Genomic DNA, 115,343 nt, shown 5'->3' with positions numbered 1-115,343 from the left:
AACGCACCTCGATGCGCTCGGCGTCGAGTTCCGCCGCGTCGGCGGGGTGCCCTGGGCCGGCTGAGCCTCGGGCGCCTCTCTGTCCCCGTCCCCGTCCCCGTCCCGTCCCCGTGGCGGGCCCCGTCCCCGTCCCCGTGTCAGCCCCAATCTCAGTGAGGCTCGTTCGCGAAATCAGACCGAAGCGCCCAGATCAGGCCGAAATCCCCGGTGAACGGCCTGATCTGGGCACGTCGGCCTGATCTGAGTACTTCAGCCCCGGGGCGCGGCGGCCTGACCGGGGCGCGGCGGCCTGACCTGCGCACTTCGACCTGACCGGGGCACGCCACCGGACGACTCGGCAGCGCGACGCCCACTCGCCCTCGACAGGGGCGACGGCCTCGTCGTTCTCCACGGACGCGACCGTTCCGGCGATTCGCCGACCCCGCCGGCCCCACCGTGGACCGATGACCGTTCTGAGTCCCATTCCGCCGTCCGACGCCCGAGGCCTCGTCCGCTCCGCGCGGACGCCGGCGCAGCGCGCGCACGACGCTCGCGCGAACCGAGAACGCTCCGAACGCACGGAACGGGAGCATGCGAAGCTCATCTCGTGGCTCGACGAGCACGAGGGCATCGCGCACACGCATGACCTGTACGCCGCAGGGTTCACGGGCCACCGGATCCGGAGCGCCGTCGTCTCGCGCGAGGCCTCCCGCATCCGTCGCTCGTGGATCGCGACGCGGAAGGCGAATCCGCAACTCCGCCGGGCGGCTTCCGTGGGTGGTCGCCTCGCCTGTGTGAGCGCTGCCCGCCACCGCGGGCTCTGGACGATCGACGACGGGCGACTCCACCTGGCCGTCGCCCCGAACGCCTGCCGCTTCGATGCCGGCGACGCCATCGTGCACTGGAACACCGGCCCGGTCGATCCGCATCGCTACGAACTCGTGGAGCCGGTCGTCGACGTGCTCGCACACCTCGCGGACTGCCGGCCCTTCGACCACGCGCTCGCGACCTGGGAGTCGGCGGTGCGCACCGGCGCGACGACGCTGCCCCTCCTCGCGCAGATGCCGCTCCGCAGCGCCGCCGCGCGGCGGGTGCGTGCCGCATGCGGGATGCTGTCGGATTCGGGCATCGAGTCGATCCCCGTCGCACGGCTCGCACGCATCGGCATTCGCGTGCGGCAGCAGGTTCGCATCGACGGCCACCACGTCGACGGCCTCATCGGCGAACGGCTCGTCCTCCAGATCGACGGGTACGAGTTCCATCGCACGGCGGCGCAACGCGGCACGGACATCGCCCACGACCGACGGCTCGCACTCCTGGGCTACACCGTCCTCCGGCTCGACTACCAGCAGGTCCTGTTCGGGTGGGACGAGGTCGAGGCCGAGATCCGCCATGCCATGGCCGCCGGGTTGCATCTCGCGAGTGCCCGCATTCGGTGACCTGCTGCCCCCTCACGCCGTTGCCCTTGTCCCCGCTGCCCGCGCCCGTACCCGTACCCGTACCCGTACCCGTACCCAGGATCAGGCCGATCGCGCGAGATCAGGCCAAATGCGCAAGATCAGGCCGAGAACCCGAGAAGCGGCCTGAATTCGCGCATTCGGCCTGAACTCGCGCCGCCGGCCTGAAATCGCGTATTCGGCCTGAACTCGCACCGTCGGCCTGAATTCGCGTATCCGGCCTGAACTCGCACCGTCGGCCGAGAGTGCGGCATGAATCGAGCGGATGCCTCGGGGCCGGCCCCGAGGCATCCGCTCGCCGTCTGCGCGCGTCGAGCTACTTGACGCTGCCGGCGGTGAGCCCGCCGACGAGGCGCTTCTCGATGAGCATGAACAGGATGACAACGGGCACGATCGCGACGATCGAGACGCCGAACACGTACTGCCAGCTCGTCTCGTACTGTCCGACGAACTTCGTGAGCGCGACCGAGAGCGGCTGGTTGCCGGCGGTGGAGAGGATCACGAGCGAGGCCGCGAACTCGTTCCAGCAGGCGACGAAGGTGAACACGATCGCGGTGACGATGCCGGGCCAGACGAGAGGGAGGCTGATCTTGAAGAGCACCGTGAGTCGGCTGGCGCCGTCGATCTGGGCGGCCTCGTCGACCTCCTTGGGGATGCCCGCGAAGAAGGAGTGCATGATCCACACCGCGAAGGAGAGGTTGAAGGCGGCGTTGATGAGGATCATCGCGGCCCAGGTGTCGATGAGGTCGAGTGCGACGAACTGCCGGAACAGGCCCGAGGTGAGCACCGCGGGCTGCAGCATCTGCGTGACGATCACCAGGAAGAGGAACACCATGCGGCCCGGGAACAGGAACCTGGCCGTGTAGTACGCCGCGGGCATCGCGACGAGCAGCACGAGCAGCGTCGCGAACACCGAGATCACGATCGTCGAGATCAGGTTCTGCGGCAGCGGCGTTTCGGGGGTGGACCACATGTCGATGTAGTTCTCCCAGTGCCACTCCGTCGGGAAGTAGGTGGGGTCGACCGAGCGGATCTGCGACTTCGTCTTCACGGAGCCGAAGAACATGATCGTGTACGGCAGCACGAAGATCGCGAGCACGATGAGCCCGGCGAGCATGCGCAGCAGCACCTTGCCGATCGGCACCTGGTCTTCGGTGTAGCGGCGCTTTCGGGCGGGGGCGGGCGGGTCGATCGTCTCGAACGCGGGGGCGGTGACGGCCACGATCAGACCTCCTTCATGGGCTTGACCACGCGCACGTAGATCGCGACGATCACGATGACGATGACGAAGGCGACGACCGAGAGGGCGCTGGCGACGTCCACCTTGTGCTGGTTCTGGATGTACTTGAAGATCATCGTCATGATCGTGTCGGCGTCGTAGCCGGGGATCGACCCGGTCATCACCTTCAGGATCGGCAGCGAGTTGAACACGTTGATGATGTTGATGAGCACGGCGACCGCGAGGGCGCTGCGCAGCTGCGGCAGCACGACCGCCCAGTAGGTGCGCACGGGGCCGGCACCGTCCATCTTCGCGGCCTCGAGCACCTCGCCGGGCACCGTCTGCAGGCCGGCGAGGATCGTGTACGTCGTGAACGGCAGCGAGACGAAGATCGCGACCACGATCGACCAGGCGAACGCGGTGGCGGGGTTCCGGGTCCAGCCGTAGCCCTCGGGCGTGTCGACGAGCCCGATGTCGACGAGGAACTTGTTGATGATGCCGAAGTACGGTTCGAGGCCGTAGTAGACCACCATCGTCGTCATGACGACGGATGCCGCCCACGGGATGATGACCGCGAGGCGCACGATGCGCCGGCCCGGGAAGGCCTTGTTCAGGATCTGGGCGAGTCCGAGCGAGATGAGCACGGTCACCGCGACGACGACCACGACCCACACGATGGTGCGCCCGAAGATGGGCCAGAAGTAGGGGAACGAGAACACCTCGACGTAGTTGTCGAAGCCGACCGACCCCTTGTCGATGCCCGAGATCGAGATGTCCCGGGTCGAGTTGTAGAACATGACGATGGCGGGGTACAGCACCACGCCGAAGATCAGGATCAGGGCGGGCCCGATCCAGGGAAGCGAGTGGAGCAGGTCGCGGCCGCCGCGCTTCTTCGGGCGGCCGGGCTCGGCGGGCGACCCGCCGGGGCGGGGGCGGCTCTCGGCCGCCCCCGCTCGGGTCGATGAAGCATCTGACGTGGTGCTCATGAGTCGGTGGTCACCGATCCCTCCGGGTCGTGCTTTCGTTGCCTGGGTCGAGTCCGGGTCAGCCGGCGTCGGACTGAGCCTGGATCTCGGTCAGGACGTCCTGTGCCGGCTTCGTCTGGATCTGGCCGAAGAGCGCCTTGAACGCGGCATCCGTCGCCGACCACTGCGGGTTCGTGCTCGGGTAGAACTGCGCCCCGGGGAGCACCTCGAGGAACGGCGCGAGCGCCTCTTCACCCGAGAGCGCCTCGGCGCCGGACTTGGTGACGGGGAGGAAGCCCTCGGACTGCACCCACGGCACGTACACGTCGGCCGAGTAGTAGTAGTCGAAGAACTTCGTGATGGCTTCCTGCTTGTCGCCGTCGTTCTGGAAGGCCATGAGCTGGTCCATGACGCCGAGGGTGAACGGCGAGCCGTCCTTCGTCGGGATCGGGACGATCGAGTAGTCGAGGTCGGGGTTGCCCTCGGCGATCTGGCCGACGGTCGGCGGCAGGCCGACCTGCATGCCGATCTTGCCCTGGATGAAGATGTCCATGAGCGGCGAGCGCTGCGTCGAGCCGGGGTCGGCCTGGGTCGCACCGGCGTCGATCATCTTCTTGACCTGCTCGGCACCCGGGAGGTTCGAGGGGTCGTCGACGGTGATGGTCTCGGCGTCGCCGAAGGTTCCGCCGCCGCCCCACAGCCAGACGGCCGCCTCGGCCTGCGCCTCTTCGGAGCCGAGCGGCATGCCGTAGCCGGCGACGCCGCCGCCGAGGGCGGAGACCTTGGTGGCTGCGTCGAGCAGCTCGTCCCAGTTGGTGGGCGCTTCGACGCCGGCCTGCTGGAGGAGGGCGTTGTTCACGAACAGCGCACGGGCCGAGGCGATGAGGGGCAGCGCGTAGGCGGTGCCGTCGACCTCGGCGTTGGCGAGGAACGAGTCCTGGAAGTCGGAGAACGTGTCGGGCGAGACGACGTCTTCGACCGGGTAGAGCAGCTCGTCGGCGACGAATCCGGCGAAGGGGCCGCCGTTGTAGATGTCGGGCGCTTCGCCGCCCTGGATCTTGGTGGCGATGACGGACTCGAGGTTGTCCCACGACTGGACCTCGAGGTTGACCGTGATGTCGGGGTTCGCGTCCTCGAAGCCGTCGATGACGTCTTCCCAGAGGCCCTGGGTCGCGTCGGAGTAGCTGGGCACGAGCAGGTCGAGCGTCGTCTCGCCGGAGGCGCTGTCGTCGCCGTCGCCGCCTCCGAATCCGCAGGACGCGAGTGTCAACGAAGCAACGGCCGCGATCGCGATCGCGGATCCGAAGCGCAGTGACTTCTTCATGGATGATTCCTCACTCTGGTGGGTGGTGCACCGCGCAGGAACTGCTACGCGACGGCGCGTACATTCGGGTAGAGCACTTCGTACCGAGCACGGAATGCTGTTTCCTGAACGTTTCTCGGAATAAACGAGCAATATCGTTCACTCGGTGCGGAAAACCTACGACGGTCCTGCATTGCGCGTCAAGTCCCCGTAATTTATCGTTATCGAATTTGTTCAGAACCTTCACAAACCGGCCCGAGAGCGACAAAGGTTTCCAACCGACGCATTGAGGTGATTGTTAGACAGCAGATACCGTCATCTGCAATCATGGATCGATCATGCTCGTCATCGTGGCGAGCCGGCCACCCGTCAGGAGCAGACACGTGACATCCACGCCCCATCGAACCGCAGCGCACATGGCGGCCGAGCTCGAGTCCCAGCCGCAGACCTGGGCCAGGGCTGCGGCACTCGTCGACGAGCAGGCCGCCCTCCCCGCGCGCGGGCAGCGCATCGCCGTCATCGGGTGCGGGACCTCGTGGTTCATGGCGCAGTCCTACGCCTGGCTCCGCGAGGCCGGCGGCCACGGCGAGACCGACGCGTTCACCGCGTCCGAGGCGTTCGTCGACCGCGGCTACGACGCCGTCGTGGCCCTCACCCGCTCCGGCACGACCACCGAGGTCCTCCAGGTCGTCGAGCGGCTCAAGGGCCGTGTGCGCACCGTGGGCGTGATCGGCGACGCCGAGTCCCCCCTCGTCGGACTCGTCGACGACGCGATCACCCTGCCCTTCGCCGACGAGCAGTCGGTCGTGCAGACCCGTTTCGCGACGACCGCGCTCGCGCTGTTCCGCGCCTCGCTCGGCGAATCCCTCGAACAGGCCGTGGCGGATGCCGCGACCGCCGTCGCCGAGCACCTCGACCCCGAACTGGTCGACGCCGAGCAGTACTCCTTCCTCGGCCAGGGCTGGTCGGTCGGACTCGCGCACGAGGCCGCGCTGAAGATGCGCGAGGCCTCGCAGTCCTGGACCGAGTCGTACCCCTCGATGGAGTACCGCCACGGCCCGATCGCGATCGCCGCGCCCGGCCGCGTCACCTGGCAGTTCGGCGAGGCGCCCGTTGGCCTCGAGGGCGACGTGCGCGCGACCGGCGCCCGATTCGAGGCGGGTACCCTCGACCCCATGGCCGAGCTCGTCCGAGCACAGCGCGTCGCCCTCGCGCGCGCGACGGCCCGCGGCCTCGACCCCGACGCCCCCCGCAACCTGACGCGCTCCGTCATCCTCGACGACTGACCATGGACGCCCCAGCAGTCTCCGTGCTCGGGCCGGGCGCCGCCGTGCTCGCCTTCGACGTCGGCGGCACCGACACGAAGTCGGCGCTCATCGACGGCGACGGCCGGCTGCTCGGGCTGCGGCGCACGCCCACGCCCATCGACGCGGCCGACCCGGCCGGTTCCGTCGTCGGCTCCCTCCCGGTCCTGGCCGCGGCGCTGCTCGCGGAGCATCCGGGCGTCGAGCCGTCCGCGGTCGGCCTCAGCGTTCCCGGCCTCGTCGACGAAGAGACGGGCACGGGCGTCTTCGCGTCGAACTTCGGGTGGCGCGACGCCCCGATCCGCGCCCTCGCCGAAACCGCCCTCGGCCTGCCGGTGGCGTTCGGGCACGACGTCCGCGCCGCGGGCGACGCCGAGCACCGGCTCGGCGCGGCCCGCGAGTTCGGCGACGTCATCGTGCTCGCGATCGGCACGGGCATCGCCGGGGCCATCATCCTCGACGGGCACCCGTACTCGTCGGGCGGGTACGCGGGCGAGATCGGGCACGCGCTCGCCGACCCGCACGGCGACCCGTGCACCTGCGGCGCGGTCGGATGCCTCGAGACCATCGCCTCGGCCGGCGCGATCGCGCGGCGATACACCGCGGCATCCGGCATCGAGGTCCGCGGCGCGCGCGAGGTGCTCGCCGCGGCGGCCGGCGGCGACCCCGTCGCGGCATCCGTCTGGAACGACGCGCTCGATGCGCTCGCCGACGCGCTCGCGCGGCTCGCGGCGATCCTCGCCCCCGAGGCGATCGTCATCGGCGGCGGGCTCTCGCAGGCGGGCGACGCCCTGTTCGCACCGCTCCGCGAACGCCTCGACGCGCGGCTGAGCTTCCACCGCCGCCCGCGACTCGTGCAGGCGCGCCTCGGCGACGACGCGGGCCTGCTCGGCACGGCGCTCGCCGCTCGCGATCTCGCCGGCCGCCGCGGGCAGGAGGACGCGCCGTGATCCTGACCGTGACGCCGAACCCCGCGCTCGACCTCACCTGGCAGGTCGCCGGGCTGCACCCCGGCGAGACCCACCGGGTCGGCGCGGGCGTCGCGCGGGCGGGCGGCAAGGGCCTCAACGTCGCGCGCGTCCTGCACGCGCAGGGGCACGACGTCCTGGCGCTCACCACGGCGGGCGGCACGGCCGGCGACGAGCTCGCGGCCGACCTCGCCGAGAGCGGCGTGCCGCACCGGCTCGTTCCCGTCGCCGGCAGCACGAGGCGCAGCATCGCCATCGTCGACACGGAGGCCGCGGAGGCGTCGATCCTGAACGAGCACGGCGCCCCGCTCGGCGCCGACGAGGCCGAGTCGCTCGTCGCCGAGGCCCTGAGCCTCGCGCTCGACGGCTCCTCGAAGGCGAGGGTCGCGGCGATCTCGGGGAGCCTGCCACCCGGCTTCACCGGCGAGCGCGTGACCCGTCTCGTGCGGGAGCTCGCCGCCGGCGGTGTGCGCGTCATCGTCGACACGAGCGGCCCCGGCATGCTCGACGCGGCCCGCGCCGGCGCGTACGCCATGAAGCCGAACCGCGAGGAACTCGTCGCGGCGACCGGGCTCGCCGACCCCGTCGACGGCGCGCGCGCCCTGCTCGACCTCGGAGCCCGACTCGTCGTCGTCTCCCTCGGCACCGAGGGCCTCATGCTCGTGAGCCGGGCCGAGGACGGCATCCCCGTGCGCGCCCGACTGCCGCGCGTGCTCCGCGGCAACGCCACCGGCGCGGGCGACGCGGCCGTCGCGGCCATGGCCGCCTCGCTGCTCGACCCGCTCGAGTTCGACGCCGACACGGCCGAGGCATCCGCCGCCCGCCGCGACCTCGCGAGGCTCGCGACCGCGTGGTCCGCATCCGCGGTGCTCGCGCCGCTCGCGGGATCGCTCGGCGCGAACCACCGCGAACTCGCCGCCGAGATCGAGGTCGCGCCGCCCCCGCCCGCGCACCGCGCGGCACCCGCCGACGACACACCCGCCACCGACGACACCGAGGACCCCGCATGACGCTCACCCCCACCGCGAGACTGCTCGACGAGACGGCCGCCGCCCGACGCGGCATCGGCGCGTTCAACGTGCTGCACCTCGAGACCGCCGAGGCGCTCGTCGCCGCCGCCGAACGCACCGGCCTCCCGGTGATCCTCCAGATCTCGGAGAACTGCGTCGCCTACCATGGCGCGCTCGATCCCATCGCCCGTGCGACGCTCGCGATCGCCGAGGCCTCGAGCGCGCCCGTGGCCGTGCACCTCGACCACGCCGAGGACCCCGAGCTCGCCCTCCGCGCCGTCGACCTCGGCTTCGGTTCCGTGATGTACGACGGGGCGAAGCTCGACTTCGCCGAGAACGTCGCCACCACCCGACGCGTCGTCGCCCACGCGGCATCCGCCGGCGTCCTCGTCGAGGCCGAGCTCGGCGAGATCGGGGGCAAGGACGGCGCCCACGCGCCGGGCGTGCGCACTGATCCCGACGAGGCCGCCCGCTTCGTCGCCGAGACCGGCGTCGGGGCGCTCGCCGTCGCCGTCGGCTCGTCGCACGCGATGGTCGAACGGGTCGCGGCGATCGACCTCGACCTCATCGGCCGGCTCCGCGCCGCCGTGCCGGTGCCGCTCGTGCTGCACGGCTCGTCGGGCGTGGGCGACGACCTCCTCGTCGAGGGCATCCGCGCCGGCCTCGTGAAGGTCAACGTGTCGACGCACCTGAACGTGCAGTTCACCGGCGCCGTCCGCAGGTACCTCGACGCGCACCCCGCGACCGTAGACTCGCGGAAGATCCTGGCCGCCGGTCGGGACGCCCTCGCCGCCGAGGCCGCGAGGCTGCTCGACCTGTTCGCATCCGCAGGAAAGGACCGCCCCGCATGAACCGTGCCGAGCGCCTCAGCGCCGTGCTCGACCTCCTCGCCGAAGACAACCAGGTCGAGGTCGAGCAGATCGTCGAACGGCTCGGGGTCTCCGCCGCGACCGCGAGGCGCGACCTCGACGCGCTCGCCCAGCAGCAGCTGCTCACCCGCACGCGGGGCGGAGCGGTCGCGCACTCGGTCGCCTACGACCTGCCGATCCGATACAAGAACCAGCAGAACCCGAACGCGAAGGCCGCGATCGCCCGTGCGGCGAGCGCCATGGTGCCGCGCGGCGCCGTCATCGGGCTCTGCGGCGGCACCACGGCGACCGCCATCGCCGATGCGCTCATGTCGCGCGCCGACATCATGGAGCCCGCCGCCGACCCCGGCCTCACGGTCGTCACGAACGCGTTGAACATCGCCATGCAGCTCGCCGTGCGCCCGCAGATCAAGACGGTCGTGACCGGCGGCGTCGTGCACGCCCGCTCCTACGAGCTCGTCGGCTCCTACGCCGAGACCGTGCTCGGCAGCACGACCCTCGATCTCGCGTTCATCGGCGTCAACGGCATCGACGCCGTGGTCGGGCCGACCTCGCACGACGAGCGCGAGGCCGCCGTCAACTCGCTCATGGCCTCGCGTGCCGCGCACGCGGTGCTCGTGGCCGATTCGTCGAAGATCGACAAGCGCGCCTTCGCGGCGGTCGGTTCGCGTCGGCTCTTCGCATCGGTGATCACCGACGACGGCGCGACCGCCGAGCAGCGTCAGCGTCTCGCCGAGTACGGCTTCGACGTTATCGTTGCCTCGTGAGCATCGGCACGACGCACGTCATCCATTCCGCCCGTCTGATCCGCCCGACCGGCATCCTCGACGACGCCTGGGTCCGCTTCGACGGCGACCGGGTCGCGTCCGTGGGCACCGGCGACGACTGGCGCGACGGGCTCCCCTCCGATGCCACGACGACGGATGCCGCGGGGCGCCGTCTCGCTCCCGGGTTCATCGACCTCCACTGCCACGGTGCGGGCGGTGCGGCCGCCGACGAGGGCGCCGAGGCCGTTGAGCGCATCCTCGCCGTGCACAACGCGCACGGCACGACCAGGTCGGTGCTCTCGCTCGTGACCGCAGGGGTCGACGACCTCGCCGCCCAACTGCGGGTCATCGCGGCCTTCGCCGAGCGCGACCCCCGCGTGCTCGGGTCGCACCTCGAGGGGCCGTTCCTCGACACCGAGTTCCGCGGGGCGCACGACCCGGCGCTGCTGCGCACGGCCGACGCGGCCTCCGTCGATCGCCTCATCGACGCCGCGAACGGCACGCTCGTGCAGATCACCATGGCTCCCGAGCACGACGGCGCCCTCGACGCGATCGGTCGCTTCGTCGACGCCGGCGTCCGCGTCGCCGTCGGCCACACGGGCGCCGACTTCGAGACGGCGCTCGCCGCGTTCGAGGCCGGCGCGACCCTGCTCACCCACGCGTTCAACGGCATGCGCGGCATCCACCACCGCGTGCCCGGCCCCGTCGTCGCGGCGATGCGCTCTCCCGAGGTCACCCTCGAGATCGTGAACGACGGCGTGCACGTGCACCCCGACGTCGTCCGGCTCGCCTTCGCGGGCGCTCCCGGTCGCATCGCGCTCGTCACCGACGCGATGGCCGCCACGGGCTCCTCCGACGGCCGCTACATCCTCGGCTCGCTCGAGGTCGACGTGGTCGACGGCGTCGCACGTCTCGTCCACGGTCGATCCATCGCGGGCTCGACCCTGACGCAGGACGTCGCGCTGCGACAGGCGGTCGTCGAGGCGGGCATCGACCTCGAGACCGCGGTGGCCGCGCTCACCGAGGTGCCGGCCGCCGCGATCGGACGGGGGCACGAGCTCGGCCGTCTCGAGGCCGGCTTCGCGGCCGACGCCGTGCTCCTCGACGACGATCTCGGCGTCGAGGCGGTCTGGGGCGCGGGCGTCCGACTCGCCTGACGCGATCGCCGGCCCACGCCGGTGAGCGGTCCGGAGGCGTGTTCCCCTTCGCCTCCGAAACCGCTCAGGCGACCGATGACCACCCCCATGGTCCGCCGGTCGAGCGGCCGACCGGCACGCGATTGGGGTCCACATGCCGGCCGTCCGCAAGGGCCTCCCGTGGACGCCCTCACCTGTGAGACGCAACCGCAACCGATTCATGACGCGGAAACCTGAGAAATCTGGTGGAATGGGATCCAGCCCGCCCCGAACCGCGTCATGATCCCGCCCAGGTCCCGTCTCTCGGTCGGAAGCACCCGAACCCGAACCCCCAGGAGACGCCATGCCTCGCGTCCGCGAAGCGCCCTCGGCCGACGCCGCGCTCATCGAGCGCGTGCGCGACGGCGACCGCGCCGCGTACGGCGAGCTCTGGCAGCGCCACGCCCCGGCCGCCCGCACCGTCGCCCGGTCGTACAGCTCCCTCGACCCCGACGACCTCGTCTCCGAGTCGTTCACGCGCATCTACGACGCCCTGCTCGCCGGCGGAGGGCCGACGGGCGCGTTCCGGCCGTACCTGTTCACGACCGTGCGCAACACCGCGTCGAGCTGGGGGCGGTCCCGGCGCGAGACCACGCTCGACACCCTCGAATCGTTCGAAGACCCCGACACCAACGAGGCCGCGACCCTCGACGCCCTCGACCGTTCGACGACCGCGCAGGCGTTCAGATCGCTGCCGACCCGCTGGCAGGAGGTGCTCTGGTACTCAGAGGTCGAGCGCATGACCCCCGCCCAGATCGCGCCCCTCGTCGGCATGAGCGCGAACAGCACCGCCGCCCTCGCCTATCGCGCTCGCGAGGGGCTGCGCCAGGCCTGGATCCGGGCGCACCTGCGCGACGCGAAGAACGAGCCCGAGTGCGACTGGAGCATCGAGCGTCTCGGCACCTACACGCGCGGCAAGCTCGGCAACCGCGAGACCGGCCGCCTCGAGAACCACCTCGACGACTGCGCGCGCTGCACGATCGTCGCGGCCGAGGCACGCGAGGTCGGCTCCCGGCTCGCCCTCGTGCTGCTGCCGCTCGTCGCCGGCGTCGGCGGCGCCACCGCCTACTCGGCCTGGCTCTCGCAGGGCGCACCCGTCACCAACGTCGCCCTCGGCGCGGCCGGCATCGGCACGAGCGGTTCGGCGGGCGGCGCGGCGGGCGGTACGTCCGCGGGCGGCGCTTCATCGGCAAGCGCATCCGCGGGCAGCGCATCCGCGGGCAGCGCCGGGGCCGGCGGTTCTGCCGGGGCGGGCGGCTCCGCGGCCGCCGCAGCGGCGGGCGGCGGCTCCGCAGCCGGACTCGGCAGCGTCGCGATCGGCACCGGCATCGGCGTGCTGACGCTCGCCGCCGCCGCGGTGGCGGTCGCCGTGGTGCTCCCGTCGCTCGCCGCGCCTGAGGCGGCGTCGGAGCCCATCACCGCAGCCTCGGGCACCTCAGCGGGCTCAGAAGGCTCCGACCCCGTTTCCGTCGAACCGCCGGTCGCCGTCGTGCCGGTGACTCCCGCGCCCCCGTCGCCGGTCCCGGCCGAGCCGATCGATCCGCCGATCGACGTGGCACCGCCGATCGCGCCGCTCGCCCGCCCGACCGATCCTCGTCCGGCGCCGAGCGAGCCCACCGCCCCGAGCGTCCCGGCACCGGCACCGAGCCCGGACCCGGCCCCAGAACCCGCGCCGACCACCACCCCCGAGGCGACCCCCGAACCCACCCCCACGCCGGAACCCACCCGCGAACCCGAACCCGAACCCACCCCCGAACCCACGCCGACGCCGACGCCCGAACCGACGCCCACCCCCGAACCGACCGACACCGTCGCCCTCGCGCCGACCGTGGCCGCGCCCGACACCGCGGGCGGACTCGTCGACCCGATCCTCTCGGGCACGGCCGAACCCCTGGCGAGCATCGTCGCGGCCTTCGAGGGCCGCACCGCGTCGACGACCGCCGACGACGCGGGTGCCTGGAGCCTCGCCGTGCAGGGCCTGCCGGCCGGAACCACCTCGATCGCCGTGACGCAGACCGACGCCGCGGGCAATCGCTCCGAGCCGACGGTCGTCGCGGTGCAGCTGTCGAGCCCGCAGCTCGTGCTCACTCCGAGCGGCGTCGGGTGGCGCGGCGAGCTCCGTGGCGTGCCGGGCGCGACGGTCGAGGTGCGCATCGCCCGCGTGCTGGGATTCGACGTGACCCTCGACGGCAACGGCCGCGCCGCGGCATCCGGAAGCCTGCTCGCGCTCATCTCGAACTTCACCGACGTCAGTGTGCGGTACGTCTCGGGCGATCGCACCGGTCCGTCGGCGGGCATCACCCGGGGCTGACGCGCTGGCCCGCGCCGGCGGCATCGGCGCGCCCGGTACGCTGGGCGAATGACCGCGGATGCCGCCCCCGAACGCCTGAACCACTGGGTCCTGACCCTCAGCTGCATCGATTCGCCCGGCATCGTGCACGCGATCAGCGGGGCGATCGTCGCGGCGCGCGGCAACATCTCCGAGAGCCAGCAGTTCGCGAGCACCGAGACCGGTCGGTTCTTCATGCGCGTGCAGATCGAGTCGCCCGCGCAGCGAGACGAGTTCGAGGCCGCGCTCGAGCCCGTCACCGCGCGGTGGGACATGAGCTGGGAGCTCGACGAGGTGGGCCGGCCGCTCCGCACGCTCGTGCTGACGTCGACCGCCGGGCACTGCGTGAACGACCTGCTGTTCCGCCAGCATGCCGGCCAGTTGCCGGTCGAGATCCCCCTGGTGCTGTCGAACCACGGCACGCTGCGCGATCTCGTGGACTTCTACGGGGTGCCGTTCGAGTCGGCGGCGGTCACCTCGCCCGAGGCGAAGGCCTCGTTCGAGGCCCGCGTGCTCGAGGCGGTCGACGCGCATTCCATCGAGCTCGTCGTCCTCGCGCGGTACATGCAGATCCTCTCGCCCGAGCTCTGCGAGGCGCTCGCCGGCCGCTGCATCAACATCCACCACTCCTTCCTGCCCGGTTTCAAGGGAGCGAACCCGTACCGTCAGGCGCACGCCCGCGGCGTGAAGCTCATCGGCGCGACGGCCCACTTCGTCACGAGCGATCTCGACGAGGGCCCGATCATCGAGCAGAACGTGGTGCGCGTCGATCACTCGCGCTCGGTGTCCGAGCTCGTCGCCATCGGCCAGGACGAAGAGAGCCGCACCCTCAGTCAGGCCGTCAAGTGGTTCGCCGAGCGTCGCGTGCTGCTCGACGGGGCGCGCACGATCATCTTCCGCTGAGCTCCGAGCATCGCTTCGAGGGCGGGGCATCCGTTGCGAGCGGATGCCGCGGGCGAGCGGGATCCTGAGGGCGAGCGGATGCCGCGGGCCGGCCGGAGCCGGCCGAAACCCTGCGAGGCGGTTGCCTGCCGCTCCGCGAAGTAGGCTGGATTCCCGTGAGCACCGCAGTCCCCCAGCCCCAGCCCAAGATCGGCCCGAACGACATCCTCCGCTTCCTGCTGGAGCTCTTCGCGTTCGTGAGCCTCGGCATCTGGGGCTTCCTGGCGTTCCCGTTGCCGTGGCCCGGCATCCTCATCGGCATCGGCGCCCCCGCACTGGCGATCCTCGTGTGGGCGCTGTTCCTCTCGCCGAAGGCGGTGTTCCACATCGACCTGTTCGCCCAGGCGCTCGTCGAGATCGTCGTCTTCACGAGTGCCGCCCTCGCGTGGTGGACCCTCGGTCAGCCGGTCGTCGCGATCGTGTTCGCCGTGGTCGCGGCCGTGAGCGGCCTCATCCACGGCCGCAGCCGTCTGGCAGGCTGACCGGCACGTCGGCCCGACGCCCCGATCGACCGCGTCGAACGACGCGGTTCGCTGCGGCGTCAGACGGCGGCCAGTGAGCCCGTGCGCACCGCGGCCTCGGCCTTGGCGTCGGCATCGGCCTCTGCGTCGGACTCGGCACCGCCCGCGGTGCGGAAGTGGCCGACCACCGAGAGGAGGAGCCCGCCGACCGCCCACGCGCCGAGCACGAGCCAGGGGAAGGACGCGTCGGCGTCGGGGAAGTACGAGAGGTCGCGGAGGAGGGTGGCGGCCGCTCCCGGCGGGAACCACTGGCCGACCTCGCCCCACGGGGCGAGCAGGAACTCCTTCGGGGCCGCAGCGCTCGAGAGCGGGTTCGAGAACAGCAGGAACACGACGGGCCCGAACGCGATGCCGGCGCGGCCGATGAGCGCGACCAACCCGGTGATGGGGGCGGCGATGGCCATGACCGCGAGCCCGAGCGCCGCGGCATCCGCCCAGTACCCGCCCTGGAGCGCTCCGAACCAGCCGCCGAGCACAGCGGAGAGCAGGAGCCCCGCACCCGCGCCGTAGACGATCACGGCAACGACCCGGCGCATCGCGCCGATGATCGTGAGCGAGATCATGATGCCGCCGATCATGCCGCCGAGCACGAGCGGGAACATCGCGGTGGCGATGCCCGTGCCGCGCGCATCGGTGTCGGCGAGCGGCACGATGTCGGTGACCTGCACGACGATGGTCGCGGGAGCCGGTGCGCCGGCCGCGGCCGCAGCGGCCTGGGCCTGCGCATTGCCGCCCTCCTGCAGCTTCGCGGCGATGCCCGTGAGCATCTGGCTGACGGCCGCACTGGCGCCCGATGCCGTGAGCACCTCGGGCTGCTCGCCGAGCAGGATGGCGCCGTACACCTCGCGCGTCTCGATGGCCTCGACGGCCTCGTCGCGGTCGTCGACGGTCTCGAGGGCGATGGCGCCGTCGGCGTTCTCCTCGACGACCTCGGACGTGGCGTCGACGGCCTGCTCGGGGCCCGCGATCGCGATCGGCAGGTCCTTCGCCTCGGAGGTGACCGAGGGCCACGAGAACGCGAGCACCAGCACCCCGACGAGGGCGATGAGCCCGACGGCGACGCCGACGACCCTTCGGAAGGGCGTGTGCGGTTTCACCTGCGCGGTGTTGGACATGACGGCTCCTAAAAACGAATGTTCGTTCTTTATTCTGCTCCGAGCGCCTATGCTTGTCAAGAACGCCCGTTCGGTTTGCGCCATCGAGAGGAGCACCGATGCCCAAGGTCACCGCCGAGCACCGCGCCGCCCGGCGCGACGAGATCATCGACGCGGCGCTCCGGTGCTTCCTCGAACGCGGCATGCAGAACACCTCGATGTCCGACATCATCGCCTCGTCTGGGCTGTCGGCGGGTGCGATCTACGGGCACTTCGCGGGCAAGAAGGAGATCTTCGTCGCCGTGGCCGAGCGCGTGCTCGCGAGCAGGTCTGCCGAGCTCGAGGAGCTCGGCCGGGGCGGGTTCGTCCCCTCGCCGGGCGAGATCATGGCGACCATCATCCGCGGTATGAGCCGCGAACCGTTCGCGCAGGTCATCGTGCAGCTCTGGGGCGAGGCCGCCGCCGACGGCGAGACGCTCGCGATGGTGCACAGCGTGTTCCTGCGGCTCAGGAGCGTGCTCGAGGGCGGGATCCTCGCGTGGGCCGAGGCCAACCCCGACCGCATCTCCGGGACGCCCGCCGAGTGGGCGCAGCGCGCCGCGCCCGTCGTGCTCGGCTTCGGTCCGGGCTTCCTGCTTCAGCGAGCGCTGTTCGAGGAGTTCGACGTCGAGAACTACATCGCGATGCTCCCGGAGCTGCTCCCCCGCTGACCGCTGCATCGCCCGGTGATCGCGGGCGACGCCGACCGATCGGCGCGCGCTGTCCGAACGCCCGGCACGCGCCCGCCGAGCTTCCGGCATGCGCCGTCCGAACCCCCGGCACCCGCCCTGAAACGACCGCGGCCGAGCACCCCGCGATGCGCGGGAGGCTCGGCCGACGAGTTCGGGCCGTGGGCCTCAGATGCCCTGCCAGGAGGGCTTGTTGAGCCACGCGTGGCGGTAGTACGAGAGGTTCTCGAGCTTCGACGCCGCCGCCTCGTCGACGATCACGGTCGTGTGCGGGTGCAGCTGCACCGCCGAGCCGGGCTGGCTCGCCGTCACGGGGCCCTCGACGGCCGCCGCGATCGCGTCGGCCTTGGCCTCGCCGAACGCGAGCAGCACGAGGTGCCTGGCCCGGAGGATCGTGCCGATGCCCTGCGTGATGCAGTGCATCGGAACGTCCTCGGGCGAGTCGAAGAACCGGGCGTTGTCGGCACGGGTGGGCTCGGTGAGCGTCTTCACGCGGGTCAGCGACGCGAGCGAGGAACCCGGCTCGTTGAAGCCGATGTGCCCGGTGCGGCCGATGCCGAGGATCTGCAGGTCGACGCCGCCCGCGGCGAGGATCGCCTGCTCGTAGTCGGCCCCGGCGTGCTCGACCGTGGCCGGATCGCCGTTCGGAACGCGCACGAGTTCGGGCGTCAGGCCGAGCGGCTCGACGACCTCGCGGGTGATGACCGCCCGGTAGCTCTCGGGATGCCCGGCCGGAAGCCCGACGTACTCGTCGAGCGCGAATCCGCGCACGCCCCGCACGTCGAGCGTGCCGCCGCCGATGCGGTCGGCGAGTGCACGATACGTCGCGAGCGGCGTCGATCCGGTGGCGAGGCCGAGGACGGCGTCGGGCTTGCGCCGGATGAGCGAGACGATCGCGTCGGCGACGAGCGCGCCGGCCGCCTGCTCGTCGGAGACGACTACGAGTTCTGCCATGAAGGTTCTCCTACCAGCGCAGCACCGACGGCCGCTGCCGGGAATCCGAGGGGAATGACCTGCACGCGTTCCGCGAGGCCGATGGAGGCGAGGAACGCGGAGTCCAGCGCCCACTCGTTCAGGATACGGCGCACGCCGAGCAGGAGCGGGTCGCCGAGCGCCGCGAGTCCGCCGCCGATGACGATGTCGTCGACGTCGGTCGTGAGGGCGAGCAGCCGAACGGCGGATGCCGCGCCGCGCAGGAACTGCTCGCGCACCTCGACCGCCCGACGATCGCCGGCGGCCGCGAGGTCGAAGAGCTCGCGCGCCGGGAGCGGGTTCGAGGTCGGCCACATCCGGCCGATCGCGGATCCGGATGCGAAGGTCTCGATGCAGCCGCGCTGCCCGCAGCCGCAGACCACGCCCGACGGGTCGATGGGGATGTGCCCGATCTCACCGGCGACGCCGTGCCCGCCGCGCAGCAGCTCGCCGTCGAGCACGATGCCCGCCGCGAGCCCCGTGCCGAGGTTCAGGTAGGCCATCGAGTGCGCGGTGACGCCGTCGGCAACGCCCAGGAGGTGGTGCGCGCCGAGCGCGGCCGCCTTGACGTCGTTCTCGACCCGCACGGCGACGCCGAGTTCGTCGGAGAGCCGCGGCCCGAGGTCGAGGCCCTCGAGGCCGAGGTTGACCGCGTGCTCGACGCGACCGGTCGTCGTGTCGACGGCCCCGGGGATGCCGATGCCGATGGAGTCGAAGGATCCGACCGCGACGCCGGCGAGCTCGCTCATGCGCTCGACGACCTGCCGGGCGGTCGACAGCACCGCGGGAGCGCCGAACCCGGTCGGGAGCCGGACGAGGTCGCTCAGTTCGCCGTCGGCGCCGATCGCCACCGCGGCGGTCTTCGTGCCGCCGATGTCGATGCCGAGTCTCATGCCGCGTCCACCGGCGCGGGGGCCGTCTCGAGCGCGGCGCCCACGAACGAGAGGAGCGTGCGACCGAGCAGGCGAGAGGCGCCGAACGTCGCGACGTCGGCGTAGGCGCGGTCGTTGGACGGCCAGCCCATGTCGACCGTCACCACGTCGTCGCGAGACGCGCGCAGCCGGTCGATCGCGTCGACCGCGAACGGATGACGGTGCAGGTCCTTGCCCACGACGAGCACGGGTCCGACGAGGTCGGCCGGGGCCTCGAGCCACTGTTCGTCGGAGACCGCGACAGTAGCTGCGGTCGCGAACCAGTCGGGAGCCCCGTCGACCTCGGAAGAGGCGAACGGCCCCCACGGCGCGACGCCGACGGCGATGTTCGCGACCGTGTCGATGCGCACCACGGTGCCGATGCGGTCGACGTCCGCGAGCCGTCGGCTCGCGGCATCCGTCACCTCGAAGGCGGACGCGAACCGGGCGATCTCCTCGTCGCGGTGCGGGGACTCGAGATCGGCGACCGTTGCGGGGATCGCCGGCGCCTCGGCGCCGAGCGCCCGCACCCTGGCGGCGGCGTCGCGGATGCGCTCGGCCGGGATGCGCCCGGCGGCGACCGCGGCCTCGACCGCGGCGACGATGTCGTCCATCTGCGCGTCGGTGTTCTCGGAGCCGATGCAGAGCAGGTCGCAACCGGCGGCGAGGGCGAGCACGGCAGCCCCAGGGATGCCGTGCACGCCGCTCGCCCCCTTCATGTCGAGGGCGTCGCTGACGATGACGCCCTCGAACCCCAGTTCCTCGCGGAGCAGGCCATGCAGAATGCGAGGAGACAGGGTGGCAGGGTTCTCCGCATCGAGCTGCGGAAGAAGGATGTGGCTGGTCATGATCGTGCGGGTGCCCGACGCGATCGCGGCCCGGAACGGCACGAGCTCCCGGTCGCGGAGCACGTCGAGGGACTCGTCGACGACCGGCAGCGCCAGGTGCGAATCGGTCGCGGTGTCGCCGTGGCCCGGGAAGTGCTTCGCGCTCGCGGCGACGCCCGTGGACTGCACGCCGCGGATCCACGCCGAGGTGTGCCGCGCGACGAGCTCGGGATCCGTGCCGAAGCTGCGGATGCCGATCACCGGGTTGTCGGGGTTGGAGTTCACGTCGACGTCGGGGGCGAAGGTCACCGTGCAGCCGGTCGCCGCGAGCGCGGTGCCGACCTCGCGGGCCACCTGCTCGGTCAGCTCGGTCTCGTCGAGCCGGCCGAGCACCGCGTTGCCCGGGTACGGGGCACCGCGATCGTAGTAGAGCCGCGTGACGTCGCCGCCCTCCTCGTCGATCGCGACGACCGCGAGCGGGTTCGCAGCGCGGAGGCTCGCGTTGAGCGCGCGCAACTGCTCGGCGTCGACGATGTTCGGACCGAACACGCACACGCCGCCCAGCCCGTCGCGAAGCCGCGCGAGCAGCCACTCGGGGGCCGTCGTGCCGACGAATCCCGGAAGCAGGGTCGTGTGGATGTCCCGGCGCAGGTCGGTGACCGCGTCGGGTTGGTGCTGCTCGTTCATCCCTTGACGGCTCCGCTCACCAGGCCGCCGGTCATGCGGCCCTGCACGAAGAGGAAGAAGATGACGACGGGCAGCGCGATGAGCGTCGATCCGGCCATGACGGCTCCCCAGTTGGTCGCCTCGGTCGCCGACTGGAACGAGTTGAGCCACGGCGGCAGCGTGAGGTTGTAGCCCTTCATGAGCAGCAGTGCCATCGTGAACTCGTTCCAGCTCTGGATGAAGGCGAAGATGCCGGTCGAGACGAGCCCGGGTGCCAGGAGCGGGAAGGTGACCTTCCAGAACGCCTGGGACTTCGTGCAGCCGTCGATCTGCGCCGCTTCCTCGAGGTCGGCGGGAACGCCGGCCACGAAGCCGCGGAGGGTCCAGATCGTGAAGGGGACGACGGAGGCGAGGTGCACGATGAACAGCCCGACGAGGGTGTTCATGAGGTGCCAGTCGTCGATCATGTTGTAGATCGTGAACATCATCGCCTCGCCGGGCACCATCTGCACGACGAGGACGCTGACGATGAACACGTACCGGCCGCGGAACGCGAACCGCGCGATGGCGATGGACGCCAGGAACGCGAAGAGCGCGCAGACCACGACGACCGCGATGGCGACGATGATGCTCGAGCCGAGCGCGTGCGGGAAGTCGGTCTGGCCGGGCGCCGCCTCACGGCTCCACGCCGTGATGTAGTTCTTGAACGTGAATTCGGTCGGGAAGAAGCTCGGGGTTCGGCTGATGATCTGGTTGGACGGGGTGAACGACATGTTCACCATCCAGTAGACCGGGAACACCGAGCAGAGGAAGACCAGGATCGCGACCGTGTTGATCACGATCTTGGGGGCGCCGAAGCGGTGCGTCCGCCGAGCCTTCTGGGTGCGGGGGGTCACCGACGACGGGGTCTCGGCGAGCTGGACGGCGGGAGAGATCTGCGTGGTCACGCTTCCTCCTCCTTCAGGCTGGAACGGACGTTGTAGTAGGAGATGCCCATGAGCAGGAGCACCATGAACACGCCGATGGCGGCGGTCACGCCGAACTCGCCGAGGCCCTGGCGGAACAGATAGGTGCCGAGCACGTTCGTCTCGGACACGAGGCCGCCCTGCTGCTGCAGCGCGTAGACCTGCGTGAAGATGCGGAGGTTCCAGATCGTCTCGAGCACGATCACCGCCGTGAGCACGTTGCGCATGTACGGCAGGACGATGAGACGGAATCGCTGGACGGCGTTGGCGCCGTCCAGCTGCGAGGCCTCGAGGACCTCGTCGGGAACCTGGCCGAGGCCGGCGTAGAACGTGAACACCGCGAACGGGATGCCCTGCCAGACGACGATGATGACGAGGACCATCATGAACGACCAGGGGTTCGCGAGCCATCCGTGGCCGCGGAAGTCCTGCGTTCCGGTGAGGGTGTTCAGCACCCAGTTGACGAGGCCGTAGTCGGTGTCGAAGATCCAGCCCCAGACGACGGTGGCCGACAGCGGCGGCATGGCCCAGGCGAGCAGGAGTCCGATCGAGACGAGGAGTCGCCACCCCTTCGAGAGCCGCAGCATCAGCAGGGCGATCAGCATGCCGCCGACGACGATGAGGACGGTCAGCACGACCATGAGCCCGAGGCTGCGTGCGAGCACGGCCGGGAAGTCGGACATCGTGAAGACTTCGACGTAGTTGTCGAACCCGACGAAGTTCGCCGGGGTGTCGAGCATCTTGTTCTTGATCTCGAGATCGGTGAACGAGGTGATGAACATGACGATCGTCGGGTAGACGACCATGACGAAGAGCAGGATGATGCTCGGCGCGAGCAGCATCCACGGCGCGAACGGGAACTTCTTCTTCTTGGGGGCACGACCCGAGCGGGTATCGGGTCCAGGCGGGCGGGTACCGGGCGTGCGCGGCGCTGCGTCGTGTTCCGTGAGGGTTGCGCTCATCGGCTGCTCCTCGGGTGGGTCGCGGCGGGACCGCGGTGGGACTGATGGTACGCCGGTCGTGGGGCGGAAACCGGCAGGGGAACGGGGGGCGGAGCTGTGTGGGACTCCGCCCCCCGCGATGGTTCAACAGGTATCAGCTGTTGAGGATGTCCTCGATCTGCTTGTCGAGGTCGGTGGCGATCGCCTTCACGTCGCCGCCCTGGGCGATCTTGACGAGCGCCTCCTGGATGATCTGCGCAGCCTCGACCTCAGCCCACTTCGGCGTCGTCGGGGTGACCTGCGAGTTCTCGAGCGCCACGGCCTGGGCCTTGGCGATCTCGGTGTCGGGCAGGTTCGCCGCGGAAGCGGTGAGGCCCGGGGTCAGGCCACCGGCGGCCAGGAGGTCCTGGTAACCGGCGCTGGCCATGATGTCGAGCGCGGCGCGAGCCTGCTCGGGGTTGGCGCTCTTCGTCGCGACGGCGATGTTCGAGCCACCGGCGAAGATCGGGGCGGTCTCGCCGGCCTCGAGGCCCGGGAGGGCGAAGGCGTGGAGGTCCGAACCGAAGGTGTCGGGGCAACCGGGCGCCTCGGCGTCGGCCGGAGCGGTGATCGACCACTGGACCCACGCGGGAGCCGAGAGGAAGAGGTCTTCACCGGCGCAGAACGGAACCTGCGGGTCGGTCTCGTCGCCGTCCTTGGCCGCGTTCGAGGCGTTGACGTAGACGTCCTGCAGCTGCGTCAGGCCCTCGACGCCGCCGTCGCTGGAGAAGCCGGCCTTCCAGGTGTCGCCATCCTGCTCGGCGATGAATCCGCCGTGCGACCAGACGTAGGGAAGGGCGTTGTACCAGTCACGGCCCGGAGCCCAGATGCCCGACAGGGTGTCGGTCTTGCGCGCCTTGCCCGTCGCGACGTACTCGTCGAGCGTCGTCGGGACAGCCGTGTCGCCGAGGATCTGCTGGCTGTAGAAGACGATGCGTCCACCGGCGTAGTACGGGGCGGCGTAGAGGTCGCCGTCGTACGTCGCCGACTGCACGAGACCCGGGAGGTAGTCGTCGGTGCTGAAGTCCTCGAGCGGCAGGAACAGGCCCTGGTCCGCGAAGCTCGCGGTCTGGGTGTTGCCGACCTCGACCACGTCGGGCGAGTCGTTCGACTGGAGCGCAGCTGCGTAGGTGTCGCTCACGTCGGCCCAGGTCTTCTCCTCGACCGTGAGCTTCCAGCCCTCGTTCTCGGACTCGAAGGTGTCCTTGAGGTAGGCGCGCGCGTCCTCAGGGGTGTCGGAGCCGACGACCCACACGGTGATGTCGCCGCCGTCGGACGACGCCGACTCGGTGCCACCGGTGCTGCAGCCGGCGAGGGTCAGGGCAGCAGCGGCGCCGAGGGCCACAATGCCGAGTTTCCTCATTTGCGTTTCCTTTCATGGGGTGTGGGCGACAGCGGGGGTTCGCTGCACCCTTGGTGCGTGGGGTCTCGGTCAGGAGACCCCGAGTTGTCCGGAGAGGACCATGACGGCCGCGCCGCGAAGGACGATGTCCTGCGCCTGCTCGGTCATCCGGAGCCTCAGATCACGGTTGTGTTCCGCCATCGTCCGCGTCCGGAGTGTGTCGACGGCCGCGCGGGCGAGCGGGCCGTCAAGCAGTTCGGCGGGGCCGCTGAGCGCGACCTCCGACAGATTGAGGGCACCGACGACCGGTGCCAGCACGATGCCGAGCCTGCGCCCGGCCTCGGTGAGGATCGCCTCTCGGGCGGATGCCGCGTGCTCGCCGTCGTCGACGGCGTCGAGCTCGGCGGTGAGGCGGGGCACGGCGAGCCAGGTCTCGAGGCAGCCGCTCTTGCCGCATGCGCAGCGGGGGCCGCCGTCGGTGCCGACGATGACGTGCCCGATCTCGCCCGCGGCGAAGCCGCCGCCGATGACGGGGCGGCCGGCGATGATGAGGCCGGCGCCGACACCGTGGCCGACCTTGACGAGGAGCAGGTCGTCGTTCGTCGAGGCGCCGTGCTCGGCGAGCACGGCGACGTTCGCGTCGTTGCCGATGTGCACGGGAAGGCCGAAGGCGTCGTGGAGCCGGCTCTGGAGGTCGAGGCCCTGCCAGCCGAGGTTCGGTGCGGAGCGGATGACCCCGTTGGGGTCGACGATGCCGGGCGACCCGACGCCGATGCCGAGCACCGGCGCCGTCGCCGAGGCGACGAGGCCGGCGACGAGCGCGTCGACGAGCGCGGCCGCAGCTTCGCCGGTCGCGCCGTCGAGCGCGACCTCCGCGCGGCTCACGATGCCGCCGTCGAGGTCGACGATCGCGCCGAGGAACCGCTCGTGCTCCGAGAGGTCGATGCCGATGATCTGGAACGCCGCGCGATCGACGTCGATCAACATGGCGGGCTTGCCCGGACGGGCGATCTCGCGCTGGCCGAGTTCGACGATGAGGCCCTCGCCGATGAGGTCGGCGACCAGGTCGGAGACGGTGACGCGGGTCAGCCCGGTCTCGCGGGCGACATCCGCTCGGCTCTGCGGGCCTGCGCTGTAGAGCGTCTGCAGCACGAGCGACCGGTTGTGGCTGCGGGCGTGCTCGGGAAGGACCTTGCCGGTCGGGCGCAGGGCCCGCGACCTGGTGAAGATCGGCGCGTCGACGAAGGGCGTGGTCAGCACATCGACTCCGACCCCGCTGGGGGTCGGGCTCTCGAGGACCGGGCCTCGCTGCGCCTCCGTTGACATGTTTGTTAGTAAAGCTTACGAACAAACGAAATGCAAGGCTTCATCGCAGCTTTTCCAGCTCGTTACCGATTCGTGATTCTGCGTCGGACGATGCGCTTTTCAGGAGGGGGTATGGGCACGGCCGGGGAGAAACGGGGGCCCACGGCGCGACACGCCGCGGCGATCGCACACCCCCTCCTGAGAAGCGCAGGAGACGACGAAGGGCGGATGCCGCAGCATCCGCCCCTCGCCCTGCGACCTGGATCAGGCGGCGATGCGCGCCTTCAGGTTGTCGCTGAGGGTCTGCAGGAACTCCTCGGTCGTCTGGTAGGCCTGCTCGGGGCCGACGAGGAGCGCGAGGTCCTTCGTCATGGCGCCGGACTCGACCGTCTTGATGACGACGTCTTCGAGGGTCAGCGAGAAGTCGATGAGCTCCTGGTTGCCGTCGAGCTTGCCGCGGTGCGCGAGGCCGCGCGTCCAGGCGTAGATCGAGGCGATCGGGTTCGTCGACGTGGGCTTGCCCTGCTGGTGCTGGCGGTAGTGGCGCGTGACGGTGCCGTGCGCCGCCTCGGCCTCGACGACCTTGCCGTCGGGCGTGGCCAGGACCGAGGTCATGAGGCCGAGCGAGCCGAAGCCCTGCGCGACGGTGTCGGACTGCACGTCGCCGTCGTAGTTCTTGCACGCCCAGACGTAGCCGCCCTCCCACTTGAGGGAGGCCGCGACCATGTCGTCGATGAGGCGGTGCTCGTAGGTGAGGCCGGCGGCGTCGAACGCCTCCTTGAACTCGGCCTCGAAGACCTCCTGGAAGAGGTCCTTGAAGCGGCCGTCGTAGGCCTTGAGGATCGTGTTCTTCGTCGAGAGGTACACGGGGTAGTTGCGCGAGAGGCCGTAGTTGAGCGAGGCGCGCGCGAAGTCGCGGATCGACTCGTCGAGGTTGTACATGCCCATGGCGACGCCCGAGCCCGGGGCCTGGAAGACCTCGAACTGCTGCGGCTCGGAGCCGTCTTGCGGGGTGAAGGTCATGGTGAGCGTGCCGGGGCCGTCGAACTTGAAGTCGGTGGCGCGGTACTGGTCGCCGAACGCGTGGCGGCCGACGATGATCGGCTTGTTCCAGCCGGGCACCAGGCGCGGGATGTTCGAGATGATGATCGGCTCGCGGAAGATCACGCCGCCGAGGATGTTGCGGATGGTGCCGTTGGGCGAACGCCACATCTTCTTGAGGCCGAACTCCTCGACGCGCGCCTCGTCGGGCGTGATGGTCGCGCACTTGACGCCGACGCCGTGCTTCTGGATCGCGTGGGCCGCGTCGACCGTGATCTGGTCGTCGGTCTCGTCGCGCTTCTGGATCGAGAGGTCGTAGTACTCGAGGTTCACGTCGAGGTACGGGTGGATGAGCTGGTCCTTGATGGCCTGCCAGATGATGCGGGTCATCTCGTCGCCGTCGAGTTCGACGACGGTGCCTTCAACCTTGATCTTGGACACGGTTCGTGGTCTCCTTGCGGTCGTTCGGGAAGAATCGAGGAAGTCTCGAGAGGGCGCGCGAACGCCAACCGAGAGTTTACCGCGTCCGCCCGAGTATCTTGACATCGAGACATTCAGGCCCCGTCCACTCCCTGTTCTCCACAGAATGGCGACACGGCTACCGGCTCCGGCATCGCACAGGTTAGCCTTGGCTGCATGGCTGAGCTGCGACTGGAAGAACTGAACGCGTCGAACATCGTGGCGGCGAACACGCTCTCGCTCAAGCCCGGCCAGGAGCAGTTCATCGCTCCCGTCACCTACTCCGCCGAGGCGACCGTGGTCAACCCGGCCACCTCGTGGCAGCGCATCGTGACGCTCGACGAGCGCGTCGTCGGTTTCATCCACGGCAACTTCGACCCCGAGAACGCGCACGAGGAGTTCCGCGCGTGCATCTGGCGCATCAACGTCGACGCCGACGTGCAGGGCAAGGGCGTCGGCCGCTTCCTCACCAAGTCCCTCGCCGAAGAGGCCAAGAACCGCGGCTTCGACCGCATCACCGTGCTGTGGGAGCCGGGCGAAGAGGGCCCCGAGGCGTTCTTCCACCGCATCGGCTTCGTCGACATCGGCGAGACCGCCTACGGCGACGTGATCGGCGCGCTCGAGCTCTGACCGGGCGAGCGCCCGAAGTCCTGCCCCGGCAGCCGCGAACGGAACAGACGAAGGCAGAGCGGATGCCGCAGCAGCAGCCCCTGGGCTTCGTCGAAGCCGTGCTCGCGGTGGTCTCCGACATCCCCTCCGGCATGGTCGCGACCTACGGCGACGTCGCCGCGCTGCTCGGATCCCGCGGCGCCAGGGCCGTCGGCGGCGTCATGGCCAGGTACGGGTCCGACGCCCCGTGGTGGCGCGTCGTCCGCGCCGGCGGCCGCCCGCCGTCCGGCCACGCGGCGTCCGCGCTCGCGCACTACGAGCGCGAGGGCACCCCGCTCGTGGCGACCGCCGACGACGACGGCTACCGCATCGACCTCTCCGTCGCGCGCTGGCGCCCATAGCCGTCGTCGGTCGAGGAGCGACGAAGCAGCGTCTCGAGACCGAGCGCCAGACCCGCTCGAGACGACGGCGACCCGCCTACTCCCCCGCCTCCGCGACCGGGATCCTGATGACGATCGTCGTGCCGGCTCCGGGCGCGCTCGTCACGTGCACGTCGCCGTCGACCGCATCCACCCGGTCGACGATGCCGAGCATGCCCGAGCCGGCGTCGACCGATGCGCCGCCGACCCCGTTGTCACGGACCTCGAGCACGAGCTCTCCGTCGACGACATGGGCGCGGACCCAGGCGCGGGTGGCCGCGGAATGCTTCGCCACGTTCGCGAGCGACTCGGCGAGCACGAAGTACGCGGTGGACTCGATGATCTCGGGCAGACGGCCCTCGGCCTGCACCTCCACGTCGACGGGCACCGGGCAGCGTCCGGCGAGCTCGGGCACCGCGAGCGCGAGCCCTCCGGAGGAGAGCAGGCTCGGGTGGATCCCGTGCGCGAGCTCGCGCAGTTCGCGCAGCGCCTGGTTCAGCATCGCGATGGTCTGCTCGAGTTCCTCGGCGAGGTCCGCCTCGCCGGCGTCGCGCGCGGCGTTCGCGGCGAGCCGCAGCCGCATGCCGAGTGAGACGAGGTGCTGCTGCGCGCCGTCGTGCAGGTCGCGTTCGATGCGCCTGCGCGCCTCGACGCCCGCCTCGACGATGCGCTGACGCGACTGCCGCACCTGCTCGAGGGTGCGCTCGATCTCGGAGCGCAGGCGGCCGTTGTCGACCGAGAGCCGCAGCGCGCTGGACACCCCGTCGAGCAGGCGCATGTTGTCGGTCAGCACTCGGTCGTGCCGGATGAGCGCGATGGGCGTGCCGAGCGGCGAGGACACGGGCAGGAGCCCCGGCCCGTTGCGCCCGTCGGCGGCGACGTCGGTCATCGGCGCGCCCGAGGCATCCGCGTACCGGCCCTTCGCCTCGTCCCACCAGTACACGCGCACCGAGTCGTCGCGGAGGGTTCGTGCAAGCGACTCGGCCCAGAGCCCCCGGTCGGCGCCCTCGCGCGTGATGCGCATGAGGTCGGCGACTCGGGCGCGCATGTTGCGGGCGTGCGCGATGCCCGCGTCGAAGCTCACCGGGATCGACGCGATCGCCACGAGCGAGACGGTCGCGAGCACGCCGTCGTCGGCGGCGGTCGCGTAGTTCACGGCCTGGGCGGCGAGCGTCGTCGCCCAGGCGAGCAGCGCGACCGGCATGAGGAACGCGACGGTGCGCGCGGGCACGCTCGCGCGCATCCAGCGCACGAGCAGGCGGCCGGCGATGACGAGTGCGAGCGCCCCGCCGATGACCCGGTAGCCCGTGTCGACCGCGGCGAAGAGCACCGGCGCCTCGCCGATTCGGTACGCGTTCGGCGCGCAGTCGCAGGGGTTCGCCTCGGGCCCCGCGAAGAGCACGACGACGACGAGGTTGACGAGGAAGGACACCACCGCGATCGCGGCGATCGTGCGGTCGAACCGGTCGCTGAGCCGGCCCTTGGGATAGACGAGCACGAGGATGCCGGCGATGACGGCCCACGCGAGGTCGACGCCGCGCACGATCGGCCACACCCACTCCCACTCGCCGATGATGAGGTACACCGACTGCGGGATCCACAGCACGACGAACGCGATCATGAGCCGGGCCGGCGTGCGGGCCGGGCCGATGTGCCAGGCGACGCCGGCGCACGCGGCGAACACGAGCGGCACGAGCGCATGCAGCGTCGAGTACGACAGCTCGGGCCGATCGGGCTCGGGCGTGGCGAGGTATCCGCCGATCTCCATCGCGAGGCTCAGCGCGACGGCCAGCGTGATCGTGATCGTGCGCCTGATGATCCGGCCCTTGCGGCCGGGCGCCATCACCGCTCGCCGAGGAGGGTGAGCACGGCCAGGACGCGGCGGTGGTGCTCGGGCGACTCCTCGAGGTCGAGCTTCTGCAGGATGCTGCGCACATGCGTCTCGACGGTCTTCAGCCCGAGGAAGAGCGTCTGCGCGATGCCGCCGTTCGAGTAGCCCTGGGCCATGAGCTCGAGGACCGACCGTTCGCGGCCGGTGAGCCGTGAGATCGGATCGTCGGCACGCGAGCGGCGCACCAGCTGCTCGACGACCTCGGGGTCGACGACGGAGCCGCCGCCCGCCACGGTCTCGACGGCGCGCACGAGCGTCTCGGGCTCGGAGACACGCTCCTTGAGGAGGTAGCCCGTGCCGCTGCCGGCCTGCATCACCCGCAATGCGTATTCGGGGGTCGCGTACATCGAGAGCAGGAGCACGCCGATCTCGGAGCCGCTCGCCCGGATCTGCTCGAGCGCGACGATGCCCTCGTCGCGATGGGTGGGCGGCATGCGGATGTCGAGCACGGCCGCGTCGATGCCGCCGGCCCGCACGATCTCGACGAGCTCGTCGCCCGTGCCGACGGACGCTACCACGTCGACGCCGCCGCCCTCGAGCACCTTCGCGATGCCCTCGCGCAGCAGGAGGGCATCGTCGGCGATCGCCACGCGCAGTGGGGAGGCGTCGTCCATGGCACCCTCCGGTCGTCAGGCACGTGAACGCGGCGGGGCAGCCGCTTCGGAAAACCTATCGCGCGCCGCGTGAGGCCTGTACCCCCAAACTGGGGGCAGCGTCGCCGGGCGCGACGACCGGGCGACGGAGCACGCCGGGTCGCGGCATCCGCTCGAATGGACGGATGCCGCGACCCGGCCGCAGCTCAGACCAGCGAGTCGCGCCAGGCCGCGTGCATCGCCGCGAACCGGCCGGATCCGCCGATGAGGTCGGCCGGCGAGCCGTCCTCGATGATGCGGCCCTGTTCCATGACGAGCACCCGGTCGGCGATCGCGACCGTCGACAGGCGATGCGCGATGATCACCGCCGTGCGGTCGGCGAGCAGGGTCTGCAGGCCCTCCTGCACGAGCCGCTCGCTCGGGATGTCGAGCGAGCTCGTCGCCTCGTCGAGGATGAGCACCGCCGGATCGGCGAGGAACGCGCGCGCGAACGAGATGAGCTGGCGCTGCCCCGCGCTCACGCGCCCGCCGCGCTTGTTCACGTCGGTGTCGTAGCCGTTCGGCAGCCCCTCGATGAACTCGTGGGCGCCGACCGCCTTGGCCGCCGCGACGATCTCGTCGAACGTCGCGGCGGGTTTTCCGAGCGCGATGTTGTCGGCGACGGAGCCCGAGAAGAGGTACGCCTCCTGCGTGACCATGACGATCGCCCGCCGCAGGTCCTTCGGGTGCAGTTCGCGCAGGTCGACGCCGTCGAGCGTCACGACCCCGTCGCTCGGATCGTAGAACCGGGCGAGCAGCTTCGCGAGCGTCGTCTTGCCGGCGCCCGTCGCCCCCACGAGGGCGACGGTCTGCCCCGCGGGCAGGTCGAGGTCGAAGCGCGGCAGGATGACGCGGTCGCGCGTGTACTCGAACTGCACGCCCTCGAAGCCGACGTGCCCCTCGGCCCTGCGCAGGTCGACGGGGTGCGCCGGATCGGGCACGCTCGGCTCCTCCTCGAGCACGCCCGAGATCTTCTCGAGCGCGCTCGACGCGGACTGGTACCCGTTGTAGAACATCGCCATGTCCTCCATCGGGTCGAAGAACCGCTTCGTGTAGAGCACCGCGGCGAGGAGCACGCCGATCTCCAGCGCCCCGTCGACGACGCGGAAGCCGCCGAGCACGAGCGTGGCCGCGACGGCGGTGTTGCCGATGAAGGCGAGCCCGGGGTTGTAGACGGCGAACAGCCCGAGCACCCGGGCGTTGACGTCGCGGTAGTCCTCGACGAGCCCGCCGAACTCCGCCTCGTTCCGCTTCTCGGAGCGGAACGCCTGCACGGCGCGCATGCCCGTCATCGTCTCGACGAACTTCACGATGAGCTGAGCGGATGCCACGCGCGAGCGCCGGAACAGGGCCTGCGAGCGCACCTGGAACCACCGGGTCAGGATGCCGAGCGGCACGAGCGCCACGAGCAGCACGAGCCCCGACGTCGGATCGATGATCACGAGCGCACCGGCCGTGAAGACCATGTACATGAGCCCGCGAACGAGGAGCGTCAGCCCCTCGTCGAGGAGTTCGCGGATCGCGTCGAGGTCGCTCGTCTGCCGCGAGATGATGCGCCCCGAGGTGTAGGACTCGTGGAACTCGAGGCTCAGCCGCTGCGTGTGCAGGAACACGCGCGTGCGCAGGTCGATCAGGATCGCCTGCCCGATGCGTGCCGAGAGCCGGATGTACATCGCGATGAGGAACGCGCCGACGACCCCGGTGAGCAGGTAGGCGAGCCCGGCGAACGCCGCCGGATACCAGTTCTGCTCGACGAGCGCGGGGATGCCCTGGTCGATGCCGAACGCGATGATGGCCGGGCCGGCGGCCTGCGCGGCCGACGACACGACGATGGCCGCAGCCGTGAGCCAGAGCTTCGCCCGCTGGGGGCGCAGGAGCGAGCCGAGCAGGCGCACCGATCTGCGCCTGATCTCGCGGGACTCCGCCTTGGTGTAGTCGAGGCGTTCTTCGCCCTGGACGCCGGTGACGCTCATGATGCCGCTCCTCTCGTGGTCTGGGGTGCTCTGAGCTCGTGGTGGTCGGGGCCGGGCCCGTCCGTGTCGGCCGGCGCGGGCCGTGCCGCGGCCCCGGCCTGGACGGGCCGGGCCTCCGCCTCGTCCTCGAGGCTCGAGATGACGAAGCGGTAGTGCTCGCTCTCGCGGAGCAGTTCGGAGTGCGTGCCCACGGCGGTGATGCGTCCCGCCTCGAGCAGCGCGACGCGATCGGCGAGCATGACCGTCGACGGACGGTGCGCCACGATGAGCGCGGTGGTCGAGGCGAGCACGTTGCGCAGTTCGGCCTCGACCCGGGCCTCGGTCGCGACGTCGAGCGCCGAGAGCGGGTCGTCGAGCACGAGCACGGCCGGCTTGGCCGCGACCGCGCGTGCGAGCGCGAGGCGCTGACGCTGGCCGCCCGACAGGCTCATGCCCTCTTCTCCGACCTTCGTGTCGATGCCGTCGGGCAGGTCGTGAACGAAGCCCGCCTGCGCGATGCGCAACGCCTCGTGCAGCACCTCCTCGGCGGCATCGCCGTCGAGCTCGGGCCGGCCGAGCAGCACGTTCTCGCGGACGGACGCGCTGAACAGCGTGGCATCCTCGAACGCCATCGCGATGTGCCGCCGCAGTTCCTCGCGGCTGAAGGCGCGCACGTCGACGCCGTCGAGGGTCACCGACCCCGCGGTCACGTCGTAGAGCCTGGTGGTGAGCGCGGTGAGGGTGGTCTTGCCGCACCCCGTGAGCCCGACGAGCGCCATGGTCTCGCCCGGGGCGATGTCGAGGTCGACGCCGTCGAGCAGGTCGTCGAACCGGTCGGGCGAGTCCTGGTAGCGGAAGTGCACGCCCGTGAAGCTCAGCGCCCCGTGGGGTTCGCCGAGCACGCGGGGCGCCTCGGGGTCGACGATCTCGTTCTCGCTGTCGAGCACCTCGAAGAAGCGGTCGGTCGCGGTGCGGGCGTCGAGCGAGAAGGCGAGCAGGAACCCGATCGACTCGATCGGCCACGCCAGCACGGTCGCCGTCGCGAAGAACGCGACGAGCGTGCCCACGGTGATCACGCCGTTCGCCGCGAGCCAGATGCCGAGGCCGAGGCAGATCGAGAGCGCGACCGCGGGCACCAGGATCAGCCAGACCCAGATGTTCGCGTCGAGCTTCGCCTTCGCGATCTCGGTGGAGCGCAGCGACTCGGCCTGCGCACGGAACGTCGAGAGCGCGTGCTTGCCGCGCCCGAACGCCTTCAGCACCCGGATGCCGTGCACCGACTCCTCGACGGCGGTCGCGAGGTCGCCCGCCTGGTCCTGGCTGCGACGCGACATCTCGGAGTAGCGGCCCTCGAAGAGGTACCCCACGACCCACAGCGGCAGCGAGCACACGAGGAACACGAGGCCGAGCATCCAGTTCATCGAGATGAGGATGCCGACGCCCACGATGATCGTGATGAGGTTCACGACCGTCAGCACGAGGCCGAACGAGAGCCAGCGCCGGATCAGGCCGAGGTCGCTGACGGCACGCGAGAGCAGCTGTCCGCTGGGCCAGCGGTCGTGGAAGCTGACGGGCAGGTCCTGCAGCTTCGCGTAGAGCGCGTTGCGCATGCGCGCCTCGACGCGCGTGCCCGGGCCGACGACGAGCCACCGCCGCAGCCCGTACATGAGCGCCTCGACCGTGCCGAGGCCGAACACGAGCAGCGCGAACGGCACGACGGCCGAGGGGTCGCCGCCCGCGAGCGGTCCGTCGACCATCGATTCGAGGACCTGCGGGATGGTGAGCGCGACGAGCTGGCCGATGAGCGCGGCGAGCGCGCTGAAGGCGAACGCGGGCGTGGACCGGCCGACGTAGAGACGCAGGCGCCACAGCGAGCGGACCGTGCCGAGGCGCGGCTGATCGGAAGCGGGGTGGTGCGAGATGGCGGACAAGCCGGATCCCTTTCGAGAGTGGTGCGGTCGACCGCGGGCATATGCGGTCGGGCAGCGCGACAGGCGCTGAAAGACGTCGCTGAGGACGTGGGATGCGGGGCTACCGCCGAACGTGCAGGCGCGGAGCCTGCGGGGCTGGGTGCGAACTACCCGGAGATGCCCGCCGAGACGTGGAACACCGGACGCAGAGCGCTACCGGCCACGAACGGGCGGGTTCGGCTGTGTGTCTGCATGGTGTCCTCCTGCGTCGTCATCGTCTTCGTTGCACGTGGCCGCGCGAAACGCGGCCAGCCCTGTAGCTTATGCCCACTTTCCACTGGCGTGCAAGATCACTCGTGCGAGTAGGCTGTGCGGATTCGTCTTCCGCTCGAGGTCCGCCCTGAAACGTCCTCGCCCGGAGTGGCCCGGACGACCAGACCAGGAGATCGCGTGGGTGCGACATCGACCGCCGTGGCGCGCGCGAACGCGCACCGCGGGGTGTTCGCCTCGATCGGCGCGGTCGTGCTCGTGCTCGCCTTCCTCGGCACGGCGGTGGTCGATTCGCTCGCGAACGCGTCGCACGCGGCGCTCGCCGACGGGCTCGCGTCGGCGACGGGAACCGACGGTGCCGCCCGCTGGCAGATCCGGATGGCCGCAGACGCCGACGCGCAGGCGGAAGCCGCGGCATCCGTCCTCGATCGCATGCTCGTGCCGAACGGAGCGGTGTGGTCCCGCTCGGTGCAGACCGCGCCCGTCGACGCGAGCAGCGGCGAGACGGCGTTCGATGCGGTGCTGCTCGCCGATCCCTCCGCCGAGGGACGAGCCGAACTCGTCGACGGCGCCTGGCCGGAGGATGCGAACGGTACGGCCGATGCCGGCACCGGGGCGGGAGCCGGCGCCCCGGCGGGCACGGTGGCGACCGCGGTGCAGGCCGAGGCGGCCCGAGAGCTCGGCCTCGACCTCGGTGATGTGATCGTCCTCGGAGGCGCCGAACCCGTGCGACTGCTGGTCGTCGGCACGTGGGAGCCCACCGACCCGTCGGATCCGGCGTGGTTCGCCGCCCCGATCGTCTCGGCCGGCGTGCTCGAGGAGGGAGCAGGCCCGTTCCTCGTGGCCGACGATGCCGACCTCGCCGGACTGCCCGCCGCGGTCGTGGTGCGGTGGACCGCGACGCCCGGACCCGACGCGATGACGCCGGAACGCGTCGCCGATCTCCGGGCCGCCCTGCCGAACGTGGAGCCCGCGCTGCGTGCCCAGGACGGCATCGGCGCCGACGGGCTCGGCGCTTCCGGTGCACTCATTGCGACGCTCGATCGCCTGCTCGCCGGGCTCACGACCGTGCGGGCCATCGCACCGTTGTCCGTGCTGCTCATCGTGGTCGCGGGGTTCGCCGCGCTCGACCGTCTCGCTGCACTGCTCACGGCGGCGCGGCGCGGCGAGACGCTGCTGCTGCGGGCCAGGGGCGCCTCGGCGCCACGGATCGCCCGCACCGCGGCCGGGGAGGCCGTCGCCGTGGCCGGACCGGCCGCGATCCTCGGGGTCGCGTTCGCCGAGACGGCGCTGTCCGCCGTCCGACCCGGCGGGCCGGGCACGTGGCCTGTGGCGGGCGGCGTGGCGGCGGCGTGCCTGCTCGGCGCCGTCGCGCTCCTCGGCGGTCGCGCGTGGTGGGATGCGACCCGGCCGATGCTCCGCGGCTCAGGCGACGAGGTCGGCCGAATTCCACGTGCGGCCGCCGCCGGCGGAGTCCTTCTCGTCGTCGTCGCGGCCGCCGTGTCGCTCTGGCAGTTCCGGCTGTACGGCTCGCCCCTCGTGGTGAACGCCTCCGGCGTGCTCGAGGTGGATCCCATCGCCGTGCTCGCCCCCATGCTCGTGCTCGTCGCGCTCGCGCTCCTCGGCAACGGGCTCGTGAGTCCGGTCGCGGCCGCGCTCGAGCGGCTCGCGGCGGCCCGGCCCGGGCTCGTTCCCGCCCTGCCGATGCGACAGCTCGCGCGGCGCGGCGGCCTCTACGCCTCGGCGTCGCTGATGACGATGCTCGGCGTCGGAGCGCTGACGCTCGCGGCCACGTTCGCCGGCAGTTGGCAGGCCTTCGACCGGGCGGCCTCCGCCGTCGAGGTCGGCGGCGACGTGCGCGTCGCCTATGCGGCGCGCACCGTCGTGCACGACGCGGATCCGCTCGCCCTCGACGACCCGTTCGCGGGCCTCGGTCCCGTCGAGGCGAGCCTCCCCGTCTTCAGCGGCGAGGCGAGGATCGGCTCCGACCCTGCCACCCTCATCGCCCTGCCGGCATCCGACGCCGCCCGTCTCGGCCCGGCACTCGCCGCGGCGACGGCCGACCTTCCGCCCGTCGGCGCGATCGACCTCCCGGCGGGGGCGTCGACGATCGACGTCGCAGTCCGTCTCTCGGCTGCCGAGGGCACTCCGGGCGAGGTGGCCGTCTCGGCCTGGGTCCTCGGCTCGGGCGGCGAGGCGAGCCGACTCCCCGCCGGCTCGATCCAGGTCGGCGCGGGCGTCGGCATCGCGCAGGTCGAGCTGCCGGATGTCGCGGGCCTGCGCCTACTCGGATTCGACGCGTCCCTCGCGCAATCGCGGGGCGGCGAGGTGACCGTGCAGTTCGGCGCCGTGTCGATCGACGGATCCCCGGCGGCGTCCGCACTGCAGGTCGACGGCGAGACGCGGCTCGCTCCCGACCGCCCGGTCGGGCGCGTCGCCGTCGGCGGGGAGGAATCCGACCCGGTGCCGGTCGTGCTCGGTGCCGCTCTCGCCGGTCGCATCGAAGCCGGGCCCGGCGACGCCCTCGCCTTCCGCATCCTCACCGGGGGCGCCGACATCGACGCGATCGTGGCCGACGTCGTGCCCGCCGTGCCGGGCGCCGGCGGCATGGGTCTGCTCGCCGACCTCGCCGAGATCTCCGCGGCGGCGTTCGCCGACGGTTCCGGCGTTCCCGCGTACACCGAGCGTTGGCTCGCGACGCAGGAGCCGGCCGAGGTCGCCGACGGCATCCGAGAGGACCCTTCGGTCGCGCTCACCGCGAGCACCCGGTCGGATGCCTCCTCGGCCCCGCTCCTCGGCCCGGCCGTCAGCGCGCTCTGGGCCGGTGCGGCCGCCGCGCTCCTCTTCGCGGCCGTCGCGCTCGCCGCGCTCACGACCGCCCTCGCACGAGCGCGATTCGGCGAGGTCGTGGTGCTGCGAGCGCTCGGCATGCCCGCGAGGATGCAAGGTCGGGCCCGTCTTGCCGAGCTCGCCGTGTCGCTCGTCACCGCAGCACTCGTCGGCATCGTCATCGGCGCGCTCACCGCCGTCGCGACGGTGCGGGATCTCGCGAGGGCCGCCGTCGCGGGTGCGCCGGGCGCACTTCCCGTGGACCTCGCCCTCGACGTGCTCCCGTGGGTCGTGGGCCTCGTCGCCTTCCTCGGCATCTCGACCGCGATCGGCGCGGCCGCGGCGGCATCCGTACGGCGGCTGGCCGCCACCCACGGCATCAGGGAGGAGGAACGATGAACGCGCTGCGCGGTTCGCCCCGACGATCCAGGCTGTCCCCGGCGGGCCTCCTCCGCCGGCAGTGGACCACCGCACCCGGCGCGTCGATCGCGCTGGCGCTGCTCGTCCTCGTCGGCGCCTTCCTCGCCACGGCCGTGCCCCGAGCCGCCACGATGCTGCACACGCAGGCCGTGCACGAACAGCTCGCCGCGGTTCCGGCCGCCGAGCTCGATCTCACCGCGACCGCACGCGAACGGCCGACGACAGGACCCGGCACCGGCCCGACGACGCTCGACGACGACGTCGCGGCCGCCTGGGGTTCGACCGACGAGTACCTGGGCGCGATCGTCGACGGCATGCCCGCCGACCTCGCCTCCGTCGTGGACACGCCGCTCGCGATGCTCACGGTCGCCCCCGTGCGGGCCGTGGTCGAAGGCGCTGGGCCGAGTGCGCCCTCGTACCGGATCATGGCGGGCTTCGACCCGCGTCTGCGCGAGCACGTCGAACTCACCGCGGGCGAGTGGCCGGCGCCGGTCGACGCCCCCGTCCCCTCATCGGCGCCGGTCGAGATCGTCCTCACCGACGCCGTCGCCGACCGCATGGAATGGTCGGTCGGCGAGTCGCGCACCATCGACGTCGAGGGAACTGCACAACCGGTCGTGCTCGCGGGCACGGTCGCCCCGCTCGACCCCGACGACGGCATCTGGACCCACATCGTCCCGGCGCTCGAGCCGTCGGTCGTCGACAACGGACTCGCCCCACCCGAGATCACCGCGGTCGCGTTCGTCGATCCGGCGTCCTGGTCGGACTTCGCCTCGGTGAGCATGCCGCTCACGCTCGAGGTCTGGGTCCCCGTCGACATCGCGAACATCACGGCCGACATGTCCGCCCGGCTGCAATCCCAGGTCGGGAGGTTCTCGAGCGAGCTGCACGCCGTCGGATCCGGCGAGTGGGCGGACGAGTACTTCACGGTGGGCGGGCTCTCGTTCTCGAGCGGGCTGCGTGCCGAGCTCGAGGCAGCTGCCGCCGCGGCGGCAGCCGGCGACGCCGTGCTCGCCACGGTCGCATCCGGGCCCATCGGCGTGATGATCGCCGTGCTGCTGCTCGGCGCACGAGTCGTGTTCGAACGCCGTCGCGAGGGGCTCGAGCTCGTCGCCGCCCGCGGGGCCTCGACAGGTCAGCTGCGCGGCATCCTCGCCCTCGAAGGACTCGCGATCGGCGTCCCCGCCGCGCTCGTGGGCGGCGTCGGCGGCACGCTCGCCTTCGCTTTCGACGGAGGGCCCGTGGGCGCCGCCGTCGCGGTGCTGTTCGCACTCACCCCCGCGGCGCTGCTCATCGTCTCGGCGCCGTCGCTCAGTCCGCTGCGGCGCGCACGCGCCGACCTCGGCACGTCGAGCGACGGGCGGCTCCGCCTGCTCGGCGAGCTCGTCGTGGTGCTGCTCGCGGCAGCGGCCGTCGCCGTGCTGTTCCGACGCGGTCTCGCCACCTCGTCGTCCGCCGTCGGCGTCGACCCCCTGCTCGCGGCCGTGCCGCTGCTGCTCTCGCTCGTGGCCTGCATCTTCGTGCTGCGGGTCTATCCGATCCCCCTCGCCCGCATCGTCGGGTCGCTGGCCGCCAAGCCAGGCCTCGTCGGATTCCTCGGCTCGGCCCGCGCGCTCCGCGATCCCTCCGCGGGGCTCGTGCCCGTGCTCGCGGTGGTCGTCGGCGTGTCGGTCGCCGTGTTCTCGTCGGTGCTGCTCGGCACCATCCAGACGGGCGTCGAAGCCGCGGCATCCCACCGGGTGGGGGCGGATGCCTCGGTCGCGGGCAGGCCGATGACCCGCGCGCAACTCGACGAGATGCGCGAGCTGCCCGGTGTCGAGGTGATCGCGCCCGTCTACTCGACTCGCAGCGCCTCGCTCTCGATCGACGGGCGGCAGCGGACCACCACCCTCATCGTGATCGACGTCGCCGAGATGCAGGCCGTACAGGCCGGAAGGGCCGATACGACGCCGCTGCCCGACTCGCTCGTCAAGCCAGCGGACGACGACGGGGTGCCGGTCCTCGTCTCCGGGGTCGTCGACGCCGTCACCGCGGACGCGGCCGAGGTCCGGATCGAGGGAGACCCCTACACGGTCGAGAGCGTCGTCGAGGGCACGACGGCGTACTCGCCCCGAGCGAACTGGATGCTCATGGACCGCTCGAATGCCGAGCCGTACACCGACACGCTCGTGCCGCGCACCGTGCTGGTCCGCTTCGAGAGCGGCGCGGGCGGCGACGGCGACACCGACGAGATCGTGAGCGCGCTCGCCGAGATCGCCGGCCCCGGCACCACGGTCCAGACCGCCGAGAGCGTCGCCGACGAGCTGAGTTCGACGACGACGGTGCGCGGGCTCGTCGCGGCCCTCATCGCGGCGATCGTGCTCACCAGCCTGCTCACCGCTCTCGCGATCGTCCTGACCCTCGTGGTGGGGCGCCCTGCGCGCGACCGGCTGCTGCCGCTCCTCGCGACGCTCGGGCTCGATCGTCGCGGGCGACGCGCTCTCGTCGCGTGGGAGATCGGGCCGGTCACGGCGGTCTCCCTCCTCGTCGGCGCGACCCTGGGCCTGGTCATCCCGTACCTGGTGCTCGGCGGCATCGACCTGAGCACGTTCACGGGCGGCGACGGGCAACCGGACGTCGCCTATGATCCGTGGCTCATCACCGCCGTGCTCGCGGCATCCGTCGTCGTCACGGCGATGGCTTCGACGCTCGCCGCATCGCTCGGCTCGCGCATCGACGTGGCGCGAGCCCTGCGCAAGGAGGAGGAAGGATGAACAACGTGGCAGAACCGACCCATCCGCACATCCTGTGCAACGACCTGGTGCGCATCTTCACGGCCGACGGGGTCGAGGTGCAGGCGCTCCAGGGGCTGAACCTGCGCGTCGATCCGGGCGAGATGGTCGCCGTGGTCGGCGCATCCGGCTCGGGCAAGTCGACGCTGCTCACGATCCTCTCGGGCCTGGACACCGCCACCGCCGGCAGCGCGAGCGTGGCAGGGCACGATCTGCTCGCCATGCGATCGCGCGAGCGCGTCGAGTACCGCCGCCGCACGGTCGGGTTCGTCTGGCAGCAGACCTCGCGCAACCTGCTCCCCTACCTCACGGCCGCCGAGAACATCGCACTCGCGATGAACGTCGCGGGCACCCTCCGCGGTGCCGCCAGGGCCGCGCGCATCGACGAACTGCTCGGTCTCCTGCAGGTCGGCGAGTTCGGCGACCGGAGACCGCCCGAACTCTCGGGCGGCCAACAGCAGCGGGTCGCTATCGCCGTCGCCCTCGCGAACTCGCCGCTCGTGCTGCTCGCCGACGAACCGACCGGCGAGCTCGACGAGGCGACCTCTGCGAGCGTGCTCGAGGCCATGCGCAGCGTGAATGAGGAGCTCGGAGTGACCACGCTCATCGTGACCCACGACCCGACGGTTTCGGAACACGTGCGACGCACGGTGCAGATCCGCGACGGGCGTACCTCGACCGAGGTGCTGCGTTCGACGCGGATCGACGAGCACGGCACCGAGGAGCACGTCGCCGAGGAGTTCGCGGTGCTCGACCGGGTCGGCCGACTACAGCTCCCGCACGAGTTCGTGCAGCGGCTCGACCTGCGCGATCGCGTGCGACTCGCCCTCGAGCCCGACCACGTCGGCATCTGGCCCGGCGGCGGCGGCACGTCCGCGGGCGAGGCCGGCACGACCGGCGGCGGGGGCGAGCCGGAAGCGGATACCGCTGCCGACGCCGCAGATCGTTCCACCCACGAGGAGCCGAGATGACCACGCTCAGAGCCGAGAACGTCGGCCGGGACTTCGAGACGGATGCCGGTGCGGTGCACGCCGTCGCCGAGGTCTCCCTCGAGGTGCGTCCGGGTGAATTGCTCGTGATCACGGGTCCGTCGGGCGCCGGGAAGACGACGCTGCTGAACCTGCTCGGCGGACTGGACCGCCCGACGTCCGGATGCGTGCGGCTCGGCGAGACCGACCTCTCCGCGCTCGGCGACGACGAGCTCGCGGCGATGCGGCGCGAACAGCTGGGGTACGTCTTCCAGTCGTTCGGGCTGATCCCGGTGCTGTCGGCCTCCGAGAACGTCGAGGTGCCGCTCCGACTGCTCCGCATGGCGCCGGCCGAGCGCGATGCTCGCGTGACCGAGGCGCTCGACGCAGTCGGGCTCGGGTCCCACGGCGCGCAGCGACCGTACGAGCTGTCGGGCGGCCAACAGCGCAGGGTCGGCATCGCACGGGCGATCGCGGCGCGTCCGCGACTGCTGCTCGCCGACGAACCGACTGGTCAGCTCGACAGCAGCACGGCCGCCACCGTCATGGACCTCATCGGCGACCTCGTGCACGAACGCGGCGTGGCCGCGGTCGTCACCACCCACGACCCCGCGGTCGCGGGGCGGGCGGACCGCATACTCGAGCTGCACGACGGTCGGGTGCGGTCGGTCAGCGCACCCGCACCGAGAGGCAGGTGACGCAGCCCTCGAGCTTCTCGAACTCGCTGATGTCGATCGTCACGACGCGGTACCCGAGGTTCGAGAGCATGGCGGCGGTCTGCGGGGCTGCCGACGACATGAGCAGCGACTCGTCGCTCAGTGCGACCACTGCGACGCCCTCGGGCTCGACCACGGGCAGGAACCGCGGGAACAGGCTCGGCACGTCGATGCGGTCGACGTCGCCGATGACGGTGCCGTCGGGCAGCGCGGTCACGGCGCTCTTCAGGTGCAGCGCCTTCGTGAGCGGCACGGCGACGACCTCGTAGCCGTGGGGCGCGAGCAGGGCGCGCAGCTGGCGGATGCCCTCGGCGTTCGTGCGCGAGCCCGCGCCGACGTAGACCGTGGACCCGACCTTGAGCACGTCGCCCCCGTCGAGGGTGCCCGGGGCCAGGATGCTGGCGACGCTGATGCCCGGGATCGACCGCACGGCCCGCTCGACCGCTTCGACCTCTGGGCGGCGCGAGGGGGCGCCCGGGTGGGTGAGCACGGCGAGGTCGCCGAACATGACCACGGCGTCTTCGACGAACACCGAGTCGGCGAGCTCGGGGGCCGCGTCGACCTCGATGGTCTCCCACCCCTCGGCGACGAGGGCCGCGCAGTAGTTGTCCCACTGCTCGTCGGCGAGCGCGTGGTCGACGGGGCGGCGCTCGAGGTGGGTGAGCAGGCCCTCGTCGAGGTTCGTCGCGGGGATGCGCACGAGCGCGATGCGGCGTTCGGCCCGCGCCGGCGCGTACTCGAGGATCGCCCGCAGCACGCGGGGCGCGAGGAACATCTCGCCCGCGATGACGGCGAGGATGAAGACGAGGTTGAGGCTCACCAGCGAGCCGACGACGAACATGTACAGCGGCCCGGCGAGCGGGTTGCCGACGGCGGCGGCCGTGACGGTCGTCGCGATCAGGGCGGCGAGGCATGCCGAGGTGAACCCGGTGATCAGGGTGAGGAACCAGGCACGGGTCGCGCCGGCCGCGTTCGCGACCGACAGCAGTACGAAGGCGATGAAGGCCGCGAGCGTGAAGTGCCCTGTGAGCTGGGCGAACGTGTTGGGGGTCTGCCCGTTGCCGATGAAGAACGCGAACAGGGCGATGACGGCGGCCAGCACCGCGACCGCGCCCGACGAGGCGAACACGGCGAGCACCCGGCGTCCGGGGGTGGGCGCGGGCTTGAACCGGGCAGGGCTCACGGGCGTGGCGGCGGGGGACGTCATGCCGACGAGCCTAGCGGCCCCCGCCGGCCGGTCAGACCGCCGCCTCGAGGCGGGCGCGGGCGAGGCGCTCCGCCGCGGCGAGGGTGGTGGTGCCGTGCTCTTCGGCGGCGCGCAGGACGGATGCGACGGTGTCGCCGATGCCCGCGATGCGGGCGTCGAGCTCGGCCGCGACGGCGTCGGGGCCGCTCGCGACGTCGAGGTAGATGACGCCGCCCGCGTTCACGACGAAGTCGGGAGCCCAGACGATGCCGCGTTCCGTGAGGAGGCCCGCGACGTCGCGGCTCGCGAGCTGGTTGTTCGCGGCGCCGACGACCGCGCGCACCCGGAGCGCGGAGACGACCTCCGGCGTGAGGACGCCACCCAGACCGCAGGGCACGAAGACGTCGGCCTCGACGAGGTGGGCGTCTTCCGGATCGACCCAGTCGGCGCCGAGCTCTTCGGCGAGGGCCCGCTTGCCGTCGGCGACGTCGGTGACGCTCAGGCGGGCACCGCCCGCCGCGAGCATGCGGGCGAGTCGGCCGCCGACCTGCCCGAGGCCGGAGATCACGAGGTGCCGGCCCGCGAGGTCGCGGCTGCCGAACACGTGCTCGACGGTCGCGAGGATCGAGGCGTGCACGCCGGCCGCGGTGGCATCGGCGGGCTCGCCGACCCCGCCCTGCTCGGGCGGGAGTCCGCAGACGTGGGCGGTGCGCTCGGCGACGACGGCCATGAGCTCGGCGCTCGTGCCGACGTCTTCGGCCGTCATGTAGGCGCCGTCGAGCGACTCGACGGCGTCGCCGAGGTCGAGCATGGCGGCGCGGATGCCGCGCTCGTCGAGCGGTGCGCCCTCGGGGATCACGACGACGGACTTGCCGCCGCCGCGCGCGAGGCCCGCCGCCGCGTTCTTCATGGTCATCGCCTGCGAGAGGCGGAGCGCGTCGGCGAGGCCGTCGGTCCAGCTCGCGTAGCGCCAGAGCCGGGCGCCGCCGAGCGCCTGGCCCAGCCGCGTGGAGTGGACCGCGACGATGATCGTGAGCCCGGATCGGCGACCGCGGCTGACGAGCACGCGTTCGTGGTCGGGGGCTTCGAGCGGGAGCGCGGCGGCCGCAGCCGGGATCGCGCGGGTTCTTGCGGGTGCTGCGCCCGCCTGGATGGGTTCGCCGGGGGCATGGGTGATCGTCATCGATCGTTCTCCTTCGTCATCCGCTTCGTGGGCGGAACAGTCGCGTGCGCCTCATGAGCGCCGCTCCTCCAAGGATACCGCCGACCTCACCGCCGTCGCGGCGCGGAAGGCGCGCCCGTCGACGGTGGATCGCCGCGACACGGCAGGCCGACCGCTGTCGCGGCCGAGGCATCCGCTCGGTCGAAGGACCGAGGCATCCGCTCAGTGGAAGAAGTGGCGCTCGCCCGTGAAGTACATGGTGACGCCGGCCGCCTTCGCGGCCTCGACGACCTCGTCGTCGCGCACCGACCCGCCGGGCTGCACGACCGCGCGCACCCCGCCGTCGAGGAGGATCTGCAGCCCGTCGGCGAAGGGGAAGAAGGCGTCGGATGCCGCGACCGAACCGGTCGCGCGGTCGCCGGCGCGCTCGACCGCGAGCTTGCACGAGTCGACGCGGTTGACCTGGCCCATGCCGACGCCGACCGAGGCGCCGCCCGACGCGAGCAGGATCGCGTTGGACTTGACGGCCCGGCAGGCGCGCCACGCGAACTCGAGGTCGGCGAGCGTGGCCTCGTCGGCGGGTTCGCCGGCGGCGAGGGTCCACTCGGAGGCGGGCGCGAAGTGCTGGTCGGCCTGCTGGAGGAGCATGCCGCCCGAGATCTGCTTCAGCTCGACCGTGGTGGCCTCGAAGCCCTCGGGCAGCGTGAGCAGGCGGATGTTCTTCTTCTTCGTGAGCAGTTCGAGCGCCTCGGCGTCGAACGCGGGCGCGATGAGCACCTCGGTGAAGATGCCCGAGACGGTCTCGGCCATCTCGAGGGTGACGGTGCGGTTCGCGGCGATCACACCGCCGAACGCCGACACGGGGTCGCACTCGTGGGCGCGGCGGTGGGCGTCGGCGATGGGGTCGGATGCCCCGGCGGAGGCCACGGCGATGCCGCACGGGTTCGCGTGCTTGATGATCGCGACCGCGGGCTCGTCGAAGTCGAAGGCCGACCGCACGGCGGCGTCGGCGTCGACGTAGTTGTTGTACGACATCTCCTTGCCGTGCAGCTGCACGGCCTGCGCGATGCCGGGGCGGCCGCCGTTCGAGGTGAACAGGGCCGCCTGCTGGTGCGAGTTCTCGCCGTAGCGGAGGTCGGCGTCCTTCGACCAGGTGCCGCCGACCCACGCCGGGAACGGCGACTCCTCGGCGGGCTGGTCGGGCGCGACGACCGAGCCGATCCAGCTCGCGACCGCGACGTCGTACGACGCGGTGTGGCGGAACGCCTCGCGCGCGAGCACCTGGCGCTGCGCGAGCGTGGTGCCGCCCGCCGTGACGGCCGCGGCGACCTCGGGGTACCGGTCGGGCGAGACGACGACGGCGACGTTGGCGTGGTTCTTCGCCGACGCGCGCACCATGGCGGGGCCGCCGATGTCGATCTGCTCGACGACCTCGGCCTCGCCGGCGCCTGAGGCGACCGTCTCGGCGAACGGGTAGAGGTTCACGACGACGAGCTCGTAGGGCTTGATGTCGAGCTCGGCGAGCTGCGTCTCGTGGTGCTCGAGGCGCAGGTCTGCCAGCAGGCCCGAGTGCACGGCGGGGTGCAGCGTGCGCACCCGACCGTCGAGGTGCTCGGGGTAGCCGGTGACCTCGGCGACCTGCGTCACGGGCAGGCCCGCGTCGGCGATCGCCTTGCCGGTGCCGCCGGTGGAGACCAGCTCGACGCCGGCGGCCACGAGCTCGGTCGCGAGCTCGACGAGGCCGCGCTTGTCGCTGACCGCGATGAGCGCGCGGCGCACGGGCACGACGTCGCGCGGTCGGTAGAGGCTCGGGTCGATCGTGTGTCCGCTCATCGGGCGAGTTCCTTCAGGTCGAGATGCGAATTGGCGATGTCGAGCACGGCCTGGATCAGCAGGCGCCGCTCGACGGGCTTGATGCGGTCGTGCAGGCTCGACTCGGTGTCGCCGGGCAGCACGGGCACGCGCTCCTGGGCGATGATCGGGCCGCCGTCGACCGAGTTGTCGACCACGATCAGGCTCGCGCCGGTCTGGTCGACGCCCGCCGCGAGCGCGTCGCGCACGCCGTGCGCGCCCGGGAACTCGGGCAGGTAGGCGGGGTGGGTGTTGATGAGCGCGGGCGAGAACGCGTCGACGACCGCGGGCGGCACGAGCCGCATGAGCCCCGACAGGATCACCAGGTCGGGCTCCCACAGCCGCACCTGCTCGATGAGCTCGGCGCCCCATGCGTCGCGATCGGGGTACGCGGTGAACGGCACCGTGAAGGTCGGGATGCCGAACTCCTCGCCGAGGCTCAGGCCGTCGGCGTCGCGATCGGCGCCGATGGCGACGACCCTGGCCGGGAATTGGGCGTCCTCGGATGCCTCGAGGAGCGAACGCAGGTTGGATCCGGTGCCTGAGATGAGCACGACGAGCTTCAGCACCATCCGAGCCTACCCGGTGGGCGGCGACGCCTCGTTCCGTGGGCCGGCCGGCGGTCGCGCGACCGAGACCGAGGGCGGCGGATGCCTCGGGGCGGGCCTCAGCGGCCGCCCGGGTCGTCGCGATCGCGGCGCCACCACGGCACCTCGTCGTCGTCGCGGCGCTCGGGCCGTTCGGCCGGCGGGCGCGCGGGAGCCGCGACGGCCGCATCGTCGGCGTCGCGTTCGTCTGCTCCCCTGACCGGAACCCCGACGAACGCGTCGGTCTCATCGAACGCTTCCGTCTCGTCGGACGTGTGCTTCTCGAAGGCCTCCGCCGCGTCGGACGACTCCGCCGCGTCGAACGTCTCGGTCGCGGCATCCGCTCGGCCTGCAGCTCGAGCCAGGCCCGCATCGCGTCGCGCGAGCTCGGTGCCGGCGGCGGGCCGGTCGTGGTCGGCGCGGCCGAAGAGGGCCGAGTAGCCGCCCGCGAGGGCGCCCAGCCCCACCGTCAGGGCGGCGACGAGGCCGACCGCGAGCGCGTCGGGGCCGACCTCCGCGAGGCGACCGGGGCCGACCGCGCCCGAGGACCACCGTGCGAGCAGGCCCAGCGTGAGGCCCGCGACCAGCGCGGAGGCCACGGCGACCGCCGCCGGCCGCCACCACGGCGTCTCGGCCGAGGCACGACGCCGCTCGCCGCCGACGATCCACGCGCCCGCGAACCCGAGCAGCACGGGCACGACCAGCAGCAGGGCGCCGAACAGCGGCGCGCTGCCGGGAAGCGCGCCGAGCAGCGGGATGCCGGGCACCGGGCCGAGCAGCGTGCCGCCGGGCGCGACCGAGCTTCCCGCCCCGAACGCGAAACCGGGGCCGAGCATCCACGCCGCCGCCCAGATCACCAGGTTCGGCAGCACCGCGAGCTCGGCCATCGTGAGCACGATGCCGCCGTCGATGCCGGCGTCGAGCGCCTGGTACAGGCCCGCGATCGTCGCGTAGTCGAGGAAGATCACCACGCCGAGCAGGAACGCCGCGAAGGACAGCACCCCGAACGCCGCCGCCCCGCCGACGCGGAACGCGGCCGACGCGATCTCGCCGAGCAGCGGCGGCGCGGACTGCACCGCGCGTCGCACGAACCCGGCGTTCGCGACATCCGTCGACGGGTTGCGCACCGATTCCTCGACGGCGCCGATGAGCGCACCGAGGCCGACCACGAAGGCCGGCAGCCCGACCGCCCACCAGACGTTCGTGTGCAGCGCGGGCGAATCGGCGAGGACCGCGGCACCGAACCCCGCGGCTCCGAAGACGACCATGGCCGCGAGCGCCCCGGTCAGCGCGTGGCCGCCCGCCGCCGAGCGGCGACCGATGCGCACCCCAGCCGCGACGCTGAGCAACGCGATGCCGAGCAGGGCGATCGAGATCGGGAACGGATCGGCCGCGCCCGGCAGACCGGTGGCCGCGGCCGTGACGGGGTCGATCTGCACCGTGACGTTCACGCCGTGGCCGAGGAGCCAGACGCCGGCGGCCGCGTGCACGAACACCATCACGTCGACGGCGAGCCCGAAGTGCACCGCCCACAGCAGCATCAGCGGGACGAACGCCAGCGCGAAGCCGAGGAGCGCCGCGACGAACGCCTCCAGGGAGGCGAGCAGGGCGATGGTCGGGCGTCTCATTCCTCCGGGAGCCTAGCCCGGCGCGGCACCCTCACTCGGCAGGTCGCCCGCGCTTCTTCGGACTCGTCGACCGCGGCGCCCGCTTCGGGGCGGGCTCCCCCACGTCGATCACGTCGGTCGCCCGCGCATCCTCCGCGACCTCGGCGTCGACCTCGGCTCCGGATGCCTCGACGAGCACGGCCGTGTCGGTCGCCGACCCCTCCTCGACCCCGACGAGCACCGCGGTGTCGCCGTCGGCCGCGGCATCCGGCACCGGCTCCTCGTCGAGCAGGGCGGATGCCTCCGCCTCGGCGGCGAGCGCCTCTGCGGCGGCCACCTCGGCCGGCGGGCGCTGCAGCAGTTCGACGATGGCGATGAGCACGAGCGCGATGACGAGGGTCCAGACCACGAGCCCCGTCGAGATGGGTCGCACGAAGAGGATGACCGCGACGGCGGCGAGCATGATGACGCCGAAGACGACCCCGCGCTGACGCCCGAGCCATGCGCCGAACGACCCCGTGGTGAGGCCCCGCTCGGCCGCCGACCGGCGCACGGCGCCGAAGCCCGAGTCGGCGAAGCCGCGAAGGCGCGTCGGCAGGGCGCCGGGGCCGCTCATCCAGGCGAAGAGCGCGACGATGACGGCGAAGACGACGAGGGCGATGGTCGTGGCGAACATGCGGTCGACGATCTGGTCGTAGATGACCTCGGCGGCCCCGGTCGGGACGATGCCGGGCGAGACGCTGCCGATGAAGTAGAGGCGCCCGATGCCGAACCCGCTCGCGAGGATCGCGAGGACGACGGCCAGGGTCGAGGCGGTCCAGATGATCGCGGTGCGTCGGCGCGGCGCGACCAGGATGCCGCCGATGAGGAACGCCAGGGCGACCCATGGCAGCCACGTTCCGGCCGACACGGCCAGTCCGTAGGCGAGCTGCACGGTCGCGAGCGACTCGGACTTGGCGACCACGATCGTCTTGTCGATGGCCGGGATGGAGGAGGCGAACCCAACGCCCGCATCGACGAGTCGCTCCTTCACGGCCTCGATGATGGGCCCGAGCTGGATGCCGATCTCGCCCGAGTCGGTGATATGCAGCGCCGCGTCGGGGTCGCCCTGCAGCGCGGCGATCGTCTGCGTGTGCGTCGTGCGCAGCGCCTGCTCGAAGATCTCGCCGAACGCGTCGGAGGTGACGAACCGGTTCACGATCTGCCCGATGAGCGACTCGATGCCCTGTGCGGCGGGGCCCTCGAGCAGTTGCAGCGCCTGCTCGGCCTTGGGCGGCAGGCCGAGTTCGGAGATGCCGTCGAACACCGAGGAGGTCAGGCTCTCGATGTTCGCCGCGTCGATGATCGCCGCGGTCGCCTCGTCGGAAACGTAGGCCTGCACCGCCGGGTCTTCGGCGATGGGCGCGAACGTGGCGACGAAGGTGTCGGTGTCGACGAGCTGGTTCTTGGCCCACCCGCCCAGCACGGCAACGGGGGCGAGGATGGCGCCGACGAGCACGAGGATCGTGGCCACGGCGACCCGCGCCCGACCGGTCGAGCGCTTCGGCTCGCGGCCCGCGGATGCCTCGCGGGGCACGACCGCCTCCTCGCGGAGCCGGGCGTTCTCGGCCTCGAGCGCCTCGATTCGGGCCAGGAGTTCGTCGTCCCGCGTCTGTGCCATGCCATCCCCCTCGGACTCGCCTCCCCACACCATATCGGCGCGCGGCCCCCGCACGCATCAGCCATCGCGAAGCCCGGGCGCGCGGCGGGATCGAGGGCGCGGCGAACCCTGGCGCCGCGCCGCGGGCGTTCGGGCGCCGCCGCCCGGAAACGCGAGAACGCGACCCCCATCGGGAGTCGCGTTCTCGTGATCGCATCGGCAGCCGACTCGAGCGGATGCCGCGGCACGCCGTCGCGCGACGTGCCGCGTTCGCCCGTTACAGCGCGGCGTAGACCTCGCGGAGCAGGGTCGCCGTCTCGGACGGCGTCTTGCCGACCTTGACGCCGGCGGCCTCGAGGGCCTCCTTCTTCGCCTGTGCGGTGCCGGCCGAGCCGGACACGATCGCGCCGGCGTGGCCCATGGTCTTGCCCTCGGGAGCGGTGAAGCCCGCGACGTAGCCGACGACCGGCTTCGTGACGTTGGCCTTGATGAAGTCGGCGGCACGCTCTTCGGCGTCGCCGCCGATCTCGCCGATCATCACGATGGCCTTCGTCTCGGGGTCGGCCTCGAACGCGGCGAGCGCGTCGATGTGCGTCGTGCCGATGATCGGGTCGCCGCCGATGCCGATGGCGGTCGAGAAGCCGAGGTCGCGCAGCTCGTACATCATCTGGTACGTGAGCGTGCCCGACTTGGAGACGAGGCCGATCGGGCCCTTGCCGGTGATGTTCGCCGGGGTGATGCCGACGAGGGCCTCACCGGGGCTGATGATGCCGGGGCAGTTCGGGCCGATGATGCGGGTCGCGTCGCCCTTCTCCTTGGCGTAGGCCCAGAACTCCGCGGAGTCCTGCACGGGCACGCCCTCGGTGATGATCACGAGGAGGGGGATCTCGGCGTCGATCGCCTCGACCACGGCGTCCTTCGTGAAGGCCGGGGGCACGAACGCGATCGAGACATCCGCACCGGTCGCGGCGATGGCCTCGGCCACCGAGGCGAACACGGGGAGTTCGACCGAGTTGCCCGAGGCATCCGTGTGCAGCACCGTGGTGCCGGCCTTGCGCGCGTTCACGCCGCCGACCACCTGGGTGCCCGCCGCGAGCATGCGCGCGGTGTGCTTGGAGCCCTCGCCGCCGGTGATGCCCTGGACGATGACCTTGGAGTCCTTGTTGAGGAAGATCGTCATTGCTCTGCAGTCCTTCTTCTACTACGCGGCGTTCGCGAGCTCGGCGGCCTTGTCGGCGCCCTGGTCCATGTTCTCGGCGAGGGTGACGAGCGGGTGCGCCGCCTCCTCGAGGATGCGGCGGCCCTCGACGACGTTGTTGCCGTCGAGCCGCACGACGAGCGGCTTGTTCGCAGCCCCGCCGAGCTCGGCGAGCGCGCCGACGATGCCCTTGGCGACCTGGTCGCACGCCGTGATGCCGCCGAAGACGTTCACGAACACGCTCTTGACCTGCGGGTCGCCGAGAATGATGCCGAGGCCGTTGGCCATGACCTCCGCCGAGGCTCCACCGCCGATGTCGAGGAAGTTGGCGGGCTTTACGTTGCCGTGGTTCTCGCCCGCGTAGGCGACGACGTCGAGCGTGGACATGACGAGCCCCGCGCCGTTGCCGATGATGCCGACCTCGCCGTCGAGCTTGACGTAGTTGAGCTCGAGCTCCTTGGCCTTCGCCTCGAGGGGGTCGGCCGCGGCCTTGTCTTCGAGGAGGGCGTGGCTCGCGTGGCGGAACTCGGCGTTCTCGTCGAGCGTGACCTTGCCGTCGAGGGCGATGACGTTGCCCTCTTCGTCGAGGATGAGCGGGTTGACCTCGACGAGGGTGGCGTCTTCGCCCTTGTAGACCTCGTAGAGCTTCACGAAGACGTCGGCGACCTTGTCGACCAGGTCGGCCGGGAAGTTCGCCGCGACGGCGATCTCGCGGGCCTTCGCCGCGTCGACGCCGGCGATGGGGTCGACCTCGATGCGCGCGAGCGCCTCGGGCTTCTCGACGGCGAGCTGCTCGATCTCCATGCCGCCCTCGACGCTCGTGAGCGAGAGGTAGGAGCGGTTGGCGCGGTCGAGCAGCACCGAGAAGTAGAACTCCTGGGCGATGCGGGCGCCGCCCGCGACCATGACGCGCTTGACGACGTGGCCCTTGATGTCGAGGCCGAGGATGGACTGCGCCGCCTCGAACGCCTCGTCGGGGTTCTTCGCGACCTTGACGCCGCCGGCCTTGCCGCGACCGCCGGTCTTCACCTGCGCCTTGACGACGACCACGCCGCCGAGCTTCTCAGCCGCCGCGCGCACCTCCTCGGCGGTGTCGGCGATGATGCCGGGAAGCACCGGCACCCCGTACTGCTCGAACAGGTCTCTGGCCTGGTACTCGTAAAGATCCACGCTCTACTTCCAATCGGTCCGCACGCGCGACCGCGCACAGTGGCTGGTGGGTGTCGCCCCGCGAAAGTCTCTCGAAGTCGAGAGATACGGGGCCACGTGCCATGCTACTCCCGTTGTCGTGCCCCTCAGAATCGGCGGTGTCGGGCAGACTACGGGTGTGACGGATGCCGCGAGTGAACCGCAACACGGACCCGACCCGCACGACAGCGAGCTCCACGCGAGGCTCAACTGGCTGCGAGCTGGCGTGCTCGGCGCGAACGACGGCATCATCTCGGTCGCCGCGCTCGTCGTCGGCGTCGCCGCGGCCACGACCGATCTCGGCGCGATCCTCGTCGCGGGCGTCGCGTCGGTGGTGGCCGGCGCCATCTCGATGGGTCTCGGCGAGTACGTCTCGGTGTCGACCCAGCGCGACACCGAGCGGGCGCTGATCGCCAAGGAGACGCGTGAGCTCGCCGACATGCCCGAGCAGGAGCTCGCCGAACTCGCCGAGCTCTACCGCGCCCGCGGGTTGAGCGAGCAGACCGCGGCACAGGTCGCACGGGAGCTCACCGCGCACGATCCGCTCGCGGCGCACCTCGAGGCCGAACTGCGCATCTCGGAACTCGACGTCGCGAACCCGTGGCAGGCGGCCGCGGCATCCGCGCTCTCGTTCCTGGTCGGGGCGGTGCTGCCGATGCTCGCGATCCTGCTGCCGCCGCCGGAGTGGCGCGTCGCGACCACGTTCGTCGCCGTGATCGTGGCGCTCGCCGTCACCGGGTGGCTGTCGGCCTGGATCGGCGGGGCCCCGAGAGGCCGCGCGATGGTGCGCGTGGTCGTCGGCGGCGCCCTCGCCCTGCTCGTGACGTGGGTGATCGGCGGGCTGCTCGGCGACGTGGTCTGACCGGCATCGCCTGACCGGAACCGTCCGACCGACATCCGGCGGTCGGTCGCGTTCGCTGCTCCGCGGTCAGGGCTCGATGCGCGGCATGACCCCGCTCGGCGGCGGCAGCCGGTCGACCTCGGCGAGACGCCTGGCCACGAACACGCAGATGAGGCCGACCGCCGCTCCGACGACGGTCTCGAGCACGCGGTCGGCGATAAGCCCGACGAGCGGGGCCGGCGAGGCCAGGTGCGCCACGGTCAGCGCCAACGGCGTGATGAACAGGAGGGCGGCGCCGTAGTGGCGCCCGACGAGGATCTCGGCCCCGAACTGGCAGACCGCGATGATGAGCACGAGCACCCACACCCCTGGGTCGGGCCAGAGCAGCAGCGCCGTGAGCAGCACGCCGCCGATCGTGCCGATCACACGATGCACGCCGCGCTGGAGGGTGTGCGCGGCGCGCGCCGGCGGGATCACGGCGACGGCGGCGACGACCGCCCAGTACGGATGCCCGAGGCCGAACGCGACGGCGATGGCGCCGGCCGCGGTCGCGGCGACCACGTTCTGCACGACGTTCACCCAGAGGCGCGGGTCGCGCCAGGCATCGTGCCGGGTGGGTCCGGCGCGGGTGAGGTCGCGGAACGCCGCCTTGGTGCGGCCCGGCGCGGCGCGGCGCAGCAACCAGCCCGACATGGCGAGGAGCCAGGCGAACGCGGCCGCGATCCACGCGACGCCCCATCGCTGCCACCCGGTGCCGTCGTCGATCGGCTGCGCGGCGCACACGAGGAGCCCGAACACCGCGAACAGCGGCCCCGACGGGAAGACGCCGAGCACGTTGAACGCGACGATGACGACCGCGATGAGCCCGGCGAGCACGAGCAGCTCGACCGCCGGCGGGGCGCCGAGGACGGCGAGCAGGATGCCGAGCCCGGTCGCCGCGAGCTGCGCGGCCGCCGCCGTGCTCACCGTGCGAAGCCGGATGCGGTAGGGTTCGCTGCGACCGAAGATCGCGGTCATCGCGCCGAACGTGGCGTATGCGGCGTAGTCGGTGCGCCCGATCGCGACGAGCACGGCGAGCGGCACGGCCGAGGCGACGGTGGCCCGCAGGGCGACCTCGACGTCGAGCGTGCGCAGCGTGCGCCGCCATCGCGTCCATCGGGACGCGTCGTCGCTCATGAGATGCGGCCGAGGTGCAGCGCCGCGTACGCGAGCGCCGCCACGGTCTCGCCGTCGGTGATCACGCCGCCCCGCACCATGCCCCAGACCTCGGCCCACGGCACGGCCCGCACGCGGCTGATGCCCTCTTCGGCCTGCGTGCGCCGGGCGGACTCGACGTGGCGGAGCCCGGTGGCGAGGAAGACGGTCTCGGGCGCGACGGCGATGCCGTTCAGCGCGTTCATGCGCCCGATCTCATGCCAGTCGGATGCCGCGTGGCCGGTCTCCTCGAGCAGTTCCCGCTCGGCGGCGAGGCGTGCGCCCTCACCGTCGGTGCCGCCCGCGGGCACCTCGATCGAGGTGCCGACGGTGTGCCGATCGACCGTCACGAGCAGCACCTCATCGGCGTCGGTGAGGGCGACGACGAAGACCGCCGGATGCCGCATCTCGACGACGCCGTAGATGCCGGCCTCTCCGTCGGGGCGCACGACCTGGTCTTCGACGACGCGGATCCAGCGGTTCTCGTAGACCGTGCGCGAGGCGTTCGTAGGCCAGGTCATGCGCGACCGCTCACAGCTTCTCGATGGGCGCGATCTTGATGAGGAGCTTCTTCTGCCCCGCGGAGTCGAAGCTCACGTGCGCGATGCGCTTCGTGCCCTCGCCGGTGACCTGGTTCACGCGCCCCTCGCCGAAGTCGACGTGGCGGATGCGATCGCCCGCCTCGAGGGTGAGGTCGCCGTTGTCGCGCACGGTGCCCGTGACCCGGTTGGCCCACTCGGCCTTGGGCTTGGCCGACGCGGTGACGCTGAACCTCTCGAGGTCGCGGTCGCGCGTGCCCCACGCCCCGCCGGGGCGACGCGCGTTGAGGGCCCGCGGCTGGGTGCCCCCGCGCGAGGTGGCCATGCCCGGGGACTGCCGCCAGTCGACGAGGTCTTCGGGGATCTCCTGGAGGTACCGCGACGGCATCGCGACGGCGACCTCGCCGAACTGGGCGCGGCTCATCGCGAGCGAGATGTAGAGGCGCTGGCGCGCGCGGGTGATGCCCACGTAGAAGAGGCGTCGCTCCTCGGCGGGGCCGCCGGGCTCGGAGGCCGACATCTGGTGCGGCAGCAGCCCCTCTTCGAGGCCGGTGAGGAACACCGCGTGGTACTCGAGGCCCTTGGCGGTGTGCAGGGTCATGAGCGACACGGTGCCCGAGGCGTCGTCGAGCTCGTCGGCGGCGGCCACGAGCGAGACCTGGGTGAGGAAGTCGACCAGTGTGGCCTGCGGGTTGTCGCGGTCGAAGTCGCGGGTCTGCGCGACGAGCTCGTCGACGTTCTCGGCTCGCGTCTCGTCTTGGGGATCGCGGCTGTTGCGCAGCGCGTCGATGAGCCCCGAACGCTCGAGCAGGAACACGAGCACGTCGGAGACCTTGGACGCACCCTCGTTCGTGCCCGCCTCGATGCCCGCCGACGAGGGCACGAGCATGGCGGCGGCCTCGTCGAGCACGGTCGCGAGCGACATGATCGCGCCGGTGACCTTGGGCCCGAGCCCGAGCGCGTCGGCCGAGCGCATGGCCTCGCGGAACGTGAGCCCGTTGGCCTCGGCGAAACCGGACAGCGCGGTCTCGGTCGCCGGCCCGATGCCGCGCTTGGGCGTGTTCAGGATGCGGCGCAGAGCGAGCTCGTCGAGCGGGTTGGCCACCGAGATGAGGTACGCCATGGCGTCCTTGATCTCGGCGCGCTCGTAGAACTTCGTGCCGCCGACGACGCGGTACGGCAGCGCAGAGCGCACGAAGATCTCTTCGAGCGCACGGGTCTGCGCGTTCGTGCGGTAGAAGACGGCGATGTCGCGGTAGGCGACGCCCGAGCGGTGCAGCGCCTCGATCTCGTCGGCGACGAACTGCGCCTCGTCGTGCGCGGTGTACCCGGTGTAGCCCGTGATCTTCTCGCCGTCGCCGACGGCCGTCCAGAGCTTCTTGTCTTTGCGGTCGAAGTTGTTCGAGATCACCGCGTTCGCGGCCGACAGGATGTTCTGCGTCGAGCGGTAGTTCTGCTCGAGCAGCACCACCTTCGCGCCGGGGAAGTCGCGTTCGAACTCGGAGATGTTGCGGATGTCGGCGCCGCGGAACGCGTAGATCGACTGGTCGGAGTCGCCGACGACGGTGAGGCTCGCGCCGGGGATGCCGCCTGAGGAGTCGGTGACCCCGCGCACGTTGAACCCGTGCTCGGCCATCTCGGCGACGCGCTCGGCCGGAACCGGCTGCGTGAACTCGCGGATGAGCGAGTACTGGGCGTGGTTGGTGTCTTGGTACTCGTCGACGAGGATGTGGCGGAACCGTCGCTGGTAGAGCGATGCCACGTTCGGGAACGCCCGGAAGAGGTAGACGGTCTCGGCGATGAGGTCGTCGAAGTCGAGGGCGCTCGCGGCGCGCAGCCGACGCGTGTACTGGCGGAAGATCTCGAGGAACATGACCTCTTGCGGGTCGTTCATGTTCGCGTTGCGCGCGTAGGACTCGACGTCGGACAGCTCGTTCTTGAGCTTGGAGATCTTGGACTGGGCGCTCGCCGGCGTGAACCCCATGGTGTCGGCGTCGAGCTCTTTGATGATGCGCTTCAGCACCGTGCGGGTGTCGGCCGAGTCGTAGATCGTGAACGTCGACGAGAGGCCGATGGCCTCGGCCTCGCGCCGCAGGATGCGCACGCACGCCGAGTGGAAGGTCGAGATCCACATGCCGGACGCGCCCTCGCCGAGCAGCGACTCGACGCGCTCGCGCATCTCGGCGGCGGCCTTGTTCGTGAACGTGATGGCGAGGATCTGGCTCGGCCAGGCCTCGCGGCTGTCGATGAGGCCGGCGATGCGGTGCGTCAGCACGCGGGTCTTGCCGGAGCCCGCGCCCGCGACGATGAGCAGCGCCTGGCCGCGGTACTCGACCGCCTCGCGCTGCTCGGGGTTCAGGCCGTCGGTGAAGCGGTTGCCAGAGGTCGCGTGCGAGCCGGGTTCAGCGGATGCGGCGGGCGCCTCGCGCCAGCCGGCCGGGTCGTCGGGGTCGAGGATCAGCGTCATGTCCCGACAAGTCTAGGCGCGGCATCCGACACCCGTCCGACGGATGCGCGGCCCCCGCGTCGCCCGCGCCCGGCGTGGCAGCGAGCGGCTACTCGAACTCGACGACGAGCTCGACCTCGACGGGCGAGTCGAGCGGCAGCACCGCGACGCCGACGGCCGAGCGCGCGTGGCGACCGGTCTCGCCGAACACCTCGCCGAGCAGCTCGGAGGCGCCGTTGACGACGCCCGGCTGACCGGTGAACGCGGCGTCGGACGCCACGAAGCCGACGACCTTCACGATGCGCGTGATGCGGTCGAGCGAGCCGATCTCTGCGCGCACCGCGGCGAGGGCGTTCAGGATGCACGTGCGCGCGTACGCCTTCGCGTCGTCGGCGGGAACGAGTCCGTGGCCGTCGCCGACCTTGCCCGTCGCGGGCAGCGCGCCCGCGGTGAAGGGCAGCTGGCCCGACGTGTAGACGTACGACCCGGTCGCGACGGCGGGGATGTAGGCCGCCACGGGCGGTGCGACCTCGGGCAGCTCGATGCCGAGCTCGGCGAGCCGCGCCTCGAACCCGGCCATCAGGCGCGCTCCTCGCCCTCGAAGGCCTTCGCGGCCTGCGCGGCGGCTGCGGCGCCGGCGGATGCCGCTGCCGAGCTCTGACCGCCGGTCGGGCGCTTCAGGTAGGCGACGAGCCCGCCCTCGGGTCCCTGCACGATCTGCACGAGCTCCCAGCCCTCGGAACCCCAGTTGTTCAGGATCGCCGCGGTGTTGTGGATGAGCAGCGGGGTGGTGATGTACTCCCAGGTGACCATGGGTCCTCGTCTCTGACATCGTGCGCGTGTGGGCGGAGTCCGTGGCGCGCGTTCGCACGGACGCATGGGGTTCACCCAGCGTCCGTGCCGTGGTTTGCCAGCCTTCTCCGTTAAGCTCCACTATATGTCTGCCCAAAAACGTTCGATGAGCAATATCGGCTCTGGAGTGCTCGCATTCCTCGGCATGAGCGCTCTCGCCGGCGTGCTCGTGACCGCCGCGGTGACCCCCGCGCTGGCCGTCACCGGGCTGGCCGCCAACAACAGCATCACGATGTTCGAGAACCTCCCCGGGTTCCTCAAGATCGACGACCTCGCACAGAAGTCGACCATCTACGCGATGCGAGCCGACGGCACCGCGTCGCCGATGGCGTCGTTCTTCGACGACAACCGCGAAGAGGTGTCGATCGACTACATCTCCCCCTACCTCAAGGACGCCGCGGTCTCCGGTGAGGACCCGCGGTACTACGAGCACGGCGGCATCGACATCAAGGGCACCCTGAGCGCGGTCGTGAACGAGTTCATCCCCGGCGGCGCGACCCGAGGCGGTTCCTCGATCACGCAGCAGTACGTGAAGAACGTGCTCATCAACAACGGCATGAACGAGGCGACCACCGAAGAGGAGAAGCAGGCCGCGTACGAGGCCGCGACCGCGACCACTCCCGAGCGCAAGCTCAAAGAGATGCGCTACGCGATCTCGGTCGACAAGAAGTACACGAAGGACGAGATCCTCCAGGGCTACCTGAACATCGCCGCGTTCGGCGGGCGGGTCTACGGCGTGCAATCCGCCGCCCAGTACTACTTCGGCACCAACGCGAAGGACCTCACGCTGCCGCAGGCGGCGAGCCTCATCGCGATCGTCAACTGGCCCGAGAAGTTCCGGCTCGACAACCCCGAGAGCGAGACGAACGGCGCGAACACCGTCGTCGACGGCGAGACGGTCCCCTACGCAGACAACAAGGACCGTCGCGACTACATCCTGAACGAGATGCTCCAGGAGAAGAAGATCACGCAGGAGGAGCACGACGCCGCCGTCGCGACTCCCGTGCAGCCCGACATCCACGAGCCCTCGACCGGCTGCCAGGTCTCGCAGACGTACTCGTACTTCTGCGACTACGTGACCTGGGAGATCAAGAACAAGCTCGACGACCCCGAGACCCCCGACGTCAACGAGGGCGCCGAGATGCTCGCACGCGGCGGGCTCGACATCTACACGACCATCGACGTCGACCTGCAGGCCGAGGCGACCGCCGCCCTGAAGGACAACGTGCCCGCCTCCATCTCCGAGATGGACCTCGGCGGTTCGGTGGTCTCGGTCGAGGTCGGCACCGGCCGCATCCTCGCCATGGCGCAGAACACCGTCTACAACCTCGACCCCGAGGTGACCGGCGATCAGTACTCCGCCGTCAACTACAACGCGGGCATCGACTACGGCGGCTCGAGCGGCTTCCAGCCCGGCTCGACGTTCAAGACGTTCACGCTCGCCGAGTGGCTCATCGAGGGCCATTCGCTGAACGAGAGCATGGACGCCCGCAAGCGCAACAACTGGGGCGACTTCAAGGACAGCTGCGAGGGCACGGTCAACGTCGACGGCTGGGATCCCGGCAACGACGAGGGCGGCAACGGCGGGTTCTGGACCGCGCTGTTCAACACGGTCAACTCCGAGAACACGGGCTTCATCGCCATGGCGAAGCAGCTCGACCTCTGCGGCATCAAGAAGACGGCCACGGCGCTCATGAGCGACGGTCGCGCCGACGGCAAGCCGCTCGGCGAGGGCGTCAACGCCGACGGCGACCGCATCCCGTTCGGGCCCTCGGCCGTGCTCGGCACCGAAGAGGTCGCCCCGCTGTCGATGGCGACCGCGTTCGCCGCGTACGCCGGCGGCGGCAAGTCGTGCACGCCGGTCGCGATCGACAAGATCACCGATGCGAAGGGCGAGGCCGTCGAGGTACCGAAGTCGACCTGCACGCAGGCCATCACCGCGGATGTCGCGGCCGGCATGGACTACGCGCTCAACAAGGTCATGACCGGCGGCACGGGTTCGTCCTCGCTGTACAAGATGGACACCTCGGGCACGCCGATGATCGGCAAGACCGGCACCACCGACAACAACGAGGCGACCTGGATGAGCGGCGCCTCGTCGAAGGTCGCGACCGTCGTCGGCGTGTACAACGCGACCGGCCACGTGAACCTGCGCGACACGTACATCAACGGCGAGCAGGCCGCCGTGCTGCGCCACAACATCTGGCCCCGCGTCATGGACGTCGCCAACAACAAGTACGGCGGCGACGCGTTCCCCGACCCGAAGAGCGAGTTCCTCTTCGCCCCGCAGGCGAGCGTGCCGAGCGTGCTCGGCCTCTCCCCCGATGCCGCGAAGATGGCCCTCGAGACGGCCGGCTTCGGCTACGCGCTCGACGGTGAGGTCGACTCCGACCAGCCCAAGGGCACGATCGGCTCGCAGAGCGCGAGCGGCACGGCGACGCGCGGTTCGCTCATCACGGTGAAGGTCAGCCGCGGCAACATGAGCGCGCTGCCCGACGTGACGGGTTCGCAGGCCGATCAGGCCGAAGCGACCCTGCGCGCTGCCGGGTTCGACGTCGCCCGCGACGAGCAGAGCGTCACCGACGAGTCGCAGAACGGCATCGTGCAGTCGCAGTCGCCCGGCGCCGGCGAGGGCGCGAAGGCCGGCTCGAAGATCACGATCGTCGTCGGCCGGTTCGACGGCGACGACGGTCAGGGCAACGGCGACGGCAACGGCAACGACGGCGGCAACCAGCCCGACGGCGGCAACGACGGCGGCTGATCGCGCACACGCACCGGTTCGGCGCCGGCCGTGCGGATTCACGCGATCCGCACGGCCGGCGCCGAACTGCTTTCCGCCTCCACGACGGGCCTCACATGAGCGGGGCCGGCCGGAGCGGGTTCGTCCACAAGCGCAGCGTCGCTCAGCTCGACCCCGAACTCGTCGGTTAAGCTGCGCAGTATGCCTGCCCAGAAACGCACGATGAGCGACGTCGGCCTCGGAGCCCTCGGCTTCGTCGCCATGAGCGCGCTCGCCGGCGTGCTCCTCACCGTCGCGGTGACGCCGGCCCTCGCCGTCACCGGACTGGCGGCCACGAACAGCATCACGATGTTCGAGAACCTCCCGAGCAGCCTCGAGATCGGCGAGCTCGCGCAGAAGTCGACCATCTACGCGGTCAAGCCCGACGGCAACGCATCGCCCATGGCGTGGTTCTACGACGACAACCGCGAAGAGGTGTCGTTCGAGTACATCTCGCCCTACCTGAAGGACGCGGCGGTCGCCGGCGAAGACCCGCGCTTCTTCGACCACGGCGGCATCGACATCGCCGGCACGGTGCGCGGCGCGGTCAGCACCGCGCTGTCGAACAGCACCCAGGGCGGTTCGTCGATCACGCAGCAGTACGTGAAGAACGTGCTCGTCGCGAACGACATGGCGAAGGCGACCACCGAAGAAGAGCGCGACGCCGCCTGGGAGAAGCACACCAAGACCTCGATCGACCGCAAGCTGAAAGAGATGCGGTACGCGATCACGGTCGAGAAGCAGTACTCCAAAGACGAGATCCTGCGCGGGTACCTCAACATCGCGGGTTTCGCCGGCCAGATCTACGGCGTGCAGACCGCGGCGCAGTACTACTTCGGCACCAACGCGCACGACCTGTCGCTCGCGCAGGCCGCGAGCCTGATCGCCATCGTGAACAGCCCCGAGGAGTTCCGCCTCGACTACCCCGACGATGAGCTCAACGGGGCGAACACGGTCATCGACGGCGAGACGGTCCCGTACGCGCGCAACAAGGACCGTCGCGACTACATCCTCGACAAGATGCTCGAGCAGAAGAAGATCACGAAGGCCGAGCACGAGGCGGCGATCGCCGAACCGGTCGCCCCCAACATCCAGCCGCCGTCGAGCGGATGCCAGGCCTCTCCGGTCTACGCCTACTTCTGCGACTACGTCACGTGGGAGATCAAGAACAAGCTCGACGACCCCGAGACGCCCGACGTCAACGAGGGCGCCCAGATGCTCGAACGCGGCGGCCTCGACATCTACACCACCATCGACATGGACCTGCAGTCCGCCGCGTACTCCGCGGTGCACGACAACGTGCCCGGCTCGGTCGAGGGGCTCGACATCGGCAGCTCGGCCGTCTCGGTCGAGGTCAACACCGGTCGCATCCTCGCGATGACCCAGAACACCACGTACAACGTCGACCCCGAGGTGACGGGCGACCAGTACGACGCCGTCAACTACAACGCCACCATCGACTACGGCAGCTCGAGCGGCTTCCAGCCGGGTTCCACGTTCAAGATCTTCACGCTCGGCGAGTGGCTGAAGGAGGGGCACTCGGTCAACGAGAGCATGGACGCCCGCCGCCGCGCGCCGTGGGGCACGTTCAAAGACAGTTGCGCGGGCGACTGGAACATCGGCGCCGACTGGAACCCCCGCAACGACGAGGGCGGCAACGGCGGCTACTGGACCGCGCTGTACAACACCATCAACTCCGAGAACACGGGTTTCATCGCCATGGCGAAGCAACTCGACCTCTGCGGCATCAAGAACACGGCGTCGGCGCTCATGAGCTCGGGCCGCGCCGACGGCAAGCCGCTCGGCGAGGGCGTCAACGAGGCCGGCGACAAGATCGGCTTCGGCCCCGCCGCCGTGCTCGGCACCGAAGAGATCGCGCCGATCTCGATGGCGACCGCGTTCGCCGCGGTGGCCGGCGGCGGCAAGTCGTGCACCCCGATCGCGATCGACCGGATCACCGACGCGAAGGGCGAGCCCGTCGAGGCTCCGAAGTCGACCTGCACCCAGGCCGTCACCCCCGACATCGCTGCGGGCATGAGCTATGCACTCCAGCGGGTCATGACCGACGGCACCGGTCGCTCCTCCCGCGGTCAGATGGACACCGCGGGCACGCCGATGATCGGCAAGACGGGCACCACCGACGACGCCGTCGCGACCTGGATGAGCGGTGCGTCGACGCGGGTCGCCACCGTGGTCGGCGTGTACAACACGACCGGCTTCGTCAACCTGCGGGAGACCTCCGTCAACGATGTCGAGGCGGCGATCATCCGTCACCGCATCTGGCCGCGCATCATGGACGTCGCGAACACGAAGTACCCGGGCGGCGCGTTCCCCGAACCCGACCGGAAGTACCTCACGACCCCCATGGCCGACGTGCCGAGCGTGCTCGGCCTCGCCCCGGCCGCCGCGCAGAAGGCGCTCGAGCAGGCCGGCTTCGGCTGGTCGATGGACGGCGACGTCGACTCGGCGCAGCCCAAGGGAACGGTCGGCAGCCAGTCGGCCTCGGGTCAGGCTCCGAAGGGCTCGTCGATCTCGCTGAAGGTCAGCCGCGGCAACCTGAGCGCCGTGCCCGACGTCACCGGCATGCAGGCCGATCAGGCGGAGGGCACGCTCAAGGCGGCCGGCTACAAGGTCGACCGCGACGCTCAGGACACCGACGACGAGAGCAAGAACGGCCTCGTGATCTCGCAGTCCCCCGGCGCCGGCGAGAACGCCAAGCCCGGCGCGAAGATCAAGATCGTCATCGGCCGCTTCACCGGCGGCAACGGCGACGGAGACGGACGATGACGCGCGCGGGCCTGCCGCCGATCGCGCAGATCGCGATCGCGGTCGGCGCGGCCGGCGCCGCAGCGTTCGCGTGGGGCTCCCTCGTCGAACGCAAGCGCTGGACCCTGCGCCGGGTCGAGGTGCCCGTGCTCCCGGCGGGCTCGCAGCCCATCAAGGTGCTGCACCTCTCCGACCTGCACATGGCGCCCTGGCAGCGCGAGAAGCAGGCCTGGGTGCGCTCGCTCGCCGAGCTCGAACCCGACCTCGTCGTCGACACGGGTGACAACCTCGGGCACGAACGCGGGCTCGAGGGCATCCGCGCGGCCTTCGAGCCGTTCCGCGGGGTGCCCGGCGTCTTCGTCAACGGCTCGAACGACTACTTCGGCCCCGTCGTGAAGAACCCGTTCCTCTACTTCGGGGGCCCTTCCGGCCACGTGCCACGCAGCACGCGGCTCGACATCGCCGCCCTGCACGCGTACTTCGCCGAACTCGGCTGGGAGGACCTCGACAACACGGCCACCTCCCTCGACCTGCGCGGCACCCACTTCGAGTTCTTCGGCGTCGACGACCCGCACAAGGGCTTCGACCGCCTCGACCTCATCACGAGCGCGATCGACGATCTGCGCGCCGACGACCCGCTCGGCGACGACTCGTGGCCCGACGCGGCATCCGTCTCCCCGTCGCGGCCGACGGTCACGGTGGGCGTCACGCACGCGCCGTACCAGCGGGTGCTGAACTCGTTCGTGAACCACGGCGCGCAGCTCATGCTCGCCGGCCACACGCACGGCGGCCAGGTCTGCGTGCCCGGCTTCGGCGCGCTCGTCACGAACTGCGACATCCCCCGCGAGAAGGTCAAGGGCCTGAGCGTGTGGCGCCACGGACTGCGCTCGGCGTTCCTCAACGTGTCTGCCGGGCTCGGCACCTCGATCTACGCGCCGGTGCGCTTCGCGTGCCCGCCCGAGGCGACGCTGATCACGCTCGTCGCGTCGCGCTGACCGAGCAGGGCGGATGCCTCGGAGCCGCGTGCCGCACGCGGCATCCGCCCTCGATCGCCGCGTCGACGCCGGGTGCTGCAGGCGCGACCGGCGCGTGGTCTGAGCGGCCCGGTTTATCGGCTATCCTTGTTGAGGCCCGTGAGGGCACCGGGGTGTGGCGCAGCTTGGTAGCGCGCGTCGTTCGGGACGACGAGGTCGCAGGTTCAAATCCTGTCACCCCGACACGGTGAGAGAAGGCCTCCGCGAGAGCGGGGGCCTTTTCCGTACCCGGAGCAGATCGCGCTGAGCAGATCGCGCTGAACGAACCGGCTGAACGAACCGCGCCGAACGGCGCCGTCCGGCTCAGCTCAGCGGTCGCTCGGCTGATCGTGATGGACCCGCGCGTTCATCAGCGGTTCGACGACCGGGCGCTCGTCTCGCCGAGAGCGGCGGATGACCCGGCCGATGAGGAGGGCGACGGCGCACGCGCCGAGGACCCACGCGGCGAGCAGGGCGAACGAGATCAGGCCTTCCATGCCGACTCCTCCTCGAGTCAGGGACCCCGTGACTCGAGCCGACGTCACGGTGCAGAGAGTCTACGCCCTGTTCCGCCGAAGCGGAGCGGATGCCGCGACACGGCCGGATGCCGCGCGATGGCCGTGCGGCATCCGATCAGTAGGCGCCGTCGCTGCCGACCACGGCCCGGAACGTCTTCCAGAGGATGAGCAGGTCGCCCGTCATCGTCCAGTTCTCGACGTAGAAGAGGTCGAGGCGCACGGTCTCGTCCCAGTCGAGGTTGGAGCGCCCGCTGACCTGCCAGAGCCCCGTGATACCGGGCTTGACGAGGAAGCGACGGTGCACGTGGCGCGCGTACTGCTCCACCTCGCGTTCGAGCGGCGGCCTCGGCCCGACGATCGACATCGACCCGAGGAAGACGTTGAACAGCTGCGGCAGCTCGTCGAGGCTGTATCGGCGGAGGATGCGCCCGATGGGCGTGACCCGGGGGTCGTCCTTCATCTTGAACATGATCGAGTTGCCCTCGTCGCGGTCGAGCGCGGCCAGGTCGGCGAGGCGGTCCTCGGCGTCCTCGTACATGCTGCGGAACTTCAGCATCTGGAAGTGCTCGCCCCGGCGGCCGATGCGGTCCTGCCGGAAGATGATCGTGCCGGGCGTGCTCAGGCGCACGATGAGCGCGATGCCGAGGAGCACGGGCGACAGGAACAGGATCAGCGCGCCCGACGCGACGATGTCGAACAGCCGCTTCGCGTAGAGCTTTCCGCCGTCGTAGCGCGGGGTCTCGACGTGGATCAGCGGCAGGCCGGCCACGGGGCGCGTGTGCAGTCGCGGGCCGCCGATGTCGGTGAGGCTCGGCGCGACGACGAGGTGGTGGCGGCCGGGCTCGAGCTTCCAGCTGAGCTCGCGCACCTTGTCGGCCGCGAGCTCGTTCGCGCTCGTGATCACGACGGTGTCGGCGCCGACGGCGTCGAGCGCCTCGATGAGGTTGTTCATGGAGCCCGACATCGGGATGTCGGTGCCGGGGATCGTGCCGCTGACGATGCCGCTCGGCGTGCACGCGCCGACCACTTTGAAGCCCGCCTCGGGGCTCCGGCCGAGATCGCGCGCGATCGTGGCGATGGAGGACTCCGAGCCGACGAGGAGCACGCGGCTGGAGAGCTGACCGGCGCGCCGACGACGCGCGAGCCACTTGCGCCACGCCCACCGGTTGGCCAGCAGGCCCGCGAGCCCGACGACGAGCGCGAGCGCGAGGAACCACTCGAGGCCGGGCACCGACAGGAGGTACGCGAGCAGGCCGGCGGTGCCGAACACCACGAAGGTGACGTGCAGCACGCGGCGGTATTCGGCGGCCCCGGTGCCGATCACCCGCGGCGATCGGCTGCCCGACACGCTCAGAGCGAGCATCCAGACCGCGATGAAGCCGACGGCGAGCAGGCCCGCGGCCGACGGCGGCACCCACGCCGCCGGATCGAGCAGCGAGGCCGCCCGTGCGGGGGTGCGCACCCCGCCGAAGTACTGCGCGGCGAACACGGTCACGGTCACGACGAGCAGATCGGTGGAGACCAGCATGCGACCGTAGCGTTGAGCCCAGGTCGGTTGCCGCGTCCCCCTCGAACTCCTCGCCATCTGCGGTGCAATGGCTTGAGTCAAGAGCGTCTCCCTCGATTGCGCTCAATCTATGGGCAACGCAGGCACGGGGCCACGGGTCGCACGCAGAGTTAACACAGCCGTCACGTTCGGCCCGAATCGGTCGCCGATCCCCGATCCGCCGCGTGTTGGAGAGTTAACACGTTCGACACGCCCTCGTCACCGCTCGGCACGGTCGCGACGATGGAATGGGGTGCGACGGACGCGATGCCGCGGCGCAGTAGTGCTCGCGAGGGTTCCTCGACGGGCGAGACCACCGAGGGGGCGACGCCGATGGGCATCAAGCGATCAAGGCCACCGGTCGCGCTGGGCGCGGCCGCGGCGGCCGTGCTCGTGCTGTCGGCCCTCGCCGGCTGCTCGGCGACGACGGCGTCGGGCGCCGACGGCGGCGGCGACGAGGCATCCGTCATCGAGAAGGTGCCGTTCGCGACGGTCGGCGACGAGCAGCTCCTGCTCGACGCGTGCCTGCCAGAGGAGGACGGTCCCCGCGCCTCGATCGTGCTCCTGCACGGCGGCGGATTCACCGAGGGCAACCGGGTGGCCGGCGGCATGCGCGAGCTCTGCACGCGATTCGCGGACGCCGGATTCGCCGCCTTCTCGATCGACTACCGCCTCGTGCCCGCGATCGTGTACCCGGGGCAGGTCGAGGACGTGCAGTCCGCCATCGCCTGGCTGCGGGAGCCCGAGCAGGTCGACCGCTTCGACCTCGATCCCGCTCGCATCGGGCTGCTGGGCAGCTCGGCGGGCGCGATCCTGGCCCAGGAGGTCGGCACCCTCGGCGAGGGACCGCTCGACGAGGGAACGCGCGTCGGCGCCGTGGCCTCGCTCTCGGGGGTCTCGCTCATGACCGAGGAGGCGCTCTCGCTCGGAACGCCGACCGAGGAGGCCATCGGCATGATCATGACCTACCTCGACTGCGAGACCCCGGCGGCCGACGCATGCCCGCAGGCCGCCGAGGCATCCGCGGCATTGCATGTCGACGCCACCGACCCCCCGATGCTGCTCGTGAACGGGGAGGACGAACTCGTGCCCGAGGAGCAGGCGCAGGCCATGCACGCCTCCCTCGAGTCGGTCGGCGTGGCCTCCAAGGTGATCATCGGCCGCGAGGGCGCCCACGGCGTCGCCCTGCTCGCGCCGGGCGTCAGCGACGACGTGCTCGAGTTCTTCGCCGAGGCCCTCGGATGAGCGACCGCGACCGCCGCGGGCCGAAGAGACCCATCAGACCGACGACACAAAGGGGACCGAGTGGAACTCCATGACAGCATGCGGACGATCCGGCGGAACTGGGTCGTCATCGTCGCCATCCTGATCGCCGCGGTCGCCGCGGGGTTCGTGTACTCCGCGTCCGTGAAGCCGCAGTACCAGACGGCCGGCCAGCTGCTCTTCACGCCGACCGCCGAGGCGACCAGCACGCAGGCGGTCGTGCAGGCGAACGCCGTCGCCGTGCAGATGACGGCGCTGTACGCGCAGGTCGCGGTCACGCCCCTCGTGCTGCAGCCGGCGATCGACGACCTCGCGCTCGACGAGACGCCGTCGGACCTCGCCGAGCGGGTCGCCGCCGGCATCACGGCCGAGTCGCCGGTCATGTTCGTGTCGGCGACGGCCGATTCGCCGCAGGAGGCCGTCGAGCTCGTCGACGCGGTCATGAAGAGCCTGCTCGCGACGATCGAGGACCCCGAGAAGGGCCTCCAGAGCGCGGTGCCGCTCAAGCCGACCGTGCTCCAGGAGCCGCCGCTCGTCGATCTCCCGGCCACGGGCGCACCGGTCGTGAACATCCTGCTGGCGCTCGCGGCCGGGCTCGCGATCGCGTTCATCGTGGTCGTGCTCCGCGAGAGCCTGAACGGGCGCATCCGAGGGGCACGCGACCTTCGCAGGGCGACGGATGCCTCGCTGCTGGCCGCCGTTCCGCGCGACCGCGCCGTGCGCGCCCGACCCCTGCTCTTCAGCGCGAAACCGCTCACGGCGTTCGCCGAGTCGTTCCGCCTGCTGCGGCAGCGGATCCCCGCGGCATCCGAGGGTCTCGCGCCGGTCGTCGTCGTCTCCTCGCCCGAGTACGGCGATGGGAAGTCGACCGTGGCCGCGAACCTCGCGCTGTCGCTCGCGGAGGCGGGTCGACGGGTCACCCTCGTCGACGCCAACCTTCGGGCGCCCGTGCTCGCGAAGGCGTTCGACGTCGATGCCGCCGGCGGCCTGGCCGAGCTCCTCGCGGGCGACGCCGCGGCGGGCGCGGGCACGGCGGTCGCGCCGAACCTGACGCTCGTGCCGACCTCGGCGCTCGACGGCGACTTCAGCGAACTGCTCGAGTCCGACGGCCTCGCCGCGTTCCTCGACCGGGTGCGGCGGGCTTCGGACGCCGTCGTGATCGACGCGGGCCCGTTGCTGCCGGTGGCCGACGGGGCGGCGCTCGCCGCGCACGCCGACGCGTACCTCGTGGTCGTGCGGGCGGGCCGGTCGAAGATCTCCGACCTGCGCCAGTCGGTCGAGGCGCTGACGAGCCTCGGCGCCCCGATCGCGGGCGTCGTGCTGGATGCCGCGCCCACGCGCGGCGCGGATGCGATCGAGTGATCGGCCGAGGGGCGCGACGATGACGGGGCGGACGCGGCGCGGCGCAGGACCGGCCGCGACGACCGCGATCTGGGCGGGCGTCGGCGTGCTCGTCGCCGCGGCCGCGACCCCGTTCATGCTCATCGCGCCGCCCCTCATCGCGGTCGTGGCGGGCGGGTTCGTGCTGCTCGCCCTGGCCGCGTTCCTGCCGAAGGCGTTCGCGTTCGCGGCGCTCTGCACGATCATCCTCTCGACGCTCGCGCAGACCTTCCTCGGCAGCGCGGGCAGCTTCGCCGACGAGGCGGTGATCGTGCTCGCGCTCGTCGCCTTCAGCACCCGGCGTCTCGTCACCGAGCGCCGCCTCGTCGCGCTGCCCGGCATGTGGTGGTTCCTCGCGTTCGTCGCCGTCGGCCTCGCGAGCGGGATCGTCGGTGCGGTGCCGTTCTCGATCAGCGTGCAGGCGATGTTCCTCGCGGTGAAGGGGCTCGTGTTCGCCTTCGCCCTCGCCCAGCTGCGCTGGGACGTCGAGGACCTGCGCGTGCTCGTGCGCCTCGGCGCGATCGCCGGCGGCATCCTCGTGCTCACGGCCGTCGCGAACCTGATCGCGCCCGGCCCGTGGAGCCAGCTCGTCGCGAACCGCCCCCCGTTCGCGATGGTCAACGGCATTCCCGCGCTCCAGGGGCCGTTCCAGCATCCGGCCGCCTTCGGCCGTCTCAGTTCGATCCTCGCCGTCGGCGTGCTCAGCTACCGCCTGCTGGTGCGGCGCTCGTGGGTGAGCGCGGTGCTGCTCGCCTGTTCGAGCGCGATGGCGCTGCTGACCTTCCAGGTGAAGTCGATCGTGAGCCTGCTCGGCACGATTGGCCTGCTCCTGCTGCGCTTCGGCGGCCCGGTGCGCTACCTCGCGATCCTCGCGTTCGCGCCGCTGCTGGCGATGGTCGTGCTCCCGCCGCTCGTCGAGCTCGTCGGCGGCGACGTGCAGATCTACATCGTGCAGGAGTCGGCACGGTCGCTGCTCACGACCGGATCGCTCCAGGTCGCCGCCGACCACTTCCCGTGGGGTGCCGGGTTCGGCCGGTACGCGAGCTTCTACGCCTCGCAGTACTACAGCCCCGAGTACGTGAAGCTCGGGTTCGAGGACGTGTACGGGCTCGGCCGCGCCGAGGACGGCATGTTCCTGAACGACACGCAGTGGCCGGCGATCCTCGGCGAGACCGGGTGGTTCGGCGCAGTGTGCTTCGCGGCCGGCATCATCGCGGTGTTCGCCTCGCTCGTGCGGCGAACCTCGGCCGACGAGCACGTCCTCGTGCGCTGGCTGCGGGTCGCGGGCATCGCCTGGCTCGTGCTCATCATCATCGAGTCGGTGGGCGCCCCGGTGTTCGTCTCGGCGCCCGCGTTCCCGTTCGCGTTCGCGGCGGCGGGCGTCATCGCCTCGTTCCGCGACCGCGCCCGGCAGGCCGTCGAGCCGACGGCGGCCGCGGCAGCGCCCATGGCGACCGCGCCCACGGCGGCCGCGCCGCGACCGGAGGTCCCCGCATCATGAGCGCCACCCGCAGATCCTTCCTCGCCGCCACCGCCCTCGGCGCGTCGGCGTTCGCCTCGGCCGGGGCGGGCGGGATGCTCCCGCTCACGACCGCGAGCGAGGCGGGCCTCGCGGGCGACGGCACGACCGATGACGCGCCCGCCATCCAGGCCGCGTACGACGCGGGCGGCACGGGCCTCGCGCTCGAGGCGGGCCGCACGTACCTGCTGAACAGCCCGATCTTCCTCGATCGCGCCGACCCGTATGCGCTGTTCACGATCCAGATGAACGGCGCCGCGTTCGCGCTCGGGGCTGCGCTCCCCCGCACCGACGCGTTCTGGCGCGACAAGACGACGCGGTGGGCGTTCTTCCCGAACACGAGGCGCCGGGCGCTGGGCCTGGGCTCGGGCACGGTCGACGTGACGCAGGCGAACCGCGCGACGGGCTCTTCGGTCGGGGCGATCGTGAGCCTCGTGCTGCGCGACGGCTCGGTCTCGGGCGGCGGCGCGAACGTCGGGCTCGTCTTCTGCAACCGCACCGCCGTGCGCCTCGAGAACGTGGTGCAGTACGGCGTGCGCGCCATGCTCTCGTGGACCGACTACTGCGACGGCAACATCCTCATCGGCTGCTACAACCGTTCGGGCGGGCCCGAGGGCTCGGTGCTCGTCGAGCAGATCTCCAACGGAGACGGGCTGCTCATGCTCGGCTGCAAGGCGGACTCCCCCGTCGGGCTCGCGCGCCTCAAGTACTGCCGGGGGGCCGAGTTCACGGCCATCGTCTCGGGGCGCATCGAGCTCGACGCCTGCTCGGGCATCCACCTGCGGGCCGTGCACGAGGAGGGGCAGAACGCGAAGGGCCCCATGCTCGTGATCCGCAATTCGCACGTGCACATCGACACGTCGATCTTCTACACCCCGCGAACGACGGATGCCACGACGCATCCGTCGATCTCCATCGACGACTCGGCGGGAGAATCGCATTCGGAGCTGACGCTCGAGCACTGCATGGAGATGCGGTACCCGAACTCGGGCGACCAGACGTTCGGGTCGTTCATCGGCATCACCGGGGCGATGGCGAACACGCGCGTGACCGCCCACGACCTCTCGGCGCAGCACGTGACCGCGGGCACGGCCGGCGTCTGGACCGCCACCGCGGGCCCCCGGATCACGGGCGACGGAGACCTCGGCTCGGTGCTGGCGGCATCGAACGCGACGGTGGCGAGCGGGTCGTTCTCGATCGAGCGGCGGGGCGGCGCGTGGCGGGTCATCGGGCTCGACGGCGATCCCGGCCACGCCGCGGCATCCCCCGCCGTCCCGAAGCTCGCCGCGGCGAGCGGGGCCACCGAGGTGTCGGGGGCGGCGCTCGCGCAGGGGTCGCGGCCGACGTATCGGGTCGCCGCGCGCAACGCCGCGGGAACGCGGAGCGCGGCCTCGACGAGGGTGGGCGCGACCGTCTCATCGCGCGGTTCGGTGCGGTTGAGCGTGACGGCGGATGCCGCGCCGTGCGAGCTGCTCGTCTGGCGGTTCGCGAACTCGACGACCGCGACCCCGCAGGCGTACGTGAGCGTGCCCTGCGGCCGTCCCGAGATCTCGCTGCTCGACACGGGCACGCGGGTGAGCGGGTACGCCTGGCAGACGTCGGGGATCCCCGCGGTCTCGTGATCGGCGCGGCCCCGGAGGCGGCCCGGTCTCGTGATCGGCGCGGCCCCGGAGGCGGCGCGGTCAGCAGTCGGTGGTCGTCAGCACCTTCGCGAATGCGGCCGTCTGGTACGCGTACTCGCGCATCCAGCCCGCGAGGGTGATCGGTTCACGGGAGTCGAGCACCGCGAGATCGCCGTCGAAGCAGCGATCGAACAGCACCCGGGTGCGAATGATGTGCGGGGTGCGGGTGATGACGATGACGCTGTTCCAGCCCTGCTCGTCGGCGAGCGCGGCGAGGAGCTGCGCCTCGCCGCGGGTCGTGGAGGGTTCGGCGTCGACGCAGGTGACGTCGCCGCCGGGGATGTTGCAGTTGCGGTAGCGACCGGTCTCGCGCGGGGATTCGAGCACGTCGGCGGGCACCGAGACCACCATGCGGTCGGTGACGCCGTCGTCGATGAGCTGTCGGGCGAGTTCGAAGCGCTCGGCGCGGGCGGGGCCGAGGATGAAGACGGCGTCGGCGCGTTCGGGAACCGCGGCCTGCGGGGGGAAGACGTAGATCGGGGCGCCGAGCCCCGCGACGAGCAGGATCGCGGCGAGCACCGCGCCGAGGGCGATGAGGAACCTGCGCCGCCGCACCGGGTCGGGTCGGGCGCGTGCGCTCACGCGCGTCGTGGGCGCGGCGGCGACGCCCCTCACGCACGCTCCTGCTGCCGGGCGGGGTCGGGCGACGGATGCGGCGGGGCCGCCGAGTCCGCGGGCTCGGGCGACGGATGCCGCGGAGCCGCCTCGTCCGCGGGCTCGGCCGGCCCGTCGGACGGGCGCGCCTTGGGCCGCGGCTTCCACGGCTTCTGCCCGAGGAACGCCCAGCTGACCCAGCGGATGCGGCCGAGCGTGACCTCGAACAGGATGGGCAGGCCGAGGGCGGCGAGCATGCAGACGACGAAGACCACGATCTCGCCGTCGATGCCGGCTCGGCCGAGGGCGAGGCGGGCGGCGGCGGAACCGAAGACGTGCAGGAGGTAGATCGCGAAGGCGAACGGTCCGAGCCAGGCGAGGAACCCGACCCGGATGCGGTCGCGCATGAGCAGGAGCAGGAGCGTCGCGGCGAGGCCGACGGCGATCCTCGAGGCCCGCTCCCCCGCGCCGACGAGGTCGACGACGCCGGCGATGTCGAGCACCCGCAGCGCGTAGACGGCGACGAAGGCCGCCGCGGTCGGCACGAGCAGGCCGAGCGGCGGCGGATTCGCGACGAAGCGGTGCACGCCGTAGCCGAGGAGGAAGAACGGCAGTAGCCTGATCGCCCCGTTGACGCTGAACACGTCCCACGCTTCGGGCAGCAGGACGGCGACGTAGAGCACGGAGCTCGCCGCCACGGCGACGATCCAGGAGCGGCGGCGGCGCAGGAGGCCGAGGAGGTCGAGCACGCCGACCGCGAGGAAGATGAGGAAGATCGCCTGGAGGAACCAGAAGTGCCCGGTGCCGTAGAGGTACACGCGCCAGATCTCGCTCGCCGAACCCGAGACGTTGGTGCCCGGCACGACCGTCTGGAGCACGAAGAACGCGGTGCCGACGGTGACGAGCGGCACGAGCAGCCGCCGCACCTTGCCGGTGACCATGCGCCCGTACCCGGCGGAGGTCGACACCGGGCGGAAGGCGTAGACGAATCCGGACAGCGCGGCGAACAGCGGCATCCGGATGTCTTCGAGGAAGACGTACGACCACCGCCAGAGCGAGTCGTCGGCGACGGTCATGCCGCGCGAGCCGTCGCCGCCGATGACGTGGCCGGCGACCATGAGCACGATCGCGAGGCCGCGGAGCGACTCGATCGAGAGGTCGCGGCGACGGGTGGGGCGCGGGGCCGCGACGTCGACGGCGGTCACGGCGTCTCGCCCGTCGGCTGGGCACCGGGCACGGGCGCGGGGCCGCCGCTCCGCCCGGCGCGGGGCGTGCGCCCGGCGCGGTACGTGGCGGTGCCCGAGACGCCGACGCCGCGCCGCCGGGTCATCCAGGTCGGCGGCACATAGAGCCAGCGGGCCCGGGAGGTGAGGCGGGTGAGGAGGAACGACACGATGATCGCGATCGTCATGACGACGAGCTGGAGGCAGATGCCGACCCATCGGGGCACCTCGAGGCCGAGGGCCGCGACGATCGCCGCGATCACGACGATGACGTAGAGGTGGAAGAGGTAGATCTGCAGGCTCGTGGCGCCGAGCGTCGACACAAAGCGCAGCGGCCGGAGCCGCACGAGGTAGGTCGAGGCCATGATGCCGAAGGCCACGGCGGCGACCTGGCCGAGCAGCACGCCGCCGGGCACCGCGCGCAGGCCGAAGAGGATGAGCCCCGCGACGACCGCGACGAACACCGCGAAGGCGGTCGCGAGCATCCAGGGCCGCACCCGGTTCACGAGCTCGAACAGCCGCTTGGAGTAGAGCGCCCCGACGAGGAAGAAGACGAAGAGCCCGCCGACGCGGTTCCAGCCGACGTTGTTCGCGTCGAGGATGCCCGAGGTGACGAAGGCCGACAGCACGGCCGCGGCCGCGACCTGCACGGCGGGCGGCACCCGGCGCAGCAGCCACACCCCGAGCGTGAAGAGGAACAGCGCGTAGATGAACCAGTAGCTGCTGCTCGGCCAGACCGCGATGAGCAGGAGCCCGATGGGGTTCGTCGCCGGGAACTCGCCGAGCTCGCCGTTCACGCCCGGCACGACGAGGTAGAACGCGAACCGGAGCACCGACCAGAGCACGTAGAGGTAGAGGAGCGGCAGCAGCCGGCGACGCCAGAGGTCGGCGAACGCCCACGTGCCGAGCCGGTTGCCGAACAGCCCCGCGATGAGGAAGAAGGCGGGCATCGGGAAGAGTTCGAGGGGTGCCTTCACGAGCCAGGGCGTGCCCTGGATGCCCGCCGCCTGCAGGTAGAGGGCCGTGTGGTAGTAGACCACCATCACGATCGCCGCGCCCTTGGCGAAGTCGACCCAGGCCCGCTTGCCCGTCTCGGGCTCGATGAGCCGTCGTCGCGCAGATTCCGTCGTCATCGGTCCCCTCCTTCGTTCACACCGCTGCGCCGGCGGCGAGCGTGCGCGCCCGGCCGCCGTTGATCGCGTCGAGCCAGAGCGACTCGACGCGCGGGAAGACGGCGGTCGCCGAGAACCGCTCGGCGAACACCCTGGCGCCCTCGTCGGCGACGGCCTCGAGGAGGCCGCGGTCCACGAGCACGGATTCGAGCGCGGCCCGCAGCGCCTCGGCGTCGCCGGGCGGCACGACGAGGCCCGCGCCGTCGCGGAGCACGGCCTCGATGCCGCCGACGTCGGTGGAGACGACGCAGCACCGGCGCGCGAGCGCCTCGAGGATGAACATCGGCATCGCCTCCTCGCGGGAGGGCAGCACCGCCACGAGCGACTCGTCGAGCAGGGCCATCAGCTCGTCGTGCGGCAGCGACCCGACGAACTCGACCCCGTCGGCCTGCCGGTCGACGAGGTGCTCGTCGCGCACCGGGCCGGCGACGACGAGCCGCCAGCCGTCGCGCGCGCCGCCGAGGTCGGCCCACGCACGCTGGAGCACGTCGATGCCCTTGCGGTGTCCGACGACCCCGCCGAAGGCGACGATTGGATGCTTCGCCGTGGGGCTGCTCTCGGGGATCGCGTTCGGGATGAGCTCGATGCGCTCGCGGTCGACGAACCCCGCGGCGACCTCGGTGCTCTCCTCAGAGAGGGAGATGACGCGGTCGGCGGCGCGCAGGACGCCGCCCACGACGCCGGGCCGGCGGGCGGCGAACTCGGCGAAGGAGCTGCCGTGCAGATGCGCGATGGTCGGGATGCCGCGGGCCCGCGCCATGCGCAGCAGCGAGCCCTCGCGCAGGAAGGATCCCCCCTCCGAGAGGTGGGCGACGACGACCTGCGGCGTCGATCGGCGCAGGCCCGAGATCTGCACGGCGGCCGCGGCCGCGAGCCGGGCGGCGGCGATCGAGTCGCCCGGGTCGCCGCGGGTGACGATGAGGCGCGTGTCAACGTGTTCGAACGGCCACTCGAGGTATCCGTTGACGACCTGGGTCATGCCGCCGGCGATGTCGCCGCCGCGACCGAGGTGGTGCACGATCGGCCGGGGCGGTGCGGCCGCGCCAGGCCCCCCGTGCTCGGGCGCGGTCACGGCAGCGCCATCTCGGTCGGCGCCTCGACGAGGCGGGCGGCGGATGCCGCGCCGCGGAGCGTCGCCTGCACCTGCTCGCGCCGTTCGTCGAGGCGGGCGCGGGCCTCGACGAGGCGGTCGAACATCTCGGCCCGGCGGCCGGCCAGCGTCTCGAGGGCGTCGACGAGGTCGTCGGCCGTCATGCGCCCGGTGGCGAGCGAGAGGTCGTCGATGCCGATCGTGGCGAAGTGGCGGTCGATCTTGTCGGAGACGTCGACGAGCGAGCCGACGGGCACGGCGCCCTCGGTGAACGCGGCGATGATGACGTGCAGCCGGTCGCTGAGGGCGATCGCCGTACGGCGGTAGAGCTCGCGCAGGCGGCACTCCTGCACGTCGTGCCCCGACAGCTCGTCCCATTCGAGCAGCTCGCCGCCGAGGTCGTGCGCGAGGCGACGGCTCGTGTCGTTGTCGACCTGCACCTGGGTGACGGCCCAGATCGCGAGGCCGTGCCGGTCGGCGTAGGCGCGCACCCCGCGGATCCATTCGCGGCTCGGGTAGGGCCGTGCCGGGTCATCCGCCCGCATCGAGACGACGAGCACGTCGCGCTCGCCCTCGCCCGCGGCGAACGCCGGGATCAGCTCGTCGGGCGCGCCCTCGCCGAACGCGAGGTCGGGCATGGCCTCGCCGCGGCGCATGTACTCGGCGGTGGTCACGTCGCGCCAGAGCGTGAGGTCGGAGAGCCGGATCGAGGGCCCCATGATCGCCCGCGGCACGGGCGCGTAGTTGCGCGTGCCGACCCCCGCGCGCACGGCCCGGCCGCCGCGCAGGCGGATGGTCGCGAGCAGCGGGAGCATCGACACGTGCTCCTTCATGCCGATGAGGGTGAGCTGGATCTCGCCGGGCTTGAAGACGTACGACGCCTCGCCCGCGATCGCGGCGGCCATGGCGGCGCGGTACCAGCTCGTGAACGAACGGTAGACGACGTCGTCGGGCGCGAGCCCGAGCCCCTCGTCGTACCCGTCGGGCGAGTGGCCGACGTACACGTGCAGCTGCCCCAGCGGGCGCACCCAGTCGAGCAGCGGACGGCGGAGGATGATGTCCCCGACGTTCTCGTACTGCCCGCGGCCGACGGCGAAGATCTTGTTCATGCGGGTTCGAGGTCCTTCTCGTCGGCGGTGGTGGGCGGCATCGCGTAGTCGACGATGCGGCGTTCGGCGGCTCGGCGCAGCGCATCGGCGTCGAGCTGATCGACCTCGACGGCGTTGCCGATGCCGAGGCGGTTCACGAGGTCGGCGATCTGGAGCTGGTGGTCGTCGACGTGCTCGTGCCGGTGCGCGCGCCGCGGCACCATCACGGGGTAGATGCCGTTGCCGAGCAGCCCGATGAGGGTGCCGACGCCGGCGTGGGTGACGACGACGCCGGCCTCGCGCGAGTACTGCTCGAACTCGTGGGGGGCGATCTGCTCGAACACCCGGCCGGGCAGGTCGCGGCGCGAGCCCGTGGAGCCGAGCTGCCAGACGGTGTCGTCGTTGGCGGCGCCGCTCGCGAGCACGGCGTCGACGACCGAGTCGAACCGGTAGCCCTCGATCGTGCCGAGGGTGACGAAGAGCCGGTTCGGGTCGGTCGGGAACTCGCGAGGCGCCGACGCGTAGGTCGAGAGCACGCTGGGCTGCATGCGCCAGCGGCGGTCGGCCCAGGCCTCGTGCTGCGTGCGCAGCGCGACGGTCGGCATCGCCGAGAGCACGCGGCCGGTGGTCGACGGGCCGTCGACGCGGCACACGCTCTCGATGTAGGTCGCGGGGATGCCGCGCATGCGCGCGATGGGCAGCACCGAGAGGGCGATCGCGGCGCCGGTGCTGACGGCCCCGTCGAAGCGCTCGGCCGCGAGCGCGCGGTTCACGATGCCGATGGCCCTGAGCACCCCGGCGTAGTCGCGCGGGCGGACGTACGGAACGTAGAGCACGCGGCGGCCGGCGAGCAGGGACTCGCTCTGGGGTGTTCGGAACGTGATGAAGAGCGAGTCGTCGGATGCCCCGAGGAAGGGCAGTTGGCGCACGAGTTCGACGAGGTGACCGCCGGTCGAGGCCGCGAGGACGAGCTTTCGCGGTGCACGGATGTCGCTGGTTGTTGCAGACATGGAGTCAGCCCCCTGCTCACGATTTCGAGATCTCGGATTCGGAATCGAAAGACGGCGGTGGCCTTCTCGCGATGAGACTAACCCGCGGGTTCGGCGTCCGTCCGGTGATTAACAGAGACGTAACCCAGACTTCATACGCCCGCTCCGCGCACCCGGAACCAGCGGTCGGCGACCTGCAGCAGGCCGCGGTAGACCGGCTTCGACCAGCGCGCGGAGGTGGCCAGCGCGAGGCGCTGCACGTCGCGGCGGCGGGCGAGCAGGAGCAGGTCCTGATTGGTGATGCGGCCGCGCATCGACTCGAACAGGCGGCGGCCCTCTGCGGGTTCGTAGGGGGCGAGTGCGGCGTCTTTCGCCCCCGAGAGCACGATGTACCGGCACACGAAGTACCGGTGCTCGTCGCTGTCGACGAGGGCGGGCGAGGCGCGTCTGGCCGCCTCGGTGACGGCGTCGCCCACGAGCGCGAGGGATTCGGCACGCCGCGAGCCCGAGGTGATGATCGAGCCGCTGCGCAGCCGGTACTCGTACACCTCGAGGTCGAGGAACGCGACGAACCGCGCGCGCGAGAGCGCGTCGGCCACCATGGCGAGGTCGGAGTGCACCCGCGCCGGCACGAGACCGATGCGCTGCATGAGCGAGCGGCGGAACAGCTTGTTCCAGAGGTGCCCGGTGATGCGGCCCGAGAGCAGCATCGACATCGCGTCGACGTTGTCGACGGGCGGCGACTCGGGCGCCGCGATGGGCCGGCTCCCGGCCCCGCCGTCGTAGACGATGCGCGCCCCGGCGACGACGACGTCGCACGGCCCCGCATCGGCGGCGGCGACGAGGTGCTCGAGCGCGTGCTCGTTCCACCCGTCGTCGGCGTCGATGAACCAGAAGTACTCGCCCCGGCTCTCCTGGATGGCGCGGTGGCGTGCGCGCGCGACTCCCCCGTTCTCGCCCATGCGGATGAGCCGGGCCCGGGGTTCGCGCTGCGTGAACGCCTCGGCGAGCGCGGCCGTGTCGTCGCGCGAGCCGTCGTCGACGATCACGATCTCGACGTCTTGATAGGTCTGGGTGGCGGTGTGCTCGAGCGCGGCCGTGACGAACTCGGCGGCGTTGTACACCGGGACGATGATGCTGACTCGAGGTGACATGCGTTCTCCGATCAGAGCTTGCGCAGGAGTTTCGCGGGGGTGCCGCCGTAGAGGCCGTCGGGTTCGCAGTCGCGTGTGACGACCGAGCCCGCGGCGATGACGCAGCCGTCGCCGACGTCGACGCCGCCGAGCACGGTGACGCCCGCGCCGATCCAGCTGCCGCGCCCGATGCGGATGGGCGCGCTCGTGGTGGCGCCGGCGCGCTGTTCGTGCGGCCCGATCTCGTGGGTCGTGGGGATGAGCTGCACGTTCGGGCCGAGGGAGGCGCGTTCGGCGATCACGATGTCGGCGTTGGCCCCGACGAGGAGCCCGACGTTGACGAACGCCCCCGACCGCACCGAGAGCCGTCGGGGCGATCCGACGAACCGCACGTACGGCTGGATGCGGGCGTCGCGGGCGAGGTCCACGCCCGCGAAGCGCAGGATGCGGCGCCGCAGGCGGTCGGACCAGATCGGGCTGCCGCCGACGAGCGAGGCGAACGCGCCGGATGCGCGACCGCCCACGTCAGGCGACCGCCGCGTCGAGGGCGTCGTCGGTGCGGGCGTCGCCCGGCCTGCCGCCGAGCCCGGCGAGGTTCTCGGCCGCGAGCTCGCGCACCCTCGGCAGGGCGGCGGCGATCGAGGCGCGCACGGGCGCGTCCTCTGGCAGGACCTCGTCGATCACCCGCACGACCCGGTCGGCGAAGCCGGCCTCGGGTTCGACGCAGAGCGAGGGCGTGCCGAGCAGTCGCATGAGTCCCTCGACCTTGCCCTGCGTCGCGAGCGTGATGGCGGGCCGGCCGCTCCAGATCGACATGATCGCCAGATGCATCCGCCCGGTGACGACGACGGATGCCTCGGCCGCGAGCCCGCGGATCGACGCCGGGGTGCCGAGCGTGCGCACGAAGCGCACGGGGGTACCGTCGAGGCGGCGCACGACCTCTTCGCAGGCCTCGAGGTCGTCGGCGTCGGGTCGCGACACGTGCGGGAGCACGACGACGGCGAGCCCGCGCTCGACGAGGTGGCGGATGATGCGCACGTACTCGGCCGCCTGGTCGACCTGCCCGCCGATGAGGCCGCTCACGTTGACGATCGCGTACGGGCGCGCGAACGCCTCGCCGAGGCCGTCGAGCAGGGCACGGTCGACGGTCTCGGCCGAGAAGACGATGTCGGCCACGTCGCGGATGCCGGTGACGCCGTCGCGGGCCGCGCGCTCGGCCGAGAGCGGGTCGCGGAGCATGGGCACGGCGCCGTGGCGGCTCGCCGAGACCAGGGCCCGGCGGGCGGCGGTGCGGGCCTGCCCGTTCCAGCTGAACCCGAGGATGCGGGTGTCGACGCCGGCCGCCGCCGCCGCGCCGGCGAGCGCGGAGCGTCGCACCGAGGGGCGCAGCACGTAGCGGCCGTCCATGATGTCGGCCCCGACGACCGAGAGGCTCGCGGCCGTGCGGAGCAGCTCGCCGAAGCGGGTGACGTCGGCCCGGTGGGCGCGGCGCGAGCCGTAGACGAGGTGCGGCAGCTCGAGCACCGTCACCCGCTCGGCGTGCGGCGCCGGCACGGCGATCTCGGCCGCCGAGCGCACGATGACGGTGACGGCGCCCGCGGTTCCCTCGATGAAGGCCTCGAACATCGCCTGGTCGCCGATGTTGCCGCCGCCCGGCGCGGCGAGCAGCACGTGCGGCCCGTCGAGAGCGGCCCCGGGGCGTCGGGCGCCGCGCACGGTGCGGAGGATGCGGGCGTGGTCGAGGCGCGAGGGCAGCCCGCTGGTCAGGTACGCCTCGCGGGCGACCCGTCGGGCGCGGCGGATGGTTCGGTCGATCATGGGGTCCTCCTGGATCCGAAGTGCCTGCGGGCCTGGGCGAGCGTCACGAGATCGGCGCGGAAGCGCGGCCAGATGAGCGCGACGAGCACGACCCAGCCGATGAGCGAGGCGAGCCCGACCACGAGCCGCAGGACGATGGCGTCGGCCGGCAGCGCGAAGGTCGAGAGCCACGAGACCCCCGCCCCGAACCCGAAGACGAGGAGCATGCGCACCCCGTTCAGGAACATCGCCTTGGCGGGGGCATCCGACACCCTCGAGATCCAGAGGAGCCCGACGGGCCAGATCAGCACGATCGAGGCGGTGTACGCGACGGCGACCCCGCCGACGCCCCAGTTCGCGCCGAGCACGATGAGCAGGATCATCGCCGGGCGGGTCGCGAGCGCGTAGTGGAGGTTCTCCCGTGCGAGCCCTTTCGCGAGCATGACCCAGTACACGGCGTAGCTGGATGCCTGGAAGAACCCGGCGACGAGCAGCACCTGGAAGAGCGGCACGACCTCGAGCCACTGGCGGCCGAGCGCGAGCTCGACGACCGACGGGGCCTGGGCGCCGAGGAAGGCGAAGGTGAAGCTGACCGCCATGAGCAGGATGGACTGCCCGAACGAGATGAACGCGGCGAACCGCTCGCGCTGGTCCTGCAGGCGCGAGAGCACGGGCAGCGCGACCCGCGTGGAGGGGGCGTTCAACTGCATGAGCGGGAGCATCATGAGCTGGAAGGCGCGGTTGTAGAAGCCGAGCGCCGTCGCGCCGAAGCGGGCGCCGATGACGACCGAGTCGACGTTGGCCGCCGCGTAGCCGAGCAGCTGCGAGCCGAGCAGGTTCGCGCCGAATCCGAGGAAGGCGCGCATCGGGGTGCGGCGGTGGATCCAGCCGGGGAACCAGCCGGTGAGCACGACGAGCATCGTGAGCGCGATGACGCAGATCGCGAGCTGCTGCGCGGCGAGCGCCCAGTAGCCGAACCCGAGCAGGGCGAACACGACGCCCGCGGCGAGGCCGACGGCCTGGGCGATGCTGTCGACCATCGCGAGCCGCAGGAACTGGAGCTTGCGGGTCAGGTCGGCGCGGAACTGGGTCGAGATGCCGTTCAGCAGGAACGTCGCCGAGAGGGCCACGGTGAGCAACTGCAGCCGCTCGTCGCCGTAGATGCCGGCGATCACGCCCGAGAGCCCGCAGACGAGCAGGGTCAGCGCGAGGCCGATGCCGGTGTTCAGCCAGAACAGGTTGTCCTTCTGCTGACGGCTGACGGTCTTCGCCTGGATCGCCGCGCTCGAGAGGCCGAAGTCGCGGAAGATCTCGCCGACGCCGATGATCGCGGTGACCATGGCGATGAGTCCGTAGTCGGCGGGCGTGAGGAGCCGGGCGAGCACGACGATGCCCGCGAGCTGGATCGCGAGGCGCACGCCCTGGCCGCCCATCGTCGCGAGCGCCCCGCGGGAGGCGCTCGCCCCGAGGCTGGGAGCTGGCGGGTCCTGGACCTCGGTCATGCCCGCAGCCGTTCGATCGCGTCGCGATAGCCGTCGGCGAGCTGGCGGCCGATGTGCTCCCAGTCGCGGAGGCCCAGGTCGGGCTCTGCGCCTGCAGGGATGCGCCGGGCCGCGGCGAGGCCCGCCTCGAGCTTCGCGGCGTCGAGGTCGCCCTCGTACTGGATGATCCACGGCGCGCCCACCTCGTCGGCGAGCGCCTGGTTGGTGGGCGAGGCGGGCACGAGCACGGGCCGGCCGAGCGAGAGCGCGGCGAGGAGCACCCCCGAGTTGTGCATCTGCTCGCGGTACGGCAGCACGACGAGTTCGGAGGCGGTGACCTCGTCGACCACGACGTCGTCGTCGACGAATTCGAGCCGCGCGGTGACGCGGGGGTCGGCGTGGGTGGCGGCCTCGATGATCTCGCCCTGGCCGGCGTGCGGCTTGCCGACGATGCGCAGCGTCAGCTCGGGGTCGGCGAGCTGCGCGAAGCAGTCGATGAGGTGCGGCACGCCCTTGTAGGGGCGGATGATGCCGAAGTAGAGGAGCCGGCCGGGCTGCGCGGTCGCCGCCGGGTAGGCCGAGAGGCTCGACCGGTAGTGGCCGTGCAGCACGGTGATGACCTCGGCCCGCTCGGCGCCGACGGGCGGCACGGTGGTCGGGTTCAGCCGCACGACGAGGTCGACCGCCTTCGTGAAGCGCGCGAGCGAGCGTCGCTCGCCGGCCTCTCCGCGCTCGTGGGGTTCGACGTTGTGCGCGGTCCACACGAGCGGGATGCGCTGCACGCGAAGCCGGAGCATCAGCACGTCGAGGGCGCGGCGCAGCAGGAACCGGCGCACGGCGCTGCGCCGACGGATGAGCAGTTCGGGCCAGTGCACGTGGAAGACGTCGTAGCGGCCCGTGAGCGCGGTGCGCCACGAGAAGAACTCGATGCGCACGTGACCGGGCGCCCCCTCGACCATCTGGTCGACGAACTGGGTCGTGCCGTCGGGCGGGTGCAGCGAGTGCAGCACGGTCAGGTCGCGGACGGGCCGGTCGGCCGACGCCGAAGCCCCGGCGGACGGCCGTCGATCGTCGGTCGTGGATGCTGCGGAGATCGGCACGGTGCGACACCCCCTAAGTCGGCAGTTGAGCGGGATTCAGGGAACGACGGTGAACCTGAGCACGACACTAGCCGCCGGTTCGAGCCCGCCGAAGAGGGTTCGCTTGAACGACACCCAGATGTAACCGCAGGGAAACAACCCTCAACGGGGCTCTGCTAGAACTGGGGCAGGACCGGTGGGGCGTTCCACGCCGGTCCATCGTGATGAGAGGCGGCTGACGTGCGAGTTTCAGTGATCGGGTGCGGATACCTCGGGGCGGTGCATGCCGCGAGCATGGCGGAGCTCGGCCACGAGGTGGTCGGCATCGACGTGGATGCCGCGAAGATCGCCCGCCTCGCGGTGGGCGAGGCGCCGTTCTTCGAGCCCGGCCTGCCCGAGCTGCTGCGTTCGGCCGTGGCATCCGGTCGCCTGACCTTCTCGACCGACATGGCGGATGTCGCGGGCGCGTCCGTGCACTTCGTGGCGGTGGGCACGCCCCAGCTGCGCGGCTCGTTCTCGGCCGACCTGAGCTACGTGGACGCCGCGGTCGAGGGGCTGCTCGAGCACGTCTCGGCGGGCGACCTCATCGTGGGCAAGTCGACGGTTCCGGTGGGCACGGCCGAGCGGTTGGCGGCCCGCATCGCCGACAGCGGCACGGGCGCGTTCCTGGCGTGGAACCCCGAGTTCCTGCGCGAGGGCTTCGCGGTGAAGGACACGATCAGCCCCGACCGCCTCGTGTACGGCGTGCCGGTCGACGCCGAGGCGGCGGCCACGGCCGAGGCGATGCTCTCCGAGGTGTACGCGCAGGCGCTGGCCGCCGAGACGCCGCTCATCGTCACCGACTACGCGACGGCCGAGCTCGTGAAGGTCTCGGCGAACGCGTTCCTCGCGACGAAGATCTCGTTCATCAACGCGATGGCCGAGATCGCCGAGGTGACCGGCGCCGACGTGACGCAGCTTGCCGACGCGATCGGCCTCGACGTGCGCATCGGGCGCCGGTTCCTCGGGGCGGGCGTCGGCTTCGGCGGCGGCTGCCTGCCGAAGGACATCCGCGCGTTCACCGCGCGCGCCGAGGAGATCGGCCGCGGCGAGTCGGTCGCGTTCCTCAAGGAGGTCGACGCGATCAACCTGCGTCGCCGCCAACGGGTCGTCGATCTCGCGGTCGACGCCCTCGACCGCGAGCCGCACGGCAAGAAGGTCGCGGTGCTCGGGCTGGCGTTCAAGCCGTTCTCCGACGACATCCGCGACTCCCCCGCCATCGACGTCGCGGTGCGCCTGCGCGGGCTCGGCGCCGACGTCGTCGCGATCGACCCCGAGGCGATCGAGAACTCGAGGCGAATGCATCCGCAGCTCGAGTTCGACGACGACCTCGAGGCGGTGCTGAGCGGCGCCGACCTCGTCGTGCTCGTGACCGAGTGGAACGAGTACCGGCACATGGACCCGGTGTGGGCGGGCGAGCTGGTCGGCACGCGCAAGGTCATCGACGGTCGCAACTGCCTCGACCCGAAGGCATGGCGGGCCGCGGGTTGGACGTACCAGGGGCTCGGCCGCCCCTGACGGGCGCGCCGTCACGCACGCGCACACGACGAGCACACGACGAGCACACGACGAGCGGATGCCTCGGAGCCGATGTCCGGCCCGAGGCATCCGCTCGTTCGTGCCTAGTGGACGGTGAGCACCTGGCCGATGGGGCGCCGCGGCGAGCGCGCGACCCGGAAGCCCTGCTCGGGCGGGTAGCCGATCGCGATGAGGCAGATGACGTCTTCGCTGTCGGGGATGCCGGCCTCGCGCCGAAGTGCGTCGGTCTGCGCGTTCGTCATCGACCAGTTGAGCATGCACGAGCTCACGCCGAGCCCGTGCAGCGCCCACACGAGGGTCATCGCGAAGAGGCCGCCGTCGACCCACCGCTGGTTGCGTTCGGTCGCGCCGGCGAACAGGCCGCGCTCGACAGTGACGACGAGCACCGAGCGCACCTGGTGGCGGAACCCGGCGTTGCCGTTCTGGTGCGCGAGGATGCGCGCGGCGTCGGCCTCGCCGCTGAACGCGTGCACGCGGCCCGCCTGCCGGTTGCAGACCGAGGGCGTGTACGTCGTGAGGCGCACCGCCTCCTCGAGGGTCGCGGGCTCGACGGGCCTGCTCTCGTCGAAGTCGCGCACGCTGTGCCGGGTCGCGAAGAAGCGGTCCATCTCGACGGCGCCGAAGAGCGGCACCGGCATGGCCGGCGGGCTCACGTCGTCGTCGACGGCGCCGCCGCCGTTCCACGCCCCGAGCGCGCCCTTCGCGTCCTCGGCGAACCGGAGGTAGGGCGCTTCGGCGGCCTGCGCGCCGGCCACCGGGATGAGCATCGAGAGCCGCTGCTCGACGGCCGCGCCGAACGGCTGCTTGGGCTGCCTGAGGCTCAGCCCCTTCTCGACCCGGTGGTAGTCCTTCGTGAGCTGGGCCTCGAGGTTCACGCCCGAGACGACGTCGGTGACGGCGTCGTCGGGCGGCGCGGCCGAGTCGCGGTACCGGCGGTAGTCGCGCAGGAACTCGGCGTACATGAGCCAGCCGCGCTTGGCGCGCCGCACGGGCCCGCGCAGCGGCTTCTTGATCGTGTCGAGCATGGAGTCTCCCCCTCTGTCGTGGTGCTCAGCCCTCGGCGAGCCACCGCTTGAACGTGGCGATCATGTCGGTGCTCGTCCAGTCGGGCACGCGGTGCCCGCCGTCGTGGTACTCGACGCTCGTCTCGCGCGCGACGGGCGCGGCCTTGTCGACGAGCGCGAGCGTGTGCTGGGGCGGCGGCACGAGCGGGTCCGACATCGAGACGACCGTGCGGATGCGCGTGCCGACCCACGAGGACTGCGGCAGCCGCGCCGGGTTCGTGGCGACGGCGAGGTCGCGGTTGAAGCCGTACACCGGCGGGATGCGCACGGGGTCGCGGTCGTAGAGGTCTTCCATGTCGTACGCCGCACTGGCCATGTACATGCCGCGAACGGCGGGCACCATCTTCGTGCCGTACGCGTAGGTCATCAGCGGCCCGCCGCCGGAGTTGGCGCGCATGAAGCTGACCGCGATCTTCCAGACGTTGCCCATGTAGCGGGTGGCGTTCTGCTGCGCGGTGAGCGAGGGCTGCGAGGTCCAGAGGCTTCCGCCGTAGTCGGCGCAGATGCACACCGCGCCGGCGTCGACGGCCATCATGGCGCTCCACTTGTAGACGTTCGTGAGCGAGGTGTAGTCGCTGCCGTTCGAGTGGTAGTACCAGAGCACGCCGACGGAGGTCTTCGGCGGCGACGCGTGCGGCACGAAGAGGCGCATGCGGTCGCCCTGGTAGAGCACGTCGATCGCCTCGTACTTCTTCTTGCCGATGCTCGTGACCTGCGTGTCGAGGCGCGACACCTCGAACGGCAGTTTCGGGATCGGCGAGTACGTCGGCGCCGCGACGGCGGGCAGGGCGGCCGAGGTGGCCGCGGTCACGAGCCCGGCGGCCGCGCCGATGATGATGGTGCGGCGTCGGATGCCGTCGCGGGATGCAGCGGGATGTTCATCGTTCACGTGTGGTCCGTCTCCCTCGCTCGAGTCGGGGGTCGGTGACGTCGCTGTGCCCCCGTTGATGGGAACGTACCTCCGGCGCGGGCCCCCGCAACCCGCCGGACACCAGAGTTAACACGATCTTCATTGCGCGGGCGCCGGGGCGGGCGCCGGGGCGACCGAAGGCGTCCCGGCGACCGCCGGCGCAGCCCCCACGAGCCCGTCGATCACGACGAGCGTGTCGCGCCACCCCTCGACGGCCACGCAGGGCACCCCGGTGGCGACGACCGGGAAGTCGTTGCCGTCGGGGTCGAGGCGGTCGCCGACGAAGAGCATGTCGGCCGCGTCGATGCCGGTCGCGTCGAGCAGGCGCCGCATGCCGTACGCCTTGTCGACGCCCTTGCGGGTGATGTCGATCGAGGTGGAACCGCCCGAGCGCACCTCGAGGTCGGGCACGTCGGCGGCGACCGCGGCGCGCAGGGCGGCCTTCTTCGCGCCGGTCGGATCCCATCGCACCTTCGCCGCGACGGGCGCCGCCTGGCCGAGGGCCGAGAACGTCACCTGCGACCCGCGGTGCTCGACGCGCGGCCCCCACGTCTCGCCGCCGTCGTAGCCGAGTTCGGCGGCGCGGCGCTCGATCGACGCGGTCGCGCGGGCGGCCTCGTCGTCGCTGAGGTCCTCGGCGTACACCTGCCGCCACTCGCCCGCCTCGAACCGCAGGTACCGGGTGCCGCAGGTGGGCATGAGGTGCAGGCGGCCGAGGTCGGGCTCGGCGCCCGTGCCCTCGGCGGCGGGCCCGGCGAGCGCGTCGACGACCTGGGTGCGGAACTGGCTGAAGTCCCCGCCCGAGATGATGCACACCTCGGCGCGGGCGAGCAGCCGCGTCAGGGCGTCGGCCATGGCCGGCTCGATGCGGCTCTTCGAGGGGGCGAGCGTGTCGTCGAGGTCGAAGGCGACGAGTCGGGGCATCCGCCGCTCTCGTGCGCCGGCTTCGGAGCGAGCGGATGCCTCGGGCGCCGCCGGCCCCGTCATGGCAGCTTCTCGGCGAGCGCCTTGAGCCAGGTCGCGAGCTCGGGCCCGAGGTCGTCGCGGTCGAGCGCGAGGAGCATGACCGACTTGATGTAGTCGAGCCGGTCGCCGGTGTCGTAGCGGCGCCCGCGGAACACGACGCCGTAGACGCCGCCCGCGATCGACTCGTCGGCGGCGAGCACCTCGAGCGCGTCGGTCAGCTGGATCTCGTCGCCCTTGCCGGGCGGCGTGGTCTCGAGCACGTCGAAGATCTCGGGCCGCAGCACGTAGCGGCCGATGATCGCGAGGTTCGACGGGGCGTCGGCCGCGGCGGGCTTCTCGACGAGGCCCGTGATGCGCACGACGTCGGGGTCGTCGGTCGGTTCGACCGCCGCGGCGCCGTACATGTGGATCTGGTCGGGCTCGACCTCCATGAGCGCGATCACGGTCGCCGCCCTGGAGCTGCTCTCGGCCATCATCTTCGTGAGCAGCACGTCGCGCTCGTCGATGAGGTCGTCGCCGAGGAGCACCGCGAAGGTCTCGTCGCCGACGTGCTTGCGCGCCCGCAGCACGGCGTGCCCGAGCCCGCGGGGGTCGCCCTGCCGCACGAAGTGGATGTCGGCGAGGCTGCTCGAGTGCATGACCCGTTCGAGCTTCGAGGCGTCGCCCTTCTGCTCGAGGGTGTGCTCGAGCTCGGTGACGCGGTCGAAGTGGTTCGCGAGCGCGTTCTTGTTGCGCCCGATGATGACGAGCACGTCGTCGATGCCGGCCGCGACGGCCTCCTCGACGACGTACTGGATCGCCGGCTTGTCGACGACGGGCAGCATCTCCTTCGGCATGGCTTTCGTGGCGGGCAGGAATCGGGTTCCGAGGCCTGCGGCCGGAATGACGGCTTTCATCGTTGTTCTCCCCATTCCGCGACCGTATCCGCCGCGTGTGAAGCGGGGATGACGAACGTGGGACGATCTCGTGCGCGGCCGAGCGAGCGGATGCCGCATGGCGGGCGGATGCCCGGGCGGATGCCGCATGGCGGGCGTCTGCGCTCAGCCCGCGGGCGGCCCTGGCTCGGGCGGCTCGGCCGCGCGTGCCCGCCGGGCGTCGGCCCACGCCCGGCCGCTCGCCCACCTGAGCGCCCACTCGAGCGGACCGCGCCCGATGAACCGGCGCCAGAGCCAGGCGAACGCCATGGAGCCGACGACGAGGCCGACGAGCAGCGGCCACGAGTCATCCGTCACGGTGTTCGAGGCCTCATCCGTTCGCTGGGCGAGCGAGATCACCACGAGGTGCAGCGTGTAGATGCTGAGCGGCATGCCGCCCATGGCGGCGATCGGCGAGGTGACCGCGACCGTCGCGCGGCGCACGGCGGGGGCGACGAACGCGGTGAGCGCGAGCAGCACCGCCACGACGGCGGCGGCCACGCCCGTGTTGCCGAACGTCTCGAGGGAGGCGCGCAGCGGCAGCGACCACGCGGCCTCCGCGACCATCGTCGGTGCGGGCAGCAGCGACGCGAGCGGCAGGGCGATGCAGGCCGCGGCGGCGCCGAGCAGGCCGGTGACGGCGACGGTCGCGCGCGCGCCGAGGTCGAGGCGGGCGAGGGCGAGCCCGATGAGCATGACCGGTACCCAGATCACGACGGGGTACGCCCCGCTCACGAGCCAGTCGACGAGGAAGCGCAGGGGCGTGAGCCGTGTCTGCACCACGAACTCGGTGGCGGCGGCCATCGCCGCGAGCGCGGGGGTCACGGCGAGCAGGCCGATGCCGAGCCCGAGCGCGACGCGCGGCGGCACGAACAGCAGCGGCAGCATGAGCAGGAACGCGACGCCGTACACGTCGAGGATGATGAAGACGAGCGGATGCAGCGTGGCCGCGATGAGCACGCCGAGCGCGATGAGGATGACCGCCCTGATCGCGATCTGCCCGCGCAGGATGCCGCGGGCCCGGCGTTCGGCGGTCGGGCGCGTGCCGCCCGAGATGAGGCCGAGCCCGATGCCCGCCGTCAGGGCGAACAGCAGCCGCGGGCGTTCGTCGGCCACGGCGAGGAGCGCGGCGACGCCCGCATCGTCGACCGAGGGCGCGACGTGGGCGACGAACATGCCGATGAGGGCGAGCCCCCGCGCGATGTCGACGCCGACGATGCGCCCGGCGGCCGCACTCGCGCCCCGGCCCGCCACGCCGGCCCTCGACCCCCGGGCACGCCGAATGCCCGGACCGCTAGATCCGGGCATTCGTGGCGTGGTCACCGGCTGCGGAGGGGCTCGGCAGCCCGACGCCGTGCGGTGATCAGGACTGGTCGCGAGAGCGTCGCACCGTGGTCAGCACCACGATGAGCGCCGCACCGAGCAGCAGTGCTCCGCCGCCGATCCAGAGCCAGAGCACCGGCATGTCGTAGCCGGTCTCGGCGATGCCGCTCGACGACGAGTCAGCCGGAGTCGACGGTTCGGCAGGCACGACCGTGAGCGTTCCGGTCGCGACCGACTCGCCCGCGGTGGCGGTGATCGTGTAGGTGCCGGGCGTGTTCGACGACATGTCGTACGACACCGTGCCCGAGGCATCCGTCGGCCTCGACGCCGTCGACGCCTTCAGCACCGCGAGCACCACGAGGTCGTCGGCGGTGGCCGTCGACGGCGTGCTCGGCGTGAGCCCGCTGAAGACCATCGTGCCGACCTCGCCGACCTCGAGCGTGAGGTCGGTGCCCTGACCGACGTAGCCGGTCGGTTCTGCGTGCGCCGCCGCCGGAACGGCGATCAGCGCGGCCGCGGCGACCGCGACGGTCGCCAGGATCTTTCGGATCATGATTGCGTTACCCCTCGTAGTGCTTCATGAACGCCGGAGGCCCGCAATTCGGAATCCCCCCGGAGGTGCCACCCTTCCGAAAAGATGACACCGTCTCACCATAGGGCAGATTCACAGGAAAGCGCGACCCCTAATGTTTCCGGCGTGGAAACAAGTGGCGTCGCCTCGGTGGCCGTAAATTTCTCGCCCGCTTCGCCGCCGAGGAACCCGAAGCGATACTCGGCGCTCTCCCCCGGTGCGAGCCGCGAGACGACCTTGCTCACCTCGTAGCCGGTGTCGGTCGCGGGCCGGGAGTCGGTGGGCTCGCCGTTCAGCGCGACGCCGAGGTTGTACGTGCCGCGCGCGCTGTAGACGTGCACGGTGGTACGGATGTTGCCCGGCGGCGTGCCGAACACCCCGCCGCCGGTGACGTACGGCGGCAGGCTGGTCGCGGCATCCGCCGGTGCCGTGTTCGTGAGCTTCACGACGACCTCGTAGTTCGGCAGGCCGTCGTTGCGGCACGTCACCGTGCCCGCGCCGACCTGCACGTCGAGGTAGGAGTCCATCTTCGAACCGGTCTGGTCGTTGAGGTAGACGCCGAAGTTCTGGGTCTCGGCGTCGCTCTCGGGCAGGCCGCCGGCGAGGGTCGTGCCGGCGAGCACCGCCTGCTCCGAGGCATCCGCGTTCCAGACGAGGATGCGGCGCTCGGTGCCGGCCTGCGCGAGCGCCTCGATGAGCGCCTGCGTGTCGAGTCCGCCGGCGGTGAGGGCACGGAACGCGGTGGCCGCGGCATCCGCGAATATCGCGTCCTGCTGCGACACGGGGTACTGCTCGTACACGTCGCTCAGCAGGAACTGCACGGCGTTCTCGCTCGTGAGCTGCTCGCCGGTGGTGAGCGTGATCGGTCCGGTGGCGCGCAGCAGGTAGCTCAGCATCACCGGGTCGACGGCGACGACACTCTGCACTTCGGCGCCGTACTGGAGCCGCCACATCTCGCGCGCGATGGTCGCGGCGAGCGGGAACTGCGGGGTGAAGTTCACGTCCTGGATGTAGCTCGCGGTGTTGTCGCTCCAGAGCGCCTTCGTGTCGGCGGGCAGGTCGATGACGGGCGGGGTGAACTTCGGGAAGTCGCGGGTACTCGCCTGCCGCGTCATCGACACGGCGCCGCCCTCGGCGTGGACGTTCGCGAGCGCGCCCGAGATGCCGCCGGTGGATCGCAGCTCGGCGTTGTTCTGGAACAGCAGCAGCGTGTCGCGCGGCCCGTCGGCGCCGAGCATCGGCGGCAGCAGCCGCACGGCGTTGTCGAGGCCGATGACCGTCGCCCCGGCTTCGTCGACCAGGCTCGTGAGCTCGTAGCGCGCGTCGGCCAGGGGGCCGATGACCTGCGCGTCCTGCACGTTCGCGAGGGCGGCGTCGGCGCTGTCGAAGGCGATGCGCGCGCCGTGCACGGGCATCTGCACGTCGATCATGGGCTGCAGGTCGATGCGCCCGTCGACCGGCGCGAACGAGGCGAGGTCGATGGTCGCGGCGCTCGTCGCGAGCGGCACGACCGCGTCGCGGGCGATGCGATCGACGGATGCCGCGACCACGCGCATGACCTCGAGGTTCGGCCCGATGCCCGGCAGCACCTCGGCGCCGCGCCAGATCGGGTCGCCCGTGAGCGAGGCGGCGGATGCCGCGTGGCCGGCCAGTTCGTCGGCGGTCTGCTGCGCCGCCTTCGTGTCGCCCGCGACGACCTGCTGCTGCGCGGACTTCGCGAGCGGCACGGCGGCCTGCAGTTCGCCCACGGCGAGGAACCCGCGGACGCCCACCCACACCACGCAGAACACGAGCAGTGCGAGCACGCCGACGATCGACCACACGATGATGCGCTTGCGGCGCTTCTTCTGCTGCTCCTTGCGCCGACGGCTGCTCGAGCCGTGGTGATGCCGGTGCGAGCGGCCGGAACCGCCGCCGGAGCCCGAGTGGTGCGAACGGCTCGATTCATGGCGCCGATCGGATGCCCCATCCCCATGGTTCCGACTCGACGACTCCGAACCCCCGGAAGACGGCGTCACGATCAGTAGCGTAGCCCGGGCTGCTACGCGGGTGAAGGAGTACCACCGTCGAGTCGCTAGTTCAGCCGCACCGCCCTATTACGTCGTTCCCGAGCCTCTTCGATGGGCTCTGTTAGAAGAAGGCGCGCCCTCAGAAGACTCGGTCGCAGAACGAAAGAGTTCTTTGGGAAATGAGGCTATAAGCGGTTGCGGATTGAACATTGCCGCTTGAACAGCGCCCAACTTGTCGGCGTGGTCGATGTCTAGCGCAAATTCGGGGAGCTCGCGCCCAGTCCCGCTGTAGTAGTCCTCATATTTGAACGTGCTCTCATGCCCGGATACCAATGGCCGGCTCGGAACTCCATAAACATCCGCGAGGACCATCGCGTGCAGCGAGGAGCCCACAACGAATTCACTCGAGGCAATGAGTCGGGCGATGTCGATTGGATCAGCGAGGGGCGAGACGGCATCCGGATGGTGGCGATACCGAGAAGCATCATTCAGGTTCGGGACTACCAGTCGGCGTCGTAGCTTCACGGCCCCAGCCAGACAGAAACGATCATCGACATGCGCAATCAACAGAGCCGGATCTCCATAGACTTCGGGAACATCGTGCCCACGAGAGGCCAGGTACTTGCGTGAAAGTGGCCCGCGCACAGCGTGAACGTGTAGGTCACCCGCCCTTACACGCACCGGCTGTGCCACTTTCCCGTTGATCCCGGAACCCCAGACATGATCCCCAGGTTTCGCGAAGTGCATGACGGACCCGACCGAGAGCAGCCGTTCCCGTTTGCCGGACGCCGCTTCCTCCCCGAGAGTCAGGCTGGCCAATAGCCCCCTCACTACAAGAGGACCAAGTTCGTCGCCAAAGTTCCGAAGACGACGCCCACGCAGTCGGCGAAGCACGGGGATCGGCACCAAGGGCGACCTCGGTCGCCAGTTGTACAATTCGACGGTCAACTCGCGCTCCTAGGACGTCTCGATTCAGGTGCATCCGCCAGCGCTCGCGAAGAACTGGTCGAGTCCCCCTCCATCAAGCGCCCGACGGAGGAACGCTGCTCATGTGCTATCTCCTTCGCTTTGTGGGCGCTCGTGATTCGTTGCGACCGGGAACGGAGAGCGACAGCCCGGCTCAATGCTCCCTCCGTCTAGACATCCTGGACAAGAACGCAACCGTCGGCGCGGCTGCTCGCCGGAGTACTTTGCGATTCTCGGCGCCGGCAATGAGCCAGAGCAGCGCTCCGTACGATATACCGCCGAGGAGCGCAACAGGCAACGCGAAAACCCATGCCGCCGCCGCTCCGCTTGCCCATGAGCTCGCCTGCAGAAGACAGATCAGTACGATAGATGGCGCGATCGCGAGAATGCAGCGCCCAATCTGCCCTAGATAGCGCCAGATTTGCAGACCGATGTATCGGTGAAGCAGTACCAGCCGAATCGGCCATGTGAGGATGCGCGACAACCTAGACACCGCAACGCCGACGACGCCAAACGGGACCAAGACGAATACCGCAACTATGCCGATCACGGCTTGCAGGACGGCTAGCCCTAGGGCGGTGCGGGCGTGGCCCGTCGCGAGCAGCACAGGCCGATCAAAATACATAATCGCGCCGAACGCCCATCCCGGGGCGAGAATCCACATTAGGGGCACCGATGCCTCCCAGCCGGGGCCGAAGACCAACGGAACTATTTGAGGGCCCAAGACCGCAACAAATGCAAAGAGCGGAAAGCTCACAGCTGCAGCGGCAAACGTGAGCTGTCGAAAGATCCGATTCAGGCGCGGGAGGTCGTCTTGTACGCGCGAGAAAGTTGTGAGAGATATTCGGGCAATGACCGACGTTACCAATTCGATGAGAATCGAACCGATCCGTTGGGCGAGATAGTAGTACCCCAATTCCGTCGGTGTGAAGAACACGCCAATCAGGATCTTGTCAATATTTGCCTGAACCGCATCGAGCAACTCGATGCCGACGATACTCGACCCAATTTTCCATAACGCGCTCAGCGAATCCGTAGAGTACTCAAGTCGCGGCCGCCAAGGCGATGCGGTCCACAGCACCACAACTCCAGCGATAGCTGCCAGTAGCGCTTGCAACGCGAGAGCCCAAACACCTCCCCCCAGCAGTGCAACGGGGATCGCCACCGTCGCGCCCGCAACCGTACCAAGCGATTGTCTTATCGATAGAGACTTGAACTGGAACTCTCGTTCGAGTAGCGCTGCCGGGGTCGCCGACAAGGCACTAATTGGAAGCACAAGGCCCATCACCCGCAGCACGGGTGCAAGCTGGGGTTCGCCAAGTGCGGTGGCTATCGGTCCAGCCGCTAGTGCTAGGCCCGCGTATAGAAGGGTGGCCACGACGAGCGAAGTCCAGAATGCCGTCGACGCGTCCTTAGCGGCGAGCTCGCGCCGTTGAACTAGTGCCTTGCTGAATCCGGAGTCCACGAACACCTGAAGAACGGCGAGAACCGCAGTCGCCAAAGAAATCAGACCAAACTCGCCCGGCTCCAATAGCCGCGCAAGAATCGCAAACACGGCGAGTGTGATCAACCGCGACGACCATCGCTCAGCAAGTATCCAGCCGATCGATCGTGCCGCCTTGCTACCAAGATCGTCGATGTCGTTCATATCGATCTGCGCTTGCGAATAAACCGTCTGGCGATTCGCCGAACGACGATCACCCCGGTCTGGACCACCGGCAGAGGGCCGAGCGACCGCCAAAGCGTTCGCAAAGGCCCCAGGTGCGATCTAATACCGAAGTCGCTACTGAACCTTCGATTTAGGGGGCGGGCCAGCCCCTTCATCGCTTTACCAGAGTGGTTCTCCCCGGTGTCAACATGGTAGACAGCTGCCCTCATGGGGAACGGTTCAAGCACACGACCGTGCGCGGCGAACCACTCGAGGGCGTTTCGATGAGCCCCGAGGATGCTTTCGAGGCGATCGCCGAACGCGTCCGCGACTTCCCGTTGATCTGCTGTAGTGCGGAGCTGATTCGGGACCCCATAAGCATCGAATGGCAAGATGAATGACGTACCGCACGTGCGATTGAAAACGCCCTGAGCGCGATATGCGTTGCGACGCCGCGAGTAGATCCATCCTTGGTCAATGACCCATCCGGTATGGAGTCGACGGGCAGCCACGAACTCCGCGAGTTCTGCATGCACGAAATCATCAGCATCGAAGATCATTACGTGGTCAGGCGAGAAGTCACGAGCCTTGATAAGTCCAATACCAATCTTTGTGCCCTTGTCCCAGACGAACGGTGCACGCGCGGTGCGCGGCCCGTTCGCTGGTGCTGGCGGAGGAAATGCGACCTCCACGAAGTGCACGCCATCAGGTAACTCGAACGATGGCCGCTTGTTTCCTACGACGATCACGACAAAGTCGGAGTTGGTTTGAGATGTGACCGACACGAGCGTCTCGCGCAATAGCACCTCTACTCGCGCGTAGTTTGCGGAGTTCTGCGGGTGCCGCAGCGATGTTACAAAGGCGAGCATCAGCGCGCCATCAATTCATTCGCCATCTGTCGCGCTGAATTGATGTCCGTCGCGTATCGCGCCGTCGTCAGGCGCCCAGAGTATTCGTCGTAGACGGAACCAACCTTGCGGTAGCTATTGTCGAGCGCGATGTGATCTATCCCGAGAAGGCCGGCGAGCACATGGGCATGTAGGCGGTCGACGATCACGAAATCGGAGCCTTCGTAGAGTCGTAGTGCGTTCGCGATGTTTAACGCGTTGATATCGTGGATCGCCCTCTCGGATATTCGGTGAATAGCTCGGAGTCGCAACCTTCCTCGACGCCAGCCGACCAGCTTTGTATCGATCTTCACGAGCGCGCGGTCAACTTTCCAACGAAGACCCGCGATTCCGGCAATCGGGCCCCAATCTGTCCTTACCAAATCAGCCTCCCCAAGCCAGTCGCCGGGTATCTCCGCGAGACCTGAGATACCTTCATGGTCCCGCCGAGCAACAACTACAACGCGACCCGTGCTCGGGTGGGTTGGGGTCCTGGGCTCAAAGCCGAGCGCCATATCGAAGCAAAAGTCAACCGAAACAGACGGGATATCAATCTGCGCTCTCGCGATCGATTCCCGATCTCGGAGCAATGCAGTGAAGTTGGGGTGTGCGCCTAGAGCCAAATTTGCCCGCGAGGCCGCCTCACGAGAACGAAAATATACAGACTGAGGCAGCAGAACGATGCGGTACTCCCGAAGCTCGCTTACTACGCGCTCTCGATGCAACTGATGGGTCGGCCAAAGGTCCCCAAAGTTTCCGCCACCATGCAGCAGAACCACCCCCTCGGGCATTGCAGCGCGGAGGTCGCGCGCATTAAACCCTCGAGAGTCGGCAACGTAACGGACGCGCATGCCAAGCTTCCGGATGTACGCAAGCTCGCCTGCCCAGATCATTGAATCGCCGACATTTCGCTGGTTCGGCGCGTCGAGGATGGCAACGTCTGTAGTAGGTCCGATGACCCCTCTCAGGGTCCGCATGGTTTGTCGACGCAGTTCAGCCAAGTAGCGCGAGTCAGTGGAGCTCAACAAGTTGTGTCTCCTGCCAGTAGCGAGCCAACGAACAACATGTCGACGCCGACCCAACGGTTGGTGCGTTCACAAGCTCTTGGACGCTGAGAGCGATTCAACTGTCTCTCATCCCCCGAGCCGACGAAGGCAACTGCTGGTGGGCCTCACCAGCGTCCCGTACCCGCTCGTCGTGTCAGGTCAGCCGAAACCAGGGTTGGCCGACGAGGAATCCGTCCGCATCCGCCAGGACGTTCCATCATGCTGATTGGCTACTGGGCGTTGAGGTTGACCCCGCTGACCGAACCTGAGCTCTCATTTCATCCCCCATGAAACTGAACTGAAATCTGCGCGAACCTGTCGCTCCATCGAATGTAGCGAAGAGGAAGACGAAAATCCCGTGTCGCCGCGCCATGCGACCACATACTGAAGCCCTATGGAACCTGAAAGAACGCTAAGACGGCCCAACCAGAAACAAATACGGGTGCTTCAATCCGTCGTGTGGCGCCGCGGAACGAACCCTTATGTACGACTCCTCGCAGAGTCGTTGCCCAGCGGAATCCGGCCTATTGAGTTTTCGTGGTCCCGAGCCCTCTTTGGACGATACGACATTCTTCACCTCCACTGGCCCGAGCATCTCGTGAGAAGTCAGGCTTCACCGCTCAAGAGTGTGATCAAGGGGATACTCTCATCGGCCCTCGTGGCACGGCTCCGCTTGACACGCGAACCAGTAGTGCGAACTTTGCACAATGTGGAGCCGCACGAGACCGGCTCGAAGCTAAGCCGTTGGCTGACGCATCAGTTCGATGAAATGACAACGGCGTGGATCACCATGGATCCCGTTGAAACGAACCTCTATGACCGCCCGGTCTATGTCGTTCCGCATGGCGATTACGAGCCGATCTACGGCAGCGGTCCTGCCGTCACTGTCGATGAGGGACTCGTGATCTGCTTTGGTCATATCCGACGCTACAAAGGGCTTGAGCGTCTGGTCTCGGTTGTTCGGACGGCCAGAAGCGAGTACCCCCTTCGTCTCACAATCGCGGGGCCGCCCGACGACCCAGAACTGACACGATCGTTGAGAAAGCTCTCACGTATCGAGTCGTGGTTCGATCTCGATGCAAGGCGGTTGTCTGACGAGGATCTTGCGAGGTCTATTTGCAGCGCCGAATTGGTTGTGCTGCCGTATGAACACCTCTATAACTCGGGTGCCGCAATGCTCGCCCTGACTCTTTCCCGACCAATCTTGTTGCCAGCGACGTCGATGTCACGCCGGCTCAGAGCCGAGGTCGGGTCGAATTGGGTGCATCTCTACAACCAATCGTTGCAGTCGGAAGACATACTCAGCGCCCTGCGTTCGATCCGCGACTCCTTGAGCGATTCCGTTCCCGATCTTCAGTTGCGCAGCTGGACTCTCCTCGGCGAACAGTTCGCAACGATCTATCGTGACTGCCTTGCGAGTGGCGTCAATTGAGGTAGCGCTGGGAAGACAGGGGTCCCTGTCGCTGCGCACTCAATGTTCGATCTCCCACGGCCAAGCTGCCCTGTAGTTGGGCGTTTGCGGCGAAGCCCAACCCTAGAATCATCCAAAACAAGGACGGTGTAGGCGGTAGCCAGAATGCACCTTCAATGACCGAGGCAACTGCATAGACCGCGACAGCATAGCCCACACCGATAGCGACCTGGCTGGTGGACTTCAGGAGTTGCCTCGCTGATCGGATGAGTATTGCGACCAACAGACTCAGGGAAATCAACCCACCTGCGATGTAGACCGCACCATATGTGATTTCGTAGGCGCCGCCCTCAAACTGAGCGATCTCGTGAGGGCCGAAGATGACGGCGAGCGGGTTTTGGATGGTGCTGTCAACCAGTTGAGCCAACCGAGGAGTCCGCCCAGACAAACTAGCGATCGAGCCTGCGTCAGACCCAAAGAACCTGTCGGTTACCTGCGGGAACGCCCCTACTAGCACGGCTCCAGCGATGAGCAAGGCCATGCCAGCGAAAATCCGTGCCGCGGCGGCACCAGCGCTGGCAGACTTTGTAAAGACGAATCGAACTGAAATATAGACGGCCACCCCGAACCACGCGCTCCGAGAGAGTGTGAGCATCGCCACGCTGACGAATGCGACAAGAGCCGCCAGTCGCCATCGTTGTCGGATCACTTCGTATACGACAGGAAACACAAGAAGTAGATTCGCGCCTAGGACGTTTCCGTTTTGATAGGTCGAGAAGAGCTTTGATCCGGAGCCCACTCGGTTGTGCTTCTGCAGATACCAGTCGCTACCGCTTTGAAAATCTGTGAGATTCACTGTTACGCCTGGAATTGCCACAGCATTTACACCAAACACATACTGCAACGCTCCGTAGGCGACCACGAACACAAACCCGATCACCAAGATGCGCGCCGCGGTTTCTATATCACGACTCGTTGTCAGCGTGCTCGAAACCAGTATGAAGAGCATCGGGCCTACCACGAGCCCCCAGACATATTCGACGCGCACCTCTCCCAACATCCAGTCGATGAGGCTTCGGGTACCCATATACGCACCAAGCACCATGACAAGACTCGATACTGGCGTGAAGATAACTCGTCGCCCAGCGAGGAACGCGAGTAGTCCAACCACGAGAGCCAAACCACAGAGAATCGTTCCGGCGGTCACCGGCAGTTCCCCGATCTTCACTCCGGCCTTGGGAATGACGACATTCACCGCGAGCGCGGCAAAGATGAAGCCAGCGGCGACTCGCCTCAACAGCGACTGTCGCGGCTGCAAATCGACCGGTGAAGTTCTGGGGGGCGTCAGCACTTCCTGCCGCACCTCACATGGTCATGGAGTACGCGGATAGCTTCGTCTAAAGCTGGAACGGTACGCTCGTCGGCGAATGAGTCGGCACGCTTGCGGCCCTCCTCAGCAAGTCGATCTCGCGTGTCGATGGCTTCGCTCAGTTCTTGGAGCGCGTCCGCCAGAGAGACCGCATCATTCGGCTCAACTAGAATTCCGTTCGATCCGTTCTCAATGATCTCGACAGGTCCGCCTAAGTTGGTTGCGACTACTGCGAGACCAGCACTCATTCCTTGAATAACTACTTGCCCGAATGGTTCCGGCGTGACGCTGCAGCTCACCAGAGTATTGTGCGAGCCGAGTAGAGCCTCTACGTCTGCGACGTGTCCCGCGAACCGCACGTCTGAGCGAAGAGTTGAAGCCATGCGGTGTGTCTCCAGTTCGAAACGCTTGCTTTGGAAGAGCGATCCACCCGCAACTGTGGCGCTGAACGTCACACCTCGAGCTTCAAGAATACGCAGAGCGCTGATCAGCACATCTGTACCCTTCCATTCGGCAATCCTGCTAAGCGAAAGGATCGCAAGCTCATTTGGACGAGCTCCCATGACTCTTCTTCGGCGATGCGTTCCGCTCACGGGGTAGGCAACTCGAACGGGCCGCGATCGCAGCGACCCAGGAATGGTTGACGCAGTCCATGTTGAGTTGGCGAGGAACGCATCGAATCGGCGCGCAACCACCTGGGCCAAGAACCACCAGCGGATCGTCGAGAGTCGGTCTCGGTTGAGATCATCCCGAAGATAGAGAATATGGACCGCCTTACCTCGCGGCAGGAATGCCAGTGCCGTCGCGGCCTTCATACTGTTCGCGACCACCACGTCGTGCGGCGTATGCCGGAGCGACGCGAGTAGCCTCGGCGCCCGAAGAATACTCATCCACTTTCCCGTTGGGCCCCCCAATGTCTCGACGTGTTCGGTCTTGCTCGATAGGCGGGCGCTCACGGGGCCAGATTCGAGAAATACCGCTCGACGAGAATGGCCACTGGGTGCACTGAGGTAGCGTTCGAGGCCAAGCTGCCCCCCACCGGGCTGCCCCGTGTGATCAACGAATACGACGCGGAGATTTTCAACCCTGTCGTCAAGCAATGGATTCTTCCTTCCACCGCAAGATGCTGGAATCGAACTCCTCCGCGTCAAATGCTTGTGCGCCCACCCGCATCGAATCCCGGTCAGCACTCAAGGCTTCCTTCAACGCTCGCCGGATGTCATTGTCAGTACTGCCTCGAAGTACAGCACCACCACCGATTCTTTCGACCGGCTCGCGTGCACCTCCAATTGAGTTGACGATGACCGGCGTTCCGGCCGCCATGGCTTCGACAGGCATGATGCCGAAATCTTCTACGGCCGCAAATACAAAAACGTCTGCGTGCTCATACAACGCATAAAGCATCGCGTCAGACGGTGCGTCAATGAATCGCACCTTCACCGAACCACTCGCAGCCGCCTGGCGGAGGTATTGTCCATCGGGCCCAGCGCCGGCGATAACTACGGGCATCCGCGCAGCCTCGCCAACGCGAATTGCCTCTTCTAGCTTCTTGTATCGAACAAATCGAGAAGCCCCGAGTATAAATGCACTGGGCAATTCCGCAAGAACATCCTCCTCTTGCTCGCTCAGTCGCCCCTTCCAGGTCTCGCGATCTTGGATGGCTCGTACTGACACTGGAGGATAGATTACGTGGGCTTGTCTCCCCCAGACTCGTCGGATCCGCTCGGCTACAAACTGGCTGTTGGCGCTGATGCTTGTGGCTTCCTTCGCGCGTCGTGCATCAATTCCCCGAAATGGACCCGCGACTGCTCGAAGCAACGGTGATCGCCCACGTGTGTCAAGATCTGGTTCCCAGAGATAGCGTGCAGGCGTGTGGGAGTACACCAATTTCGGTACCCGCGGATCCCTCACCCTCAATCTCACATGATGAGCGAACGCATGCGAGCTCACTAAAACCCATTCGGCGTCTTCACGCCTGGTGCGCCACGCGACGGCGGCCGCAGGAAGCGCGAGTGCCTTCGAACGCCGAAAGGGCGTGCGCGCGAGCCACGTCTCTCGTATCGGAATGCCCCGGAATCGTTCTGAGGTGTTGTTCCAGAGACACAACACGTCTGCTTCGGGAAATGAGGTGATGAAGCGTTCTAGAACGTTCTCTGACCCCCCTGTCTCCTCGATCCACTCGTGGACTATCAGACCGCTCACTTGGCCTCCTCGCCAGGCGCGAGAACAGCCCGGAACGTGCGCCAGAGGAGAACGAAGTCGCCGGTCACGGACCAGTTCTCCACGTAGTAGAGATCGAGCCGCACGCTCTGCTCCCATGACAGCGTCGAGCGTCCGCTCACCTGCCAGAGGCCGGTCATACCCGGTTGCACGAAGAGTCGCCGGCCGGCGGCACCCTCGTAGAGCGCGACCTCCGCCCGGCGTTGGGGCCGAGGGCCGACGAGACTCATGGTGCCGTGCAGCACGTTGAACAACTGCGGCAGTTCGTCGAGCGAGTATTTGCGCAGCACCCTGCCGATCCGGGTGACGCGCGGGTCGTCCTGCACCTTGAACAGCGGTGCCGTGTCGGTGCCGTTGGCGGCGAGCAGGCCGGCGAGCTGTGCGTCGGCGCCGTCGCTCATCGATCGGAACTTGAGCATCGTGAAAGGCTTGCCCTTGAGGCCCACGCGCTCCTGACGGTAGAACACCGGGCCCGGCGACGATGCCTTCACGAGCACGGCCAGCACGACGAACAGCGGCGACAGCACCACGACGAGCCCGAACCCGACGATCAGGTCGAAGACGCGCTTGGCGACGAGCTTGCGGCCCTCGAACTTCGGCGTCTCCACGTGCATGAGCGGCAGCCCGGCCACGGGTCGGGTGTGGATGCGGGGACCGCCGATGTCGATGAGGCTCGGCGCGACCACGAGGTGCTCGGCCCCCGGGATGAGGCCCCAGCTGAGCTCGCGCACGCGCTCGGGCCCGAGCTCGTCGGAGCTCGTGATGATCACGGTGTCGGCGCCGAAGTCGCGCATCACGGCGAGCGCGTGCTGCATGCCGTACTCCACGGGAATGTGCGTTCCGGGCAGGTACGGCTCGCCGTGCCCGGGCAGGCAGGCGCCGGCCACGCGGTATCCGGCCTGCGGCATGCGCTCGAGCTCGCGCGCGATGACGGTGACGGATGCCTCGGAGCCGACGAGCAGCACCCGCGAGGAGTACTCGCCGCGCTGGCGCATGACGCCGAGCCACTGCCGCCACATCCACCGCGAGAAGATGAGCACGAGCACCCCGAGCGGGAACGCGATGAGGATGTAGCCGCGGCCGACGTCGATCTTGAAGAGGAACGCGACGATTGCGACGAGTCCGAAGAGGCGCACGGCCGAGTCGGCGACGGCGCGGTACTCCTGCGAGCCGAGGCCGAGTACGCGCGGCGAGCGGGTGTCGAAGAGCTCCAGCGCGAGCATCCACGACGCGACGATGACGAGCGACACGACGGTGTAGCTGATCGCGATGTCGCCGCGCGAACCGCTGAAACCGCGCGCCGACGTGTCGAGGCCGACCCAGGCGATCTGGGTGCCGAACACCACCCACAGCAGCACGAGCAGGTCGGTGACGCGCACCCGCGCCGCGAGCTTCGCCGACCACGCGGTCGTCGACATCGTGGCCGCGGCGTAGAACCGCCCCATCACCATGTGGCGCCCCCGTCGGTCGAGCGCGCGAGCACTCCCCCGGCCCACGCCCACACGGTGCCGTCGGATGCCGCGTCGATCACGGTCGTGCCGGGTGCGAGGTCGGCTTCGAGGCAGGCGCCGGGTGCGGCATCCGTCGCGAGAACCGAGATGCGGATGCCGCGGCATCCGTCGCCCGCGACCGCCACGAGCGTTCCGGTCGGCGCCGACGCGATCGCCACCGCACCCGCGGGCGCGCCCGCGTCGGCCCAGGCTGCGCCCGCGTCGCTCGTCGCGACCACCGCGCCCGACCCGCAGAGCACCGCGGCGGCCGTCGCCGACGCGGCCGCGACCTGCACGGGCGCCCCGCCGCAGGGCGTCGATGCACCGCCGGGGCCGACGACCTGCCCGCCGTCGAGGTACCAGGTCGGCTCGAGCTGGTCGGTCGCCTCCCAGTCTGCGCCCTGCACGAAGCTGCGGTAGCGGGCGATGGCGCACGAGCCCGGCGCGCGGGCGACCATGGTGACGATGTCGGCGTCGCTCGGCTCGAGCGACTGCAGGTCGGTGAGCCCCGCCGTGAACGCCGCGGTCCAGCTCGCTCCGCCGTCGGTCGTCACCTCGAGGGCCGCGGCCGTCGCCGGGCACGCGCCCGCGACGCCGCGGTACGCGAGGCTCGCGTCCAACGCGGCGAGCACGACCGTCGGTCGCGCCAGGGCCGCGGACGCCGGGCTCAACGCGGGCGTCTCGGTCGGGGCGGCGCTCACGGGCGGCGTCGTCGACACCGGCGGAAGCGTGGGCAGCACCTCGCCCTGCGGCGATCCCTCATCGGAACGCACCGACGCGAGCGCCCACCAGACGAGCGCCGCATCGACGAGCACGAACACGACGATCGCGGCCACCGCCCAGGGGGCGATGGCGTGGCGTGCGTGGACCGTCTCGCTACGAGCCACCACGACCACCCGCAACCGAGGGCGCGGCGAGCGCCGACACGAGACGGTCGATCGTCTGATCGATGAGTCGGCCGGCTTCGTCGTAGACCGCGTCGGGAGCGCGGTACGGGTCGAGGATGTCGTCGTCGGTCGGGTCGGACGGCGGTGGGGCGAACCCACGGGAGCGTGCTGCGGCATCCGTCGCCCGCTGCAACGGGGAATCGGAACGGTCCGGGGCGGCGTCGGCGAGCGTGCCCTCGTCGGCGAGCGTGCCTTCGTCGGCGAGGAAGGCGAGCACCCGCGCGAACTCGCGCAGCGTGTACGCGCGACGGGCGGCGCGCGGCACCAGCTCGGCGACCTCCGCGCGATGCGCGCGCGTCGCCGTGAGCACCAGGTCGGCGCCCTGCACCATCGGCTCGGTCAGCTGACGTGCGACGTGCCCGGCGGGGTCTGCGCCGTACCGGGCCGCCTGCGCCGCGGCCTCAGGGGTCATCGGATGCCCCGCGAGCGCCTGCGTTCCCGCGCTCGACACGTGCACGTCGTCGATGCCGGCCGCGTGCAACCGCTCGACGAGCATCCGCTCGGCCATCGGGGACCTGCAGATGTTGCCGGTGCACACGACGAGCACGTTCACGCGCCGCCCACCGGCTCGGTCGCGGGCTTCTGCGTCGGATCCTCGTTCGGCGCACGGCCGGCCGGGGGCTTCGCCGGCGACTTCGGCTCGGGCTCCTTCGTCGGCGCGTAGCCGTACCCGTAGCCGTACCCGTAGCCGTACTTGCCGTAGCCGTACGCGTCGGGCCCCTTCGTCGGCAGCATCGTCAGCACGATGCCCGAGACCTTCGCATCCACGTTCTCGAGCACCGAGAACGCCCCTTTAACCTGGCCCTTGTGCACGCGCCCTACGGCGACCACGAGGATCGCGCCGCCCGCCGCGCGCGAGAGCACCGCGGCATCCGTGACCGGAAGCAGCGGCGGCGCGTCGAAGAGCACGACGTCGAACGCCCGGTTCAGCTCCGCGATGGTCTCGGCCATCGCCGCCGACCCCAGCAGCTCGCTCGGGTTCGGGGGAACCCGGCCGGCCGGCAGCACGTACAGCTGCCCTCGGCCCCACGGCTGGATCACGTCCTGCAGGTCGGCACGCCCGATGAGCAGGTCGGTGAGCCCCACCGCGCCCTCGATGCCGAGGTACGACGCCACCTTCGGCCGACGCAGGTCGGCGTCGACGAGCAGCACGCGCGCACCGGCATCCGCCAACGCGATCGCCAGGTTCGCCGCCGTCGTCGACTTGCCCTCGGACTCGATCGACGAGGTCACCACGAACGACCGCTCGGGCCGGGCCGCATCGAGGAACTGGAGGTTCGTGCGCAGCGCGCGGAACGACTCCGCCCGCGGCGAATGCGGGTCGGCGTGCACGATGAGCGGTCGGTCCTTCGCCTTCGGATCGAAGACGATGCCGCCGATGACCGGGGTCTCGGTGAGCAGTTCGATGTCGCGCTCGTTGCGGATGCGCGTGTCGAGCGTCTCGCGGAGCACCGCCGCCCCGATGCCGAGCGCGAGGCCGATGAGACCGCCCAGCGCGATGTTCAACGGCACGTTCGGGCTCACCGGCTTCTGCGGCACCGCCGCGTGCTGCACGAGCGTCAACCGCACCGGGGATGCCTCGACCGGATTGCCGTCTTCGTCGGTCGCGCCCGTCGTCTCGATCGAGGACACCACCGCCGTGAGGCTCTCGGACACGCCCGTCGCGATCTGCGCCGCGAGCGCCGGATCCTCGTCGGTCACGGTGATCTCGATGAGCGACGTGTCGGGCAGCGTCGTCGCCACCACCTCGCGCGCGAGCTCGTCGCTCGTCATGTCGAGCTGCAGCTCGGCGATCGTCGGCAGCAGCACGATGGGCGTCGTCGCCAGATCGGCGTACGTCTTCACCCGGTTCTGCGTGTAGGCGCTGCCCTGCGCCATCTCGCCGATCGTGCCGCCGTTCGACGTCGACACGAACACCTTCGCCGACGAGCTGTACATCGGCGTCTGGGCGATCGAATAGGCGGCTCCGGCGGCGACGCCGAGGAGCGTGAGCAACACGATCAACACCCAGCTCTGCCGCAGGATGCGGATGTAATCGCGTAGCTCCACGTTGTTCAGTCCCCGTCCCCACAGCGTGCTGAATCGTGACACGGATACGCTAGGCCCCGTGGCACCCTCTCAACATGCCCCGCGCAGTGGGGGCCTGTCAACAACCGACACTCCCCCATTCGGCGTGTTCGACGCCGCCGGGCAGCGCTGGGGAGTGACGGATGCCGCGATCGGCATCCTCCTCGCGACGCTCTGCTCGCTCGGCTGGGCGTGGCTGACGCGTACCGTGATCATCGACGAATGGGCGCAGGTGCTCGGCGCCTACCTCGCCGTCTGGGTGCCGCTCCTGCTCGTGCTCGCCATCGCGGATGCCGCGCGCGGGCGCCGCTCGCGCTGGCGCGACTTCGGGCTGCGCTTCACCTGGCTCGACCTGCTCTGGGGCGCCGGCATCGGGCTGCTCGCCCGCGGCGCCGTCACCCTCATCGAGCTCGCCGCGACCGGGCGAACCTCGCTCGAGGGCGGCGTGCTCGGCCTGCCCACCGGCTTCGCGTTCTGGTTCGGGGTGCTCCTCGCCCCCGTCGTGCTCGGCCCCCTCATCGAGGAGCTCTTCTACCGCGGGCTCGTGCTGAGGGCCGTCGCCCGCACGACCCGTCGCGCGGGCGGTTCACGCCCGGTCGCGGCATCCGTCGCCGTGATCGTGAGCGCGCTCGTGTTCGCCCTCGCCCACCTCGTCGTCGGCGGCGCGGTCTCGACGGCCGCGGCGTGGATCACCTTCGCCGGCGCGCTCGTGCTCGGCCTCGCCGCCGGCGCCCTCGCCGCGGCCACCGGGCGACTCGGCGGAGCGGTCATCGCGCACGTCGTGTTCAACGGCACGCTCATCGCGGCGCTCGTCGCCGGGTGACGGCGCTATCGAGGCATCCGCTCGAGCCATTCGCCCGAGGCATCCGCTCGAGCCATTCGCCCGAGGCATCCGCTCGAGGCATCCGCTCGCCCGCGCCGCCGCGCGTCAGTGACGGCCGTTGAGCACGCCGCCCGATTCTTCGAGGTAGCAGACGCCGCAGAGCGACTCGTAGGTGACGGCCTCGCCGTCGATCGCGACCTGGTCGCCGTCGAACACGAACCGGCCGTCGATCGTGCGGCCGTTGAAGATCGCCTTGCGCCCGCACCGGCAGATGGTCTTCAGCTCTTCGAGGCTGTGCGCGATCTCGAGCAGGCGACGGCTGCCCGGGAACGCGACCGTCTGGAAGTCGGTGCGGATGCCGTACGCCAGCACCGGGATGCCCTCGATGAGCGCGATGCGCAGCAGGTCGTCGGCCTGCTCGGATGTGAGGAACTGCGCCTCGTCGACGAGGAGGCAACTCGTGTCGCGACCTGACTCGGCCGCCGCGAGCGCCCGATGCCGTTCGAAGACCTCGCGCACGCCGTCGTCGGGGGCGATGACGAAGTCGACCTCGCGCACCACGCCGAGGCGCGAGACGATGTCGCGGTCGCCCTTGGTGTCGACCGCGGGCTTGGCGAGCAGCACGCTGTGCCCGCGCTCTTCGTAGTTGAACGCCGCCTGCAGGAGGGCCGTCGACTTGCCGGAGTTCATCGCGCCGTAGCGGAAGTACAGCTTCGCCATCAGACGGCGGGGAGTTCGCGGCTCATGCCCGGGCGTGCCGCGGGTCGGGGCTCAACGGCTCTCATGACGCAATTCCACCCTGACATTCTCTCGTGTGACACCCACATCGGCGACCAGCCCCACCGCCCGCGCGACCGAACCGAACCGCTCGACCTCACGGCGGTGCGGCGGCTCCTCGCCGAGGGGGCCGCCCACCTCGAACCGCACGATGCGACCGTGATCGGATGCCGCGGGCTCCACGCTCACCGCGACGCGCACCGCGCTCGCCCGGCCGTCGGCGAGCCAGGTCATGAGGGAGGTGAGCGCCGCACGCTGCCCCTCGTGCAGGCTCGACGCCGCCGATGCCGGATCGACGACGACCACCTCCACACCGCAGCGGCGTTCGAGCTCGGCCGCGAGGTCGCCGAGCCACGTCGACGCCTGCTCGCTGTGGAGGGCCGCCCGCAGCGACTCGGCGAGCAGCCGGGCGCGATCGGCGTCGGCCACCGAAACCCGCTCGACGGTCAGCATGCCCGCGAGGAACGGGATCACCTCCCGGCGCAGCACCGCCACGCGACCGTGGTCGAGCGATCGCGCGAGCCCCGCCCGCAGCTCGGCGTCGCGGGCCAGCACGACCTGGTTGGCCTTGCGCTGCCACTCCAGCGTCACGCGCACGATCGCCCACGAGTACCCGGCTGCGGCGCAGGTCGACATGAGGGTCGGCGCCACGAAGACGAAGATCATCGACCCCAACGGCACGTTCTCCCACGTCGGGTTCGCGGCGCCGACGGCGAGCACCGCCAGCACGGCCGACGACAGCACACCCGCGGTGAGCAGCGACGGCCAGTTGCAGTACGGCGCGAACGAGATCACCAGGATGCCGATCACGACGGGCCCGAAGTCGTCGTAGAGGAACTCGTCGTGGCCGATCGTGCTGAAGTACTCGGCGACGGCGGCGCCGACCCCGAGCGCGACGACGACCCAGAACCGCTCGGGCGTCACCGGTGAGCGCGACGGCCGCGTCGCGAGCGTCGCCGCGATGCCCGCGGCCACGACGAGCGCGATCGCCGCGACCGCCGAGGCGGCCGCGATCTCGGAGTGGACCTCCGACCAGTGCGCCAGGGTCAGCGCGATGGCGACCCCGGTCGCGACCACCGCGGCGAGCGGGGTCAGCGTCGCCGACGTCAGGCCCGCGATCGGGTCGATGTCCTGCTGCGTCAGCCGTCGGGTGCTCATGAGCCGCCCTCCGGAACCGTCAGCACGACGGTCGTGCCGACACCGATGGCCGACCACACTCGCGCGGAGCCGCCGTGCCGGGCGACGCGCTCCCGAACGCCCACGCGGATGCCTCGACGGTCGGCCGCCACCGCATCGGGATCGAACCCGACGCCCGTGTCCATGACGGCGACGGTGACCTCGCCGCCGCCGTGCCCGAGGAGCAACTCGGCCTCGCGCACGCCCGAGTGCCGCACCACGTTGCGCAGGCACTCCGCGACGGCGTCGTCGAGATCGCCCGCGCGCTCGGGACCGAGCACGCCGAGCACGGCGAGGTCGCCCGTCATCTGCACGTCGAGCCCCTCGTCGGCCGCCGTCGTGAAGGCGTGGTCGAGCGTCGGAACGTCGGGCGGGGCGTCGAGGGCGGCGCGGCGGGCCGCGGCGGCGTCGCGCTCGGCGAGCGCGGCTCGGGCGGCGCGGGGGTCGTGGCGGTCGTTCGGCGCGTGGACGTCACTCGCCTCGCTTGCCTCGCTCGCCTCGCTCTCGTCGCGGGGGTCGCCGGCGGCGGCGGCATCCGCCTCGCTCCCGTCTGTTCCTTCATTCGCGTCGCGGAGGTCGCGGCCCTCTGTCTTGGCCCGGGCGTCGCGGGCGGCCCGCACGGCCCGTGCCGCGCGGGCGTCGGTGCCGGCGCGCATCGCGTCGTCGGCCGGATCGGTCGCGACGGGGTCGACGCGCACGGCGCCCGCGGCGGTGCCGTGCGCGTCGACCCAGTCGCGCCCGATCACGAGCTCCAGGTCTTGGCGGATCTCGGCGCGCCGACGTTCGTCCATGGGCCCCGAGCCCGCCGCCGCGATCGCCTGCAGGTGCGCCATCGCGATGCCGTGCAGGCTCGTGATCGCCTCGAGTTCGTGGTCGCGGCGGGCGACCGCCTCGTGGGCGCGCACGTTGGCACGATTCAGCGCTGCGTGCCTGCGCAGGCTCGACCGGCGAGTGACGCTGTCGAACGCGCGCACCACGATCAGGAACGCGGCCATGCCGAGCGCGGCCACGTTGGCCGCGAACGGCACCTCGGCGATCCACGCCCCGGTGAAGGTCGCCACGAGGCCCACCCCGACCCCCACGAGCACCCAGGCGATCGCCGCGACCGAACCGGCACCCGCACCGCCGACGAGCACGAGCGCGACGCACGGGATCGCCACGATCGCATTGTTCGTGGTGACGAGCCCGTAGGCCGGATCCATCGCGAGCACGACCATGCCGAGCGCCGCGGCGCCGCCCAACACGAGGTAGATGAGGCTCGTCACCACGGTGCGGTGCAGCGACACGAGCACGAGAAGCGCCGCCATCGCCACGGCCAGCGCCGTCGCGACCCAGAGCGGAGCGAAGCCCGTCACCGCGCCCGCGATGAACGCGAGCGCCCCCATGCCGAGGTACACCCACGCGCCGACGTGTCCGGCGTGGATGATCGCGCGGCCCACGGAGTCTCGCGACAGGTCGCCGGGGAGCCCAAGCGTCATGCGTCCTCCGGGTTCTGCACCGGTGCGAGCGGGTACTGAACCGGTATGCACCGGATTATGTCAGCTTCGGCCCCCGGGGGCGCAAACGGTTGACATGAACCGGCATGTGCGCGTCGGCCGAGATCCGGGGCGCGGATCGGGTGCGGCGGGCGGGGCGGGTCGCGCCGTGCTCACGGCGCGGGTGCGCCGGGTGCGCCGGGTGTGCCGGGCGCGCCGGGTGTGCCGGGCGCGCCGGGTGCGCCAGGTCGCGCCGTGCTCACGGCGCCCGTCAGAACAGGGCGGCCGGATCTGCGGGGAAGGCCGCCTCGGGGGCGCGGCGCCCGAGCTGCGTCGCCGCCGAGCGCACGCCCCCGGTGGTCGGGTCCTCTCGGCCGCGCTCGAGTCCGTGCGCGCGCAGCAGCGGCGAGACCCGGGCGGCGAGCCACGTGCGGTACTCCTTGGGCGCGTAGCTGTTCTGCCCGTAGTACATCTGGCGGTACCGCTGCTCGAGCTCGGGGTGCTCGCGCGCGAGCCACTGCATGAACCAGGTCTTGACGCCGGGGCGAAGGTGCAGCGCCGAGTACACGACGCTCGTGGCGCCCGCCGCCTTGATCTGCCGCAGCGCTTCGTCGAGGTGCGCTCTCGTGTCGGTGAGGTACGGCAGGATCGGCATCAGGAACACGGTGCAGTCGAGCCCCGCCTCACGCACCGCCGACACGGTCGCGAGCCGCGCCTTCGTCGTGGGCGTGCCCGGCTCGATCGCCTGCTGCAGCTCGTCGTCGTACACCGCGATCGACATGGCCAGGTCGACGGGCACCCGCCCCGCGGCATCCGCGATCTGCGGCAGGTCACGACGAAGCAGCGTGCCCTTCGTGAGGATGCTGAACGGCGTGCCGCTCGACGCGAACGCGTCGATGATGCCCGGCATCAGGCGGTAGCGCCCCTCGGCCCGCTGGTACGGGTCGGTGTTCGTGCCGAGCGCGACCGGCTCGTGCCGCCACGACCGCTTCGCCAGCTCGCCGCCGAGCACCTCGGCCACGTTGACCTTCACGATGATCTGCCGGTCGAAGTCGTCGCCCGCGTCGAGGTCGAGGTACGTGTGCGTCGGCCGGGCGAAGCAATAAATACAAGCATGGCTGCAGCCCCGGTAGGGGTTCACCGTCCAGGTGAAGGGCATCGACGACGCGCCCGGAACCCGGTTCAGCGCCGACTTCGCGAGCACCTCGTGGAAGGTGACGCCCGCGAAGTCGGGCGTCTGCACCGAGCGCACCAGGTTGTTCAACCGGGCGAGCCCGGGCAGCGTGCCGGCCTGATCGACCCCGAGTTGCTGCCCGCTCCACCGCATGCCTCCATTCGAACACATGTTCGAACGATCGGCAAACGGCTCGCCGCGGCATCCGCTCGATCGCCTGATGCAGCGCTCGGCACGCGCCCTCGCCCTCCGCCCCGTCAGGCCGCGCTGCGCACCCCGCCCACGGCACGCCCGGCGGCGAGCTCGAGCGTCTCCCCCGCCCAACGCCGCCGCAACCACCGGTCGTGGCTGGCGATCACCACGGCGCCCGGATACGTGCCGAGCGCGTCCTCCAGGTCGGTGGCGAGCGCGAGCGAGAGGTGGTTCGTCGGCTCGTCGAGCAGGAACACGTGCGGCGGCCGCGCGATCACGAGCGCCAGCGCGAGCCGGCGCTGCTGCCCGACCGAGAGGGCGCCGACCGGGCGATCGGCGTCGCGCGGGGCGATCAGCCCCAGCCCCGAGAGCGGCACCTGATCCGCCCGCCGCGCACCGACGACGCGCTCGTAGATGCGGCGCGGCGAGGCATCCGCATCGGCGAAGCGCACGTCCTGCTCGAGCAGCTGCACCCGCAGCCCCTTGCGGCGCAGCACCGAACCGCCGTCGACCCGCTGCGACCCGGCGAGCACATTCAGCAGCGTCGACTTGCCCGCCCCGTTCGCGCCCGTCACGAGCAGCCGCGTGAGCGGCGCCACCCGCAGCGACCCGAGGTCGAGCCGCCCCGCGACCGCGACGCCGGCCGCGTCGAGCAGCAGCCCCGACTCCTCGTCGAACGCCTGCGAGCCCGACGGGATGCCGGCGAACACGAGCGGCTTCGGCGGCCGCGGCACCTGCTCGCGCTCGAGCGTCGCGAGCCGCTGCTCGGTGTTGCGCAGCCGCCGCGCGACCGTGCGATCCACGCTCTCGCCCTTGAAGTGCCGGATGAACTTGTCGTTGTCGGTCGCCGCGCGGCCGTGCGCCACCGAGCGGGCAGCGCCGCCGCCCGAGACATCCGCCCGCAGCTTGGCGAGCTCCTGCTGCTCGGCCTCGTAACGGCGCTGCCACCGCGCCCGCTCCTCGGCCTTCACTGCGAGGAACTCGCTGAACCCGGCACCGAACACCGTGCCGCCGGATGCCGCGAGCGCATCGTCTCGGGAGCCGCCGCCGCGCTCCCCGGCCACGGCGAGCGCCCCCTGCCGCCCCGGGTCGAGGTCGAGCAGGCCCGTCGCCACGCGATCCAGGAACTCGCGGTCGTGGCTCGCGAACAGCACCGGCCCCCGCCAGGCCCGCAACCGGGCCTCGAGGAAGGCCGCCGCGTCATCGTCGAGGTGGTTCGTCGGCTCGTCGAGGAGCAGGGCGTCGGGCGCGCGCAGCAGCAGCGCGACCAGCGCGAACCGGCTGCGCTGCCCGCCCGACATCTCGTCGATGCGGCGGTCACGCCCGAGGCCCGCGACACCGAGGCCCGCGAGCAGCTCGTCGCGGCGCGAACCGGCGCTCCAGACGTCGGCGCGTTCGGCCGCATCCAGCGCAGCGGCGTACCGGGCGGCGGATGCCGCAGCACGGCCCTCGTCGCCGGTCGCCGCCGGGTCGGCGAGCGCCGTCGCCGCGTCGTCGAGTTCGCGCTCGATCGCGCGCACCTCGCCGAGCGCGTCCTCGAGCACCGCGCCGATCAGCTCGTCGGGCGCGAACGGGAGCTCCTGCGCGAGCAGCCCCGTGCGCGGCGGGCGGCTGATGCGGCCCTGCACGAGGGCGGCGGAGTCGGTCGCCACGGGGTGTGCGGGCGAGTCCCCGGCGGCGTGCGGCGCTGGGCGCCCGGCGGCGTGCGGCGCCGCGTGCGGCGATGCGTACGGCGCTGCGTGCGCCGGCGTGGCGAGCAGTCGCAGCAGCGTGGACTTGCCCACGCCGTTCTCGCCGATGAGGCCGAGCCGTTCGCCCGGCGAGACGGTGAATCCGAGGTCGCTGAACACGCGGCGTTCGGGGTACGCGGCCGACAGTCCGTCGGCGCGGAGGTAGGTGGAGTTCGAGACGTGCACAGCCATGCGGACGCCCTTTCACGAAAGCCCCCGGGCCGTCGACGCGCGCCGAGGCAGGGGCGGCGGGTCGAGCGATGCACCACCGGAACCGCCGCGTGCGCACAGCGGCGCCGACGACCCGGGAGCGGAGTGGGGCCCCGCCGGGCATTGCCGAGATGGGTGCACGCGATCACCGTCGCGATCAGTGGAAGGTGCACACCCGTGGTCTACGGCGCCTCAGGCGCGGGACGATGGGGTGTACTCACTTCATAGCGGGGTCGACGATAGCAGAGCGCGCACGAGAATGCACCCCGGGCGTGTCGTACGTCGTCACGCGCGGGCGTGTCGTGCGTCGTCGCGCGCGCGTGTCGGGCGTTGCCGCGCGCGGGCGGGTCGGGCGTCCCCGCGCGCGGGCGGGTCGGGCGTCGCCGCGCGCGCGGGAATCCCGTTGTCGCGTACGAGTCCCGGAGTTGCGGGATTCCCGCGCTCGAACGGGATTCCACCGTCATGTGACCTGGCGCGCGTGTCGTGCGTCGCCGCGCGCGCGGGCGGGTCGGG

Annotated in this window: 94 protein-coding genes and 1 tRNA gene (1 of these 95 running past the window's edge); 30 read left to right on the top strand and 65 right to left on the bottom strand. The window is 70.7% G+C overall.

The genetic code is table 11. From position 1 onward, the window contains the following. Positions 1-64, top strand: the end of a protein-coding gene (locus GQQ92_RS00480; RefSeq protein ID WP_156997286.1) for a beta-N-acetylhexosaminidase. Its footprint begins 1,622 nt before the window's first position; the window shows 64 of its 1,686 coding nt (coding positions 1,623-1,686); its start codon lies off the left edge, out of view; the stop codon is at positions 62-64. 709 nt (positions 65-773) lie between these two features. Continuing rightward, the gene (locus GQQ92_RS00475; protein ID WP_197738014.1) at positions 774-1,418 is read left to right on the top strand and encodes an endonuclease domain-containing protein; all 645 of its coding nucleotides are present in this window, start codon (positions 774-776) and stop codon (positions 1,416-1,418) included. A 334-nt stretch (positions 1,419-1,752) separates the two neighbouring features. Here GQQ92_RS00475 and GQQ92_RS00470 read toward each other — a convergent pair whose 3' ends face one another. Genes GQQ92_RS00470 through GQQ92_RS00460 form a run of 3 tightly spaced genes read right to left on the bottom strand, consistent with a single transcriptional unit; the run spans position 1,753 to position 4,944 of the window. Next, the gene (locus tag GQQ92_RS00470; protein ID WP_232057417.1) at positions 1,753-2,658 is read right to left on the bottom strand and encodes a carbohydrate ABC transporter permease; all 906 of its coding nucleotides are present in this window, start codon (positions 2,656-2,658) and stop codon (positions 1,753-1,755) included. Positions 2,659-2,660: 2 nt separating this feature from the next. Further along, entirely contained in the window at positions 2,661-3,641 is a 981-nt protein-coding gene (locus GQQ92_RS00465; protein WP_156997284.1) for a carbohydrate ABC transporter permease, read from the bottom strand. A gap of 58 nt (positions 3,642-3,699) precedes the next feature. Next, on the bottom strand, positions 3,700-4,944 hold the full coding sequence (locus GQQ92_RS00460) for an extracellular solute-binding protein (protein ID WP_156997283.1): 1,245 nt from the start codon (positions 4,942-4,944) through the stop codon (positions 3,700-3,702). Positions 4,945-5,339: 395 nt separating this feature from the next. On the opposite strand from GQQ92_RS00460, the gene GQQ92_RS00455 reads away from it, so the two are divergent. From GQQ92_RS00455 to GQQ92_RS00415, 9 genes are all read left to right on the top strand, one after another. Beyond that, the gene (locus tag GQQ92_RS00455; RefSeq protein ID WP_156998097.1) at positions 5,340-6,209 is read left to right on the top strand and encodes an SIS domain-containing protein; all 870 of its coding nucleotides are present in this window, start codon (positions 5,340-5,342) and stop codon (positions 6,207-6,209) included. A gap of 2 nt (positions 6,210-6,211) precedes the next feature. Then, positions 6,212-7,177, top strand: coding sequence for an ROK family protein (locus GQQ92_RS00450; protein WP_156997282.1), 966 nt, complete (start codon positions 6,212-6,214; stop codon positions 7,175-7,177). Next, entirely contained in the window at positions 7,174-8,205 is a 1,032-nt protein-coding gene (locus tag GQQ92_RS00445; protein ID WP_156997281.1) for a 1-phosphofructokinase family hexose kinase, read from the top strand. Before GQQ92_RS00450 ends, GQQ92_RS00445 begins: the two co-directional genes overlap by 4 nt. Then, a complete protein-coding gene (locus GQQ92_RS00440) occupies positions 8,202-9,056 on the top strand; it encodes a class II fructose-bisphosphate aldolase (RefSeq protein ID WP_156997280.1) in 855 nt (284 codons plus the stop codon). Before GQQ92_RS00445 ends, GQQ92_RS00440 begins: the two co-directional genes overlap by 4 nt. Beyond that, complete coding sequence (locus GQQ92_RS00435; RefSeq protein WP_156997279.1) at positions 9,053-9,841, top strand: DeoR/GlpR family DNA-binding transcription regulator; 789 nt, start codon at positions 9,053-9,055, stop codon at positions 9,839-9,841. The genes GQQ92_RS00440 and GQQ92_RS00435 overlap by 4 nt, the downstream gene beginning before the upstream one ends. After that, positions 9,838-10,998: an N-acetylglucosamine-6-phosphate deacetylase gene (gene nagA / locus GQQ92_RS00430; protein WP_372493343.1), complete on the top strand. Its 1,161-nt coding sequence runs from the start codon at positions 9,838-9,840 to the stop codon at positions 10,996-10,998. The genes GQQ92_RS00435 and nagA overlap by 4 nt, the downstream gene beginning before the upstream one ends. A gap of 322 nt (positions 10,999-11,320) precedes the next feature. Continuing rightward, positions 11,321-13,327: a sigma-70 family RNA polymerase sigma factor gene (locus GQQ92_RS00425; protein ID WP_156997278.1), complete on the top strand. Its 2,007-nt coding sequence runs from the start codon at positions 11,321-11,323 to the stop codon at positions 13,325-13,327. Between the two features lie 48 nt (positions 13,328-13,375). Further along, on the top strand, positions 13,376-14,248 hold the full coding sequence (purU, locus tag GQQ92_RS00420; RefSeq protein ID WP_156997277.1) for a formyltetrahydrofolate deformylase: 873 nt from the start codon (positions 13,376-13,378) through the stop codon (positions 14,246-14,248). Between the two features lie 155 nt (positions 14,249-14,403). Next, a complete protein-coding gene (locus GQQ92_RS00415) occupies positions 14,404-14,769 on the top strand; it encodes a YrdB family protein (protein WP_232057416.1) in 366 nt (121 codons plus the stop codon). 59 nt (positions 14,770-14,828) lie between these two features. Here the strand turns inward: GQQ92_RS00415 and GQQ92_RS00410 are convergent, their stop codons facing one another. Further along, positions 14,829-15,923 (bottom strand): ABC transporter permease, encoded by a 1,095-nt coding sequence (locus GQQ92_RS00410; protein ID WP_156997275.1) that lies wholly within the window; start codon positions 15,921-15,923, stop codon positions 14,829-14,831. A 98-nt stretch (positions 15,924-16,021) separates the two neighbouring features. Between GQQ92_RS00410 and GQQ92_RS00405 the strand changes: the two genes are divergently transcribed. Then, positions 16,022-16,612 carry a TetR/AcrR family transcriptional regulator gene (locus GQQ92_RS00405; RefSeq protein WP_156997274.1) on the top strand — a complete coding sequence of 197 codons (591 nt, stop codon included), beginning with the start codon at positions 16,022-16,024 and terminating at the stop codon, positions 16,610-16,612. 186 nt (positions 16,613-16,798) lie between these two features. Here GQQ92_RS00405 and GQQ92_RS00400 read toward each other — a convergent pair whose 3' ends face one another. The 8 genes from GQQ92_RS00400 to GQQ92_RS00365 all read right to left on the bottom strand — a co-directional run bounded on the left by GQQ92_RS00400 (position 16,799) and on the right by GQQ92_RS00365 (position 26,080). Then, positions 16,799-17,584, bottom strand: a complete 786-nt coding sequence (locus GQQ92_RS00400; RefSeq protein WP_156997273.1) for a glucosamine-6-phosphate deaminase — start codon at positions 17,582-17,584, stop codon at positions 16,799-16,801. Continuing rightward, complete coding sequence (locus GQQ92_RS00395; protein WP_156997272.1) at positions 17,569-18,495, bottom strand: ROK family protein; 927 nt, start codon at positions 18,493-18,495, stop codon at positions 17,569-17,571. Before GQQ92_RS00395 ends, GQQ92_RS00400 begins: the two co-directional genes overlap by 16 nt. Beyond that, entirely contained in the window at positions 18,492-20,027 is a 1,536-nt protein-coding gene (locus GQQ92_RS00390) for a glycoside hydrolase family 3 protein (protein ID WP_156997271.1), read from the bottom strand. Before GQQ92_RS00390 ends, GQQ92_RS00395 begins: the two co-directional genes overlap by 4 nt. Then, on the bottom strand, positions 20,024-20,848 hold the full coding sequence (locus GQQ92_RS00385) for a carbohydrate ABC transporter permease (protein WP_372493418.1): 825 nt from the start codon (positions 20,846-20,848) through the stop codon (positions 20,024-20,026). The genes GQQ92_RS00390 and GQQ92_RS00385 overlap by 4 nt, the downstream gene beginning before the upstream one ends. Before the next feature lie 101 nt (positions 20,849-20,949). Then, complete coding sequence (locus GQQ92_RS00380) at positions 20,950-21,933, bottom strand: carbohydrate ABC transporter permease (protein WP_232057415.1); 984 nt, start codon at positions 21,931-21,933, stop codon at positions 20,950-20,952. Between the two features lie 133 nt (positions 21,934-22,066). Continuing rightward, complete coding sequence (locus GQQ92_RS00375; RefSeq protein WP_156997270.1) at positions 22,067-23,314, bottom strand: sugar ABC transporter substrate-binding protein; 1,248 nt, start codon at positions 23,312-23,314, stop codon at positions 22,067-22,069. A 69-nt stretch (positions 23,315-23,383) separates the two neighbouring features. Then, entirely contained in the window at positions 23,384-24,550 is a 1,167-nt protein-coding gene (locus GQQ92_RS00370) for an ROK family transcriptional regulator (protein ID WP_301293864.1), read from the bottom strand. Between the two features lie 312 nt (positions 24,551-24,862). After that, positions 24,863-26,080, bottom strand: a complete 1,218-nt coding sequence (locus GQQ92_RS00365) for an NADP-dependent isocitrate dehydrogenase (RefSeq protein WP_156997268.1) — start codon at positions 26,078-26,080, stop codon at positions 24,863-24,865. A 195-nt stretch (positions 26,081-26,275) separates the two neighbouring features. On the opposite strand from GQQ92_RS00365, the gene GQQ92_RS00360 reads away from it, so the two are divergent. Together GQQ92_RS00360 and GQQ92_RS00355 are read left to right on the top strand one after the other, a co-directional pair. Continuing rightward, the gene (locus GQQ92_RS00360; RefSeq protein ID WP_156997267.1) at positions 26,276-26,728 is read left to right on the top strand and encodes a GNAT family N-acetyltransferase; all 453 of its coding nucleotides are present in this window, start codon (positions 26,276-26,278) and stop codon (positions 26,726-26,728) included. Between the two features lie 62 nt (positions 26,729-26,790). Next, positions 26,791-27,108, top strand: coding sequence for an MGMT family protein (locus GQQ92_RS00355; RefSeq protein WP_156997266.1), 318 nt, complete (start codon positions 26,791-26,793; stop codon positions 27,106-27,108). A gap of 76 nt (positions 27,109-27,184) precedes the next feature. Here the strand turns inward: GQQ92_RS00355 and GQQ92_RS00350 are convergent, their stop codons facing one another. The 4 genes from GQQ92_RS00350 to GQQ92_RS00335 all read right to left on the bottom strand — a co-directional run bounded on the left by GQQ92_RS00350 (position 27,185) and on the right by GQQ92_RS00335 (position 33,523). Then, positions 27,185-28,969 (bottom strand): sensor histidine kinase, encoded by a 1,785-nt coding sequence (locus tag GQQ92_RS00350; protein ID WP_156997265.1) that lies wholly within the window; start codon positions 28,967-28,969, stop codon positions 27,185-27,187. Then, the gene (locus GQQ92_RS00345; RefSeq protein ID WP_156997264.1) at positions 28,969-29,631 is read right to left on the bottom strand and encodes a response regulator transcription factor; all 663 of its coding nucleotides are present in this window, start codon (positions 29,629-29,631) and stop codon (positions 28,969-28,971) included. Before GQQ92_RS00345 ends, GQQ92_RS00350 begins: the two co-directional genes overlap by 1 nt. 185 nt (positions 29,632-29,816) lie before the next feature. Next, entirely contained in the window at positions 29,817-31,622 is a 1,806-nt protein-coding gene (locus tag GQQ92_RS00340; protein WP_156997263.1) for an ABC transporter ATP-binding protein, read from the bottom strand. Beyond that, complete coding sequence (locus GQQ92_RS00335; RefSeq protein ID WP_156998093.1) at positions 31,619-33,523, bottom strand: ABC transporter ATP-binding protein; 1,905 nt, start codon at positions 33,521-33,523, stop codon at positions 31,619-31,621. Before GQQ92_RS00335 ends, GQQ92_RS00340 begins: the two co-directional genes overlap by 4 nt. A gap of 438 nt (positions 33,524-33,961) precedes the next feature. On the opposite strand from GQQ92_RS00335, the gene GQQ92_RS00330 reads away from it, so the two are divergent. The 4 genes from GQQ92_RS00330 to GQQ92_RS00315 are packed head-to-tail and all read left to right on the top strand — an operon-like array spanning position 33,962 to position 41,467. Continuing rightward, a complete protein-coding gene (locus tag GQQ92_RS00330) occupies positions 33,962-37,009 on the top strand; it encodes a hypothetical protein (RefSeq protein WP_156997262.1) in 3,048 nt (1,015 codons plus the stop codon). Next, a complete protein-coding gene (locus GQQ92_RS00325) occupies positions 37,006-39,783 on the top strand; it encodes an ABC transporter permease (protein ID WP_156997261.1) in 2,778 nt (925 codons plus the stop codon). Before GQQ92_RS00330 ends, GQQ92_RS00325 begins: the two co-directional genes overlap by 4 nt. After that, the gene (locus tag GQQ92_RS00320) at positions 39,780-40,772 is read left to right on the top strand and encodes an ABC transporter ATP-binding protein (RefSeq protein WP_156997260.1); all 993 of its coding nucleotides are present in this window, start codon (positions 39,780-39,782) and stop codon (positions 40,770-40,772) included. Before GQQ92_RS00325 ends, GQQ92_RS00320 begins: the two co-directional genes overlap by 4 nt. Continuing rightward, positions 40,769-41,467 carry an ABC transporter ATP-binding protein gene (locus GQQ92_RS00315; RefSeq protein WP_156997259.1) on the top strand — a complete coding sequence of 233 codons (699 nt, stop codon included), beginning with the start codon at positions 40,769-40,771 and terminating at the stop codon, positions 41,465-41,467. The genes GQQ92_RS00320 and GQQ92_RS00315 overlap by 4 nt, the downstream gene beginning before the upstream one ends. Here GQQ92_RS00315 and ddaH read toward each other — a convergent pair. The 8 genes from ddaH to sucC form a co-directional block, all read right to left on the bottom strand. Next, entirely contained in the window at positions 41,439-42,692 is a 1,254-nt protein-coding gene (gene ddaH, locus GQQ92_RS00310) for a dimethylargininase (protein WP_156997258.1), read from the bottom strand. The genes GQQ92_RS00315 and ddaH overlap by 29 nt on opposite strands. Before the next feature lie 31 nt (positions 42,693-42,723). Then, positions 42,724-43,854 carry a Glu/Leu/Phe/Val dehydrogenase family protein gene (locus GQQ92_RS00305; protein ID WP_156997257.1) on the bottom strand — a complete coding sequence of 377 codons (1,131 nt, stop codon included), beginning with the start codon at positions 43,852-43,854 and terminating at the stop codon, positions 42,724-42,726. Between the two features lie 201 nt (positions 43,855-44,055). Next, positions 44,056-45,666: a bifunctional phosphoribosylaminoimidazolecarboxamide formyltransferase/IMP cyclohydrolase gene (purH, locus tag GQQ92_RS00300; protein ID WP_156997256.1), complete on the bottom strand. Its 1,611-nt coding sequence runs from the start codon at positions 45,664-45,666 to the stop codon at positions 44,056-44,058. Continuing rightward, a complete protein-coding gene (gene purN, locus GQQ92_RS00295; protein WP_156997255.1) occupies positions 45,663-46,253 on the bottom strand; it encodes a phosphoribosylglycinamide formyltransferase in 591 nt (196 codons plus the stop codon). The genes purH and purN overlap by 4 nt, the downstream gene beginning before the upstream one ends. Positions 46,254-46,351: 98 nt before the next feature. Next, entirely contained in the window at positions 46,352-47,899 is a 1,548-nt protein-coding gene (locus tag GQQ92_RS00290) for a cell division protein PerM (RefSeq protein ID WP_156997254.1), read from the bottom strand. Positions 47,900-47,930: 31 nt separating this feature from the next. Continuing rightward, on the bottom strand, positions 47,931-49,538 hold the full coding sequence (locus GQQ92_RS00285) for a hypothetical protein (protein WP_197738013.1): 1,608 nt from the start codon (positions 49,536-49,538) through the stop codon (positions 47,931-47,933). 256 nt (positions 49,539-49,794) lie between these two features. Then, positions 49,795-50,697, bottom strand: coding sequence for a succinate--CoA ligase subunit alpha (gene sucD / locus GQQ92_RS00280; protein WP_156997253.1), 903 nt, complete (start codon positions 50,695-50,697; stop codon positions 49,795-49,797). Positions 50,698-50,718: 21 nt separating this feature from the next. Further along, a complete protein-coding gene (gene sucC / locus GQQ92_RS00275; protein ID WP_156997252.1) occupies positions 50,719-51,885 on the bottom strand; it encodes an ADP-forming succinate--CoA ligase subunit beta in 1,167 nt (388 codons plus the stop codon). A gap of 157 nt (positions 51,886-52,042) precedes the next feature. Between sucC and GQQ92_RS00270 the strand changes: the two genes are divergently transcribed. Then, complete coding sequence (locus GQQ92_RS00270; RefSeq protein ID WP_156997251.1) at positions 52,043-52,765, top strand: VIT1/CCC1 transporter family protein; 723 nt, start codon at positions 52,043-52,045, stop codon at positions 52,763-52,765. Positions 52,766-52,831: 66 nt separating this feature from the next. On the opposite strand, the gene GQQ92_RS00265 is transcribed toward GQQ92_RS00270, so the two are convergent. From GQQ92_RS00265 to GQQ92_RS00245, 5 genes are all read right to left on the bottom strand, one after another. Next, positions 52,832-53,920, bottom strand: a complete 1,089-nt coding sequence (locus GQQ92_RS00265) for an FUSC family protein (protein WP_156997250.1) — start codon at positions 53,918-53,920, stop codon at positions 52,832-52,834. Beyond that, complete coding sequence (locus GQQ92_RS00260; RefSeq protein ID WP_156997249.1) at positions 53,917-54,459, bottom strand: NUDIX domain-containing protein; 543 nt, start codon at positions 54,457-54,459, stop codon at positions 53,917-53,919. The genes GQQ92_RS00265 and GQQ92_RS00260 overlap by 4 nt, the downstream gene beginning before the upstream one ends. 10 nt (positions 54,460-54,469) lie before the next feature. Then, positions 54,470-56,944, bottom strand: coding sequence for an ATP-dependent helicase (locus GQQ92_RS00255; protein WP_156997248.1), 2,475 nt, complete (start codon positions 56,942-56,944; stop codon positions 54,470-54,472). An 88-nt stretch (positions 56,945-57,032) separates the two neighbouring features. Further along, on the bottom strand, positions 57,033-57,503 hold the full coding sequence (locus GQQ92_RS00250; protein ID WP_156997247.1) for a RidA family protein: 471 nt from the start codon (positions 57,501-57,503) through the stop codon (positions 57,033-57,035). Beyond that, complete coding sequence (locus tag GQQ92_RS00245) at positions 57,503-57,736, bottom strand: hypothetical protein (RefSeq protein WP_156997246.1); 234 nt, start codon at positions 57,734-57,736, stop codon at positions 57,503-57,505. The genes GQQ92_RS00250 and GQQ92_RS00245 overlap by 1 nt, the downstream gene beginning before the upstream one ends. A gap of 184 nt (positions 57,737-57,920) precedes the next feature. On the opposite strand from GQQ92_RS00245, the gene GQQ92_RS00240 reads away from it, so the two are divergent. The 4 genes from GQQ92_RS00240 to GQQ92_RS00225 all read left to right on the top strand — a co-directional run bounded on the left by GQQ92_RS00240 (position 57,921) and on the right by GQQ92_RS00225 (position 64,537). After that, entirely contained in the window at positions 57,921-60,536 is a 2,616-nt protein-coding gene (locus GQQ92_RS00240; protein WP_197738012.1) for a transglycosylase domain-containing protein, read from the top strand. 180 nt (positions 60,537-60,716) lie between these two features. Further along, positions 60,717-63,341: a transglycosylase domain-containing protein gene (locus tag GQQ92_RS00235; RefSeq protein WP_156997244.1), complete on the top strand. Its 2,625-nt coding sequence runs from the start codon at positions 60,717-60,719 to the stop codon at positions 63,339-63,341. Next, positions 63,338-64,315: a metallophosphoesterase gene (locus GQQ92_RS00230; protein ID WP_156997243.1), complete on the top strand. Its 978-nt coding sequence runs from the start codon at positions 63,338-63,340 to the stop codon at positions 64,313-64,315. The genes GQQ92_RS00235 and GQQ92_RS00230 overlap by 4 nt, the downstream gene beginning before the upstream one ends. A gap of 148 nt (positions 64,316-64,463) precedes the next feature. Further along, positions 64,464-64,537: transfer RNA gene (locus GQQ92_RS00225), tRNA-Pro, on the top strand. A gap of 125 nt (positions 64,538-64,662) precedes the next feature. On the opposite strand, the gene GQQ92_RS00220 is transcribed toward GQQ92_RS00225, so the two are convergent. Further along, entirely contained in the window at positions 64,663-64,830 is a 168-nt protein-coding gene (locus tag GQQ92_RS00220) for a hypothetical protein (RefSeq protein ID WP_156997242.1), read from the bottom strand. Positions 64,831-64,966: 136 nt separating this feature from the next. Beyond that, positions 64,967-66,379 (bottom strand): sugar transferase, encoded by a 1,413-nt coding sequence (locus tag GQQ92_RS00215; protein ID WP_232057412.1) that lies wholly within the window; start codon positions 66,377-66,379, stop codon positions 64,967-64,969. 261 nt (positions 66,380-66,640) lie between these two features. Between GQQ92_RS00215 and GQQ92_RS00210 the strand changes: the two genes are divergently transcribed. The 4 genes from GQQ92_RS00210 to GQQ92_RS00195 are packed head-to-tail and all read left to right on the top strand — an operon-like array spanning position 66,641 to position 72,181. Next, on the top strand, positions 66,641-67,642 hold the full coding sequence (locus GQQ92_RS00210; RefSeq protein WP_156997241.1) for an alpha/beta hydrolase: 1,002 nt from the start codon (positions 66,641-66,643) through the stop codon (positions 67,640-67,642). Between the two features lie 60 nt (positions 67,643-67,702). Further along, entirely contained in the window at positions 67,703-69,022 is a 1,320-nt protein-coding gene (locus GQQ92_RS00205) for a polysaccharide biosynthesis tyrosine autokinase (RefSeq protein ID WP_156997240.1), read from the top strand. A 19-nt stretch (positions 69,023-69,041) separates the two neighbouring features. Then, the gene (locus GQQ92_RS00200) at positions 69,042-70,541 is read left to right on the top strand and encodes a hypothetical protein (protein ID WP_156997239.1); all 1,500 of its coding nucleotides are present in this window, start codon (positions 69,042-69,044) and stop codon (positions 70,539-70,541) included. Further along, complete coding sequence (locus GQQ92_RS00195; protein WP_156997238.1) at positions 70,538-72,181, top strand: hypothetical protein; 1,644 nt, start codon at positions 70,538-70,540, stop codon at positions 72,179-72,181. The genes GQQ92_RS00200 and GQQ92_RS00195 overlap by 4 nt, the downstream gene beginning before the upstream one ends. Before the next feature lie 60 nt (positions 72,182-72,241). Here the strand turns inward: GQQ92_RS00195 and GQQ92_RS00190 are convergent, their stop codons facing one another. The 11 genes from GQQ92_RS00190 to GQQ92_RS00140 form a co-directional block, all read right to left on the bottom strand. After that, entirely contained in the window at positions 72,242-72,856 is a 615-nt protein-coding gene (locus GQQ92_RS00190; protein WP_197738011.1) for a YdcF family protein, read from the bottom strand. Continuing rightward, positions 72,853-74,040: an acyltransferase family protein gene (locus GQQ92_RS00185; protein ID WP_197738010.1), complete on the bottom strand. Its 1,188-nt coding sequence runs from the start codon at positions 74,038-74,040 to the stop codon at positions 72,853-72,855. Before GQQ92_RS00185 ends, GQQ92_RS00190 begins: the two co-directional genes overlap by 4 nt. Further along, positions 74,037-75,191, bottom strand: coding sequence for an acyltransferase family protein (locus GQQ92_RS00180; protein ID WP_156997236.1), 1,155 nt, complete (start codon positions 75,189-75,191; stop codon positions 74,037-74,039). Before GQQ92_RS00180 ends, GQQ92_RS00185 begins: the two co-directional genes overlap by 4 nt. A 16-nt stretch (positions 75,192-75,207) precedes the next feature. Next, positions 75,208-76,302 (bottom strand): glycosyltransferase family 4 protein, encoded by a 1,095-nt coding sequence (locus GQQ92_RS00175; RefSeq protein ID WP_156997235.1) that lies wholly within the window; start codon positions 76,300-76,302, stop codon positions 75,208-75,210. After that, positions 76,299-77,429, bottom strand: a complete 1,131-nt coding sequence (locus GQQ92_RS00170; protein WP_156997234.1) for a hypothetical protein — start codon at positions 77,427-77,429, stop codon at positions 76,299-76,301. Before GQQ92_RS00170 ends, GQQ92_RS00175 begins: the two co-directional genes overlap by 4 nt. Beyond that, entirely contained in the window at positions 77,426-78,418 is a 993-nt protein-coding gene (locus GQQ92_RS00165) for a glycosyltransferase (protein WP_156997233.1), read from the bottom strand. Before GQQ92_RS00165 ends, GQQ92_RS00170 begins: the two co-directional genes overlap by 4 nt. Positions 78,419-78,549: 131 nt before the next feature. Further along, complete coding sequence (locus GQQ92_RS00160) at positions 78,550-79,551, bottom strand: glycosyltransferase family 2 protein (RefSeq protein ID WP_156997232.1); 1,002 nt, start codon at positions 79,549-79,551, stop codon at positions 78,550-78,552. 11 nt (positions 79,552-79,562) lie between these two features. Then, positions 79,563-80,054 (bottom strand): acyltransferase, encoded by a 492-nt coding sequence (locus GQQ92_RS00155; RefSeq protein WP_156997231.1) that lies wholly within the window; start codon positions 80,052-80,054, stop codon positions 79,563-79,565. Position 80,055: 1 nt separating this feature from the next. Continuing rightward, positions 80,056-81,348 (bottom strand): polysaccharide pyruvyl transferase family protein, encoded by a 1,293-nt coding sequence (locus GQQ92_RS00150; RefSeq protein WP_156997230.1) that lies wholly within the window; start codon positions 81,346-81,348, stop codon positions 80,056-80,058. Continuing rightward, positions 81,345-82,829 carry a lipopolysaccharide biosynthesis protein gene (locus GQQ92_RS00145; RefSeq protein WP_156997229.1) on the bottom strand — a complete coding sequence of 495 codons (1,485 nt, stop codon included), beginning with the start codon at positions 82,827-82,829 and terminating at the stop codon, positions 81,345-81,347. The genes GQQ92_RS00150 and GQQ92_RS00145 overlap by 4 nt, the downstream gene beginning before the upstream one ends. Then, positions 82,826-83,908 carry a glycosyltransferase family protein gene (locus GQQ92_RS00140; RefSeq protein ID WP_156997228.1) on the bottom strand — a complete coding sequence of 361 codons (1,083 nt, stop codon included), beginning with the start codon at positions 83,906-83,908 and terminating at the stop codon, positions 82,826-82,828. The genes GQQ92_RS00145 and GQQ92_RS00140 overlap by 4 nt, the downstream gene beginning before the upstream one ends. Positions 83,909-84,127: 219 nt before the next feature. On the opposite strand from GQQ92_RS00140, the gene GQQ92_RS00135 reads away from it, so the two are divergent. Next, on the top strand, positions 84,128-85,444 hold the full coding sequence (locus GQQ92_RS00135; protein ID WP_156997227.1) for a UDP-glucose dehydrogenase family protein: 1,317 nt from the start codon (positions 84,128-84,130) through the stop codon (positions 85,442-85,444). Positions 85,445-85,548: 104 nt separating this feature from the next. On the opposite strand, the gene GQQ92_RS00130 is transcribed toward GQQ92_RS00135, so the two are convergent. The 11 genes from GQQ92_RS00130 to GQQ92_RS00080 form a co-directional block, all read right to left on the bottom strand. Continuing rightward, complete coding sequence (locus GQQ92_RS00130; protein ID WP_156997226.1) at positions 85,549-86,490, bottom strand: nitroreductase family protein; 942 nt, start codon at positions 86,488-86,490, stop codon at positions 85,549-85,551. 25 nt (positions 86,491-86,515) lie between these two features. Beyond that, on the bottom strand, positions 86,516-87,418 hold the full coding sequence (locus GQQ92_RS00125) for a hypothetical protein (protein WP_156997225.1): 903 nt from the start codon (positions 87,416-87,418) through the stop codon (positions 86,516-86,518). 120 nt (positions 87,419-87,538) lie between these two features. Next, positions 87,539-88,363 carry an HAD-IIB family hydrolase gene (locus GQQ92_RS00120; protein ID WP_156998090.1) on the bottom strand — a complete coding sequence of 275 codons (825 nt, stop codon included), beginning with the start codon at positions 88,361-88,363 and terminating at the stop codon, positions 87,539-87,541. 59 nt (positions 88,364-88,422) lie between these two features. Further along, entirely contained in the window at positions 88,423-89,316 is an 894-nt protein-coding gene (gene galU, locus GQQ92_RS00115; RefSeq protein WP_156997224.1) for a UTP--glucose-1-phosphate uridylyltransferase GalU, read from the bottom strand. Positions 89,317-89,445: 129 nt separating this feature from the next. Further along, the gene (locus GQQ92_RS00110; RefSeq protein WP_197738009.1) at positions 89,446-90,573 is read right to left on the bottom strand and encodes a heparan-alpha-glucosaminide N-acetyltransferase domain-containing protein; all 1,128 of its coding nucleotides are present in this window, start codon (positions 90,571-90,573) and stop codon (positions 89,446-89,448) included. Positions 90,574-90,682: 109 nt separating this feature from the next. Next, positions 90,683-91,195, bottom strand: a complete 513-nt coding sequence (locus GQQ92_RS00105; RefSeq protein ID WP_156997222.1) for a hypothetical protein — start codon at positions 91,193-91,195, stop codon at positions 90,683-90,685. A 95-nt stretch (positions 91,196-91,290) separates the two neighbouring features. Next, complete coding sequence (locus tag GQQ92_RS00100) at positions 91,291-93,231, bottom strand: DUF4012 domain-containing protein (protein ID WP_156997221.1); 1,941 nt, start codon at positions 93,229-93,231, stop codon at positions 91,291-91,293. 78 nt (positions 93,232-93,309) lie between these two features. After that, complete coding sequence (locus GQQ92_RS16970; RefSeq protein WP_156997220.1) at positions 93,310-93,969, bottom strand: polysaccharide pyruvyl transferase family protein; 660 nt, start codon at positions 93,967-93,969, stop codon at positions 93,310-93,312. A 373-nt stretch (positions 93,970-94,342) separates the two neighbouring features. Then, positions 94,343-95,836: a lipopolysaccharide biosynthesis protein gene (locus GQQ92_RS00090; protein ID WP_156997219.1), complete on the bottom strand. Its 1,494-nt coding sequence runs from the start codon at positions 95,834-95,836 to the stop codon at positions 94,343-94,345. Then, entirely contained in the window at positions 95,833-96,705 is an 873-nt protein-coding gene (locus tag GQQ92_RS00085) for a glycosyltransferase family 2 protein (protein ID WP_156997218.1), read from the bottom strand. The genes GQQ92_RS00090 and GQQ92_RS00085 overlap by 4 nt, the downstream gene beginning before the upstream one ends. After that, positions 96,705-97,748 (bottom strand): polysaccharide pyruvyl transferase family protein, encoded by a 1,044-nt coding sequence (locus tag GQQ92_RS00080; protein WP_156997217.1) that lies wholly within the window; start codon positions 97,746-97,748, stop codon positions 96,705-96,707. Before GQQ92_RS00080 ends, GQQ92_RS00085 begins: the two co-directional genes overlap by 1 nt. Positions 97,749-98,478: 730 nt before the next feature. On the opposite strand from GQQ92_RS00080, the gene GQQ92_RS00075 reads away from it, so the two are divergent. After that, on the top strand, positions 98,479-99,201 hold the full coding sequence (locus GQQ92_RS00075) for a glycosyltransferase family protein (RefSeq protein WP_156997216.1): 723 nt from the start codon (positions 98,479-98,481) through the stop codon (positions 99,199-99,201). On the opposite strand, the gene GQQ92_RS00070 is transcribed toward GQQ92_RS00075, so the two are convergent. The 7 genes from GQQ92_RS00070 to GQQ92_RS00040 form a co-directional block, all read right to left on the bottom strand. Next, the gene (locus GQQ92_RS00070) at positions 99,194-100,543 is read right to left on the bottom strand and encodes an O-antigen ligase family protein (RefSeq protein WP_156997215.1); all 1,350 of its coding nucleotides are present in this window, start codon (positions 100,541-100,543) and stop codon (positions 99,194-99,196) included. The two genes, GQQ92_RS00075 and GQQ92_RS00070, sit on opposite strands and share 8 nt — an antisense overlap. Beyond that, positions 100,525-101,382: a glycosyltransferase family 4 protein gene (locus GQQ92_RS00065; protein WP_197738008.1), complete on the bottom strand. Its 858-nt coding sequence runs from the start codon at positions 101,380-101,382 to the stop codon at positions 100,525-100,527. Before GQQ92_RS00065 ends, GQQ92_RS00070 begins: the two co-directional genes overlap by 19 nt. Before the next feature lie 259 nt (positions 101,383-101,641). Beyond that, the gene (locus GQQ92_RS16440; protein WP_197738007.1) at positions 101,642-102,223 is read right to left on the bottom strand and encodes a glycosyltransferase; all 582 of its coding nucleotides are present in this window, start codon (positions 102,221-102,223) and stop codon (positions 101,642-101,644) included. A gap of 524 nt (positions 102,224-102,747) precedes the next feature. Then, complete coding sequence (locus GQQ92_RS00055) at positions 102,748-104,220, bottom strand: sugar transferase (protein WP_156997212.1); 1,473 nt, start codon at positions 104,218-104,220, stop codon at positions 102,748-102,750. Continuing rightward, positions 104,214-105,146 (bottom strand): hypothetical protein, encoded by a 933-nt coding sequence (locus GQQ92_RS00050; RefSeq protein ID WP_156997211.1) that lies wholly within the window; start codon positions 105,144-105,146, stop codon positions 104,214-104,216. The genes GQQ92_RS00055 and GQQ92_RS00050 overlap by 7 nt, the downstream gene beginning before the upstream one ends. Continuing rightward, positions 105,136-105,759, bottom strand: a complete 624-nt coding sequence (locus GQQ92_RS00045; RefSeq protein WP_197738006.1) for an arsenate reductase/protein-tyrosine-phosphatase family protein — start codon at positions 105,757-105,759, stop codon at positions 105,136-105,138. Before GQQ92_RS00045 ends, GQQ92_RS00050 begins: the two co-directional genes overlap by 11 nt. Then, complete coding sequence (locus GQQ92_RS00040; RefSeq protein WP_156997210.1) at positions 105,756-107,255, bottom strand: polysaccharide biosynthesis tyrosine autokinase; 1,500 nt, start codon at positions 107,253-107,255, stop codon at positions 105,756-105,758. Before GQQ92_RS00040 ends, GQQ92_RS00045 begins: the two co-directional genes overlap by 4 nt. Positions 107,256-107,379: 124 nt before the next feature. Between GQQ92_RS00040 and GQQ92_RS00035 the strand changes: the two genes are divergently transcribed. Next, entirely contained in the window at positions 107,380-108,096 is a 717-nt protein-coding gene (locus GQQ92_RS00035) for a CPBP family intramembrane glutamic endopeptidase (RefSeq protein WP_197738005.1), read from the top strand. Positions 108,097-108,201: 105 nt separating this feature from the next. Here the strand turns inward: GQQ92_RS00035 and GQQ92_RS00030 are convergent, their stop codons facing one another. From GQQ92_RS00030 to GQQ92_RS00010, 5 genes are all read right to left on the bottom strand, one after another. Then, positions 108,202-108,816 (bottom strand): thymidine kinase, encoded by a 615-nt coding sequence (locus GQQ92_RS00030; protein ID WP_156997208.1) that lies wholly within the window; start codon positions 108,814-108,816, stop codon positions 108,202-108,204. A gap of 51 nt (positions 108,817-108,867) precedes the next feature. Further along, entirely contained in the window at positions 108,868-110,031 is a 1,164-nt protein-coding gene (locus GQQ92_RS00025; protein ID WP_156997207.1) for a hypothetical protein, read from the bottom strand. Then, complete coding sequence (locus GQQ92_RS00020; protein WP_156997206.1) at positions 110,028-111,527, bottom strand: sensor histidine kinase; 1,500 nt, start codon at positions 111,525-111,527, stop codon at positions 110,028-110,030. The genes GQQ92_RS00025 and GQQ92_RS00020 overlap by 4 nt, the downstream gene beginning before the upstream one ends. A 268-nt stretch (positions 111,528-111,795) precedes the next feature. After that, on the bottom strand, positions 111,796-112,851 hold the full coding sequence (locus GQQ92_RS00015) for an Rv2578c family radical SAM protein (protein ID WP_156998088.1): 1,056 nt from the start codon (positions 112,849-112,851) through the stop codon (positions 111,796-111,798). Positions 112,852-112,955: 104 nt separating this feature from the next. Continuing rightward, complete coding sequence (locus GQQ92_RS00010) at positions 112,956-114,812, bottom strand: ABC-F family ATP-binding cassette domain-containing protein (RefSeq protein ID WP_232057411.1); 1,857 nt, start codon at positions 114,810-114,812, stop codon at positions 112,956-112,958. Between the last annotated feature and the right edge of the window lie 531 nt (positions 114,813-115,343).

Source organism: Agromyces terreus, assembly GCF_009749465.1.
GTDB lineage: Bacteria > Actinomycetota > Actinomycetes > Actinomycetales > Microbacteriaceae > Agromyces > Agromyces terreus.
The sequence above is the reverse complement of the archived record's forward strand: the minus strand, read 5'-3'. Positions and strand labels throughout refer to the sequence as shown.

What these genes read in the sequence shown, in the direction of transcription:
- GQQ92_RS00465 (WP_156997284.1), bottom strand. Translation starts at nt 3,641, where the DNA reads ATGAGCACCACGTCAGATGCTTCATCGACCCGAGCGGGGGCGGCCGAG.
- GQQ92_RS00460 (WP_156997283.1), bottom strand. Translation starts at nt 4,944, where the DNA reads ATGAAGAAGTCACTGCGCTTCGGATCCGCGATCGCGATCGCGGCCGTT.
- GQQ92_RS00455 (WP_156998097.1), top strand. Translation starts at nt 5,340, where the DNA reads ATGGCGGCCGAGCTCGAGTCCCAGCCGCAGACCTGGGCCAGGGCTGCG.
- GQQ92_RS00450 (WP_156997282.1), top strand. Translation starts at nt 6,212, where the DNA reads ATGGACGCCCCAGCAGTCTCCGTGCTCGGGCCGGGCGCCGCCGTGCTC.
- GQQ92_RS00440 (WP_156997280.1), top strand. Translation starts at nt 8,202, where the DNA reads ATGACGCTCACCCCCACCGCGAGACTGCTCGACGAGACGGCCGCCGCC.
- GQQ92_RS00435 (WP_156997279.1), top strand. Translation starts at nt 9,053, where the DNA reads ATGAACCGTGCCGAGCGCCTCAGCGCCGTGCTCGACCTCCTCGCCGAA.
- GQQ92_RS00425 (WP_156997278.1), top strand. Translation starts at nt 11,321, where the DNA reads ATGCCTCGCGTCCGCGAAGCGCCCTCGGCCGACGCCGCGCTCATCGAG.
- purU (WP_156997277.1), top strand. Translation starts at nt 13,376, where the DNA reads ATGACCGCGGATGCCGCCCCCGAACGCCTGAACCACTGGGTCCTGACC.
- GQQ92_RS00410 (WP_156997275.1), bottom strand. Translation starts at nt 15,923, where the DNA reads ATGTCCAACACCGCGCAGGTGAAACCGCACACGCCCTTCCGAAGGGTC.
- GQQ92_RS00405 (WP_156997274.1), top strand. Translation starts at nt 16,022, where the DNA reads ATGCCCAAGGTCACCGCCGAGCACCGCGCCGCCCGGCGCGACGAGATC.
- GQQ92_RS00400 (WP_156997273.1), bottom strand. Translation starts at nt 17,584, where the DNA reads ATGGCAGAACTCGTAGTCGTCTCCGACGAGCAGGCGGCCGGCGCGCTC.
- GQQ92_RS00395 (WP_156997272.1), bottom strand. Translation starts at nt 18,495, where the DNA reads ATGAGACTCGGCATCGACATCGGCGGCACGAAGACCGCCGCGGTGGCG.
- GQQ92_RS00390 (WP_156997271.1), bottom strand. Translation starts at nt 20,027, where the DNA reads ATGAACGAGCAGCACCAACCCGACGCGGTCACCGACCTGCGCCGGGAC.
- GQQ92_RS00380 (WP_232057415.1), bottom strand. Translation starts at nt 21,933, where the DNA reads ATGAGCGCAACCCTCACGGAACACGACGCAGCGCCGCGCACGCCCGGT.
- GQQ92_RS00375 (WP_156997270.1), bottom strand. Translation starts at nt 23,314, where the DNA reads ATGAGGAAACTCGGCATTGTGGCCCTCGGCGCCGCTGCTGCCCTGACC.
- GQQ92_RS00360 (WP_156997267.1), top strand. Translation starts at nt 26,276, where the DNA reads ATGGCTGAGCTGCGACTGGAAGAACTGAACGCGTCGAACATCGTGGCG.
- GQQ92_RS00355 (WP_156997266.1), top strand. Translation starts at nt 26,791, where the DNA reads ATGCCGCAGCAGCAGCCCCTGGGCTTCGTCGAAGCCGTGCTCGCGGTG.
- GQQ92_RS00350 (WP_156997265.1), bottom strand. Translation starts at nt 28,969, where the DNA reads ATGGCGCCCGGCCGCAAGGGCCGGATCATCAGGCGCACGATCACGATC.
- GQQ92_RS00345 (WP_156997264.1), bottom strand. Translation starts at nt 29,631, where the DNA reads ATGGACGACGCCTCCCCACTGCGCGTGGCGATCGCCGACGATGCCCTC.
- GQQ92_RS00340 (WP_156997263.1), bottom strand. Translation starts at nt 31,622, where the DNA reads ATGAGCGTCACCGGCGTCCAGGGCGAAGAACGCCTCGACTACACCAAG.
- GQQ92_RS00325 (WP_156997261.1), top strand. Translation starts at nt 37,006, where the DNA reads ATGAACGCGCTGCGCGGTTCGCCCCGACGATCCAGGCTGTCCCCGGCG.
- GQQ92_RS00320 (WP_156997260.1), top strand. Translation starts at nt 39,780, where the DNA reads ATGAACAACGTGGCAGAACCGACCCATCCGCACATCCTGTGCAACGAC.
- GQQ92_RS00315 (WP_156997259.1), top strand. Translation starts at nt 40,769, where the DNA reads ATGACCACGCTCAGAGCCGAGAACGTCGGCCGGGACTTCGAGACGGAT.
- ddaH (WP_156997258.1), bottom strand. Translation starts at nt 42,692, where the DNA reads ATGACGTCCCCCGCCGCCACGCCCGTGAGCCCTGCCCGGTTCAAGCCC.
- GQQ92_RS00305 (WP_156997257.1), bottom strand. Translation starts at nt 43,854, where the DNA reads ATGACGATCACCCATGCCCCCGGCGAACCCATCCAGGCGGGCGCAGCA.
- purH (WP_156997256.1), bottom strand. Translation starts at nt 45,666, where the DNA reads ATGAGCGGACACACGATCGACCCGAGCCTCTACCGACCGCGCGACGTC.
- GQQ92_RS00290 (WP_156997254.1), bottom strand. Translation starts at nt 47,899, where the DNA reads ATGAGACGCCCGACCATCGCCCTGCTCGCCTCCCTGGAGGCGTTCGTC.
- GQQ92_RS00285 (WP_197738013.1), bottom strand. Translation starts at nt 49,538, where the DNA reads ATGGCACAGACGCGGGACGACGAACTCCTGGCCCGAATCGAGGCGCTC.
- sucD (WP_156997253.1), bottom strand. Translation starts at nt 50,697, where the DNA reads ATGACGATCTTCCTCAACAAGGACTCCAAGGTCATCGTCCAGGGCATC.
- GQQ92_RS00265 (WP_156997250.1), bottom strand. Translation starts at nt 53,920, where the DNA reads ATGAGCGACGACGCGTCCCGATGGACGCGATGGCGGCGCACGCTGCGC.
- GQQ92_RS00260 (WP_156997249.1), bottom strand. Translation starts at nt 54,459, where the DNA reads ATGACCTGGCCTACGAACGCCTCGCGCACGGTCTACGAGAACCGCTGG.
- GQQ92_RS00255 (WP_156997248.1), bottom strand. Translation starts at nt 56,944, where the DNA reads ATGACGCTGATCCTCGACCCCGACGACCCGGCCGGCTGGCGCGAGGCG.
- GQQ92_RS00250 (WP_156997247.1), bottom strand. Translation starts at nt 57,503, where the DNA reads ATGGCCGGGTTCGAGGCGCGGCTCGCCGAGCTCGGCATCGAGCTGCCC.
- GQQ92_RS00245 (WP_156997246.1), bottom strand. Translation starts at nt 57,736, where the DNA reads ATGGTCACCTGGGAGTACATCACCACCCCGCTGCTCATCCACAACACC.
- GQQ92_RS00240 (WP_197738012.1), top strand. Translation starts at nt 57,921, where the DNA reads ATGAGCGCTCTCGCCGGCGTGCTCGTGACCGCCGCGGTGACCCCCGCG.
- GQQ92_RS00235 (WP_156997244.1), top strand. Translation starts at nt 60,717, where the DNA reads ATGCCTGCCCAGAAACGCACGATGAGCGACGTCGGCCTCGGAGCCCTC.
- GQQ92_RS00230 (WP_156997243.1), top strand. Translation starts at nt 63,338, where the DNA reads ATGACGCGCGCGGGCCTGCCGCCGATCGCGCAGATCGCGATCGCGGTC.
- GQQ92_RS00220 (WP_156997242.1), bottom strand. Translation starts at nt 64,830, where the DNA reads ATGGAAGGCCTGATCTCGTTCGCCCTGCTCGCCGCGTGGGTCCTCGGC.
- GQQ92_RS00215 (WP_232057412.1), bottom strand. Translation starts at nt 66,379, where the DNA reads ATGCTGGTCTCCACCGATCTGCTCGTCGTGACCGTGACCGTGTTCGCC.
- GQQ92_RS00210 (WP_156997241.1), top strand. Translation starts at nt 66,641, where the DNA reads ATGGAATGGGGTGCGACGGACGCGATGCCGCGGCGCAGTAGTGCTCGC.
- GQQ92_RS00200 (WP_156997239.1), top strand. Translation starts at nt 69,042, where the DNA reads ATGACGGGGCGGACGCGGCGCGGCGCAGGACCGGCCGCGACGACCGCG.
- GQQ92_RS00195 (WP_156997238.1), top strand. Translation starts at nt 70,538, where the DNA reads ATGAGCGCCACCCGCAGATCCTTCCTCGCCGCCACCGCCCTCGGCGCG.
- GQQ92_RS00180 (WP_156997236.1), bottom strand. Translation starts at nt 75,191, where the DNA reads ATGACGACGGAATCTGCGCGACGACGGCTCATCGAGCCCGAGACGGGC.
- GQQ92_RS00170 (WP_156997234.1), bottom strand. Translation starts at nt 77,429, where the DNA reads ATGAACAAGATCTTCGCCGTCGGCCGCGGGCAGTACGAGAACGTCGGG.
- GQQ92_RS00165 (WP_156997233.1), bottom strand. Translation starts at nt 78,418, where the DNA reads ATGTCTGCAACAACCAGCGACATCCGTGCACCGCGAAAGCTCGTCCTC.
- GQQ92_RS00160 (WP_156997232.1), bottom strand. Translation starts at nt 79,551, where the DNA reads ATGTCACCTCGAGTCAGCATCATCGTCCCGGTGTACAACGCCGCCGAG.
- GQQ92_RS00150 (WP_156997230.1), bottom strand. Translation starts at nt 81,348, where the DNA reads ATGATCGACCGAACCATCCGCCGCGCCCGACGGGTCGCCCGCGAGGCG.
- GQQ92_RS00145 (WP_156997229.1), bottom strand. Translation starts at nt 82,829, where the DNA reads ATGACCGAGGTCCAGGACCCGCCAGCTCCCAGCCTCGGGGCGAGCGCC.
- GQQ92_RS00130 (WP_156997226.1), bottom strand. Translation starts at nt 86,490, where the DNA reads ATGCTCGACACGATCAAGAAGCCGCTGCGCGGGCCCGTGCGGCGCGCC.
- GQQ92_RS00120 (WP_156998090.1), bottom strand. Translation starts at nt 88,363, where the DNA reads ATGCCCCGACTCGTCGCCTTCGACCTCGACGACACGCTCGCCCCCTCG.
- galU (WP_156997224.1), bottom strand. Translation starts at nt 89,316, where the DNA reads ATGGGGAGAACAACGATGAAAGCCGTCATTCCGGCCGCAGGCCTCGGA.
- GQQ92_RS00105 (WP_156997222.1), bottom strand. Translation starts at nt 91,195, where the DNA reads ATGATCCGAAAGATCCTGGCGACCGTCGCGGTCGCCGCGGCCGCGCTG.
- GQQ92_RS16970 (WP_156997220.1), bottom strand. Translation starts at nt 93,969, where the DNA reads ATGCACTTCGCGAAACCTGGGGATCATGTCTGGGGTTCCGGGATCAAC.
- GQQ92_RS00090 (WP_156997219.1), bottom strand. Translation starts at nt 95,836, where the DNA reads ATGAACGACATCGACGATCTTGGTAGCAAGGCGGCACGATCGATCGGC.
- GQQ92_RS00085 (WP_156997218.1), bottom strand. Translation starts at nt 96,705, where the DNA reads ATGCTCGCCTTTGTAACATCGCTGCGGCACCCGCAGAACTCCGCAAAC.
- GQQ92_RS00055 (WP_156997212.1), bottom strand. Translation starts at nt 104,220, where the DNA reads ATGGTGATGGGGCGGTTCTACGCCGCGGCCACGATGTCGACGACCGCG.
- GQQ92_RS00030 (WP_156997208.1), bottom strand. Translation starts at nt 108,816, where the DNA reads ATGGCGAAGCTGTACTTCCGCTACGGCGCGATGAACTCCGGCAAGTCG.
- GQQ92_RS00025 (WP_156997207.1), bottom strand. Translation starts at nt 110,031, where the DNA reads ATGAGCACCCGACGGCTGACGCAGCAGGACATCGACCCGATCGCGGGC.
- GQQ92_RS00020 (WP_156997206.1), bottom strand. Translation starts at nt 111,527, where the DNA reads ATGACGCTTGGGCTCCCCGGCGACCTGTCGCGAGACTCCGTGGGCCGC.
- GQQ92_RS00015 (WP_156998088.1), bottom strand. Translation starts at nt 112,851, where the DNA reads ATGCGGTGGAGCGGGCAGCAACTCGGGGTCGATCAGGCCGGCACGCTG.
- GQQ92_RS00010 (WP_232057411.1), bottom strand. Translation starts at nt 114,812, where the DNA reads ATGGCTGTGCACGTCTCGAACTCCACCTACCTCCGCGCCGACGGACTG.